Genomic DNA, 87,161 nt, shown 5'->3' with positions numbered 1-87,161 from the left:
ATGCTGGCGGTGGTCGAGGCGGACGGGATCTGGTCGGTCGAGTCCCGGTCGCTGGTCCGGTGGGCCGCACGCCGGCTGGACGTCAGCGTCCGCACCGCCCAGGCGCAGGTGCGCCTGGGCCGGACCTTGCGTGACGACCTCCCGCTGACCTCCGCGGCGGCCGCGGCCGGGGAGATCGGGGTGGAGCACGCGCACGTGCTCGCCGCCCTGGCACCCACCACCGAACGTCGCCGCGAGGCGCTGAGCAGCCCCGATGTCGAGTGCAACGAGGCGTGGCTGGTCCGGCAGGCCAAGCTCAACACCGTCGACGACCTGCGCACCGTTGTCCGGCACTGGGCCGCGGCGGCGGACACCGAGGCGGACGACCGCGGGTACGTGCAGGCGTGCGAGCGTCAGCACCTGCAGGTCTCCCCAACGCTGGGCGGGTACCACGTGCAGGGGTTCCTGACCGTGGATGTGGGGCAGGCGCTAGTGACGGCACTCGAGGCCGTCACTCCCGTCCCCGCCGCGGGCGACACCACCACCGCGGATCAGCGGCGCGCACGAGCGGTCGGGGTGCTGGCGAACCTGGTACTGGACAAGGGACTGGCCGGTGAGGGACGCGCGTCGCGGCTCCGGCTCAACGTGCTGGTGTCCTACGAGACGCTGCAGGCCGTCACCGAGCGAGCGATCGCCCGGCAGGACGGGCTCCCACTCCCGGGGCTGGCGCCAGCAACGACGGCGCAATCGGCGCCGGAACTGACCGCGAAGACCGTGCTGCATGGCCCGCAGTTCGAGGACGGCACTCCGGTCCCTCGCATTCTGCTGGACCGGCTGGCGTGCGACGGAGAGCTGAACCGGGTGATATTCGGGCCGCAATCCGAGATCCTCGACGTGGGCCGGGCGGAACGGACGTTCACCCGGGCCAGGCGGAATGCGATCATCGCCCGCGACCGGCATTGCCGGTTCCCCGGGTGCAGCGCACCACCGACGTTGTCCGAATGTCACCACGTCGAACACTGGGCGCGTGACCACGGCAGCACCAGCGTGGACAACGGGATCCTGCTGTGCTGGCACCACCACGGGCATGTCCATGCGCGCGGGATCGAGATCCACCGCCAGGGTGCCCGGTGGGTGTTCACCGACGCGGCCGGGCGCGAGCTGCCGAGCCCTCACCTCGGTGACGGGGACGACTGCGCCTGAGCCGGCCCGCAGCCCCCGTCAGCTCCGGTCGGCCCCGCAGGCTCCAGCGCCACGCATCGGGCCCGGGCCGCGCGGCCGACGACGGTCCACGCATCCCGTGCGCCCGGTCCCGCCACGCGCTGCGCGGAGTCTGGGGCGCCGGGTCCTCGGTGACCTGCCCGGCCGCCGCGGGCGCCGCCCGCCACGGGCGCCACAGGCGCCGCCCCGGCCGCGGCGCTGCCCGAGACGAGCCGCGCGCCCGGTCCCGTATCGGGACCGGGCGTGCCGGGTCGTGCGTCGTGCCGGGTCGTGCGGGGACTGCTGCCGTCAGACCGCTCCGGCGTGCCGTCCGGCCAGGATGGCGACGGAGCGAGCCGGCATGCGCACGGTGTCCCCGTCGACCTCCACCGGCTCCCACTCGGCGAGCACGCCGAGGTCCGCGGCACCCGGGACGGGGACAGCGACGGGCTGCTCGGCGAGGTTCACCACGACCTGCACGTCGCCCCGGGTCACCACGACCCAGGACCGGAACCCGGTCCGGGCGTCGGGGTCCGCGCCGGTGTCCCAGGTCACCGAGGTGGCGGCCAGGTCGCCGGAGCCGAGGTCGGCGACCCCCGACCGGAGCGCGATGAGGCGCCGGTACCAGGCCAGCATCCGCGCGTGGTGCGGCTCGCTGAGGTCGTCCCACACGAGCGTGCTCGTCCGGACCGTGGCCGGGTCCTGCGGGTCGGGGACGTCGAGCTCTCCGTCGACGGCCTCGTCGGGGTGCATCTCGGCCCAGCCGTGCCCGGAGAACTCCTCGGTGCGGCCCTTGCGAACCGCCTCGGCGAGGTCGGGGTCCTGGTGGTCCGTGAAGTACTGGAACGGCGTCGTCGTGCCCCACTCCTGGCCCATGAAGAGCATCGGCGTGTACGGCGAGGTGAGCACCAGCGCGGCGGAGACCGCCAGCGTCCCGGCGTCCAGCCGGGTCGAGGGCCGGTCGCCCAGCGCGCGGTTGCCGACCTGGTCGTGGTCCTGGTCGAAGACGACGAACCGGCGTGCGTCGGTCCCCGCCGGCACCGGCGCCCCCCACGTCCGGCCACGGAACGCGGAGTACTCGCCGTCGTGCAGGAAGACCCGGGTGAGGACCTTCGCGAGCACCTCGGGGGAGCCGAAGTCGGCGTAGTAGCCCTGCCGCTCCCCGGTGAGGAACGTGTGCACGGCGTGGTGGACGTCGTCCGCCCACTGCGCGGTCATGCCCTGGCCGCCGTCGGCGGTCGGGGTCACCATCGCGGCGTCGTTGAGGTCCGACTCCGCGATGAGGCTCAGCGGCCGCCCCACCTCGGCGGACAGCGCCGTGACCTCGTCGGCGAGCTCGGCCAGGATGTGCCGGGGCGAGTCGTCCACCAGGGCGTGCACCGCGTCCAGGCGCAGCGCGTCGAGGTGGAACTCCCGCAGCCACCGCACCGCGTTGTCGCAGATGAAGCGGCGCATGCCCTCCGCGCCGGGCCCGTCGAGGTTGACCGCGCGACCCCACGGGGTCTCGTGGGCCTCCGTGAAGTACGGGCCGAACGTGTCCAGGTAGTTCCCGGCCGGGCCGAGGTGGTTGTAGACGACGTCCAGGCACACCGCCAGGCCCCGGGAGTGCGCCTCGTCGACGAACCGCTGCAGCGCAGCCGGGCCGCCGTAGGCCTCGTGGACGGCGTAGAGGTCGACGCCGTCGTACCCCCAGCCGTGCTGACCGTCGAACGCCGCGACCGGCATCAGCTCGACCATGCCGACACCGAGGTCCACGAGGTGGTCGAGCCGGGCGACGGCCGAGTCCAGCGTCCCCCCGGGCGTGAACGTGCCCAGGTGCAGCTCGTAGACGACGCAGTCGCGGACGTCGCGGCCCTGAAAGCCCGCGTCGGACCAGGTGTGCTGCGCGGTGTCGAACGCGCGGCTCGGCCCGTGCACGCCGTGGGGCTGCCAGGCGCTGCGCGGGTCAGGGCGCGGGTCGCTGCCGTCGACGGAGTACGCGTAGTCCTCGCCGTGGGCGAGCTCGGCCTCCCCGGCGGGCGGCGCCCACCACCCGTCGGCGCCCTTGACCAGCGGCACCCGGCGATCGGACGCAGGCAGGACGAGGTCGACGGCCCCGGCGTCCGGGGCCCACACGGTCGCGCGCATCTCAGGCCTCCTCGTGACGGACGAACAGGGCCACCGGGAGCTTCTCCAGCAGCGGGGCGATGGGCTGCACGCCGCCGTCGACCACGCGGCCCGACAGGACGTCGCGCCACCGGCCCTCGGGCAGCGCCACGGTGTGGCCGGCCCAGCCGCCGAGGCGGTCCAGGCCGATCGCCAGGCGCGTGGCCAGGGTGACGACCTGCGGGGCGCCGTCGTCGGTGCGGGTGAACGCGAACAGGTGACCGGTGGACGCCGCCAGCGGCACGTAGCCCGCGTGCGCGCCGACGAACGTCCCGGGCAGGTCCCGGCGCACCCGCAGGGCGCGTGAGGTGACCAGCAGCTTCTCGTCCGCCAGGTCGCTCGGGTTCGCCCCCTGGTCGAGCCGCTCGAGGCGGTCGGCCAGGACCGTGTGGTCGATGTACCGACGGTTGTCGGGGTCGACGAGGGTCAGCTGAGGCACCTCGGTGCCCTGGTAGACGTCGGCGACGCCCGGCAGCGTGAGCTGGACGAGCTTGGTGCCCAGGGTCGCGGCGCGCACGCCCGCCGACGCCCGCTGCACCCACTCCTCGAACAGCGCCACGACCGCGGGGTCGGCGATCGCGCGGGTCGCCAGGTCGATCACGGCGGACTCGTAGGCCTCGTCCGGGGCGGTCCACTGCGTGCGGCTCTTGGCCTCGCGCATCGCCTTGAGCAGGTACTGCTCGAGCCGCTCGGCCTCGATCGGCCCGTGCTCGGACCACGTGCCGGCCAGCGTCTGCCAGACGATGTTCTCGGTGCGCCCGTCCACCAGGGTGGTGCGGTAGGCACCGGTGGCGGCGCGCAGGTCGTCGACCAGCCTCGACCACTCGACCGGCAGCTCGGACAGCACGCCCAGGCGGGCCCGGGTGTCCTCGCCGCGCTTGGTGTCGTGCGTGGACAGGGTCGTCATGCCGACCGGGGTCTGCCACTGCGCGCGCGCCGCGAAGTGGTGGAACTCCTCGGGGCTGAACGCGAACTGCGCCGGCTCGCCGCCGACCTCGCAGAGCCCGATGTCGTGCGTCCAGCGGTAGAACGCGGTGTCCTCCACGCCCTTGGCCATGACGGCTCCGCAGGTCTGCTGGAACCGCACCACGAGCTCGTCCCGGCGACGCCCGCGGGTCAGACCCGCACTGCCGGCCTCGCGACCCAGCAGCAGGTCGACGAGCACCTCGAGGGTCTCCTGCCGGTCCGCCGAGAGGCGCCCGCGGGCGATCCGGGCGGCTGCCAGCATCGCCTCGACGCTGTCGCGGTGCACCTCCTCGCCGGGGACGACGTAGGCGCGGTACCGGTCGAACGCGACCAGCAGCTCGATCAGGCAGTGCTCCAGGGCGCGCCAGGTGTGGTCGCGCAGGCGCAGGTCGTCGCGGCAGATGCCCGCGGCGAGCTCGGTGAGGCGGTGCACCTCGGCGTACAGGGCGCCGTCGACGATCTCGCGCTTGGCGGCGTCGACCAGGTGCGGCAGCTCGTCGGGGGTGTCCCCGGCGATCCGGTGCATCACCGCGGCCAGCGGGGAGGCGCCGCCCGGGTCGACGAACGTGGACTGCAGGCGCCACAGCGCCTCGTAGCCCGTGGTGCCGACGGTGTCCCAGTCGGCCGGCAGCTCCTCCTCGCCGGCCAGGATCTTCTCGACCGCCACCCACGCACCGCCGGACTTCTCGTTCAGCCGGGCCAGGTAGCCGGTGGGGTCCGCCAGGCCGTCCGGGTGGTCGATGCGCAGGCCGTCGAACGTGCCGTCCTCGACGAGCTCGAGGATGAGCGCGTGGCTGGCGTCGAACACCTCCGGGTCCTCGACCCGGATCGCGGCGAGCGTGCCGACGTCGAAGAACCGGCGGTAGTTGAGCTCCTCGTCCGCGACCCGCCAGAACGCCAGCCGGTAGTGCTGGCGGTTGACGAGCTCGGACAGCGGCAGCGCCACCGTGTCGGCGCGCACGGGGAAGACGTGGTCGAAGTACCGCAGCACGTCGACCTCGCCGGCGTCCTCGTGGCCGGGGACGACCATGCGCTCCAGCGTGAGGTCGCCGCTGGCGATGACGGCGCCGATCCGGTCCCCGAGCACCGGCATCAGCAGCGCGCCGTCGCCGGCGGACCAGTCCACGTCGAACCAGTTGGCGTACGGCGACTCGGCGCCCTCCGCCAGCACGGACCACAGCTCGCGGTTGTGCCACGCGGGGGTGGGCACGGCCATGTGGTTCGGGACGATGTCGACGATCATCCCGAGCCCGCGCTCGTCGGCGGCCGCCCGCAGGCGGGCCAGCGCCTCGCGCCCGCCGAGCACCGGCGAGATCTCGCTGTGGTCGACGACGTCGTAGCCGTGCGTGGAGCCCGGTGCCGCGGTCAGCACGGGCGACAGGTACAGGTGCGTGACACCCAGGTCCGCTAGGTACGGGACCCGCTCCACGACGTCGTCGAGGGTGAGGTCCGCGCCCAGCTGCAGGCGGTAGGTGGAGACCGGGACAGGGCGCCCGGGGGCCGGCCGGCGGCGGGACGAACCCGCGTGGCCGGCCTCGGTGGTGAGGGTCATCGGGTGTGCGTCTCTCCGGTCTTGGTGCGGGCCCGGGTGCGCGCCGCAGCCTTGCCGGCGGCGACGGGGGTGGCGGGCTCGTCGGTCGCGGCCTGCGCGACGCCACCAGCCGGACGGGTCAGCACGACGGTGCTGCGCCCGGTCACGGAGATGGTCTCGCCGGCCTTGGCCTCCTGCAGCGGGTCCAGGTTGTGGTCGGTGTCCAGCACGCACGTCCACAGCTGGCCGAACTCGGCCCCGGGCATCGTGAATTCGACGTCCTCGTGGCTGGCGTTGTAGAGCAGCAGGAAGCTGTCGTCGACGATCGTCTCGCCGCGGCTGCCGGGCTCGCCGATGGCCTCGCCGTTGAGGAAGACCATGACGGCCCGGGCGAAGTCCTGGTGCCACGCCTCGGGGAGCATGTGCTCGCCGGCCGGGTTGAACCAGGCGATGTCGCGCAGGTCGGACTCGCCGCCGTGGTCGGCCGCGCCGGCGAAGAACCGGCGGCGGCGCAGCACGGGGTGGTCGCGGCGCAGGTGGATGACCCGGCGGGTGAACTCCAGCAGCTCCGAGCGGCGCTGGTCGAGGTCCCAGTCGACCCAGGCCAGCTCGTTGTCCTGGCAGTAGACGTTGTTGTTGCCCTGCTGCGTGCGGGCGATCTCGTCGCCGTGCAGCAGCATCGGCACGCCCTGCGACAGCAGCAGGGTCACCAGGAAGTTGCGCTGCTGGCGCGTGCGCAGCTCGAGGATCTCCTCGTCGTCCGTCTCGCCCTCGACGCCGCAGTTCCAGGACCGGTTGTGGCTCTCGCCGTCCATGTTGTCCTCGCCGTTGGCCTCGTTGCGCTTCTCGTTGTACGAGGTGAGGTCGGCGAGGGTGAACCCGTCGTGGGCGGTGACGAAGTTGACCGAGGCGATCGGCTTGCGGCCGGTGTGCTCGTAGAGGTCGGACGAGCCGGCGACGCGGCTGGCGAACTCGGCCAGGGTGGCCGGCTCACCGCGCCAGAAGTCGCGGACGGTGTCGCGGTACTTGCCGTTCCACTCGCTCCACAGGGGCGGGAACCCGCCGACCTGGTAGCCGCCGTCGCCGACGTCCCACGGCTCGGCGATGAGCTTGACCTGGGAGATGACCGGGTCCTGCTGGACGATGTCGAAGAACGCCGACAGGCGGTCGACCTCGTGGAACTGGCGGGCCAGGGTGGCGGCGAGGTCGAACCGGAAGCCGTCGACGTGCATCTCGGTGACCCAGTAGCGCAGCGAGTCCATGATGAGCTGCAGCACGTGCGGGCTGCGCATGAGCAGCGAGTTGCCGGTGCCGGTGGTGTCGAAGTAGTGCGCCTGGTCGGTGTCCACCAGGCGGTAGTAGGCGGCGTTGTCGATGCCGCGGAACGAGAGCGTCGGGCCCATGTGGTTGCCCTCAGCGGTGTGGTTGTAGACCACGTCGAGGATGACCTCGATGTCCGCCTCGTGCAGCGCCTTGACCATCGACTTGAACTCCTGCACCTGCTGACCCGGGCCGCCGTAGGCGGCGTAGGCGTTGTGCGGCGCGAAGAACCCGATGGTGTTGTAGCCCCAGTAGTTCGACAGGCCCTTCTCGACCAGGTGAGGGTCGTTGACGAACTGGTGCACCGGCATGAGCTCGACGGCGGTGATCCCGAGGGACTTGAGGTGGTCGACGATCGCCGGGTGCGCCATGCCGGAGTAGGTGCCGCGCAGCTCCGCGGGCAGGTCCGGGTGCAGCTCGGTCAGACCCTTGACGTGCGCCTCGTAGATGACCGACTCGTGGTACTGGTGCTGCGGCGGGCGGTCGTGGCCCCAGTCGAAGTAGGGGTTGACGACGACCGACGTCATCGTGTGCGCGGCGGAGTCGTCGTCGTTGCGCTTGTCCGGCTTGCCGAACTCGTAGGAGAACAGCGACTGGTGCCCGTCGATCTGCCCGTCGATGGCCTTGGCGTACGGGTCGAGCAGCAGCTTGTTCGGGTTGCAGCGGTGGCCTCGGGCCGGGTCGTACGGGCCGTGCACGCGGTACCCGTACCGCTGGCCCGGCTGGGCGGCGGGCAGGTACCCGTGCCACACGAAGGCGTCGACCTCGGGGAGGTCGACGCGGGTCTCCATGCCCAGCTCGTCGATGAGGCACAGCTCGATGCGTTCCGCGACCTCCGAGAAGATCGCGAAGTTGGTCCCGGTCCCGTCGTAGGTAGCGCCGAGCGGGTAGGGACGTCCAGGCCAGATCTGCATGAGCACAGGGTGCCAGGGGAGCCCGGGTGTCCGCGCGGCGAAGTGGCCGAACGCGACCAACGGCACAGGCCGGCCCCGGCGGCCGTCCGACAGGTGGACGCAGCAGGTCAGGTGGACGCGGCGTCAGCGCACGGGCAGCCGGTGCAGGACGACGTCGCCGAGCCGGCCCCCGGATGCGGTGGCGGTCACGTACGTGCAGGTCGGCTGGCGGCGGCGGTCGGTGGGGGAGCCGGGGTTGAGCAGCCGCATCCCGGCCGGCGTGGTGCTGTCCCACGGGATGTGGCTGTGCCCGAACACCAGCAGGTCCAGCCCCGGGTGCGCGGCGTCGCACCGCGCCTCGCGGCCGGCGGCCTGGCCGGTCTCGTGCACGACGCCGACCCGCAGGCCGCCGAGCTCCGCGTGCGCCACCAGCGGCAGGCGGGAGCGCAGCGCGGGCCCGTCGTTGTTGCCGTAGCAGGCCACCAGGCGGGTCGAGCGCGCCTCGAGCGCGTCCAGGAGCGCGATGTCGACCCAGTCCCCGGCGTGCACGACGACGTCGGCCGCGTCGACGGCGGACCAGACGGCGTCGGGGAGGTCCCGGGCCCGCCGCGGCACGTGGGTGTCGGCGAGCAGCAGCAGGCGCAGCGCCTCGGGCGTCACCGGGCGAGCCGTTCCACGACCGCGCCGAACAGCGCGGGCACGTGCGTGGCCAGCGGGACGATGCCCCCGCGTGCCGGCGACGTGGCGGCCGCGATCAGCCCGGTCGTCAGGTGCCGGTAGTCGCGGGTGGAGGCCGCCCACGCGTGCTCGTACCGGGCCGCCGGGGCGTCCAGGGTCGCGACGGCGGCCGCGGCCTGCGCCAGCCCGACGCGCAGGCCCTCGCCGGTGAGCGCGTCGACGTACCCCGAGGCGTCCCCGACCAGCCGGACCCGGCCCCGTGTCCGGGCGGACGTCCGCTGCCGCAGCGGGCCGGCGCCGCGCACCGGGGCGTCCGGCTCGGCGCCGTCCAGGTGCGCGGCCAGGTCGGGGAAGGTCGCCAGGGTGGCGGTGAAGTCCGTGCGGGGCGGGCCGAGCAGCGCGACGCCCACCAGGCCGTCGTCGACCGGCGTCACGTACGCCTCCGTCGCCCGCCCCCAGTGCACCTCCACGACGTCGGTCCACGGGGCGACGCGGAAGTGGCGCCGTACGCCGTACCGGCGCGGCCCGTGCGCGGCCGTCTCCAGGCCGGCCAGCCGCCGGACGGTGGAGTGCAGGCCGTCGCACCCGAACAGCCACCGGGCGCGCAGACCGGCAGCGGTGACCGACTCCCGGTCCTGCACGAGGCCCGTGACCCGGTCGCTGACGCGCTCCACCCCGAGCTCGTCCGCGCGGGCCGCGAGCGCCGCGTGCAGGGTCGTGCGGCGCACGCCCAGACCGGTGCTGGCGCGGAAGCGGTGCGTGACGCGCCGCCGGGCGTCCTGGTAGCGGATCCCGGCCAGCGGGTGCCCGTGCGGGTGGACGCCCAGCCGGGCGAGCGCGGTCACCGCGCCGGGCATCAGGCCCTCGCCGCACGCCTTGTCGACCGGCCCGTCGCGGGGCTCGACGACGACCGCACGCAGGCCGGCCAGCGTCGCCTCGATCGCGGCGGCCAGGCCGACCGGCCCGCCGCCGACGACCAGCACGTCGGCGTCGAACCGGGCGCTCACGGGGTCCTCACGGGCGCGGCCCGGCCGCCAGGGTGTCCAGGGCGCGCTCCTCGGTGGGGATCCGGAACCGCAGCAGCAGGACGGCGTTGAGCACCGTGAACGCCAGCGCGGTGACCCACGCGGTGTGGACGAGCGGCAGGGCGATGCCCTCCACGACCACGGCGACGTAGTTCGGGTGGCTCAGCCACCGGTACGGGCCGCGGCTGACCAGCGGCGCACCGGGGACGACGATGACCCGGGTGTTCCACTGCTTGCCCAGGGTCGCGATGCACCACCAGCGCAGCGCCTGGCTGCCGACGGCGAGCGCCAGCGCGGTCCAGCCCAGGGCCGGCAGGAACGGGCGGTCGGCCAGGTGCGCCTCGGCCAGGCACGCGACCAGCAGCGCGGTGTGCAGCGCGACCATCGGGGGGTAGTGACCGCGGCCGAGCTCGACGCCGCCGCGCTCGAACGCCCACCGGGCGTGCCGGGTCGCCACCACCAGCTCGGCGAGCCGCTCCAGCGCCACCGCGGCGATGACGAGGTCGAAGAGGAGCAGCACGCCTCAGTCCTCCGGCCAGCTCAGCAGGACGAGCTCGGCGCAGATGCCCGGGCCCATCGCGAACAGCACCCCGGTCCCGCCGGGCGGTGCGGTGCCCGCCGCCAGGGTGTCCGCGAGCACGTGCAGGACCGCCGACGACGACAGGTTGCCCACCCGGTCCAGCGACTGACGGCTCAGCTGCAGGTCGTGCGCCTCGAGGCCGAGGGTCCGCTGCACCGCCTCCAGCACGCGGGGGCCACCGGTGTGCGCGACCCAGGTGTCGACGTCGGCCGGCGCCAGGCCGTGCGCCTCCAGCAGGCGCTCGACGTCCTCGCCCAGGTGGCGCTCGACGACGTCGGCCAGGCTCGCGGACAGCACGATCCGGAACCCCGTCCCGCCGACGTCCCAGCCGAGCAGGCCCTCGGTGTCGGGGTACAGGCGGCTGGCCGTGCCGACGACGTCGGGCCCGGTCAGGCCGCCGGCCGCGGCCCGCCGGTCGCCGACCATGACGACCGCGGCCGCGCCGTCGCCGAACAGCCCGCTGGAGACGAGGTTGGCCATCGAGTCGTCGTCGCGCTGCAGGGTCAGCGAGCACAGCTCGACGGACACCAGCACCGCGACGTCGTCCGGGTGGCCGAGGAGGTAGTCGTGCACGCGGGCGATGCCGGCCGCCCCGGCCACGCAGCCCAGGCCGAACACCGGGACCCGCCGGACGTCGGAGCGCATGCCCAGGCGCGGCACGAGCAGGGCGTCCAGCGACGGCGCCGAGATCCCGGTGACGGAGGTGAAGAAGATGTGGTCGATGTCCTCCGGGACCAGGCCGGACACCTTGAGCGCGTCCCGGACCGCCTGCTCGGCGAGGTCCAGCCCGACCGAGATGAACAGGTCGTTGGCCTGCCCGAACGTGGTCAGGTCGCGGTACCGCTCGAGCGGCATCGCCAGGTGCCGGGTGCTGACCCCGGCCGCGGCGTGCAGCCGCTCCAGCACCGCCCGCCGCGGGGACGCCGCGTCCGGCGTGATGAGCGGCGCGAGCTCCGCCGTGATCTCGTCCTGGGTGTACGCGTACGGAGGCAGGGCGGGGGCGACCGCAGCGATGCGCGACATCCCGGCATCGTGCCACGGCGTCCTGGGAGGGGCCGGTACGTTCGGCCGCGGGTGGCACGGCGACGAGGGGGCGGGTGTGGCGGTCGGACGGACGGCGCGCGCGCTGGCGATGGCGTGCCACCCCGGCCCGGCGGTCGCGGTGACGCTGTTCGCCGCCGCCCTCGCGGCCGGCGTCGGCGGGTCCCCGTGGACGACCGCCGGGGTGGCGGCCGCCGTGCTGGCCGGGCAGCTGTCGGTGGGCTGGTCCAACGACTGGATCGACGCCGGGCGCGACGTCGCCGTCGGCCGCACCGACAAGCCGGTGGCCACCGGTGCGGTGCCCGCCGCCACCGTGGGCGGGGCCGCCGCGGTCGCGGCGCTCGCGTGCGCGGGCCTGTCCTTCGCGCTGGGGTGGCGCGCCGGGCTCACGCACGTGGCCGCGGTCGCGGTGGCGTGGGCGTACAACGCGCGGCTCAAGGGCTCGGTGTGGTCGTGGCTGCCCTACGCGGTGTCGTTCTCGCTGCTGGCGTGCGTGGTGACGCTCGCGCTGCCGGGCCGGTCGGTGCCGCCGGGGTGGGCGGTCGCGGCGGCCGGGCTGCTGGGTGTCGGGGCGCACCTGGCGAACGTCCTGCCGGACCTGGAGGACGACGCCGCCACCGGGGTGCGCGGCCTGCCGCACCGGCTCGGACGCACCCGCACCAGCCTGCTCGCCCCGGTGGTGCTGCTCGTCGCGACCGCCTCGGTGGTCGCCGGGCCGCCCGGCCCGCCGGCGGCCGGGGCGTGGGCCGGCGGCGCGCTGGCCGCGGTGCTCGCGCTCGCGGCCGTCGTCGTCGCGCTGCGCCGCACCCGCAGCCGTGTCCCGTTCACGGCCGCCATCGCGGTGGCGGCCGTCGACGTCGTGCTGCTCGTGGCGGCGTCCGGCTCCCTGGTGTGAGCCCTGGGCCGTCCCGGGCGGGAGGCCCTGGCGTCCCGGGCAGGAGGCCCCGACCGTCCCAGGCAGGAGGCCGGGCGTCCGGTCAGGACCGCGCGCGGCGGGTCTGCCGGTCGTTCTCCTTGCCGATGGCCACCACGAGCTCCTCCTTGGACATCGTCGAGCGTCCGGCGACGCCCAGCCGCTTGGCGAGCTCGTAGAGGTGCTTCTTGGAGGCGTTGGCGTCCACCCCGCCCGCGGTCGGGCGGTCGGTGCCGGCGCCGCCCTCCGCCTGCGCGTCCGAGGGACCCTTGTGGTCCTTCGGCTCCCAGTGGTCGCCCACCTTCTCGTGCGTGTGCTTGAGCGCCGAGAAGGCCACCCGGTACGCCCGCTCCTCGTCGCCGTACTCCTCGGCGGCGGAGTCGTGCGCCTTGGCGAAGGTCCGCTGCGCCTTGTCGTCCGAGCGCTGCAGGGTGCTGGGCAGCTCGCTCTGGCGCACGGTGCCCTTCTTCGTGGTCTTCGGCATGGCGTCCTCCGTGTCGCGGTCGGTCGGGGTGTTCCGGGTCGTCCCGGGTCCTGCCGGGTCGATGCTGCCGGGCCGGCGTTGCCGGCCGGTGCTGCCGGCCCGGTGCTACTGGCCCACGGGCCAGGTCTCCAGCTCGCCGCCGGGCGTCCCGGCGTCGCCGAGCGGCGTCAGCGCGCGGGTGTCGCCGAACCAGCAGAACGCGTCGTAGCGCCGCCCCAGGACGGTCGGCACGTAGTTGCCCCACTGCTCCGACGCGGGGTCGTAGACGACGCCGATGGCGCGGTGCGCGCGCCGCTCGGTCATCCAGGCCGGCGGGTCCGGCGGGACGACGAACAGCGCGGAGCCCGCGTCCACGGCCTCGTGGATGGCCGCCTCGACCGACCCGGGACGCGCCGGCGGGACCGTCATCACCCGCGCCGGATCGCCCCACGCGCCCGCCGCGACCACGGTGCCGCGGTGCGCGCCGAAGCCCACGATGACGACGTCGTCCTCGCCGTGGCGCTCGCGGGCCAGCTGGCCGACGTTGACCATCCCGCCGCGCGCCATGTCGGTGTACCGGGCGTCCCCGACGTGGGTGTTGTGCTCCCAGACGACGGCCCGGATGTCGGCGGCGTCGACCTCGTCGCGGGCCGCGTGGTGGCCCACGAGCCGGTCGAGGGTGTCGGCCATGTGCCCGTCGCGCACGTTCCACGACGACGGCCCCCCGGTGATCATCGCCCGGTAGTACGCCTCGGCCCCGGCGGCCACCACCGCGTTCTGCTCGACGTCGAGCTGCTCGTCGCGGGTGGACGGCACCGCGTCGCCGTCGGTGAGGCCGCGCAGCGCGTGCAGCATCACCAGCACCGGGTCCTCGCAGCTGGTCGGCACGAGGTGGGTCGCCAGCGCGTACGCCTGAGGGTCCTCGGCGTACGGCTCGAAGCACCGGAACGCGGCCGTGGCCGCCGCGACGTGCTCGGGCTCGTGCTCGACCAGGTAGTCCAGGATCGCCCGCAGGGAGTCCCACAGGCTGTACACGTCCAGCCCGAAGAACCCGACCCGGCGGTCCTCGGGCAGTCCGGCGTTGTGCCGGCGCAGCCACCGGGTGAAGCGCACGACGTCCTGGTTGGCCCACATCCACGTCGGCCAGCGGTCGAAGCCGGCCAGCACCGTGGCCGGGTCCGTGGGGGCGTCCGGCGCGAGCGTCACCGACCGGTGCACCGCCCAGCAGTCCGGCCAGTCGCCCTCGACGGCGACGAACGAGAAGCCCTTCTCCGCCACCAGGCGCCGGGTGAGCGCGGCGCGCCACGCGTAGAACTCGTGTGTCCCGTGCGACGCCTCGCCCAGGAGGACGAACCGCGCGTCACCGATCCGCCGCAGCAGCGGGTCCAGGTCGGACGTCGCGTCGAGGGGGAGGGCCAGCCGGCGGATGTCGTCGTCGTCCATCGCGCTCTCCGGTGCTCGCCGGGGTGGTGCGGCCGGGCCGGTGCCGGTCCGGTCCGCGGGTGGTGGCTGCGGTGTCAGTCCGGCCGGCCGGCCAGGCCCATCGGCAGGAACCAGGCACCGCACGCCGCCAGCAGGCCGGCGGTGAACAGCAGCGGCGACCCGGTGTCGAAGGAGATGGCCATGAGGTAGAAGCCGCCGAGGAAGAGCGCCAGGCAGAAGAGGTACAGGACCGCGCTGCCCGCGCGCCCCGGCGGGACGTCCTTGAGGTCGTCGTGCTGGTGAGAGGCCATGAGGGCGGTCCTTCGCTGGTCGGGTGCTCGAGGCGGTCCGCCGGCGCCGCGTGCGTGGCGGCGACGTCCGGCCGCGGACGGCACCACGCTGGCAGCGCGCCGGTCCGGACGCAAATCGCAGCCCGCCCGGGTCACGAGGCGGCGCGGAGCGGGCGGCCGCCGGACCCGGTGCCCGTGCCCACGCCGCGGACCTGCACGGCGGCGACCGCGGGCGCTGACTACTCTGGGCGCCTGTGAGTGCCGCCGCGGCGCCGCACCTCGGTCGCAAGGCCCCGGTTCGGGCAGCGGCGTCGACGACGGCGCGCCGGGCACCGTCCTGCCACTCATCCCTATCGGAACGGAGCTGTCGGTGGACGTACCCCTCGGCGTCTGGATCGCCACGGTCGCGCTGATCGCGGGCCTGCTCGCCTTCGACTTCTTCTTCCACGTGCGCAAGGCGCACGTGCCCACGGTGAAGGAGGCGGCCCGCTGGTCGGCGCTGTACATCAGCATCGCCCTGCTGTTCGGGGTCGGCGTGCTGATCTTCGGCGGCCCGACGATGGCCACGGAGTACTACGCCGGGTACATCACCGAGGAGGCGCTCTCGGTCGACAACCTGTTCGTCTTCCTCATCATCATGACGAGCTTCCGGGTGCCGAAGGCCGACCAGCAGAAGGTGCTGCTGTTCGGGATCGTGGTGTCGCTGATCGCCCGCACCGGGTTCATCTTCCTCGGCGCCGCGCTGATCAACTCCTTCGCCTGGGTCTTCTACCTCTTCGGCCTGATCCTCCTCATCACCGCCGGCAACCTGCTCAAGCCGGAGAGCGAGGAGAGCCACACCGCGGAGAACGTCGTCATCCGCATCGCCCGGAAGCTCTTCAACACCAGCGACAAGTACGACGGCGACAAGCTGTTCACCGAGATCGACGGCAAGCGGGTCATGACCCCGATGCTGCTCGTCATGGTCGCCATCGGCGGCACGGACCTGCTCTTCGCGCTGGACTCCATCCCGGCGATCTTCGGGCTGACGCAGAACGTGTACATCGTGTTCACCGCGACGGTCTTCTCGCTCATGGGCCTGCGGCAGCTGTACTTCCTCATCAACGGGCTGCTCGACCGGCTCATCTACCTGTCGTTCGGGCTCGCCGCGATCCTGGCGTTCATCGGCGTGAAGCTGATCCTGCACGCGCTGCACGAGAACACGATCCCGCTGATCAACGACGGCGAGCACGTCCCGGTCTACGAGGTCACGACGGGGCAGTCGCTGGCGGTCATCGTCGGCTCGCTGGTGATCACCATCGTGGCCTCGCTCGTCAGCCCGAAGGGCAAGGCGCAGCACACCGCGTCCAAGATCAAGCACCACGCCCAGGAGTACCTCGAGGGCAATGGCGACCTGGGTCCGGCCGAGCGCGACGCGATCTACGCCTCCATGGTGCAGGAGGAGGCCGCGCTGCAGGCGATGCCGACCCGGTTCCGTGAGGAGTACGAGGACCGCGAGCTCAAGGAGCTCCTGGGCCGCGTGCACGAGGCGCACACCGTCCGCTGACGGCGCCGCGTCGACGGGCATCGCGTCAGCGGGGCCGGCCGCCTCTGCCCCGGCGGCCGGCCCCGCCGCCACGGGCCGCACCGCCGCCGCGGCCGCCCGCACCGCGGGCGCCGCCCGTGCGTCCGGTCCCGCCCCGACCAGCGGCCGAGGCCCCGCCCTGCGGCGCCCGGCCGGACCGGGCGCCGCCGGAGCGGCCCGCAGCCGCTCCGGACGCACCGCCCGACGCACCGCCCGAGGCACCGCCAGGTCCGCCCCGGCGATCGGCGGGTCCGGCCGGTCCGGACGCGGCGCCCGCCGCCAAGGGCCCGCGGGAGCTGTCGACCGTGCGCCCGCGCACGATGCCGATCAGCTCCTCGACGAGCTCCGGTGCGTGGTCGGTGACCCAGGCGAGCGCGACGGTCGACGTCGGCGCGTCACCCAGCGGGCGGTACGTCAGGTCGCGGCGGTGGTGCAGCCGCGCCAGCGACTGCGGGACCACGAGCACCCCGACACCCGCGGCGACGAGCTCGACGGCCTGCGCGGTCGTCGCGGGCGCCGGCAGGGCACTGGCCTCGCCCGGCCGGTCCGGCCACGGCACGACGTCGTCGTCCGGCACGAGGAGGACCTCCTCGGCGAGGTCCGCCGGGGACAGCTCGTCGGCGGCGGTCAGGACGTGGTCGCCCGGGACCACGACCACGGTCGTCTCGGTGTAGAGCGGGATCGCGCTGAGGTCCGTGCGGTCGACCGGCAGCCGGACCAGCCCGGCGTCCGCGTCACCGGCCCGCAGGCGCCGCTCGGCCTCGTCGGGTCCGGCGTGGACGAGGGTCACCGGCAGGTGCGGCAGTCGCTCCTCCCACACCCGCAGCCACTTCGCCGGGCTGACGCCGGGGACGACCAGCAGCCGGAGCCCCGGACCAGGCGTGTCCGCCGGTGCCGCCGCCTCGGCCGGCGACCCGGCGGCCGCTGGTGCCGGGGTGGCGTCGTCGCCGGACGGCGGCGCCGCCGGCAGGTCCGCCGGGTCGTCGTCGGGTGCGAGCGGTCCCGGGTCGTCGTGCGGCATGTCGCCCCCTGTCGTCCGCCTGCCCGCCGACCTGCCCGCCGCCTGGCCCGCGCGGCGTCTGCCGGGGCAGGCCGGGACGAGCCGGTGGCAGGTGGATCGACGGGTCGACGGCACGTCGTCGGCAGGTCGTCGGCGGGTCGCCGGCACTGCCTGCGCGCCAGGGTACCGGGCGGGGCGGTGCGTATCCTGGCGCCCGTGACGTCACCGGAGAACGCCCCCCGCCCGACCGCCCGCAAGCCGCAGACGATGAAGCCGGCGACCGCGGCGGCCAAGCTCGGCGTCTACCTGCCGGCCACGCCCGAGGAGTTCCAGGAGGGCCTCGTCACCCGCGAGCAGCTCAACGAGCTGCAGCGCACGCCGCCGCCGTGGCTCGAGGACCTGCGCCGCAACGGCCCGCACCCGCGGTCCGTCGTCGCCGCGCGCCTGCGCGTGTCCACCAGCGGGCTGGCTCGGCACGGGCTGACGGACCCGCTGACCACCGCGCAGATCGAGGCGATCATCGCCGACCCGCCCCCGTGGCTGTCGCTGGAGAGGGCGAGCCTGGCCGAGGTCAAGCGCGAGGAGCGACGGGTCAAGGAGCGCGACGCCCAGCGGCGCGCCGGCTCCGCGCCGCCCGCCTGAGCCCGGCGCGCCCGTCGGGTCAGGTCGCCGGCGGCCGCTCGGTCTCCTGCGCGTGCTGGCGGACGAGCTGGGCCGTGGCCGGGGCGCCGTCGGGCTCCTGGTCCAGGCCCCGCCGCATCCCGTCGACCGTGTCGGACGTCCGCCGCGGTGGCAGCAGCGGCGTGCGGCGGTCCACCACGGCCTCGACGACGCACGGCCGGTCCGCGGTCAGCGCGGCGTCCCAGGCCGCGGCGACGTCGGCCGGGTCGTCGACGCGGATCCCGCGCAGGCCCAGCAGCTCGGCGTAGCCCGCGTAGGGGAACGACGGGACGGTCTGGGAGGCGGGGAACCGCGGGTCGCCCTCCATCTCCCGCTGCTCCCAGGACACCTCGGCGAGGTCGCCGTTGTGCAGGACCAGCACGACGAAGCGCGGGTCCGCCCAGTCCCGCCACCGGTGCGCGACCGTGATGAGCTCCGACAGCCCGTTCATCTGCATCGCGCCGTCCCCGGCCAGCGCCACCACCGGCCGGTCCGGGTGCAGCAGCTTGGCGGCGATCCCGTACGGCATGGCCGACCCCATGGACGCCAGGGTGCTCGACAGGTGCGCCGGCACCCCGGTCGGCAGGCGCAGGAACCGCGCGTACCAGTACACGACCGAGCCGACGTCGACGGACACCTGCGCGTCGGCCGGCAGCCGGGCGGACAGCTCGTGCACCACGAGCTGGGGGTTGAGCGGGTCGGCGGGCTGGTGGGCACGCTCGTCGGCGATGGCGCGCCACGTGCGCACGCCCTGCTCGACGGTGTCGCGCCAGCCGGACCGGCGTCCGGGGCCGTCGTCCGGGAGGAGCGTCAGCAGCGCGCGCAGGGTCTCGGCGGAGTCGCCGGCGAGCCCGACCTCGACGGGGTACTTGGCGCCGAGGTTGCGGGCCGCCAGGTCGACCTGCACGGTCCGGGCCTGCCCCGGCTCGGGGTAGAACTCCGTCCACGGGTCGCTGCTGCCCACGATGAGCAGCGTGTCGCAGCCGGCCAGCAGGTCCGCCGACGCCGTCGTGCCCAGGTGCCCCATCACGCCGCAGTGGTGGGGCAGGGACTCGTCCAGCAGCGGCTTGCCCAGCAGGGACGTCGTGATGCCGGCGCCGAGCCGGTCGGCCACCGCCAGCACCTCGTCGACCGCGGACGCGGCGCCCTGACCGACGAGCAGGGCCACCCGCTCCCCGGACGACAGCACCTCGGCGGCGCGCGCCAGGTCGTCGTCCTGGGGCAGGACCCGGGGGCGGCCGACCACGGCGGCCGTCTGCACCACGCCGTGCGACTGCGGCAGGCTCTCCGGCAGCTCGGCGCGCTGGACGTCGTGGGTGATGATGACGCACGTCGGGCTCGAGGTCGCCAGCGCCGTGCGGATCGCGTTGTCGATCACCAGCGGCAGCTGCTCGGGGGTGGTGACGGTCTGGACGTACTGCCCGCAGACGTCCTTGAACAGGGTCGGCAGGTCGACCTCCTGCAGGTAGCCGCTGCCGAGCGCCGTCGCCACGACCTGCCCGACGATGGCGACGACCGGCCTGCGGTCGAGCTTGGCGTCGTAGAGGCCGGTCAGCAGGTGCACCGCGCCGGGACCCTGGGTCGCCAGGCAGACGCCGAGCCCACCGGAGTACTTGGCGTGCCCGGTCGCCATGAACGCGGCCATCTCCTCGTGCCGCGCGGTGACCAGCTCGATGTCGTCCTGCGCGCGGTGCAGCGCGGCGAGGATCGGGTCGATGCCGTCGCCTGCGTACCCGAACACGCGGTGCACGCCCCAGTCCCGCAGTCGGGCGACGAGCCCGTCCGCGACCGTCGTCGTCATCGTCCGGCCACCGCGGGCGTCGCCTGCGTCATGTCGCTGCCTCCTGGCGTCGTCGGGCACCGGCGGGACGACGGCGCCCGCGCGGGGTACGAACCCGCCCATCGTGGGCGGCGGAGGCGGGCGGCGCATCCGCGGCCGACGACGCGGTCCTCCACGCGCCCGGGCGGGTCGGCCGACGGCCGACGGCCGGCGGCCAGCGGCCCGCGGCCGGCGGCCCGCGGTCCCGCGCTCGGTGCGGTCAGGGACGGGGGGCGGCGCGCGGGGGACCGGCCGCGATCCGGTCGACCATCGCGGTACCCGGCCACGGGCCGCCGTCGGTGTACCCGAAGCGCCACGGGTGCACCGCCTCCACCCACCAGGTCGCGCCGGCCTCGGCGTGGGCGCCGGTGACCTCACCGCCCGCGCCGGCGTCGCTCTCCCCGGGCACGGCGACGTCGAAGCCGTCCAGGAACCCGCGGTGCCGGCGCACGAGCGCCGCGACCCCGGCCGTGTCGGACGGCTCCCACCGACCGTCCAGGCGCATGGGGACGACGCCGTCCCACCGGGCGGCGCGGCGCAGCGGGCGCGCACCGGTCGGCCAGGTTCCCCCCACCCAGACGGGGACCCTCGGGCGCTGCACCGGCGGCGGGTGGTGCAGGGCGCCCCACCCGTCCGGACCGGCCAGCCGGTAGTGCGTCCCCTCGTGCCGCACGGGCTCGGCGGTCCACAGGGCGGTGAGCACCTCCAGCGCCTCGTCGAGCATCGCGCCGCGCACGACGGGGTCCGGCTCCTCCCCGCCGTACTCCCACTCGAACGGCATGGACCCCAGGCCCACCCCGAGCGTGACCCGACCGCCGGACAGGTGGTCGAGCGTCACCACCTGCCGCGCCAGGTCGACCGGACGGCGCCGGGGGAGCGGGGTGACCAGCGTCCCCAGCCGCAGGCGACGGGTGCGCGTCGCCGCCACCGTGAGGGCGATCCACGGGTCGACGAGGTCGACCGGACCGGGCGGGAAGGCCAGCGTGTGGTCCCACAGGAAGAACCCGTCCCACCCGGCGGCCTCGGCCGTGGCGGCGGCGTCGCCGACCGCCGCGGCGTCCAGCCCGACGCCGAAGTTCGGCATGCTGACCGCGTAGCGCACCGTCCGCACCTCCTGCCTTCCCCTCGGCCGCGTCTGCGTGCATCCACGCGCCGGCGACGTCCGCGCACGTGGCCGCGCGGGACCCGGACCCACCGTGGCACAGCTGCGTCGACGCCACGGGCTGTCCGTGCCCGGGTGGTGCGCCGACTCGACGCTCGCCGGGCGCCGGACGCCCGGCTACGGTGCGGTCGGACGAGGGGAGGCCGCCGTGGTCGACGTGGAGATCGCCGTGCAGGACCTCGCAGGCGTGCGGATCGCCCGCGACGCGGGCGCCGACCGGGTGGAGCTGTGCATCGGCCTGGTCACCGGTGGCCTGACGCCGCCGATCGGGCTGGTGGAGGCCGCGGTCGAGACGGGCCTGCCGGTGCACCCGCTCATCCGCACACGCCCGGGTGGCTTCGTCGTGGACGACGTCGAGCTGGACGTCCAGGTCCGCGACGTCCGCGCCGTCGCCCGGGCGGGTGCCGCCGGCGTCGTGGTGGGCGCTCTGACGGCGGCCGGTGAGGTGGACGACGACGCCGTGCGACGTCTGGTGGACGCGGCCGGCGGGCTGCCGGTCACCTACCACCGTGCCCTGGACGTCGTCACCGACCGCCGCCGGGCGCTGGACCGGCTCGCGGCGCTGGGCGTGACCCGGGTGCTCACCTCCGGCGGCGCCGCGCGCGCGGGCGACGGCACCGGCGAGATCGCCGCCCTGGTCCGGCACGCCGCCGGGCTCGGCGGCGGGGTGCAGCTGATGGCGGGCGGCGGTGTGCGGGTCGCCGACATCCCGGCGCTGGTCGCCGCGGGCGTGCACGCCGTCCACCTGTCGGCGCGCCGTCCGGCGCACGACCCGGGCGCGACGGGTCCCGGCGGCGGCGCCGCGGGGTACGACGTCACGGACGAGGCGACGGTGCGGGCCGCGGTGGCCGCCGCCCGGTAGCACCGACGCCCCGCCGCGCCGGGTCGCGCTGCGCGGGCCACCATGGGGACGACCCCGCGGGGGACCGCCCGACGTCGCCCGAGCGGCCGCCGCAGCCCTGCGCGAGGCGAGGGTGCGCCCCGAGAGAGGACTCGTGATGCTCGCTGCCGAGACGCTGGCCGACGCCTTCGGGCGCGTGCGGGACGTGGTGCGATCCGCCGTCGACGGGCTGGCCCCCGACGACCTGACCCGGGCACCTGCCGACGGCACGAACCCGATCGGGTGGCTCGTGTGGCACCTGACCCGGATCCAGGACGACCACCTGGCCGACGCCTTCGACGGCGACCAGGTGTGGACGTCGCAGGGCTGGGCGGACCGCTTCGGGCTGCCGCTGGACCCGTCCGACACGGGCTACGGCCACAGCGCCGACGAGGTGGCGTCCGTCCGGGTGCCCTCGGCCGAGCTCCTGCTGGCGTACCACGAGGCGGTCCACGCGCAGACCGCGGAGTACCTGTCGTCGCTGCTCGACGAGGACCTCGACCGGGTGGTCGACACGTCCTGGGACCCGCCGGTGACGCTCGGCGTCCGGCTCGTCAGCGTGATCAGCGACGACCTCCAGCATGCGGGGCAGGCGGCCTACGCGCGCGGGATGCTGCGGCGCGCCGCGGGCTGACCGGGCCTCGGTGCCTCCGTCGCCCCGTGGGCCGCGCGTGCGGCGCGGAGGCGTCCGGCGCTCGGGCGGGCGGCGTCACAGCGTTGCCCGCCGGTCGGCGGAGACCCCGACCGGGACGGTCGACGTCGCCCACCCACCCACGTCGGTGCAGCCCTGCGCGCAGTACGTGCCGCACGCCGGGCACACCCAGACCAGGTGCCGGCGCTCGATCGTGCACGTGCACGTCACCGACCGCTGGGTGGGCCGGCCGGGTCCGTCGGTCGTCCACCGGTGGCCCTTGGGGCACCGGCTCGGCGGGATGAGCTCGTAGCCGCGCGGCGTCCGCCGCCACCGCGACCAGTCGACCTCCATTCGAACAAGTGTACGAACAGGTGCGCGGTGCGCGAACCGGCGAGGAATCCGGCGGCGGGTGGTTGTGGGGCGCGTGGCAGCGCTGCCAGGATCGGACGGACGGCGGCGGGTGGACCGCAGCCCGTCCCCCCCAGAGCCCCGCGGTCGAGGAGAGTCACGTGACGAGCACCGCCACCACGGAGGTCCGGTCCCGGCCGGCGGTCCCAGCCGACGTGCAGCAGCAGATCGAGCACCACCGGCGCGAGCTGACCGGCTTCTGCTACCGCATGCTCGGGTCGGCGTCCGACGCCGAGGACGCGGTCCAGGAGGTCATGGTCCGCGCATGGCGCGGCGTGGACCGCTTCGACGGCCGCTCGTCGCTGCGCTCCTGGCTGTACCGCATCGCCACCAACGTCTGCTTCGACGCCCTCAGCGGGCGCCGGCGTCGGGCGATGCCGATGGACCTGTCGCCGGGCGCGTCGGCGCCGGTGATCGACTCGCTCGGGTCGCCGCTGTCCGAGCGGACCTGGGTCGGTCCCGTGCCGGACGGCAGGATCATGCCGGAGACCGCCGACCCGGCGGAGCTGGCCGTGGCGCGGGAGTCCGTCCGGCTCGCGTTCGTCGCCGCCCTGCAGCACCTGCCCCCGCGCCAGCGGGCCGTGCTGATCCTGCGCGAGGTGCTGCGCTGGTCGGCGGAGGAGACCAGCGAGCTGCTGGGCTCGACCGTTGCCTCGGTGAACAGCGCCCTGCAGCGCGCCCGGGCGACGCTGGCCGCGACCCGGCTCGGGGAGGCCGGCGACGCGCCGGACCCGCTCGACGACGCGCACGCCGCCCTGCTGGCGCGCTACGTCGAGGCGTTCGAGGCCTACGACATCGACGCGCTGGTGGCCCTGCTGCACGAGGACGCCACGCAGTCCATGCCGCCGTGGCCGCTGTGGCTGCGCGGCCCCCAGGACATCGGGGAGTGGCACCTGGGCCCGGGGTACGCCTGCCGCGACTCGGTGATGGTGCCCGTGCTGGCGAACGGGTCACCCGCCTTCGCGCAGTACAAGCCCACCGGGGTCGGTGGCCGGCGGGAGCCGTGGGCCATCCACCTGCTCGAGGTCCGCGACGGCCGGATCACGAGCATCACCAACTTCGTCGGCGCGGCGCTGTTCGCGCAGTTCGGGCTGCCGGACCACCTCGACTGACCCCTCGGCACCGCCCGCTCCTGATCCCGACGCCCGGGCCGGGGTGGGGCTCGCCCGGGGCAGCACGGCGCCCAGCCCGGTCAGGTCCAGGAGGGCGCACAGGTCCGGCGAGGCGTGCTCCAGCACGAGGCGCGCACCGGCTCGTCGCACCGCGAGCTGCACGCGGGCCAGGCCGTCCAGCGTCGCGCAGTCCGCGGTGACCTCACCGACGTCGGCCAGCACGACCAGTGCGCACGTGGCCCTGATCCGCTCGGAGACGCGGGCGATCAGCGCCGTGCGGTCGGCGTGCAGCACGGCGTCGTCCAGGCGCAGCTCGATCGGGTGTGGAGGCCTCACGCCGGGGTGGACCTGCCGGCGGTCCGCGACTCATCGCCGGGGCGCCGCCACCACCCGCATCAGGTGCGACGCGGCCTCAGTGCCCGCCGCGCTCGCGTGCCAGCTCGACCGCCGTCGCGACGCCGGCCGTCCACGGCTCGCCGTGGCCCGGCAGGACGGTGCCCGCCCCGGTGGCCGCGAGCCGGTCCAGGGACGCGAGCGCCTGGGCGCTGTCCGCGGTCGCCGCGCCGGCCACGATCTGCGGCCCGGTGCGCCCGGTGTACGGGTCGAGCGTCACCAGGGCGTCCCCGCTGATGACCGCGTCGCGGCCGGGCAGGTGCAGGGCGACGTGCCCGTAGGTGTGGCCGGGGGTGGGGACGACCCGGGGCCGTCCCGGCAGGAGCGCCTGCTCCTCGCCGGCGTAGGCCTGGAGCCCCTCCACCCCCGGCACCCGCCAGGCACCCGCGCGGGTCATCGCGGCCAGGATCCGGGCGCCGCCGGGGTAGCGGACCGGGTAGAGGGCCCGCGGGTTCTCGTGGGCGTAGCGGTACGGGTGCGCGGCGATGAAGAAGTCCTCGGGGTGCGCCAGGATCGGCACGCCCAGGCGCTCCTGCAGCCGCGCGGCCGTGCCGGTGTGGTCGAAGTGCGCGTGCGTGAGCGCGACGGCGACGACGTCGTCGGCCCGGCGCCCGAGCTCGCGCAGGGCCTGGGCGATCAGTCCCCACGTCCGGGGCAGCCCGGTGTCCACGAGCAGGACCCGGCCCTCCTCCTCGACGAGGTAGAGGTTGACGTGCGCGTGGTCGATCCGGTGCACCCGGTCGGCGACCTCGGTGGTGATCATGGCGCTCCTGCGTGCTGGGCGTGCGGGCGTCGGCGCCCGCCACGCTAGCCCGGCGCGGGGGCGGCTGCGCGGCGGTGCGCTACGCGGCCGGGCCGGCCAGACGCACCGCCAGGGTGGCCGTCATGGTGTGGCTCCCGCCGGGCTCCAGGGTGACCGCGTCGTCCCCGGTGTTGGCCGTCTCCACGCAGACCATGCGCGTCCACTCGTCGTCGCCGAGGTCCGCCAGGGCCGCCGCCTTCTCGGCCCACGGGTTCCACAGCACGGTCGTGGCCGAGCCGTCCTTGCCGACCACGACGCTGCGCCCGCCGGCCGGGTCCTCGACCACGGCCGTCTCGCGCGTGCCGAGGTAGACCCGGTCCGTCTCGCCGGTCACGCGCACGGGCTCCGACGCCCCCTGGACCACCTCGCCTCCGGCCACCTTGTCCCGGTAGGCGGTCCTCTCGAGCCCGCCGACCACGGCCGTGCGGATGTCCCCGATCGCCAGGTAGGTGTGCAGCGCCTCCTCGAAGGTGACGGGCCCGGTCCCGGTGCCGGTGACCTCCAGCTCCAGGCGCAGGGTCGCACCGACCGTGACGCGGTACGTCGCACGGAACGGGTGCGGCCAGGCGCCGGCGCGGGTCTGCGGCGAGTCCTCCAGGCCCAGCTCGACCACGACGTCGTCCCCGGCCTCCCGGGCGCCCAGCAGGCGCCACGGCAGCACGCGGGCGAACCCGTGCGACGGTGCGGTGGCGTCGGTCGGGTGAGGGCCGAACCAGGGGAAGCAGATGGGGACGCCGCCGCGGATGGCCGTCCCGTCGGCGAACCGGCTGCGCGCGCTGAGGAACAGCACGTCCTCGGCGTCGGTGGGGTGCCAGCGCGTCACGTGGGCGCCCTGCAGGTAGATCTCCGCACGTCCGGTCGGTGCGGTCACCGTGAGGCGGTCCAGACCGCCCTCGCCGGGACCGAGGACCACCGACGCCGGCAGGTCCGGTGGGCCGGACGGCACGCGACCGTCCCCGTCGCCGGAGCCGGCCGGGGAGCCGGTCCCGGAGCCGGTGCCCGCGGGCGTGCCGGCGTCGGCGGAGGTCACTCGGCGTCCACCCCGGACTCGGGGTCCGTCACGGCCTCGGGGTCCTCCTCGGGCTCGAACGTGGAGGGCTCACCGGCGCCGATGCCCGCACCCGTCTCGGGGTTCGGGACCTCGCCGCTGGGGTTCCGGTCGTCGCCGGTGGACTCGCTCTGGGTGGACGTCATGGTCGGCCCTCCTGTGGTCTCTCGCGTGGCACGGGCGGCGTCGCCCGTGTGCGCCAGCGTGCCGCCCAGCCCTCGCACCGGCAAGGCGGACGGCGGCGGCCGGACGGCGGCGGTCCCGCGACCCTCGCCGACGCGGCGACCCCTCCTGCGGTGCTCAGTCCTCGAGGACCGCGCCGCGGCGCTCGGGGAGCAGGGCGGACCCGGCGGCCGCGACCACGAACACGGTCGCGAAGACGGCGAACAGGAGCCCCGTGCCGCCCTGGTCGCGCAGCAGCGGCACGCTGAGCGGGGCCAGGATCGAGGCCAGCCGCCCGAACGCGGCCGCGGAGCCGGCTCCGGTGCCGCGCAGCCGGGTGGGGTAGAGCTCGGGGGTGACGGCGTACAGCGCGCCCCACGCGCCGAGGTTGAAGAACGACAGCAGCATCCCGGCGAGGAGCACCTGCGTGCTGCCGTCCGCCTGGGAGAACAGCCCGGCGGAGGCCGCCGAGCCGAGCAGGAACGTCACCAGGGTCGGACGCCGCCCCCACGTCTCGACGAGCACCGCGGACACCGCGTACCCGGGCAGCTGGGCGAGGGTGATGACCAGCGTGTACTCGAACGACCGGACCAGCGAGAAGCCGGAGTCGAACAGCAGCGTGGGCAGCCAGATGAAGGCGCCGTAGTAGGCGAAGTTCACCGCGAACCAGACGACCCACAGGGTCGCGGTGCGGCCCCGCAGCCGGGCGGAGAAGAGCTCCGCCGGTCGGGGCGCCGCCACGGCAGGGGTCTCGGTCAGCGTGGCGACCGGCCCCGGGTCGGGCGCGGTGCGGGCGTCGGCCCCGGCCGGCGCGCCGGCGGGGACGGTCCCGTGCGCGCCGGGTGCGACCGCCGTGGCGGAGCCGCTGCCGGTGCCGGGCGTGCGCCCACGCGCCCGCGACGACGCCGCGGCCGACGCCTCGAACTGCTGGACGACGGCCTCGGCCTCGGCGTGCCGGCCGCGGGCCTCGAGGAAGCGGACGGACTCCGGCAGCCCGCGCCGGACGTACACCGCGTACAGCGCGGGCAGGGCGCCGATCGCGAGCGCCCAGCGCCAGCCGCCATCGGCCGGGACCACGAGGTAGCCGACGACCGCCGACAGGGTCCAGCCGACGGCCCAGAACGCCTCCAGGGCGACGACGACCCGGCCGCGGATCCGCGGCGGCGCGAACTCGCTGACCAGGGTGGAGGCGACCGGCAGCTCCGCGCCGAGGCCCAGCCCGACGACGAAGCGCAGGGCGATCAGGACGCCCACGGACCACGACAGCGCGGACGCGCCGGTCGCCAGCCCGTAGACGAGCAGCGTCAGCGCGAACACCTGCCGGCGGCCCAGGCGGTCCGCCAGCAGCCCGCCCAGGCTCGCGCCGACCGCCATGCCGAGGAATCCCGCGGAGGCGACCCACGACAGCTGTCCGGGGCTCGCGTCCCACTGGACGGCGAGCGCCGCGATGACGAACGAGATCAGGCCGACGTCCATGGCGTCGAACGCCCAGCCCAGGCCGGAGCCGACCAGGAGACGACGGTGCCGGCCGGTGAACGGCAGGCCGTCGAGACGTTCGGTGCGCGTGGGCGGCACGGGGTTCCCTCTCCTCGGGCGACCGTGGCCCGCCGACGGCGGCACGGGGCACGGCAGCGCGACGGCGCACGCTGCTGCGTGGCCGCCGCACCCTACCCGGGCGGCCGCGTCAGGACTGCGACGCGTCCCCCGGAGCGGAGTACCCCGCCTCGGCGCCGTCGTTGTCCGACCCGGGCGTGGGCTCGCCGCCGCCCTCCGGCAGCTCACCCCTGGACGCGGCGTCCGCCGGCAGGTCCGCGTGCTGCTCGTCGGCGGTGCCCTCCCCGCCCTGGACGCTCACGGGCGCTCCGCCTCGAGCTCGAAGCCGGCGCCGTCGATCGAGTCCTGGCGGTCGGTCAGACCCAGGTCGTCGTTCTCCGGCTCCGCCCAGGCGGCCTCCGGGTCCTCGGCGGGGGAGTCGGGGATGGGGGTGGAGGTGTCCTCGCTCATCGTCGTCCTGTCGGTCGAGGGGTTCTCGGGCGCCTGCGACGCTACGCCGGCGGGACGACGGCGCCACTCGAGCCGGCCACCCACGGCGAGCCACCGGCCGGCCCGGCTCCCTCCGCGAGCTGGGCGGTCAGCTCACCGGGGTCGGTGGTGGGCCGGCGGCAGACGAACCCGCGGCACACGTAGGCGGCCGGGCGGCCGTCCACCAGCGGCCGGTCGTGCAGCAGCGCCGGGACGTCCCCGTCCGGTCCCGCGCCGGCGGTGCCGTGGGCGATCACCAGGCCCGGCGCGGGGCTGGCCCACGCCGCCGCGAGGAGGGCGCGGGTGGCGTCGTCGTCCGGGGGGCCGACGACGGCCACCTCCCGCGGCCCGTCGACCACGGCCTCCGCGACCGCCAGCGCCCAGCCGGCAGCACGGGGGTACCGGGTCGCCAGCTGCAGCGGCACGCGCAGCGCGCCCTCGGCCGCCTCGCGGTGCTCCAGGGAGCCGGTCAGCGCACCGAGGGTCAGCAGCGCCCCGGCCGCCGCTGCCTGACCCGACGGGGTCGGCCCGTCGGCGGGGTCCTGCGGGCGGCGGATGCGGGCCAGGACCGAGTCCGTCTCGTCGTCCGAGGTGTCGAAGAACCCGCCGGCCCCGTCGCCGAAGTGGTCGAGCACCGTGCGCAGCAGGGCGGCGGCGTGCGTGGACCACTGCGGGTCCCCGGTGACCGACCACAGCGCGAGCAGGCCCTCCGCGACGTCCGCGTAGTCCTCGAGCACCCCCGCCGACGTGCCCGCCACGCCGCCGCGCGACGTCCGCACGAGCCGCGAGCCGGGGTCGGCGTCGCTGCCCGGGCGCAGGTGCAGGCTCGTCAGCAGGTGGGCCGCGTCGGTGGCCGCCGTCACCCAGTCCGGGCGGTCGAGCAGCGCGCCCGCCTCCGCGAGCGCCGCGATCGCCAGGCCGTTCCACGCCGAGACCACCTTGTCGTCCAGACCGGGACGGGGCCGGTCCTCGCGGGCGGCCGCCAGGCGCTCGCGGACCACGGAGCAGCGCTCGGGGTCCGGCGGGTCGGCGAGGAGCTGCAGCACGGAGCTGCCGTGCTCAAAGGTCCCCTCGGCCGTCACACCCCAGACCGAGGCCGCCCAGGCGCCGTCGTCCGCCCCGAGGACCTGGGCGAGCTGGGCCGGGGTCCAGACGTAGAACGCGCCCTCGCGCCCCTCGCTGTCGGCGTCCAGCGCCGAGGCGAAGCCGCCCTGCGGGGTGCGCAGCTCACGCAGCATCCACCCGGCGGTCTCGGTGACCACCCGGTGGGCCAGCGCCGAGCCGTCCGCGCGCCACCAGTGCGCGTACACGCGCAGCAGCAGGGCGTTGTCGTAGAGCATCTTCTCGAAGTGCGGGACGGTCCACGACGCGTCGACCGAGTACCGCGCGAAGCCTCCGCCGAGCTGGTCGTACATCCCGCCGCGGGCCATCGCCTCCAGGGTCCTGCGAGCCATCGCCAGGGCGTCGTCGTCCCCGGTGCGCGCGTGGTGGCGCAGCAGCCACTCCAGCACCATCGACGGCGGGAACTTGGGCGCGCCGCCGAACCCGCCGCGCCGCGCGTCGTACCCCTGGGCGAGGGCCTCCACCGTCGCGGCGAGCACCGAGGGCTCCACGCCGCCGGCCTCCGGTCCCGCCACGGCTCCCGCAGGCGCGACGGGGCGCCGCTCGGCGAGCGCCTGCCTGATGTGCTCGGCGCTGGCGTCGACCTCGGCCCGCCGCGTCGTCCAGGCCCCGGCCATCGCCGCCAGGACCTGGGGGAACGAGGGCATGCCCTGGACGGGCCGGGGCGGGAAGTACGTGCCGCAGTAGAACGGGTCGCCGTCGGGGGTGGCGAAGACGGTCATCGGCCAGCCCCCGGCGCCGGTCATCGCCTGGGTGGCGTCCATGTAGATCGCGTCGACGTCCGGCCGCTCCTCGCGGTCGACCTTGACGTTGACGAAGTGCTCGTTCATGAAGGCCGCCGTCGCCTCGTCCTCGAAGGACTCGTGCGCCATGACGTGGCACCAGTGGCACGCGGCGTAGCCGGTCGACACGAGCAGCGGCACGTCGCGGCGGCGGGCCTCCGCGAACGCCTCCTCGCCCCACTCGAACCAGTCGACGGGGTTCTCGGCGTGCTGGTGCAGGTAGGGGCTGGTGCTCCCCGCCAGTCGATTGCTCACCCACCCACTGTGGCGCGACGCCGCGACGACGGCGATCCGGCCGGGCTCGGCACGGTCAGGGGCGGCCACCCGGGTGGACCCGGGCCGCTCGGCCCGGCCGAGCGGCGGTCGGCGCACCCGCTGCCCGGCCCACCCTCGTCGTCTCGTAGGGTCTCGTCGCATGCGCGCAGAAGGAGGGTCGGACCCGCGAGGCGAGGTCGGGACAGGTCTCCCCGCCGAGACGCCCCCGGTGCCGGTCGACGCCGCCGACGGCTCCCGCGACCTCCCCGGCCTGACAGCGTGCTCGCTGTGCTCGGGGGAGACGCTGGGCACCGCCGACCCGTTGCCCGGCGGGCAGCCCGAGCGGCTGAACCGGCTCTCCGGAGCGGGTGTGGCCCGGGTGACGTTCGTGGAGTGCCTGGACGAGTGCGAGCGCGGTGACGTCGTCGTCGCCCGTCCGAGCGGGCACCGCCGCCGCGCCGGGGTCGGGCCGGTCTGGTTCGAACGGCTGGCCGGCGACGGCGCGACCGGGGAGCTCGAGACCTGGCTCCGCGCCGGCGGGCCCGGCACCGCGCCGTCGGCGGCGCTCCGCGCGATGGTCATGGAGCGGTCGGTCGCCGCCGCCGAGCCGCACCCTGGCACGCAGAGCGCCTGAGTCGGGCCCGCGCGCCGACCGCGTGCGCGAAGCGGGGGCCGATCGCACACTGGCCCGGACATCGAGCACCATCACTTCCCCCGGGGGGACCCTGTGGCCGGCGACGACACCGACACCACCAGCAGCGACCAGCTGACGTCCCAGGACCCGGTCAGCCGGTACCCCAGCATCAGCCCGCCCGAGCAGGAGCAGGACGCGCCCGGCCTGCAGGCGACCGTGACCCCCAAGCCGGACATCGGCGAGCTCTCCTACCGCGGCACCGGGCGGCTGCAGGGCCGCAGGGCGCTGGTGTCCGGTGGGGACTCCGGGATCGGCGCCGCGGTCGCCGTCGCGTTCGCCCGCGAGGGCGCCGACGTCGCGATCACCTACCTGCCCGCCGAGGAGGAGGACGCCGCCACGGTGGCGCGCATCGTCACCGAGGCCGGCCGCCGGGCGGTGCAGATCCCCGGCGACCTCACCGACCCCCAGTTCTGCACCGAGGTGGTCGAGCGCGCCGTGGCCGAGCTCGGCGGCCTGGACGTCCTGGTCAACAACGCTGCGAAGCAGGTGGCCACCCAGAGCCTGGAGGAGATCACCGACGAGCAGCTGGAGCAGACGTTCCAGACCAACATCCTGGCGATGTTCCGCGTCACCCGGGCAGCCCTGAAGCACCTCGCGCCCGGGTCCGCGGTGATCAACACGACGTCGGTCCAGGCGTACGAGCCCTCGCCGACGCTGCTGGACTACGCGACGACGAAGGCCGCGATCAACGCCTTCACCAAGGGCCTCGCCCAGCAGCTGGCGAGCCGGGGGATCCGGGTCAACGCCGTCGCGCCGGGGCCGATCTGGACGCCGCTGCAGCCGTCGGGGGGCACGCCGACGGAAGATCTTCCGGAGTTCGGCCAGAGCGTCCCGCTGGGCCGCGCCGGGCAGCCGACGGAGGTGGCGCCGGCCTACGTGTTCCTCGCGTCGTCGGAGTCCAGCTACGTGCTGGGGGAGACCCTCAACGTCAACGGCGGCTCGCCGACCCCCTGACGACCGACCAGGCCGGACCCGGCCGGAGAAGGAGGTGTGCGGTGGCCCAGGACGTCTCGCCCTTCGACCCGCGCCCGCCGCGCCGGCGACGGCGGCAGCGGGCGGTCGGTGGGGCGGCGGCCCTGCTCGCCGTGCTCGGGCTGGCCGTCGCGACCTGGGCGCTGGGCAACAGCGACGGCGTGATCCAGCCGACCAACCCCACGCCGTCGGACATCGCCCCGGCGCCCGACACGGACGGCGGCTGACGCCCGCCGCGAACCGGGTCGTCGGGTGTGTGCGGCCGGTGCCTCGGTGCCTACGCGAGCCACGACGGCGGCGGAGGCGGCGCCGTCCGGCCGGGCGGAGGCGGCGCCGCGGGGTCCGCCGGAGGTGGTGGCGGCGGGTACGCCGGTGCCGCGCCACCCGGCGGCGGGGGCGGCGGCGTGTGCGCCGACGGGCCGCCGCCCTGCGCCGCGGGGCCACCGCCCTGCGCCGCGGGGCCACCGCTCTGCGCCGCGGGGCCACCGCCCGGTGGTGGCGGCGGAGCGGTGTGCAGGGTGAGGCCGTGGATCGCACCGCGGGCCTCGAGGTCGCGCAGCGCCCCGAGCACGCGGGCGCGCTCCACCTCGGGGGTTGGACGCCCCTGGGCGTCGAGGAAGGCCAGGACGCCCAGGTCCCGCAGGTACCGCTCGGCGTCCGCCCCCGCGGAGCCGCCGGGCGTGCCGAGACCGGAGCCGGCCAGCGCGGTGTCGACCTTCGCGGTCAGGTCGTTGGCGGCAGCCTTCGCCTTGTCGAGAAACCCCATGACTCCTCCTCACGGCGGTCATGCACGCACGAGCCGGCCCTCGAGCGAGACCCTACGCGTCACCGTCCCGCGCGGGCAGGGGACCCGGGGGACGCCGGCCCGAGGGCCCGTCCGACGAACCACCCGTCGGGGGACGCGCCGCTCGTTAGGGTGCCGAGAGCCGGACCACATCGCCGCGCCGCCGATCCACGAGGAGACGACTCGTCATGCCCATCCACGGTTCGCTGTTCCACGACTTCCGCGAGAACGCCTCGCCGGACCCGTTCTCGCTGCAGGGCAAGAAGCTGCTCAAGGTCCAGATGGGCTTCGGGCCGGTGTGGGCCAAGAGCGGCTCGATGGTCGCCTACCAGGGCGACGTGCGGTTCGAGAACAAGGGCGCCGGGGGACTGGGGCGGATGTTCAAGGCCGCGGTCACCGGTGAGGGCGTCGACATGATGCAGGCCACCGGGCACGGCGAGCTCTTCCTCGCCGACGAGGCCGCCGAGGTGCAGATCCTGTACCTGGAGAACGACCAGCTGTCCGTGAACGGCAGCAACGTGCTCGCGTTCTCCTCCTCGATCGAGTGGGACATCCACCGCATCCAGGCCCGCGGCGCGGCGATGACCGGCGGCCTGTACAACGTGTCGCTGCGCGGCACCGGCTACGTCGCCATCACCACCAAGGGCGAGCCGGTCGCCCTGGACGTCGCCACGGCGCCGACCTTCGGCGACGCGCAGGCGGTGGTCCTGTGGACCGCCGGGGTGACGATGGACATCCGCGTGGACACCGGCGGCCTGAAGTCGATGATCCGCGGCGGGACGGGCGAGACGTTCCAGATGGCGTTCGGCGGCCAGGGGTACGTCGTGGTGCAGCCCAGCGAGTCCGTCGTCGCGGGCGGGCACAACGCCGGGGACGGCAACCGCGGCGGCGGGGGACTGGGCGGCCTGCTCGGCGGCTGACGCCCGCCCCACCGAGACGGCTCGTCGCCCGCCGTCGCCGCGTCCGCCGGAGGGACATCGCCGCGGACGGCGTCTAGCGTGCCGCCATGACCCCACCACCCGGCCGTCGACCGCGGCTGCTGCTCGGCGGCGCGCTGGCCGCGGGGCTCGGACTGCCCGTGGCGCTGCTCGCGCTCGCGGTGCGCGCCGGCACGCCGGCCCTGGTGCAGGCCGACGACGCCGCCGTCCGCGCCGGCACCGACCTCACGCGCTCCGAGCCGGCGCTGCGGGCCGCGCTGGTGGGCTGGCAGGAGGCGCTGCAGCCCCTGTGGGTCAACATGGCCGTGCTGGCGACCTGCGTCTGGGTGGGGCGGCGGCACGGGCTGGCCGGCCGGGCGCGGTGGACCGCGGTCACGGTGCTGGTCGGGTGGGGTGCCGAGGCGCTGCTCAAGCTGGTGGTGCAGCGGGCGCGGCCGGTGGTCGACGACGCCGTCGCGCACGCCTCCGGCTTCAGCTTCCCGTCCGGGCACGCCGCGAACACCACCAGCGCCGGGATCGCGCTCACCGTGCTGATCTGGCCGCTGCTGGGACCACGTGCGCGGGTGGCCGTCCCGGTCGCGGTCGGCGCGGTCGTCGCGCTCACCGCGGCGGACCGGGTTCTCCTGGGCGTGCACCACCCGTCCGACGTCGTGGCCGGCGTCCTGGTCGGGGGCGCAGTCGCGGGCGCGTCGTGGGTGGCGTTCGGCGACCGGGCCGCGCGGTCACCGGCGGGCCGGGCGGTGCAGGCGCAGTGAGCGGCAGGAGCGGCACGAGCGGCAGGAGCGGCACCAGCGGAACGAGCGGCACGAGCGGCACGAGCGGCACCGCGGTGCGCGCCGCACGACCCGGCCGCCGGACGCTCGGCGACCTGCTCGTGCTGCTGTGGGTGGTGGTGTGGCTCGGCGTCGGGCGGGCCGTGCACGCGCAGGTGATGCGGCTCGCCGAGCCCGGCCGGACCGTGGAGGAGGCCGGCCGGTCCCTGGGGGACGGGCTGGCCCAGGCCGGCGAGACGGTCGCCCGGGCCCCGTTCCTCGGCCGGGAGCTGCAGGCGCCGTTCGACGCCGCCGGCGAGGCTGCCGCCCGCCTCGCGGGAGCCGGGGTCGCGGTGCAGGACGGCGTCTCGCGCACCGCGCTGGTGACGGCCCTGGCCGTCGCCGGCTGGCCGATCGTCGTGGTGGTCGGGGCGTGGGCGCTGCACCGGTGGCGCGGCGCGCGGCGTGCGGCCGTGGCGCGCCGGCTGCTCGCGCGGCCGGACGGGGTGGACCTCCTCGCCCTGCGGGCACTGGCGGCCGCCCCGCTGGACCAGCTCGCAGCCCTCGGCCCGGACGTCGCCGGTGCGTGGCGCCGGGGCGACCCGGACGTCACCCGGGGGCTGGCGACCGTCGCCCTGGCGGAGCTGGGGGTCGCGCCGGTCAGCCCACCGCGGACCTGACCCACCCGGCCAGCGCAGGGCCCAGCACGGTCGCGCCGACCCCCGCCGCGACGACCGCCGCGACCAGCACGGCCCCCGCCGCGATGTCCTTCACCTGACCGGCCACCGGGTCGAACCCGGGTGAGACCAGGTCGACCAGCCGCTCGACCGCCGTGTTGACGAGCTCGGCGACCCAGACCAGGCCGACCGCCAGCCCGAGCGCCGCACGCTCGGCGGGCGTGAGCGGGACGAGCGCCGCGAGGACCGCGACCACCACGGTCGCCGCGGCGTGGAACCGCAGGTGCGGCTCGCGCACCAGGGCCGCCCGCACCCCGCGCGCGGCCCACCGGAAGCTGTCCACCTCGCGACGACGCCGGCCGTGCCTCGGGGTGGTCATCGCGTCTCCTCCGCTGCGCCCGCGGGACCCCGGCGACCGTGCCGGGTGATCCCCGCGTCCGGCGACACTACGCTCGCCGCCGTGAGGCCCTTCCTCCTGCTGTCCACGCGCGCGGACGACCACGCCGCCGAGAGCGAGTACGAGTCGTTCCGCCGGTTCGGTGGGCTGACCGCGGACGAGCTGCACCAGGTCCGCCTCGAGCGCGTCCCGCTCCCCGCCCTGGACCTGGACGACTGGTCGGGCATCGTGGTCGGCGGCAGCCCGTTCTGCACCAGCGACCCCGAGGACGAGAAGTCCGAGGTCCAGCTGCGCGTCGAGCGCGAGCTGGCCGGGCTGCTCGACGAGGTCGTCGCCCGGGACATGCCCTTCCTAGGCGCGTGCTACGGCGTCGGGACCCTCGGGGTGCACCAGGGCGGGGTCGTCGACCGCACGTTCGGGGAGCCGGTCGGCGCGGTCGAGGTGACGCTCTCCGACGCGGGCCGCGGCGACCCGGTGTTCCGCGCCGTGCCGGACGCCTTCGACGCGTTCGTGGGGCACAAGGAGGCGCTGCGCGAGCCGCCGCCGCACGCCGTGGTGCTCGCCTCGTCGCCGGGCTGCCCCGTGCAGGCGTTCCGGGTGGGGGACAACCTCTACGCGACGCAGTTCCACCCCGAGCTCGACGTCCCCGGCATCGTCGAGCGGGTGCGGATCTACCGCGACGCGGGGTACTTCCCGCCCGACGACGTCGACCGGGTGGTGGAGGCGCTGCGCACGTCCCACGTCGTGCACCCGCCCGCGCTCCTGCGGGCGTTCGTCGCCCGGTACGCCCGCTGACGCCCGCTGACGCCCGGACAGGCCGGCTGAGGCGGACCGGACGGCCGCCGGCCCGTCCGGGCGCACGACCCTGGGGCGCTGGTTAGGGTCGGACGATGGGGTCCCCCCGGTACGAGATGCGCGACGTCGAGCTCGTCGAGCCCGACGACCGCGATGCGGCGCCGTCGCCGGGGCGGTCCACCGCGCCGGACGCCACCGGTCCGGGCCGGTCCGCGACCACCGGGACCGGCGCCGCCGACGACGCGGTGGAGCCCGACGGCCGGCGATGGCGCCGGGGTCGGTCCAGCGCCCCCAGCCGTCCCGCGCGCCGTGCCTGGGCCGCCGCCCTGGCGGCCGCCCTGGCCGTCGCCGCGGGCGCCGCGACGCTGGTCGGCGACCACCGTGAGCAGGAATGGCTCGCCGCCCTGGCCGACGTCCCCGGCGTGCTGGCGCCGCTCGAAGGCCCGGTCAGCGAGGCGTGGCGCACCGACATGCCGCTGTGGATCGAGCTCCACGACGTCGCCGGGATGCTCGTCGGCGTGACGGACACCCGCGACGGCACCCGGGACGTCGACGTCGTCGCGGTGGACGCGGACACGGGCGAGACCGTGTGGACGGTGCCCGCGGTCCGCAGCCGGCTCGCGCCCCTGCGCGGGGTGCGGTGCGTCGTGCCGGACGCCGCCGAGGGAGCCGAGGACGGCGAGCGGGTCGTGGCGTGCCTCGTCGTCGACGAGCTCGGGCCCTCGCCCCAGGACCTGTCCCGCTACGAGCCGACGGCGTCCCGGCTGCTCGTGCTGGCGGTGGCCACCGGCGAGGTGCTGAGCGAGACGAGCGTGGACGCGACGACGTCGCTCGCGGCGATCGGGACGGACCTCGTCGTCATGCAGCGCGGCACCGACGGAGGCGTCCAGGTCGTCCGCACCGACCCGCTCCGCACCCGGGAGGCCTGGCGGTTCGAGGGTCCGCCCAGAGAGGGGCTCGAGGAGTACACGTCCGTGCGGGTGGACGACGGGCTGGTCGTGGTCCCGGGTCAGTCCGGCTGGGTGCTGGACGGGCAGGGCGACGTCGTGACCTCGTGGTCGCGGGAGCGGCCCGCGAGCTCGTCCTGGGCGGAGGTCGTCGGCGGGCGCACCCTGGTGCGACCCCTGCGCGACGCCGTCGGCGCCACCTCGGTGACGGACCTGGGGAGCGGGGACAGCTTCACCGTCGACGGGTATCCGCTGACCCGTGCGACCGACGACGGGACCGCCGCGGACGTCGTCCTGGTCCAGTCCTCGGCCGGCGAGGGGCTCGAGGCGTACGAGCGCTCCGGCGACCGCCGCTGGCGCGCGGAGGGGCCGGACGCCGGTGGGCTGGTGATCCTGGAGGGCCGCGTCATCCGGGTCGAGTCCGAGCGGATGGAGGCGGTCGACGTGGCCACCGGCGAGACGGCCTGGGAGACCGCCGTGCCGTCCGCCAGCCAGTACGGCCTGCTCACCGACGGTCGACTGGTGCTGCGCGCGGAGCGCGACGGGGGCGACGTCGTGGTGACCGCCCGAGGGGTGGAGGACGGCCGGACCCGCTGGCAGGCCGACGTGCCCGACGACGTCCAGCACCTGTTCGTCGTCTCCGGGCGGATGTACGGCTACACGTCCGAGGGCCTGGTGGCGCTGCGGGAGGGCGACGCCTGAGCCGGGCCGCCGCAGGCGACGCCCGACCTGACGTCCTCGGTCGGGCGTCCCCGGTCAGCGACCGGTCCCCGGGCGACCCAGCAGCTGGGCGGCGCGGTACGCCGGGTCGCGCACCAGCCGGGCCCAGCGGTACGACGGCAGCCCGGGCGGCGTGGCGGTCACCGGGCCGAAGCGGGTGCGTCGGTCGACGTCCGGACCGGCGTCCTCGCCGACGGTGAGCACCCCGACCTCCCGCCACGGCCCGGACGTCCCCGACCACAGCAGGTGCCACCGGGTGCCGCGCAGGTCAGGGTCCGTCAGGTCGGTGCCGCGCCGGTCCCCGCGACCGGACCCGTCCGGCGCCGGCTGCACGGCGAGCAGCAGCGGCCCGTGCGGCCCGCGGAACGGCATCAGGCTGCCCGCGGCGCCGCGCAGGGGCGACCGCCGCGGCACGAGCACGAACCGGGACAGCCCGCGCAGCCCGGACGAGCTCAGCAGCAGGTCGGTGTGCCCGCCGGGCTCGTCCAGCCGGATCGCCACCCCCTGCACGTCCGGCAGGCGCGCGGGCAGCCCGGCGCCGCGGGAGAACCGCACCAGACCGCCCTGCGCGCGCGGCTGGTCGATCCACGCGACCCCCGAGCGGTCGGACGTGGTCCCGGTCCGCTCCAGCCGGGCGTGGTAGGTCCGGCCGACGGCGTGCATGGGCCGGTCGTGGCGCAGCGCCGCGACCGTGCCGGTCGCCACGCCCAGCCCCACGCCGCCGAGGGCCGTCGCCGCCAGCGCCGCCAGGCGCAGGGCGCGGCCGCGCGCGCTCACGGGCGGCGCCAGTCGTCGGACGCCAGGTGCGAGCCGGCCATCGGACCCATCTGCAGCATGCCGCCGTCGACCGGCCACGACGCCCCGGTGACGTACCGCGCGGCGGGCGAGCACAGGAACGCGACGACGGCGGCGATCTCGCGGGCGTCGCCGGGGCGTGCGACCGGGATGCCGGGGCGGCGCCGGCCGTCCAGCACGGACTCGTCGGTCTGCCCGGTCATCGGCGTGGCGATCTCGCCGGGCGCGACCGCGTTGACCGTGATGCCGTGCTCCGCCAGCTCGAGCGCCGCCGTCCTCACGAGCAGGCCGAGGCCGCCCTTCGCGGCGCAGTAGGGCGCCGCACCGACCCGCGGGGCGTGCTCGTGGACGCTGGTGATCGCCACGACGCTCCCGCCACCACCGGCGACCATGTGCCGGGCGCCGGCCTGGAGGCAGCAGAACGCGCCGTCCAGGTCGACGGAGACGACCTCGCGCCAGGTCTCGTACGACATGTCCAGCAGCAGCGTCGAGGAGCCGGTCCCCGACGACAGGACGAGCGTGTCCAGCCCGCCCATGGTCGCGGCCAGGTCGTCCACGACGACGGCGCCCTGCGGCGGGTCGGTCAGGTCCAGGCGGCGCACGTGCGCGGTCGCCCCGCGGGCGCGCACCTCCCGCGCGGTGGCCTGGGCGCCGTCCTCGTCGGCGTGCCAGGTGATCCCGACCTCGCGGCCCGGTGCGGCCAGGGCGACGGCGACCGCACGACCGATGCCGGAGTCCGCACCCGTCACCACGATCCGGCGCGGCTCGTCGGCGACCACCGCCGGTGCGGTGGGGTCCGGCGGTGACGGTGCGGCCATGGGGTCCTCCTCGGTGGGTCGGCGGCACGCCGGCGGGCGCGGACCCGGCCCGCCGGCGTGACGTCCCTCACCGTGGGTCCGGGCGTCCGGCTCCGCAACCGCACGTCGACCTCGTCACCCGGGGGCGGACCCGCCGGGGTGCCCTCCCGCACCCGCCGGGCGGCCGGCTCCTGCGGTTGCAGCCCCCACGGCTGCGGGAGAGCGTGACGCCGTGAGCACCGCCACCGCACGCCCCCTGGGCCTCGACGACGCCGTCCGCACCGTCCTGGGTGAGGGGGCGAGGCTGCGGGAGGCGCAGACCGACGCGCTGGCGGGCCTGGCGGAGGCCGACACGCTGCTCGTCGCGCGGTCGGGCGCCGGGAAGACGGCGGTCTACGCGGTGGCGACGCTCATGTCCGACCGGCTCACCGTCGTCGTCTCCCCGCTGCTCGCCCTCCAGCGCGACCAGCTCGACTCGCTGCGCGGGTCCGGGCTGCGCGCGGCCGCGGTGAGCTCGGCGGTCACGCCCAAGCGGCAGCGCGAGGCGCTGGCGGACGCCGTCGAGGGACGGCTCGACGTCCTGCTGCTCGCGCCCGAGCAGCTGGTCCGGCCGGCCGTGGCCGACGAGCTCGCCCGCGCCCGGGTGGGCCTGGTCGTCGTCGACGAGGCGCACTGCGTCAGCGAGTGGGGGCACGACTTCCGCCCGGACTACCTGCACGTGGGCTCCGCGGTCGAGCGGCTCGGCGGACCGCGCGTCCTCGCCGTGACGGCCACGGCGTCCGCGCAGGTGCGCGAGGAGGTCGTCGACCGGCTGCGGCTGCGCTCACCGCGCGTGCTCGTGCACGACGCCGACCGGCCCAACATCTGGCTGGGTGCCCGCGCGTCCGCCTCCGACGCCGAGCGCGACGCCGCCGTGGTGGAGGCGGCCGTCGCGACCGACGGCGCCGGCATCGTCTACGCACGCACGCACCGCCACGTCGAGGAGCTCGCCGCGGCGCTGGCCGAGGCGGGCCGGCCTGCGCTCGTCTACCACGCCGGGCTGGCCGGCAAGGCCCGGGCCGAGGCGCAGGACCAGTTCCTGCGGGGCGACGCCGACCTCGTCGTGGCGACGAGCGCGTTCGGCATGGGGGTCGACCGGCCGGACGTCCGCTTCGTCCTGCACTCGGGGCCGCCGACCTCGCTGGACGCCTACTACCAGGAGGTCGGGCGGGCCGGGCGCGACGAGGAGCCGGCGCTTGCCGTGCTCTTCTACCGGCCGGACGACTTCGGGCTCAACCACTACCTGCGGTCCGGCGGCGGGTCGCGACCCGAGACGCTGCGCGCGGTGCTGTCCGCGGTGCGCGACCGTCCCGGCACCCGCGAGGAGCTCGCCGAGCGCACCGGCGTGGCGCCCCGGTCGCTGTCCCGCGCGCTCGGGGCGCTGGTCCGGGCGGGCGCGGTCGAGGAGCACGACGGCGTGCTGCACCCGGAGGAGCGCGAGGGTCGCCAGCGTGCGGTGAACCGGGTGCTCGCCGACATCGCCGCCGAGCGCGAGCACGCGCAGGCGATGGACCGGTCCCGGGTCGAGCTCGTCCGGACCTACGCCGACACCGGCGACTGCCGTCGCCGGCTGCTGCTCGAGCTGCTGGGGGAGGTCCACCCCGAGCGCTGCGGGGCGTGCGACTCGTGCGACGCCGGGACGAGCGTCGACGTCGACGACGCCCCGCTCCACGCCGGTGAGCAGGTCGAGCACACCCGGTGGGGCCCCGGGACGGTGTCGGTCGTGGAGGCCGACAAGGTCACGGTGCTCTTCGAGGAGCGCGGGTACGTCACCCTGGACACCGCGATCGCGCTGGACGGCGGCCTGCTCACGCCGGTCGGGGAGGCCTGACCGGCGTCACCGGTGCGGCGTGCCCCGGCCTGCCGGGGAGCGTGGACGGCGCTCAGGCGACGGGCGACCGGGTGGGCTCGGTCAGCAGCGCGAAGCCGGCCCGGTCCACCGCGAGCGAGGTGGCCGACAGGACGACGACGCCCGTGCCGGCGACCCGGTCGAGCCCGATCCAGGACCTGAACCCACCCGTGCCGCCGTTGTGCCACGTGATCGGCCGGCGGGCGACGTCGACCGTGACCCACCCCGCGCCCACCACGGCGCCACGTCCGAACGGCGCCACGCCGTCGAGCGCGGTGAGGCCCGGCGCTGAGCCGTCGAGCAGGGCGACGGTGAGGCGGGCCATGTCCTGGACGGACGCCCGGATCCCGCCCGCGGGCCCGATCGCCTCGCCGGTCCAGGGCTCCCTGGCCGAGCCCCGCCGGCTCCTGCCGACGAGAGCCCCCGGACCGAGCTCGGCGGGCGTGGCAGGCACGTGGACGCTGTCGAGCCCCAGCGGGTCGGCGAGGCGCGCCCGGACCAGCTCGGCGTAGGTCATGGCGGCAGCGCGGGCGACGGCGTGGCCGAGCAGCTCGAAGCCCAGGTTGGAGTATCGCGGGCGCGCAGCACCCAGCCGGACACCCTGCACCTGGGCGAGCAGCTGCTCGAGGTCCTCCCCGTAGGGGTTCGTCCCGTGCCGCCACAGGCTCATCGTCCGGCGCACGGGCTGCGCTGCCTTCGGCAGACGCGGCAGGCCCGACCGGTGCGTGGCCAGGTCGCCGAGCCGCACCCGGGCGGCCGGCGCCGAGCCCAGCGGCAGGAGGTCGCCGAGGGTCGAGTCGAGCCCGATCTCGCCCCGCGCGAGCGCGTCGTGGTAGAGCAGCCCGGTGATCGACTTGGAGATCGAGCCGATCTCGAAGGTGTCACCCGGGGCGGCGCCGCGGACGCTGACCGCGACCCGACCGGCCGACACCCGTGCTGCCGCGCAGACGGGATGGCGGCGGTCGAGCAGCTCGCCGACCCGGGTGTCGAACCGGCCGCTGCCGTCCGCCTCGGAGGTCACGGCTGGGTCCGGGCGGCGCGACGACGGCCGTGGTCCGTCTCCGTCGTCGGGTCTGCCGGGGCGGCAGCGGCGGCGGCGAGGGCCGTGACGGCTGTGACGGCCGCGAGAAGGTCGACGTCCATGCGCCCGACCTTCGCCGACGCGTCTGCGAGTGTCAACTCACGTTGACATCTGCACCGGGGTACCAGCGGGCCGGCGCGACCGTGCTGCGGGCGGACTGACTTCCGCACCGCGTGCCTGCTCCACAGGGTCCGAGCCGTGCTGAGCCGTTCGCCTGTCTCACCGTGGAGGAAGCAGCAGCGGCGCTTCGCGTGGACATCTCGGACGTGATTGAAGCGATCCGAGGCGGTGCGCTGCCGGGAAATGAGCTGCGCGGTCACTGGCGCATCAACAGCGCTGACCTCGAGACGTGGCTCAAGGGCGCGTGGAGGCAGTAGGCCGAGGTGAACGCGGCGGCGATGTCGAGCCGCCCGAGGTCGCGCCCGCGCCGGGTCGCGCTCGCCTCGCCCGACCCGGCGCGGGAGGATCGCCGTCATGTCCGCCGCGACGCGCGAGCTGCCGATGTTCCCGCTGGGATCCGTGCTCTTCCCGGGCATGCCCCTGCCGCTGCGCGTCTTCGAGCCACGCTACGTCGCGATGCTCTCCTCGGTGCTCGGCGAGGTGGAGCGCGAGTTCGGCGTGGTGCTGATCGAGCGCGGCTCCGAGGTCGGCGGAGGGGACGTCCGGTTCGGGGTGGGGACGGTCGCGCGCATCGCCTCGGTGGAGATCGCCGACGGGTCGATCGGGCTCATCGCGACCGGTGCCGCGCGGTTCGAGGTGGTGCGCTGGCTGGAGGACGACCCCTTCCCGCGGGCGGAGGTGCGCGAGCTCCCGAACTTGGCGCTCGACGCACCGACAGTCGCGGAGCTCGCCACGGCCGAGGCCCTCGTGCGCGCGACCCTGACGAGGGCGAGCGAGTTCGTCCAGCTGCCCTGGGCACCGGACGTCGAGCTCTCCGGCGACCCGGCGAAGCGCCTCTGGCAGGTCGCCGGCATCGCACCGCTCGGCGCGCTGGACCAGCTCGCGCTGCTGCGCTCGGGGACCGCCCCCGAGCTGCTCGCCCGGCTGGTCGAGGAGACCCGGGCGGCGGACGACCGGTTCACCGCCGGGTGGGCGGACGACGCGGACGACGGTGACCTCGCGCCGTGAGCCGTCCGCGCGACCGGGGGCCGCTGCAGCCCTGACGCGGCCGGCGGAGGCTCAGCCCTGTGGTGCCGGACCGCGCCGACCGCGTCGGGCGGCCGCCGCCAGACCGAGCCCGACCACGGCGAGCGCGGACGGCTTCGGGGACCACCGCAGCGCGGAGACCGCCAGGCGAGGAGGCACGTCGCGCTGCGGATCGGATGCCTCGATCCCAGGCGCCGGCTCCGCCTGCGGCGAGGTCCGGGCGAAGGCGTCGAGCATCGCCGGGACGAACGCGGCCAGGTCCTGCGGTCCCCGGCTGGTGGTGAGGTTGCCGTCCCGGACGACCGGCTGGTCCAGCCAGGTGGCGCCGGCGTTCACCACGTCGTCCCGGATGCCCGGCCAGGACGTGAGCGTGCGTCCGTCGAGGACGCCCGCGGACGCGAGCACCCATGGTCCGTGGCACAGCGTGACGACGGGTCGCCCGCTCGCGGCGAAGGCGCGGACGAAGTCCCGTGCCTCGGCCGACTGACGCAGCAGGTCCGGGCTGATGAACCCGCCGGGGACGAGCAGCCCGTCGTACTCGGCCGGACCGGTCTCGCTGATCGTCCTGTCCACACCGACCCGGGTGGCGGGCAGGTGCAGGTTCATCCCCCGGATGCGTCCGTGCCGCAGGGAGACGACGTGGACCTCCGCACCGGCGCGCCTCAGCGCCCGCAGCGGGACGACGAGCTCGACCTTCTCGAAGCCGTCCGCCGCCAGAGCGGCGATCCGCCGTCCCCGCAGCGAGCGCCGTGCGGCCATGTCGTCCTCCATCGCTCAGGGGCCGCGCCCCGGGCCGGCCGGCGTCCGAGGGCTGTCCCGCGCACGGCCGATCACGTCGTGCTCAGCGTAGGGGGAGGCGCCGGGGCCGGCACGGCTCGGCTCGGCTCGGGGGAGCGTCCTTCGTGCCGGCGCTGCGTCGGGCGACGGGTGAACGCTCCGTGTCAGGTGCGCTCCCGTCCGCGGCCGAGAGCATCCGCAGAGCCGTCCCCCGCAGGTCCTCGATCGGCACGTCGCGCGCGACGAGCTGGACGGAGGCATCGACGGCACCCTCGGCGTCGATGTCGACGAACGCGAAGTCGTCGCCTCCCTCCGCCGAGCGGACGGCGTACCCGTCGGCGAACCCGGTTTCCACCGTCCAGGTCACGCCGGCCTGGCGATCGGTGGTGTAGTCGCGGCCGATGTCGGTGTGGAGCCAGATTGTGGGGCCCGTCGGCCCGTCCGGCCCGCCGTACATGGTGCTGACCGCGTCGGTGCCGTCGTCGACCTCGACCGAGTCCTCGTCGTGGAAGCCCGGCGGCAGGACGGACGAGTCCAGCGGTTCCGCGGCAGCCGCGAGGAGCACGGCCGCGGGGTCGGCCGCGGCGACGTCGTCGGCGACGTCGTGCGCGGGAGTGACCGCCGGCGTCGCGGAGGACGACGGGGTCGGCTCGGCGTCCGGCTCGGGTGCGGCGCTCGTGCACGCCACCAGCGCCGAGACGGCGACGACGGTCGCGGCAGCACGGGCCGGTCGTGGAAGGGTCACGGCCGGATCGTGCCCGTCGTCGACGCCCGGCGCACCCTCGGCCGTCGAGGCGTCCGGCGGACGCGTGCCCACCTCGCCCCGGCCGCGCCCCTGCGCCCCGTTGACCGCGCGGTACCGGCGGAGCACGCTCGTGAGAGCAGGACGACAGGGAGGCCGCCATGCGTTCGCTGCGGTGTCGGACGGGCTCGCACCACTGGCAGACCACGGTCGTGCGCGAGGAGGGCGACCAGAAGTCGCTCCTCCAACGCTGCGTCCGGTGCGGCAGGGAGCGCTCACGCGCCCTCTCCCTCGCGGAGAGCGCCATGCCGGACACCGGCGACCGGACCACGCCTCGGCCGCACAGCATGGACGGGTGGGACGCCGGCGGCTGACGCCTCGTCCTTCGGGGCGCCGCTCAGGCGCGCCGGCAGCTCAGCGGTCGTCCTGGCCCTCGAAGCCGACGAGCCAGTGCAGGCCATGACGGTCGACCACCTGGCCGTCGGTCGCCCCCCAGGGCCGGGTCTGCAGGTCGTCGACGACCCGGCCGCCCTCGGCGAGCCGGCGGAACCACGAGCGCAGGACCGACGGCGCCGAGGTCCCGAGCAGGGCGAACATCAGCCCCTCGCATCGGAACGGAGGATCGTCGCCGGTCACGTCGGCGGCGAAGAGCTCGACCGGCCCCTCCACGAGGTACCCGTGCGCGATCGCGTCGGGCGGGCCGTCCGTCCTGCCGAACTCCTCGAAGGTGTGCAGCTGGACGGCGCAGCCGAAGACCTCCCCGTAGAACGTCAGCGCGTCACGAGCGGTCCCGGGAAGGTGCAGGTAGGGCGTCGGTGCCGTCATCGGGCTCACGCTAGCGACCCCGTCCCCGGCAGAGCGCGACATCGCGAGACCCGAGACCCGAGACCCGGGACTCGCGACCCAGGACCCGGCACCCGCTCAGGTCGTCACCCGACGGGGCCGACGACCCGGACGTCACCCGAACCAGCGTCGCCAGCGGGACGGCTCGGGTTCGGGTGCCGGCTCCTCGCCGAGCGCGCGGGCGGCCTCGGCGACGTCGTCCGCGGTGAGCGTCGTGACGTCGGCCCAGTCGAGCGCCTCCACGCTGCGGTCCGCGTCGCGGGTCAGCCGGAGCGCCTGGCGGTTGAGCGCCTGCTCGAAGAGCGTGCGCGCGAAGCGTGCGTTGCCGGACTCCTCACCATGGCGCAGGCCGCCGAGGATGCGGCGGAGGGTCTCCTCGGCGCCGGGCTCGAGCGCGTACTCGTGCTGGGCGAGGATGATGGCGAAGATCTCCTCGAGCTCGTCCGTCGAGTAGTCCGGGAAGCTGATCTCCCGCGCGAAGCGGGAGCGCAGGCCGGGGTTCGACAGCAGGAACGACTCCATCAGCCGGGGGTAGCCCGCCACGATGACCACCAGCCGGTGCCGGTGGTCCTCCATGCGCTTGAGCAGGACCTCGACCGCCTCGGGCCCGAAGTCCAGGCGCCCGTCGACCTCCGGCGCCAGCGAGTAGGCCTCGTCGATGAAGAGGACACCGTCGAGCGCGCGCCGGATCACCCGGTCGGTCTTGATCGCCGTCTCACCCACGTACTGCCCGACCAGAGCCGCCCGGTCCACCTCCACCAGGTGGCCCTTCTGCAGCAGCCCGACGGCCCGGTACATCTCGGCCAGGAGCCGCGCCACCGTGGTCTTGCCCGTGCCCGGGTTGCCGAGGAACACCAGGTGCTGGGACGTCGCCACCTCGGGCAGGCCGTGCGCCTTGCGGCGTGCCTGCACCTGGAGGAAGGCGACGAGCGCCTGCACCTGCTCCTTCACCGACTCCAGGCCGATGAGCCCGTCGAGCTCGGCCTGCACGGCCGCGAGCGGTCGAGCCGGACCCGGGCGGGTCGCGAGGGAGTCGTCGACGCCCCGCAGACCCGGCCGCGGGAGCTGGTCGCTCAGGCGACCGACGGTCTCGCGCAGGTCGTCGAGTGGCTTGCGGTGGGAAGCCATGCGCCGAGCCTAGGCCCCGGTGCGCAGGCGGGCCGGGCGAGCGGACGCCGCCCGCGCGTGCTCACCGTCCGCGAGCTCCTCGTGCTCGCGCCATGATCGCGAGGATGACGTCGGTCTTCGCGTCGGCGTAGTCGTTCGTGTCGTCCCACCGCTTGCCGATCAGAGCCCTCTTGGTGCCCTCGTAGAGCGCACGGTCGTCCGCGTCGGACCGCAGACGGTCGCGGAGGAGCAGGTAGTCGTCCACGGCAGGGTCGTCCCGTCCGACGACGTGCACCTGGACGTCACGGGCGGGTGTGCGCACGAGCCGATGCCCCGGCTCGCGGACCCGCAGCTCGTAGCCGGCGGCCAGGAGCGCGTCGAGGTAGTCCTCCTCGGCGGTGATGTCGTCGACCGTGACCACGATGTCGACGATCGGCTTCGCCGCCAGTCCGGGGACGGACGTGGACCCGATGTGCTCGATCCGCACGTCCGCCGGGGCGAGCGCGTCGCGGATCCGGTCCCGGTGGTCACCGAACACCTCGGCCCATCGGTCGTCGTGGCTGTGCAGGTCGACCGTGAGCGCCTCGGCGCCGCCCACGAGCTCGACCTCCGTGACGTCCGGTCGGCGGGGCTCGCGGCTCGTGCTCACGCGGACATCCTCCCTCAGGGGCGTGACCGGCACCGGCACGGGTGCATCCGTGCCGGCTGCCCGGCCGGCGACGGCGCCGGGCGAGGTCCGGGTACCCGTCGACCGGTCACGGCACCGGGGACGGCGTGGCTGCGTCGCCCGTCGGTGGTCGACGGGCGTCGATGCACTGCCGGAAGAGCCCGACCAGCGGTTCGACGTGGGCGTCGAAGGTGAAGTCGGCCCGCTGGGCCCACACGCTGCGGCGCAGGCGGCTCATCCTGCCGCCGTCCCGCAGGGCGGCGACGAGGTCGTCCGGCTGGTCCCACAGGACCCCCAGGTCGCGGCTGCGGATGAGGTTCTGCGACGCGACGACGCTCCCGGGCGCCGCGCGGGCGATCATCGGGACACCCGCCGCCGCGTAGGTCCCGATCCGCGCCGGGTAGTTCAGGTCGTCCCAGGTCGCGGCGTGCAGGTCGCCGCCGTTGTCGCTGCGGAAGTCGTGCAGCCAGCCGGCGTCGTACCGGGAGAGCTCCGCGACCCAGTCCTCCTGCTGCACCTGGGGGTGCAGGTGCAGGTGGTCCGGCGCGACCCGGCGCACGCGCTCCACCCAGTCCCGCATCTGCACGTGGACCTTGTTGCCGTACACGTGCACGTGGATCCCGGACCGCGCGAGCACCTCGAACACCTCGGGTGACGGTCCCATCGGGCGCCCCGCGATGACGGTGTGCACGTCGCCGTCCGTCGCTGACAGCAGGGGTGCCTGCTCGCCGACGTGCCACTCGGCCTTGGGCAGGTCCCCGTCGATCACCAGCGTGGGCCGGTCGCGGGCCGCAGGCACCGTGGCCTCGAACCACTCCTGCAGCTCGGGGCTGGAGTACACCACGGCGTCCGACCCGGTGTGCAGGTCGACGAGCTCCGGCCAGCAGCCGCGGAACCGTGCGTCGGTCGGCCCTTCCTTCAGGTGCCAGACGAAGGGCACCCCCAGGTCCGCGCGCAGCACCTCACGGGCGAAGGGCACCGCCTGCCAGTTCAGCAGCGCGTACACGACGTCCGGCTGCAGGCGGCGCACGGCGTCGCGCCAGTTCGTTCGGTCGACGTCGTGCACGTGCCCGAACGGGAGCGGACCGACCGTGTTGTACCAGACCGGCGTGTCCGTCCACAGGCCGTGCAGCTCGTGGCCCCGCTCGGCCAGCGTCAGGATCCGCTCGGGGTTGAAGGCCAGCTCACCGACCAGCAGGATCCGCAGTCCGTCGGCGCCGCGCGGCACCGCCGGGCGCTCCCGGAACCGGCGGTAGTGCTCCACCTCGTCGTGCAGGCTCCCCACGCTGCTCTGCAGCCGCAGCGGGTCGGCGACCGCGTACCGGGTGCGGTAGACGTTGAGCCCCCCGGGCGGCTCGCGCAGGACCTTGTGCCGTTGCCCCGGGTGCGCGGTCCAGGTGCACGTGACCTGGCCGGTCTCCACGGCGGCGCCGTCCTCCAGCAGGCGGTCCCAGAGCATCCATCCCAGGTGGTCGGTCGTCAGCTCCGATCGCTCGAGCCAGCGGTGCCCGGTCCGCCGGTGCAGCACCTGCACGAGCTGCAGCGGCTCGCCGTCGATGCGTCCAGGGGAGCGCTGGTCGGTGTGGTGCCGGACCCCCGCCACGGCCAGCGGCGCCTCGGGATGCGTGTCGAGCGCCGCGACGAGGGTCGAGAGGTGGCCGGCGTGCATGACGTCGTCGGCCGGCAGGTAGGTCACGTAGGGCGCGGTGCTCGCCGCCACGCCGGTGTTGAGGGCGGCTCCGAGCCCCCGGTTGGAGCCGTGCCGCACGAGACGGACCCGCGGGTCGTCCGTGGTGCCCTCGACCGCCGCCCGGACGTCCCCCGGCGAGCCGTCGTCGACGACGACGCACTCCCAGTCGGTGAACGTCTGGGCGAGCAGGCTGGACAGCGCGCCGGGCAGCCATGCCTCCTGGTCGTGCACGGGCATCACGACTGCGACCTTCGGACCCACGCTGTGCCCCTCCTGCGACGACCCGGAGCTGGTGCTCCGGTGCCGGATCCTGCCACCCGCGCGCCAGCCGGACGCCGCCCGGGAGCGGGCTCGCACGGCGCAGTGTGCGGGCAGTGTGCGAGCGCTGACGGTGGAGCGGTGTCCGCTGCGGCGGGAGCGTGGGGGTGGTACCAGCACCAGCCGCACGAGGGGAGCGCCTCACCATGCACGAGCACACCGACGTCCTCGTCGTCGGGGCAGGGCCGGTGGGGCTGGCCCTCGCCGCCTTCCTGGGCCGCCGTGGTGTCACCTCGGTCGTCGTCGAGCGCAGGTCCACGCCGACTCCTCGTGACGAGTCCCGGGCCATCACGTGGATGCCCGAGGGACTGCTCGCCGCCGACGCCCTGGGCGTCACCGGCGACCTCCGCGACCGCGCCGTCGTCCGCCGCCACCACGACTTCCTGGCACGGCCCGGCGGCGCGACCCTCCTCCGGCTCGACATGACCGCGCTCGACCACCCGCACCGCTGCACGCTCAACCTCCCGCAGCACGACACCGAGGAGGTGCTGGAGGCCGCAGCCTCGGCCACCGGTCGGACGGTCGTGCGGCGGGACGTGCGCGTGGTCGCGGTGGAGTCCCGGCCCGACGGCGTGGCAGCGGTCCTGCGCGGATCCGACGGCACGGACACGTCCGTGACGGCCGCCTTCGGCGTCGCCTGCGACGGAGCCGGGAGCACCCGGGGCGGGGTCGCCGGCATGCTCGGCGTCGGGAGCCGGTTCCGGGACTACGGCATGGACAGCGTCGTGGCGGACCTCGAGCTCGACGACGACCCCTGGGGCCCGGACCGCTCCTGGATCGCCCTGGACGCGTCCCGGCCGCTGGGCGCGTTCTGCTTCGCCCCCCACCGGTGGCGCCTGGTGTACCGGGTCGACGCCGACGAGACCCGGGCGGTCGCCACCTCACCGGAGCTCGTCGCCGAGCAGCTGGACCGGGCGCGCGCGGGGACCGTCGCCCGCCGGCTCCTGTGGGCGAGCGCCTTCCGCCTCGGGCAGGGCCAGGCCGACGCGTACACCGCCGGCCGGTGGGCCCTGGCCGGCGACGCCGCGCACGCGATGGGCCCGTCGGCCGGCGCCGGCATGCAGGTCGGCGTGCTGGGCGCGTGGCGGCTCTCCGACCACCTCGCCGGCGCCGTCCGGAGTCCGGCGAGCTGGCCTGCCGCGGCCCAGGCGTACGAGTCCGCGCAGCGGCGGGTGTCCCGGACCGTCCAGCGGTCCAACGCCCGCACCTTCCGGGCCATGGCCGTCACGTCGCCGCGCGCCGGTGCCGCCCGCGCCGTCGCGCTGCGCGGCGTGGGGCGCGTCGGCCCCCTCGTCCGTCGGATGACGGCGGACGCGGCGCTCGTCGGGCTCGCCCCGACGACGCCGTCGCGCACCCGGCGCCCCGCGCCCGCACCGACGACGCCGTCCCGCACCCGGCACCCCGCACCCGCGTCCGCGGAGAGGCACGACCGATGAGCGCCACGCCGCCCCGGCACCGGTCGACACCCCCGGCCCCCGCGCGGCCCCCCGTCCGCCCGCCGGGGAGGACGGGAGGCTGCGACCCCTGCTCACGTTCGTCGCCGTGGCACTGCCGACGGCACGGGGCCCGTACGTTCGGTCCCGGGTGTCGAGCCAGGGCACCGGGACGAAGCGTCGACTGCTGGAGGTGGCATGCGCTCACTGGTCTACTTCGTGGCCGTCACGCTGGACGGGCGCATCGCTTCCCCGTCGGGCGCGACCGACTTCTTCGCGCACGACGACGACTACGGGCGCCACATGGTCGCGGACTGGGCCGATGCGGTACCCAGCCACCTGCACGGCGCCACCGGGGCGAGACCGACCCGGTCCCGGTGGGACACGGTCGTCATGGGACGGGCCACGTACGACGTGGCTCTCGCGGAAGGCGTCACGTCGCCGTATGCCCACCTGCGGCAGATCGTGTTCTCGCGGACCCTCGACCCGGCCGCCCACCCCGACGTCACGGTGGTGGCCACCGACCCGGTGCCGTTCGTGCGGACGCTGAAGGGCGAACCGGGAGGGGACATCTGGCTGTGTGGCGGCGGCACGCTCGCCGGTGTCCTGGCCGACGAGATCGACCGCCTCGTGCTCAAGCTCAACCCCGTCACGGCGGGAGCCGGCACCGCGGTGCTCGACGGCCACTTCACGCCGCGCTCGTGGGCGCTGCAGGACGTCCGCCCCTTCGACCTCGGGGTCGTCCTGCTGACGTACCAGCGCATCCGGAGCGGCCCGGCACCTCGCCCGTGACGCCGTCCGTCACGGCCCGGCATACGGACATACGGACATACGGACATTCGGGCATACGGGGATGGTGGCCGCAGTCGATCGGCGGGATCGTGAGTCATGGACCCGCCGAGGACGTCCCCGTCCGCTCGGGCGCCGGTCACCATGGCGCTCGCGGGTTCCGTCTGGGCTGCCTTCCTGCTACCGCCGCAGGTCGTGACCTGGGACGGAGACGCGGCCCCGGGCTGGGCTCGGCGTCTGGAGGGCGCTGAGTCGTTCGACCTGATCCGGGCCGCCGGAGCCGCAGCGGGGATCCGCGACCACTACGTCCTGTTCGGTCTCCTGATCGCCCCCTCGTTCATCCTCATCGGTGTGCCTCTGCTCCGCGCCTCGCAGGCAGTCGGGCGATCCACCGCGGTGCTGGCATGGTCGACGCTGCTCGGTGCGCCGGCGTCGCTGATGAGCTACGGCGGGGTTGGCCTCGGTGACCCATGGGACCTCTTCTGGGGCGCCGAGATCCCGCTCCTGCTGGCCGTCTGCGTGTGCGGCGCAGTGGCGGGAGTGCTCGCCTACCGCCGGCATCGGGTCCCGGTGTGGTGGGCGGCGCTGCTCGCGGCGACCCCCGTCGTGATCGTGGCCGGCACCGCTGTCTTCTCCTACTTCCCGCACGGCAGCCTCGTCGGGTACGGCGTGGAGGTGGCCGCACTTGCGGTCGGCGTCCGCTCAGCGACGGTGAGCACAGGCGAGCCCGCGTCGTCCCACGGCGTCGCCGGGAGTCGATGAGACTCGGCACGAACCCGCGGTCCGTTTTCGCCAGTCCGACGTGCACGGCATGTCCTGGACCGCCGCGGCATAGGAGTCCGGAAAGGCCGGCGTGATACTGCCCCTGGGCTGGCGTGCCGTGCCAGCATCGAGCCAGCCGACGGACGTGTATTCCTCGTCCGGACGCTTGGCGGGCCGCTGGAGCGCTTCCGCCGCCGTGGCCGCGTGCCGCTCCCAGTCGATTCCCACAGCGGCAGGGATATCGGTCTGGATCGGCGTCGACAGCGAGGGACCCGAGCGCCCCCCGGCTCACACGGACGGGGCATATGCGTGCACTGGCGACGGGGCCGACGTTAGGGTCCGAAGCACGGTCCCGAGAGTCGATCAGCTCGTGGTCGGCTGCGCTGATCCGTCGTGTCGCGTCCGTATGGTCGCGCGACCAGAGGGGTGTCGATGAAGCTGCGGTTCATCTACCAGCCCGTGCCGGACCTCGCCGAGGCGGTCGCTTTCCACCGCGAGGACCTCCAGTTCGAGGAAGCCTGGCGAGACGGCGATGACACGGTGGCGTTCTGGCTTCCCGATCGGTCGGCTCAGGTCATGCTGTCCACGACCAAGCAGCCGGCAGGCCCGATGTACCTGGTGGACGACCTGGACGCGTGGATCTCGGAGCACCCGGGCATCGCCATCCTGGTCGCCACGTACGAGATTCCCGGCGGATCGGTTGCCGGGTTCTGTGCGCCGGGCGACAACGTCTTCTACGTCTTCGATCAACCGCACGCGTGAGACCGCGCGGGTCGTGCCCGCCGTCAGCGAACCGGGGTCCCTGAGGGGAGCGGCTTCGCACCGTCCCGACTCGTAGGTCGACGCAGGCGTCGAGCATGGTGGTGACGCCCGGTGTGGGTGCGGTAGCAGCCGGCTACGACCGACCTCCTGCGGGCACCGACGACGCCGTGTCACCGCGGGTGTCGTGCATCGACCGTATGTCGACCACGATGCGTGGCCGCCTGGCGGCCATCGGTTCGGAGCCGCGTTCCTGGCACCCAGGCACGCAGATCGGACTGGGCATGGCGACGGGTCCTGCCGCGATATCGCGCGAGATATCCGCGAAGGGCAGGTGCAACGGGGTCGGGATCCACGGCTCCACGTCGAGGATGTAGGGCGTGGACGTGATGACCGAGGACCGCTCAGAGCTGCGAAGTCGCGACCTAGTGATCAGGCTCCTCGCCGACATCCGGTAGTCGGCGCGCGTATCCCGCGATATGTTGGACGCCGATCGAAGTGGACGAGAGAGAGCGGGAGCAGGTCATGGCGCAGAAGACAACTGTCCAACTTATCGATGACATCACGGGGGAGGCGATCGAGGACGGCAAGGGCCGCACGGTGACGTTCGCCGTGGATGGTGTCGAGTACGAGATCGATCTGGCCGAGAAGCAGGCGGACAAGTTCGCCCAGGCGCTCGACACGTACGTGACGCATGCCCGCAAGGTCGGCGGACGCCGTGCTGCTGCCGCGACACCTTCGCGCGGCGGCAAGGCGAGCCGCGACTACGACCCGAAGGCTGTGCGCGCATGGGCCCAGTCCAACAACGTCGAGCTTCCTGCGCGTGGCCGGATCCCGGCCGACGTGATCCAGAGGTTCCGCGACTCCGGCAAGTAACACCTCCGGATGCTCCTCACCGGAACGGGTGAGGAGCATCCGTGCGGCAGGCGCGACGCGTATTCGGCGACCCCTCCGAGGCGTCGGATGGGAAAGGGCTCCTACGCGAGCGAGGGGACCCCTGCCGACTGCCCGGACGACCATGGGCCGCTTTCCGGGCACGTCCGGGTCTGATGCGTGCGTCGTTCGACGGGGCGCACGACACGACCCGGACCGCTCCGCAGCCACGTCGACTCGACCGACCTGCTAGAAAGGCGACGCCCGGGCCAGCGGGCTACGGCAGCAGGGGGCGTGGTGACCGGGTACGAGGTGGACATCGGCGCGCTGCGCGACGCCGCCACGCGCGCGCAGCAGTCAGCCGTGCAGGCCGAGGGGGCTGACCCGGCCGGCAGGCTGGGCGCGGTGGGCACCGCCATGCCGGGGTCGGCGGCGGCGCAGCGGGCTCAGAGCCTTGCCGCAGCGTGGCGGGGGGAGCAGGGCGCCTGGGTGCAGGCGGCGCAGGGTCATGCGTCGGGTCTTCGCTCCTCTGCCGACGGGTACGCCGGCCACGAAGCCGGCGCGGCGCGCAGGTTCGGGGACGGCCGGTGAGCGGCCGCCACAGGTGGCTGCCCGCTGTGGGAGCGGCGCTGGTCCTGGCGCTGTCGGGATGTGGGTCGAGTGAGGAGTCGCCGGTGGGAGGAGAGACCGGGCAGCAGCGCCCCTCCATCGAGGTGGTCGAGGTCGAGTACACGGCGATGATGGAGCGGGTCCAGGACGCGCTGACCACCGAGTACGGGGTGGGGCCCTGGTCGCAGCACGGCCGGGAGCCCGTGACCGGGTTCCTCTGCGACGAGGTCGAGGGTGGGTCAGGGATCGCGCTCAACCTGGGCTCGGCAGGGCCGATCAGCGACCAGGACTGGCCGGCCGCGTTGAAGGCCGTGCAGGACATCGTCGGCGAGCACGGGTTCACCGAGCTCGACACCGTGATCGACGAGCCGGGGGACCACCTGGTGCGCCTGGCCAAGTCCGACGGCGGCTACGTGGACTTCGGGACCCAGCTGGCGACGGCGCTCTCGCTCCTGACCGGCTGCCACCCCACCGAGTCGTCCTCCGCCCCCGCCAGCTGATGGTCACCTTCGGGGACGTCCGCAGATGGAGCGCGACGTCGCTGGAAGAGGCGCAGGGGGCGCTCGGGGCCGATGTCGACCGGCTCGTGGAGGCCGGTGAGCTGCTGAAGACGCCGCCCGAGGGCTGGCACGGTGACGCGGCGGACGCGGCGGCCTACGAGCGCGGCACGCTGGTCACTGCGGTCAGCGAGCTCGCGGCCGAGTCCGCCGCCGTCCGCCGCGCCCTCGCCGAGGCCGCCGACGGCGTCGCCGCGCTGGAGCAACGGGTCCGCGCCGTTGCGGACAGGGCTGCCCGCCAGCGCTTCTCGGTCACCGACGACGGTGTCGTCGTCGACGTCTCCTCGCCCGTGCAGCTCCCCGAGGACGAGGTCGCGGCCTACGAGGCGGACCGGCGCCACCTCCGTGACGGCATCGTCGACGACGTCGAGGCGGTCCTGCGGCTCGCCGTGGCCGTCGACGCCGACCTCACCGCCGTTCTGGACCGAGCCGAGCGGGACGCCGTCCTCCACACGTCCGACCCGGGACTCTCCGCGCTGCTGGGGTCGTTCCTGTACGCGGGCAGCGCTCCGCAGCCTCCCCGGAGCGGAAGCCCGCAGCAGAACGCCGACTGGTGGGCCTCACTCAGTGCGACGGAGCAGCAGCGTCTCCTCGACCACCACCCGGAGCGGGTGGCGGGACTCGACGGCATCCCGGGTGCGGTGCGGCACCAGGCCAACCGTGCCCGCCTGCCCGGGATGCTCGAGGGGCTCAGGAGAGACGTGGACAGGCTCCGCGCCGAGCTCGACGACATCCCGATGTGGCCGCCCGGCGCCTCGACCGTGTACGGGTTGACGGCGCAGGAGCTGGCAGAGGCAGAGGCGAAGGTCGCCTCGGTGGAGCGGGTGCAGCAGGCGATCGGGCTCCAGGACCACCACCTGCTGCTGCTGGACACCAGTGGCGAGCGCGTGACCGCGGCCGTCGCCGTCGGTGACATCGACACCGCCGACCACGTCGCGGTCTTCACCCCGGGCATGACCACCACGGTGGACGGGAGCCTGGCCGGTTACGACGAGGACATGGTGGCGCTGCGGGAGAGGTCGCTGTTCGCCCTGCGGCGTGCCGGGAGGCCGGAGGACACCGTGGCCGCAGTCAGCTGGCTGGGCTACCAGGCGCCCCAGTGGGGGGAGACCCTGGGTCCCAACTCGGTCGCCGGGCAGGGCGCCGCCGAGCGGGGCGCGGCCGATCTCGCGCCGTTCCTCCAGGGGGTGACAGCCGGCCGCGAGGGCGACGTCCACCTCACCGCGCTGGCTCACTCCTATGGCTCGACGACCACCGGTCTGGCGCTGCGCGAGGGGACCGGAGTCGACGACTTCGTCGCGTTCGGCTCGCCGGGTCTGGGCACGTCCGACGTCGGGGACCTCCAGGTGGGTGGGGCGGTCTACCACGTGGAGGCGAAGAACGACCCGGTCGACGACCTGGCCCGCTTCGGCGTCGACCCGTCCCACCTCGACGGGGTGAACCAGCTGTCCTCCAGCGTCACGAGGGACCCGGGCGGCGCGCCGCTGGCCGAGGTCGAGGGGCATTCGGACTACCTCGTCAGGGACTCGACGAGTCAGCACAACATCGCGGTCGTCGTGGCGGGCCTGCCGGATCAGGCGATCCACGGTCGAGAGAGGGGATTCGGGGACGTCCTGAGCTTTCCTGTCGTCCCGTGGGGCGGGTGACGCGGCCGGCGTGAGGGCCGACGCGCCGGCAGAGCGAGCTGGAACCCCGACCCCGGGTGATCGTCACGACGGAAACCCGCCCGGCCGGACCGGACGACACGGGTGCCGTTCGCTGCGTGGCGTCAAGGGCGTCGGACGTCCCGTAGCAGAGGCGCCCGCGCTGGGTGAGGACGCGGTCCGCGGACGCATGCAGCACGCCCATGGGAGCGGATGGATGTGGTGAGCTCCGCCGCGCGGCTCCAGTGGAGCGCTGCGGTCTCTCACCATGTCGGCCTCAGCTGACCATCGACCCGGCGGCACGTCGATCGCTCCAACGCTGACCCGACGCGGCGGTGACGGCGAAGTACGCCATCAGACCGATGCTGATGGACGCAGGACGGGCGTACCCGCCGACCGGAGCGGGTAGAGCGCCGAAGCTCAGCAACGTCGCCATCACCGACGGAAGGGGTGTCACGACCGACTGCCACGCGGAGGCGGAGTCGGGGCGACGCAGCGCCGCCACCGTGAGGCCGGCACTGTAGGCGGCGAGCGCGCCGAGCGTCGCGGCCGTGCTGATCGCCAGCAGGGGAGTGGCGGAGCGGGGCGAACGACGGGCCTCGTCGTCGGACCCGAGGGCTTCTTCCCTCGCCTTCCTGTACGCCAGGATCACCGTGCCGCAGCACTGGTGGGTGAGAACGCCGGCGACCGCGAACGCGGTTGCCGACGCCTCGGCGATCTGGCGCTCGCGCCCGGCAGGGAGGGTTCGACCGATGCCCCGCATGGCCCGCCACTGCAGCAGGGCGATACCGACGTCGCCGGTGAGCGTTCCGGCACGGATGCGACGCACGGGGAGGGCGGCGCCGTTCCACAACGACCGCCATGTGGCGTCGGCATCGATGTGCGGCGGGACCATTCCGGCAGCGTGGTCGAAGTCCCGGCCGGAACAGGGCCGGCCGAGGATGAGCACGTCGCCGATCCCGGACAGGAGGGCTCCGGTCAAGCCGACCAAGGCGAGGCCTCGGCGGCCGGCGGGTCGCTGAACGGCAGTCGATCTGACCACGACGGCATGCTAGCCGCGATGCCTTTGCGGTCGAGGCAGCGCGGTCAGCGGCCAAGAAGCTGCCACTCAAACCCCCTCCCGGGCGAGGAAGGTCCTGGTGAAGCCCACGAGCCGATCGGCTGGGGAACGGCCGGTGGAGCTTCCCAACGGTGTCACGGGCTTGTGGGCGACGCACACGCTCGCGCAGGCCGAGTGACGCTCATCCCTCTGGTAACGACGCCCTCGGTCAGGCCTCCAAACCCACTTCCCGACGCTCGGGCGGTGCCATGACCACGACCTGGCGTACATGTCGGTATCGCCGTCACATGCTTGCCGGGCGACGCCGTCGCGTGGAGCATTGCATGCTCTGAGAATCCGTCGAGGCTGCCTCGTCTGTCGCCTCGCTCGCGACAACTGACCCCCGCCACGGCGGCCATTGCCGCGATCTGTGATGTCGACGGTCAGCGAGGGCGTGGTGCTGGGCGGCCGAGGAGGTACCCCTGAGCGCGGTCGCACCCGGCGTCGATGAGTGCCTGGAGCTGGTCGGGTCGCTCGACGCCTTCGGCGACGACGCGGAGGCCAAGGCTGTGGGCTAGGGCGATGATGCCGCTGACGAAGGCGGCGGAGTCGGGGAGCTCGGTGGTGAACGACTGGTCGATCTTCAGTTCGGTGGCGGGCAGGCGGCGCAGCTGGGCCAGGGACGAGTACCCGGTGCCGAAGTCGTCGACGGAGATGCCCACACCGAGGTCGCGCAGGGCGCGCAGGTGAGTGCCGCTGGCGGCGTCGGCCACGACCTGGGTCTCGGTGACCTCGAGGACCAGCCGGTGTGCCGCGAGGCCGGTTTCCTGAAGAACGGTGCGCACCAGGTCGGCGAAGCTGTCGGAGTGCAGCTGGCTGGCCGAGACGTTGACCGCCACCTCCAGCGGTAGCCCGTCGACGTACCAGTCGGTGACAGTGCGGCAGGCCTGGCGCAGGACATGAGCGCCGATCTGGTCGATGGCGCCGCTGTCCTCGGCAATCGGGATGAACACCGACGGGGGCACCATGCCGAGTTCAGGGTGCTGCCAGCGGACGAGGGCCTCGACGGCCAGGACCTGTCCGCTGCGGGCGTCGGTCTGGGGTTGATAGTGGACAACCAGTTCGCCCCGTGCGGCGGCGTCGTGCAGGTCGGTCTCCAGGCGCAGGCGGTCGGCGCCGCCGTCCATGGGCGTGGGCAGGCCCCGGGTGCGTGCCTTGAGGACGTACATCTCGCGGTCGGCTCGGGCGATGAGGTCAGCCGCCGGCTTGGGTCGCTTCGGGGTGCTTCCCGGGGTCCATCCGTCGCTGATCGCAAGCCCGATGGCCATGTTGACGTAGATGTCGTTGCCCGCGACGGCGATCGGCTCGGCGAGCTGGGCGCGGATGTTCGCAGTCACCTCGCGCAGGGTTCCGTCGTCGTGCACGTGAGGGAGCAGTACGACGAACTCGTCACCGGACAGGCGCGCGACGGTGTCTCCATCTCGGACCGAGGTCCGCAGTGTGTGAGCCAGCCTGCGCAGCAGCTCGTCGCCAGCGGCGTGACCAAGGGTGTCGTTGACTCGCTTGAACCGGTTGACGTCGCAGAACAGCAGGCCGACCCGGGTCGCCGTGCGCCGGGCGGCGGCCAGTGCTTGGTCGAGCCTGTCCTCGAGCAGCACGCGGTTGGGCAGGTCCGTGAGCGGATCGTGCAGTGCCTGGCGACGCGCCTGCTCCAGGAGCCGGGTGTTGTCCAGTGCGACAGCGGCCAAGCCCGCCAACCCGGAAAGGCGCGTGGTCAGGATCTCGTCCAACTGGTCCGGGGCGCCGGTCACCCAATGAGCAAGCAGGAGGCCGAGCAACTGCCCGTGGTGGGCCACCGGAACGGCCGCCATGGCCTCGACCTCGAAGGAAGCGAGCATCTCCCGGGCCCACGGCGAGCTACGCGAGTCGAGCAGCACGGGCTCGGGACCACGCAGCAACTGGTCGCACAGCTCCGGGCTCTCGTCGGGGTTGGTGACGTACCGCTCCACCTTTGCGACGAGCTCGTCAGGCCAGCCGGACTTTCCGGCGATGGTCACCGCACGGGTATCGGGGTCGACGAGCGCGAACGCAGATCGTTGGGCACTCGTGAGCGGCGGAACCGCGTCGGCGACCGCGTCGGCGACCGCGGGGACGGAGCGGTGCTGGGGCAACGTCCGGGCGACGTCGAGCAGCAGCGTGGCGGTCTGGGCTTCCTGCTCCGCGTGCGTCAGACCGGCCGAAACCTGCAGGGCCGCCGCTGCGTGGCGGGCATAGGCAGCCAGGGTGTCGGCGTCGTGGGGGAAGAAGTCTTGGCCGGGTCTCCCCACCACAGCGAGGACCCCGTAGTGATTCGTGGCCGAGGCGACAGACGCGGTGACTACCGGGTGGCCGGCGACCACGTGCACACCCGGAACGGCCTCCTGCAGCCGCGCGATCGCGGGCTCCAGCGCGGCGCCGACACCTGCGCGGTGCACGTGCGTGTCTGCAGACGGGAGCGTGACCGCCAGGAGGTGGCCGGGGGCGTGCAGCGCAGAGTTCGCACGTGAGGCGATGCGGTGCAGGACGTCGGTGAGCGGCCCACCGTTGACGACATCCATCCCGGCGGCCTCAAGGCCCGCGATGCGCACCTCGTACTGGCCGGCGTCGAATGCCTCGCCCGTGGCGGTGGCGCGGGCATGCCACCATGACCGCGCTCGCTGCACAGGTCCACCGGCCGTCCACGCGACGTGGTATCGGCACTCCGGCGCGCCGTCGAGCTGGCATGCCTCGTGGCGCACCGTGGCAGGCGGCAGCCCGAACAGGACGGGCACCTGCTGCAGCATTCCCATGTTGTAGTCGCAGTCGACCCGGTGCGCCCGGTTGGGTGCCAACACCTCCCACGCCACCCTCGCCGACGTGGTCCCGGCAAACTCACAGCGGAAGACCGCGGCGGTGTCGAACCGGGTGGAGACCCGGGAGATGTAGCGGAGCACCTGCCGGGGTGAGCCGGCCACGGCGACGAGCGAGCGCACCAGTGCGAACGCCGGGTCGTGCAGCATCAGCGCCGCCAGATGGAACCCGAACCGCGGATCGTCCAGAACCTGCGTGGCGGCGGCGAAGACGGCGACCTTCGTCTCGTACCCGACCCGGCCCGTCCGGCTCTCCAGCAGCTCGCGCTGTCCCTCGAGGCCGGCGGTCCTCAACACCGTCTCGACACCGTGCTCGCCCAGCCTGTCGGCGACCAAGCGCAGGACCACCCGGGTCGTCAGGGTCGAGGTCCCGCCCGTCCGGGCCACTGGTGTGACTACGGATGGCTGGTGCACGAGGAGCCCCTTTCGTCGGTCGGATCGGCGGGCAAGGTCCACATCGGCCGCGCGGAGACCACCGAGACTGGTCGGGCCTGCGTTCCTCCTCCCGGTGCAGCCACGCTGTGGTCGATGGCGATCCGATCGAACGGAGGAAAGCTCCTCCAATGCGCGCACCGCACTCGAGGCGGCACCCGGCCAACGCCGTCAGTCCTGGGTGCCGGGCCGCAGCGTGCAGCCACGCCTGCTCCCAGGGGGGATCAAGGATCCTCGTGATGGACGGCATGGCCGCCGGTGCGCGAGCGTGCCGACGAGAAGCCATCTGTCGGGGTCGGGAGGCAAGGTCGACAGCCAGAGCACACCAGGTGCAGTTGCCCGTGCCACGGAATCGAACGACGAAGCGGCACATCAGTGCTTGTGCAACCTGGCGAGCGCTGGCCTCGTCACCCAGGCGACCGGCTCATTCGGTGGGAGCACTGGCGACGAGACAACGGCACTCGGAGAGGCCGTGAGCCGAGCCGTAGAGCACGTCTACGGTGCGGACGCGTAGCGCGTCCGACTCCGAGAGGTCGCAATGATCAGCGAGACAGTCGCAACTGGGGTGCTCATGTCGCGTCGGCACGAGCACGGGGGCACGCGAGGACAGCGGCATGCCCGTGCGCCCATCGACGTCCAGCGCTGACCGTGCAGCGGTTCGGCCCCGGCTGTCGAGGTGGCGTGAGCCGCGCTCACCCGACCCGTCAGCCTGCGCCGTACTTCAGAAGCCACTCGGTATCGGCGTCCCGGCCCATGGTCGGATCGGGTGCGTCGTTGGTTGCCTGCGTCGAGACCGTGTCTTCGAGGCGTACCGGGTCTGGCAGCTCGCGGAAGTCTTGGGCTTCGCGCTGCTCCTCGAACGGCGTCTTGCCCATGTCGACTCCTCGCTACGTGCGCTTGGCCATCTTCCTTCCGGATAGTAGACGCTGGCGCGTCCCGAGCGCGCTCAGCGACTACCGGACATCGCAGGACCGCTTGCGGCGGCTCGAAACGTTCGCGACGCGCACCAACGGCGTGTCCGGATGCCCCGGCACAAGGCGCTGTGCCTCCTCGCGGCATCACTTCGCTATGTCTGGGCAGTCAGCGGGGCGGGCCTCGACGGTCGGCTCCGCGACATGGTTGCGATACTTGGCGTCATGTCGGCGACCCGAACCGGATCCAGCGCCACGGCACATCCGTTCGGAGCGACGGCCTCCGAGCGGCGGTGGCGCCGCCTCGCTGGCGCCGCCGCCGCTTACGTCGTGCTCGTTCCGTTGCTCCTCATGATGCCACTTCTATACATCGCGCCTCCCACCTACATCTTGGGGATTCCGCTGTCATGGTTGGTCGAGAAGTATGGACCTGGCCGATTGAGCCGCTCTGTGATCAGGCGGCACGCCTGGGCCGGCGCCGCGGGCGGTTTTATAGTCGGCGCCGGCATCGCACAAACCTTCGCCACCTGGGGCGGCTGGGTAGGCGGTTCTGGCACAGTGTTCCTCGGCGGCTGGCTGCTGAACGCGATGTTTTGGCTTGTCATGGCGGTGCCGTTGGGCTGTGGGGCTGCAGCGTTCGGGGCGTGGGCTGCAATCCGGCTCCCGGGGAAACTGGTCCGGCCCACTGCTCTCATCGGCGCCTCAGGCGCGGCGGTGATGGCAGCGATCTATTGGCTTCCACTGTTGCTGTCTGCCATATGACAGGGTGCGCAGCGTGCAGGCGGGTCGCGTATTGCTCCACCGAATGCCACCCTTCGCCAGGCTTCACGGGCATCGAGTTCAGGCCTGTGATGGCGTCCGGGCCCCCCATGTGACCGCCCACGTGCGCTCGCTCATCCGCTACGAGCGCGGGTCCGAGCGATCTAGCGCTCATCGGCAGATCCGGACGGCGCACGGCTGCCGCAGGCGTATTCCTGGGTCGGTCCGGGTGGCTCGCAGTCCGCCATCGCTCGTCGGTAACACGTTCTGTCACGAGCTGTGAATCATCGTCGTCTTGCGGACGGATTGGGAGATGCGCTCAGGGCACTGTCGTCGGCGCTCAGCCGTCGGCCTCCGGCTTGAGCAGCGCCGGCGGAGGTGCGGCGCCGTTGACGGTGGCTCGGACTGCGGCTGCGAACAGTTCCGGGGACTGCCCGTTCCAGGCATGACCCACGCCGGGGGCGATCCGGGCCTCGCCCTGCGGGAAGGCGGTGGCGACCACTGGCAGGGATCGACGGATCAGCACCTGCTCCTGCGACCCGGCCATCGCCAGGACCCGCGTCGTCGAGGTGGCGGCTACGGCGGGCACGGTGTAGGTCAACAGGTCCTCACCCACGGCGAGGAACGTGCCGGGAGCCATGGAGCGGGCTGCGGCGGCGTAGCCGGCGTAGTCGGACGCGTGCACCGCGAGTGCGCGGGCGTTGGCCCGAAGCAGCGGACCCGCCGTCATGAAGGGCGACATCAGCCTCCCGGCCAGCCGCATCAATCGCGGCCGTGGGAAGGGGAGCACGTTGACGCCGCTCACCGTGGCGCTGAGTGCCAGCTCGGGACGCCTTGCGGCCAGCTCGAGCGCCACGTAGCCGCCCAGCGACAGACCGACCAGGTGGGCCCGGCCGTCGCGGGCGCTGGAGTGGATGACCCCAGCCACGGCGTCCACGGTGTCCGCGAGCGAACGCCACGGCCGGGCGGCGCTGGCCCCGTGCCCGGGCAGGTCCACGACAAGGACGTGAAGGTCGCTCGACAGGTCGGCCACCAGACGTCGCCACATCCACCCCGTGGTCCCCACACCATGAAGGAGCAGGAGGGTCTGTGCCCCGTCCGGGCCGCTTGACGAGACGGCAATCGGCTCCCCGGCCGGGCCTGCCTCAACCATGTCGGCGCATGGGCGAGGCGCCCCGTGGACGCCCCACGGCGGCCGCTATCAGAAGGAGCCCACCTGCGAGTGCCAGCAGGACGACCGTCGTCGCCTCGTCGCGGGAGGTGTCCGCGGGGAAGCCGTGCACGGTGGCGTAGGAGCGCGCTTCCTCCACCACTTCGCGGAGCCCCCAGGCGAACGCGCTCAGCAGCCCGGCGGCCACTGTCAACGCACGGACAACGGCTGCTCCCGCCCAGGGCCGGCCGCCTCCAGTCACAGATTGCATATCCTGACGGTAGAGGCAGCCCAGTCCGGACGCGTCGCTACGGCGAGACCGGCCGGCAGGCGCCTGGGTCGTGGCAACGAGCACCACGCCCCAGCTCCCGGCCCCTACCGCTTCCCTGCCGGTGACGCGGCGTGTCACCTAGCCGTGAGTCGTCCTCGGTCTCCGGCGTCGAGCCCACGCTCGGGCTCGGACGCGCGCCATCCGCGGCATGACCGGATGCCGAGGTGCGCTGGACGGCGGCGTAGGCGGAAGTGTCGGATGCCGGCTGCACCGCCGCCCCTCGGCTAGGTCGTTTTGCGGAGCGCGGTACCGAGAAGGTCGGCTGCTTCGGGGAACCGGCTGGGGTCCTCGCTGGAGTAGTTGAGGCGGATGTAGGGGCCGGACGGTTCGGTCGGGAACCATTCGGTGCCGGGTGCGACCAGCAGTCCTCTGGTCTCGCATGCGCGCACCAGCGCGTCGACGTCGCTGCCGTCGGGGAGCCTGGCCCACACGTTGAGCCCGCCCACGGGGACCGGGTCGATGCCGATCTGCGGGGCGTGTGCTCGAACGCTGTCGATGAGCAGGTCCCTGCGCACACGCAGTTGTTGCCGCATGCTGCGCAGGTGAGCGGGCCACCCCGGCTGGGTGACGACGTCCAGGGCTGCGGCCTGGAGAACGCCGCTGACGTAAAGCGTCTCGGCTGCACGGTCTGCGAGGATCCGGTCGCGCGCCGGCCCGCGGGCGATGACGGCGGCGACGCGCAGGGCGGGTGACACGGTCTTGGTCAACGAGCGCAGGTAGACGACGTGACCGTCGTGGTCCTGGCTGACGAGGGGGTGCGGCTGGGCGTCGATGCCCAGGTCGTGCGCCCAGTCGTCCTCGACGAGGAACACACCTCGGGTCCGGACGATGTCGAGAACTGCGCGACCGGTAGCGGACGACCACTGGGTGCCGGTGGGGTTGGCGAAGTTCGGCTGGACGTAGAAGGCGCGTGCCCCGGTCGCGGCGAGTGCGCGGTCCACCTCGTCGGGGTCTGGGCCGTCCGCGCCGCCCGGTACGGGCACCAGGGTCACGCCGACTTGCTCGGCGGCCTTGATGGCTCCCCAGTAGGTCGGCGACTCGACCAGTAGCGGTCTTCCCGGGCCGACGAGGGCACGGAAGACCGAGCTCAACCCGCCCTGGCTGCCGGCGAGGACGAGGACGTCTCGGGCGCCGGGGGGCGTCACGTCGGTGGGCGTGGTCGCTACCTGGGACGCGAACCATGCCTGCAGCTCGGGCAGCCCCCCGACGGGCGACTGCGTGAGCGCCGCCTCGCTTCTGCTCGCCCTGGCCAGCGCCGCACGGATCATGCGTTCGGGCAGCAGGTCTCTGGACGGGTAGCCCGAGTGCAGCCGGATCGCGTCCGGCATCGACGCCCGCTGAGTGGCGGACAGACCAGTCACCCGCGACGGTCGGGCGCCCAGTGCGGACGTCTGCCAGGCGTAGTCGACGGCCCGGGCGGGCCGCTGTGTGCGCACGAAGGTGCCGACTCCTGGCCGGCTCTCCACCAGGCCGAGAGCGGTCAGCTGGCGGATCGCCTTCTGGACGGTGACCGGGCTGGCGCCGTACTGGGCCATCAGGGCCCGGTTGGAGGGTAGCTGCGCACCGCCGGCCGCCGTCGCGATCCAGGCACGCAGGGCTGCCACGATCCGGCTTGCGCTATCGTCGGCCATGACGGCAAAGAGTAGCGCTACCCAATCGAGAGCAACGACGCTATCGCGCAGGTCCGGGCTCGGCTGGGGTCTGCTCGGCGTGGTGGCCTTCTCCTTGACGGTCCCGCTCACCCGGCTCGCCGCGCTCGACGGTCTGTCGCCGCTGTTCATCGGCTCCGGACGGGCGGTGGTCGCGGCGGCGGTGGCGGCGACGGTCCTGGCGCTGACACGTCAGCGGGTGCCCAGCCGCAACCAGTGGGCGCGCCTGGCGGTGGTGGCCAGCGGGGTCGTCGTCGGATTCCCGCTGCTCACGTCCTACGCCCTGACGCAGGCCCCAGCCAGCCATGGCGCCGTCGTCATCGGACTGCTACCGGCGGCAACGGCCGTCATGGCGGTGCTGCGTGGAAACGAGCGTGTCGCGGTCCGGTTCTGGATGTGGGCGGCACTGGGAGCCGTCGCGGTCGTGGTGTTCGCCGCACTCCAGAACGGCGGCTTCGAGTCGCCGCACTGGGCGGACCTCTTCCTGTTCGCCGCGGTTGCCTGCGCCGCAGCCGGGTACGCCGAGGGTGGCCTGCTGGCCCGGGAACTCGGCGCTTGGCAGACCGTGTCGTGGGCGCTACTGCTGGCCGCTCCACTCATGCTCGCGCTCACCGGCATCTCCGTGACCGAGGGACCGCCAGCCGGCACGGGCGTGCAGTGGCTCGCATTCGCGTACCTCTCGCTCTTCAGCATGTACCTAGGGTTCTTCGCCTGGTACCGGGGGCTGGCCATCGGCCCGATGACTCAGGTCAGCCAGGTCCAGCTCGTGCAGCCCGTCCTCAGCATCGTCTGGGCAGCGGTGATCCTCCACGAGCACGTCACCTGGGCCACCGTCCTCGCCGGGCTGACAGTGATCGCCTGCGCACGCAGCGCCGTGCGCACCCGCCTGGACGCAACGAGGACCTCAGGCGCCACAACCCGCGGTGCCTCATGACCCACCCGGCCGAGGTCGAGCGAGGTGTCCAGGACCACCTTGGCCGACCTCGGCAGCGGCCCGAGCGTGCGCCCGTCGGGGCTGCTCACCTTCGCAACATCCCCCGTCGTTGCCGGTAACGCGGTGTGCCGCAGAGCGGTGAGTCGTCGTCTCCCGCCCTCAGCGCCGCGCGCACCTTCGGGCCCGGACGCGCACCATCCGCGGCATGTTCGTGCGCTGCCAGCTGTGCCGCGTGCGGGTCAATGATCGCGGTCCCTGCCCCGGCCAGTTCGGTCGCGGTGCGCGGCCGCGTGCTCACCAACGGTCGTCTCCGAACACCGTGCCAGGTCTATGTCCGCTGGAGGACTGTTCGCTCGAGGGCTGTTCAGGTCAACGCGGGACTCGTCTTCTTGGGGGTGGGGCGGGCTCGGACGTGCGCGCGTTGGCCCTGCGGGCCGATGAGCATGAGCGCCTCGGTCGCGGTGTGCGTGGTGTTGGCGAACGCGTGCGGGGTGTGGGTGTCGAACTAGGCGACGTCCCCTGCCGCCAAGACGAGTTCGTGGTCGCCGAGGCGCAGGTGCAGGTGCCCGGTGAGGACGTATAGCCACTCGTAGCCCTCGTGGCTGCGCTGCTCGGGCTGGGACCCGCCGAACCCGGCGGGCAGGATCAGCTTGTAGGCCTGGATGCCACCGGGACGCCCGTTCAGCGGCAGCCACGTCATGCCGAACCGCTGGGATGGGCGGGGGTGCATGCGGGGGTCCGCGGTGGCCGGTGCGCCGACCAGGTCGTCGAGGGTGACCTGGTGCACGCGGGCCAGATGCAGCAGCACGTCGATGGTGGGGCGGCGACGTCCGGTCTCCAGGCGGGACAGCAGGCTCTCGGAGACACCTGTCGCTGCGGCCAGGTCGGCCAGCGTCATCGCCCGGTCCCGCCGCCGCCTGCGCAGCCGTTCACCCAGCGCGTCGAGCACCTCGCTCGCGGCGTCACCGCTCTTGTCCATGTCGCCACCATCACCTTCGCCGTCGTATGCGCACCCTTGGACTTGCAGGAACTGCAAGAGATCTTGGTGGCACGCAGAGGGTGCGCGCACCGTGAGCGGCATGAACAACACGTACGACATGGTCGTGGTCGGTGGCGGCGCCGCCGGGATGAGCGGGGCCAAGATCGCCGCCCGGATGCGCCGCCGGGTGCTGGTGATCGATGCTGGCGCCCCCCGCAATGCCCCCGCGCAGGGGGTTCACAACTACCTCTACGCCGAGGGCGGCGCGCCGGCCGACCTCCGCGCGACGGCCCGCGCGGAAGCGGAGACCTACGGAGTCGAGGTCGTCGAGGGGTCCGCGGCCGGCGCTGTCATCCTGCGCGACCCAGAGCCCAACGCCGCCCGCTTCACCGTCGACGTCCGCACCGGCGACGGGTCGATCACCACCGTGGGCGCGCGTCGGCTGCTCCTGGCCACGGGCCTGCTCGACGTGCTTCCCCAGATCGGCGGGCTGGCCGAGCGGTGGGGCCGCGACGTCCTGCACTGCCCGTTCTGCCACGGCTGGGAAGTGCGGGCCCAGGCGATCGGCGTCCTGGGGACCTCGCCGATGGCGGTGCACCAGGTGCTGCTGTTCCGGCGGCTCTCCGAAGACGTCGTGTACTTCCAGCACACCGCCCCCGACCCCAGCGACGAGCAGGTCGAGCAGCTGGCCGCACTCGGCGTCCCGTGGGTCGTCGGGCCGGTCACCGCGGTCACGACCACGAACGGAGCCCTGTCCGGGGTGCAGATGGCCGACGGGCGCGTGATCGCCCGCCAGGCAGTCGCCATCGGGACCGGCCTCGCCGGGCGCGAGGACCTGGTCGCCGACCTCGGCCTGTCGATGAGCGACCTGGAAATGGGCGGCGCCGTGCTGGGTCGCTACCTACCGACCGACGCCACCGGCGCTACCACGATGCCCGGGGTGTGGGCCGCGGGCAACGTCGCCGCTCCGATGGCCCAGGTCATCAACTCCGCTGCTGCCGGCGCTACCGCGGGCTCCTCGATCCACATGGACCTGATGGGCGAAGACGTCGCGGCCGCGGTCTCTACTCACCGGGCCCGCCTCACCAGCGCACCGCGAGCAGGCGCGTGATGGACACGGGCAACCGGCCAGGCACCTCCTACTGGGACCACCGCCAGGCCCGGATGGTGACCTACCCGAAGGCCCTGGCGGCCAGCGGCGCGAACAGCGCTCAGGCCCGCGCCGCGGCCCAGCGCGCCGCGGTCGCTCAGGACGCGGAGGCGTTCTGGGAGCCCCACTACGCCTCCAGCCAGGTCGGCAACGGCGCCCCGAACGCGGTGCTCGTCGACATCGTCGCCGGGCTGGCACCCGGCAGCGCGCTAGACCTGGGATGCGGGCAGGGCGGCGACTCGATGTGGCTCGCCCGCCGCGGCTGGGACGTCACCGGTGTCGACGTGTCGGCCACCGCCCTGCACCGGGTGGCCGACCTCGCGGCCGACCAGGGCCTGTCCGAGCGCGTGCGGGTGCAGCAGCACGACTTGTCGGCCACGTTCCCGCAGGGCACCTTCGACCTGGTCACCGCCTCCTACTTCCAGTCACCGGTGGCCATGGACCGGCCGACCGTCCTCGCTCGGGCCGCGACCGCGGTGGCGCCGGGCGGGATGCTGCTCGTTGTCGATCACGCCTCGGTGCCCCCGTGGTCCTGGGCCGACCCGGACTCGGTGTTCCCCACTCCCCAGCAGACCCTCGACGGATTCCGGCTCGACCCGGGTGAATGGGACGTCGCCATCGCCGAAGACCGCGACCGGCTGGCCGCCGGCCCCGGTGGCCAGCACGCCACGGTCACTGACACCGTCATTGCCGTGGTCCGGCGCGCACCCACCCCTACCGCAGCGGAGACCCGGTCAGCGCCGCCCAGACGACCCGGCGACCGCGCGCTCAAGGTGTCGCTCGATCGCCACGCACGTCACTGAGTTGGCGGCAGCAACGGTCGTTTCCGGTCGGTGGCGCGTGCTCAGGAGACGACGTTGCGGACGAACGCGGTGATGCCGTCGTGTGCGTTGACGTAGGAGTACCGCTGGGCACTGGAGTAGATGGCGTGCTCCCCGGCGGTCAGCTCGCTGACCTCGTGCTCGCGTTCGATGCGGAGGTGTCCCGCGGTCACGATGACGATCTCGTGCCAGCCCAGCGGGTCGGGTTCGGCGTCGTACCGGTCGCCCGGGCCGAGGGTCCAGGACCAGAGCTGAGCCTCGGCCCGAACGGGCACCGTCCCGAGGAGCGAGGCCTTGCTCTCGGGCCGCGAGCCTCGCCACGCGAGGACGTCCAACGACGTCCGGGTCGCGGTCGGTGGCGTCACGAGGTCGGCGAAGGTCGCGCCGAGCGCCTCGGCGAGGCGATCGAGCCCGGAGAGGCTGATGTTGGCTTCGCCGGCCTCCACGTTGATGATCGTGCGGCGGCTGATCCCGGATGCCTCTGCGAGCCCGCTCTGGCTGAGGCCGGCTGCCTGCCGCAAGCGGCGCAGGTTGCTGGCCACATAGACGAGCACGTCGTGACGGGCGGCTTGCATGTGCAGTATCTTACACGTACGGTGCGCAGGATGCTGCACACCCGTGACCGGACCGCGCCCTTGGCCGGGAGAGCGCCCCTGCTGTCCCGGCCCGAGCTCGCGCTGGTCGGCATCACCGCCCTATGGGGCACGACGTTCCTCATCGTCCACACGGCGATGGACCACAGCGGCCCGCTGTTCTTCGTCGGCGTCCGCTTCGTGTTCGCCGGGCTCATCAGCGTGGTCATCTTCCGGCGGGTCCTGCGCGGGCTGACTCGCCGCGAACTCGTTGCGGGGTCCTTGATCGGTGTCACGATCTTCCTCGGTTACGCCCTGCAGACGGTGGGCCTGCAGACCATCAGCAGCAGCACCTCGGCCTTCCTCACGGCGCTCTACGTCCCGCTGGTGCCGCTGCTGCAGTGGGCCGCGTTCCGCCGGCCTCCCTCGCTGCCAGCACTGGTCGGCGTAGGCCTCGCGTTCGCGGGGCTGCTCCTGCTGGCCGGGCCGGACGCCACCGGGCTCTCGTTGAGCACCGGTGAAGCCCTGACCTTGGTCAGCACTGTCGCCATCGCAGCGGAGATCGTCCTCATCGGGAAGTACGCAGGGACCGTCGACCTCGGACGGGTCACCGTGGTGCAGCTCCTCGTCGGGGGTGGGTTGTCACTGCTCGCCATGCCGGTGTTCGGCGAAGGCGTCCCGTCGTTCTCCTGGGTCTGGGTCGCCGCCGGACTGGGGCTCGGCGCTGCGAGCTGCCTGATCCAGCTCGCGATGAACTGGGCCCAGCAATCGGTCTCACCGACCCGCGCGACCGTCATCTACGCCGGCGAGCCCGTCTGGGCCGGTGTCGTCGGCCGCCTGGCCGGCGACAGGCTCCCCGGCCTCGCGCTGGCCGGCGCAGCACTCATCGTCGCCGGAGTGCTCGTCAGCGAGCTGAAACCGCGCGGACGGAACAACCGCCTCACGACCGCCGACCCGCCGGCTGCACACCCACCGCCGGCGCCCGGAACCGTGACGGTCCCCTAGCCCGCAACTCCTACCGTGCACGAACGGAACACCGCCATGCCACTGCCCACATCGGACACCGTCGTCACCTACCCCGACGGTGCAACGACCTCCATCGGATCGGTGCTTCACGTCGAGCTCCTCGACGACGGCCGGAATGCGGTACTTCTCGACACGACGGCATGCCACCCGGTCGACACCGCATGGCCGGACCAGCCGGCCGACCGCGGAACCCTCACCACCGATCAGGGCGAGCAGCCCATCGTTGACGCCGTCACCGCCGGCGGTCGGCGAACACATCCGGGTCGACGTCGATCAGGACCACCGGGCGGGGCTGTCCGCCGCTCACACCGCCTGCCACCTCGCCGCCCTCGCGGCCGCCTGGACCAAGCCCGTACCGACCGATGCACTCGGCAACCCGGCGTTCGACGCGCTGGCGATCCAGAGCTCCCGCATCCAGCCTTACCGGTCCGTCGACACCTACCGCATCGGCAAGTCACTGCGCCGCAAGGGGTTCACCACCACCACCCTGGACGACCCTTCCGCAGTCGCGGAGCGAGTCAACGCCCAGCTCGCCCACTGGATCGGCGCCGGCGGCGCGGTCCGGATCGAGTGAGCCGACGACGCGCTCTCCGCGCGGCGCACGTGGGTGTGCGAGCTTCCCGCCGGTCGCACCGACATCGCCTGCGGGGGTACTCACGTCCACGACCTGACAGCGCTGGGCGGCGTGACCACATCGCTGCGCACGGGGCAGGTCGAAGGTGGGCTCGAGCTCACCATGGAGACGGACGTGACCGCGCCGTAGATCCCACCGCCCATCCCGTCGGAGCCAAGATGATCCAGGTCGATCTGCTAGACGGGCCCACCAGCCCGCTCGTACGCGGCCTCGCAGCTGCCTGTCCTCAGTGACCGAGGTGCCGCTCACCCACCTGCCCGCCTTCGCGGACCTGCCAGCCACGCACGCGCTCGCCTCATGGAAGAGCTGGCTCGCCGGCCGTGGCTTCGGCGTCGTTCCCATCGCCGACCCCCGCTCGTTCCAGTGGGCCGGGTGGTGGATCGGCGTCGTCGACCGTAGCGACGGCCCGCTCGCCGACGGTCCGCAGCACAAGGTCGCCGTCCTCGCTTTCGGGACACCTCTCGGTGTCGTCCTCAGCCCGCAGGACCCTGCGCTGCTCGACCGCGCCACCGCCCAGCTCCACATCAGCAACGCCTACGCCGTCGCGTCCCTGAATCCCGTGCTCTCACAGCCGCGGGAGCTGCTGCACGGGCGTCAGTCGGGGAGTCTGTTGAGCGGGCCTTCGTGTGTCCGCAGGACCTCGCCAGGCCGTGTTCGTGTCCATCGACGACCTACCGGTCATCGGCAGGACCGCGAAGCCAGCGGTCGGCGAGCTGTCGGCAGCCGGACGTACCGGACGGCGGCATGAGCGGATGCCGGCCGCGAACTCGGCGCGGCATGAGCCTGACGACGCCCGGCAGTACGGGACGATGGGGCAGTGACCCGTGAGAGCAGTCCCGGTCCGCTGCCGCTGGACGACATCACCTCTGACTTGCGTGCACTCGTTGGCCGGCTCGGGGAGCAGCTTGAGGGCGTCGCGACCGTAGGAACCGAGCAGGCTGCAGACACTGGCGTCGTCGAGGGAGGTGACGTCGTCCCACTGCGCGAGGGAGCCGTTCGCGTGTGGTGGATGCACTCGGCGGAGGAGATCTACGTAGGGATCGGTGACGCGCCGGGTTGGGAGGTTCCGCGGTCGGCCGCGAGCGTCGACCTGCTGCACGCCGTCATCGAAGAGGCTGTGGCAGGCCGGGTCGAGGTAGGCAAGGGCCGCGGCACCACGACCTACCGCGTGCGAACACCGGATGGTCATGTCCGTGAGGACACCCATGAAGCGCTCAGAGGGCTGCTGCTCCCCATGCCTTGGAAACCCCGCCTACGGTGGGAGAGCTCAAAGCCGTACTTCGCCGGCCCCAGCACTCAGTAGCCAGGTCGCGCGTTGACGCCCCGGCACCGAGCGGACGGCGGCATGACAGGACGCTCGAGCTGTAAGGCGGCGCCGATAGTTCGAGCGCTGACGGCGACCTCAGGGAGTGTCTGCGGTCATCGGGGTCGTTGACCCGCAGGAGCAGCAGCGGTCAGGCCGCGATCCGATGGGTGGTGCGGTCGTAGACGACCAGCGGGGCCTGCGCTGCGTCCCGCTCCAGGCCCAGCACGCGCAGCAAGGTCAGCACGTGGTCGCCGGCGTCGATCTCGGCATGCCGGGTGACCGTGAGGGTGACCGTGGAACCGGGCAGGACCAGGCCCCCTTGGTGAGTCGGCATCGGACTGATGCCCTCGAACCGGGTGCCGGCGGGCCGGGACAGCAGCGCAACGTCGCCGGCCTGGTTGTCACCGAGCACGCTGATCCCCCACCGTTCTGCTTGCTGCAGCACCGGCCACGTGGTCGAGGTGCGCGCGAAGTTCAACGACACCAACGGCGGGTCCAAAGACACAGACGTGAACGAGCTGGCGAGCATCCCCACGACCCGGCTCTCGACCTCGGCCGTGACGAGGACGAGCCCGGTGGGGAAGCCGGCTAGGGCTTCGCGCATCTGCAGCGGGGTGGGTCCGGTCGGAGCGCGCGGAACCAAACTCTGGTCGCCGTCACGGCTGGCCTGCATGGTGGTCCTTTCCTGGCGGGGTTGGGTCACAAGCCCTGTGCGGGCACGTCGACTCGGCGGCGCGTGCAACGCGTGGCGCGGCTCGGCTCGGCTCGGCCGAAGATGGAGGCACGGACGGGGTCCGCAAGATCGACCTGCCGAGAGGTCGATGTCGGGTGGGGGTCGGTGCACGCGATTCGTGACGCTGCTTCAACTCGCACCGGCAGGCCGGTCTTCGACGTGCCGCTCACCATCAGGTTCGACGAGCCGGATCAGCGTTCCGCTTCCGCTGTCAGTCGCGGGTCTAGACCCAGCTGCTGAGGCAGGCCGAGGTGGTCGCGCAGCGTCGTGCCCTCGTAGTCGTCGGGGCGTAGGCCTCGCTGCCGCAGAACGGGTACGACCTGGTTGACGAAGTTGTCCATCCCGTCGTGCAGGTCATCGATGATGACGGAGAAGCCGTCGGCTGCGCCGGCCTGCACCCATTCCTGCAGCATGTCGGCGATCTGCTCGGCGGTCCCGACCAGGGAAGGTGCTTGGTCGAGCACCCCATGACCGAGGATCTCGTGCGGTGTGCGCCCCTGGCGGGCAAGTTGCAGGGCGTGGCCTGCTTGAGCAGCGCCAGGGTGGGGGCGCAGGGCCGCAACTTGAGCGCTGGTGAGCGGCTTGTCACGATCGGCGGAGTCGAGGCGCATCCCGAGGACGGCCGACAGGTGAGCCAGGCGCTCCTCGATCCCGGCGGCCTCCTCCAGCACCATGCGTCGCTCGACAGCTTCCTGCAGGGTGGTGCCGACGGTGAGGGCGAAGAAGGAGAGGAACTTGACCTCGTCCGCTTCCCGGCCGGCGTCCACGGTCATCGAGCGCATCATGGCGCGCTGCGCCTTGGCCTCCTCCATGGAGGAGGGGTGGGCGATGATGCCGTTGGCGTACAAGCTCGCGGCCTGCACACCCAGACCGCTGGCGAAGGGCATGAAGATCACTGGTTGCCCCTGCTCGGACGGGGGGATCTGCAGTGGCCCACGGGAGCCGACGTGACGACCGGTCAGGTTGACGGGGCGGATGTGTGAGGTGTCGGCGAACCGGCCGGTGGCCTTGTCGGGGCTTCCTGCGGCTCTGGACCAGCTTCCCCACAGCGCCTGGGTGATCTGGATGGCCTCGTTGAAGCGTTCGTACTTCTCCTCCCGCGGCGGGACGGGGAGGCCGTAGTTGGCGAAGGCCTCCGGTTCGTAGCTGGGGATGGCCTGCCAGCCGGCGCGGCCATGACTCATCACATCCAGCGCTCTGACCTGCCGGGCGATGGTGTACGGCTCGACGAAAGAGGTCGACAAGGTGGTGACCAGGCCGATCCGTCGCGTGGCGGGAGCTATCGCAGCCAACGTCAGGGTCGGCTCCATCGTCACGATGGGTGGCCGCGACTCCAGGTCTCCCCAGATGAACACCCGGTCGGGGAAGAACAGGTAGTCCAACCCCCCGCGCTCAGCGGTCTGCGCCGCCCGGACGAAGGTCGTCACGTCGGTGTAGGCGTTCGGATCTGCCGACGCCATCCGCCATGCTCCCGGGTGGTTGCCGTGCATCTCGCCCAGCACCGCTCCGAGCAGGAACGAGCTCTTGCTCATGACCGTCATGTCCTCACGTCGTCGGCACTCGTCCGCAAACGAGCTGCGGAGCGATCACGCGGAGGCTGCCTCCGCTGTCGATCGCAGACTACGGAGGTAGCCTCCGTTTCGTCAAGGAGGTACCCTCCGCTTCAACCGACGAAGGGCATCGAGCCGTGAGTACCGCAGAAGTCAGGCCGACCCGGCAGCGGGCGGACAAGGCGCGCAACCGCAGCCACATCCTCGACGTCGCCGAGGAGTTCTTCAGCCAGCACGGCGTGGGCGGGTCCTTGGAGACCATCGCCAAGCGAGCCGGCGTCGGACCCGGCACCCTCTACCGGCACTTCCCCACACGCGAGGCGCTGATCGCGGCCTTGCTGCAGGCACGCTACGAGCAGCTCTTCGACCGCTTCGGCATCATCAAGGCCGAGTCGAGTGACTCGAACCACGCCCTAGAGCAGTGGCTGGACGCCCTGGGTGAGTACGTGACCGCATTCGACGGCCTGCCCGCCCCTCTGCGAGTCGCCCTGTCGGAGGAGTCCTCCCCGCTGGCCATCACGTGTCAGGCCTTCATCACTGCTACCGACGAGCTGCTCACCGCAGCTCAACGCGACGGCTATGCCCGGCCCTGGATCAGATCGCGTGAGCTCTTCCTCAGCGTGCTGGCCACCGCATGGCTGCGTGGTGCTGCTCTGGCCGACGAGAGCTCCAGCCGGGCACTGCGAGCGATCTTGCGCTCGGGCTGGGCCGAGCCTGCACCAACCGCCGAGTAGGAACCTGACGGCCGCGACCCGACCAGATCCGGACGTGAAGACGGTGGCGCCCCAACGTCCGCTCATCGGCATGAGCGGTAACCGTGGGGCGGACGTCAGAGGGCGATGTCGCCCCAGGAGGTCGGCTCGGTCCGGAGCGTGGTTTGTGGGGCTGCGGCTGATTGCTTGGTGAGTCTGTCTGCCTGGTCGAGGGTGCTCAGCTCGAGGTTCGTGATGTTTGCGATTGGTACCTGAAAAGGTCCGGTAGGAGCCGAGGTCGGACGCCTGTGTCGTGGCGGGGGCGGGTGTGCTGTTGTCGCGGGCCAGCACGGCGGCCAGGAGGTCGGTTTTGTCGAGCAGGTAGCCGGTTGCGGCCAGCTCGTCGGCGCGCACCCACACGGCGATCTTCCAGAACTGGCTGATTGAAGACCGCGACCTGCGGGGCGGTTGCCGCGAGCCGCCGGTCGGGTCGAAGCAGCACCGTGACGTGTGTGTAGTCCGACGCCACAACCTCGGCCGACGTCGTGGTCGTCGCCGCTGGGAGCGGCACTGGCACGAGCAGGAACGAGTCGTCGTAGCCGAGGAGCGCCATGGCGCCAGGCAACCACGCGCCCCCACGCGACCGCTGCGGGCCGTCCGGCGCTGCGGCGAGGAGGGCTCGCTGGTTGTCGACTCCCGACAACGCAGGAGAGGGTGCCCGGTTTCGATCGTCTTGGGCAGCAGGTACCAGGGGACGACGCTCGGTGACGTGAACCGGCTGAGTTTCGGGCAGGCGGAGGTTTTGGACGAAGTTTCGGCCTATGGGCAGATCAGAGGTACGCGGCGGTAGGTCGTCCGGCCCGCCCCCACGACCGTCGGCGCGTCATCTCTGAGCCTTCACTGAAGGCGGCGCGAGACACGGTGTCCCGGTAGCGTCCCTGAACGCTGGGGGGCATCGATACGAGAGCGGAGGTGGCCCTGCAGAGCGTTGAACACGAGCTGGCCGCGATGCTCGCCTCGTGCGTGATCCCGTCGGACACCTCGATCACCGTCGCCGGCGTCACCGATCCTGACTTGCCGCTGGTCTACGTCGACGGTGCGTTCGAGGCCATGACCGGGCACCGGGCGGAGGATGTGCTGGGTCGCAACTGCCGCTTCCTGCAGGGGCCGGATACCGATCCGGCGGCGGTGCGGCGTCTGGGGGAGGCGTTGCGGGCCGGGTGGTTCGTCGACGAGCGCGTGCTGAGTCACTGCGCCGACGGCACCCCGTTCTGGAACGAGGTCCGCGTCTCGGCAGTCCGCGACGCCACCGGGGCCATCGTGCGGTGCATGCGCGTGCAGCACGATGTCACCCCACAGGTCACGGCGGCCCCAGGAGATCCTGCACGCCGCGACGCAGGACCCGTTGACCGGGCTGCTGAACCGGGCGGCCCTCGAGGCTCAGGCCGGTCGGGAGGTGATCCGGGCGACCCGCCACCACCGCTCGGTGGCGATGCTGTTCCTGGACATCGACCGCTTCGAACGGGTCGATGACAGCCACGGGCACACCGTTGGTGACGAGTGCCTCATGCATGCGCCGGGACTCTGCGAGGGCGCCTGCGCGCGGTTGACGTCTCGGCCCGGCGCGGCGGTGATGAGTCACCGTGCTGCTGACTGACCTGCCCCTGGACGACGCGGCCGCGGCCGCGCACGTGGTGGTCGACCGCCACGATGCACCGACCCAGCCCTTCACCGTCGACGGCGCCGAGCACCGCACTGACGTCACCATCGGCACGGCGCTGTTCCCCCGCGACGGGCGCACGACCCGCGACCTGATCGCCCACGCCGACGCCGCCGACGCCGACATGTACCGCGGCAAGCCGTCGCGACCGGCCCTGCGCCCGTCACCGGAGGACCGCACAAGTCGATGACACGGGGTCAGATCGCGCGATCAGGGCCTCGACGCTGTCAGCCATGGGCCGAGGTCGCTGGGCGGCATGGGGCGTGCGTAGTGGAACCCTTGAGCTCGGCGGACCCCGGCGTCGAGGAGCTTGCGCTCGATCTCGGCGGTCTCGACGCCTTCGGCGATGACCTCCATACCCAGGGCGGTCGCCAGGTCCACCACGGAGCGGATGATCGCCAGGTCGACGCCCGCGCCGTGGGCCAGGTCGGTGATGAAGGTGCGGTCGATCTTGATCGCCGAGACGGGCAGCGACCGCAGGTAGGCCAGGGCCGAGTAGCCGGTCCCGAAGTCGTCGATCGCGCAGGACACGTTCGCCGCGGCGAGGTCGGCCAGGACCTGGCGGCCGCGGTCGTTCATCAGCGCTGACTCGGTCACCTCGACGGTGAGTTCGCCAGCTGCCGCGACCAGCAGGCGCACCACCTCGTGGGCGACGGCGGGGTCGATGAGGCTGTCGACGCTGATGTTGACGGCGACCGGCATGCGGATCCCGCCCTGCCACCACAGGCGGGCCTGCTCACCGGCTCGACGCACGACCCACAGAGTCAGGGCACCGATGAGTCCGGTCTGCTCAGCCAGGGGGATGAACCCGCCGGGCGGCATCAGCCCGCGGGTCGGGTGGCGCCACCGGACCAGTGCCTCCATGGAGATCGCGCGGCCGGTGACCATGTCGACGACCGGCTGGTAGTGCAGCTCGAGCTGGCCGGAGTCGATGGCCGAACGCAGCTCGGTGATCATCGCCAGGCGCTCACCACGCGCGGCGTCGGTGACCGGGTCGTAGAAGACGAAGGAGCCGCCTGCGGCACGCTTGGCCCGGTACATCGCGACGTCGGCGTGACGCAGCACGGTCGAGGAGTCGGTCCCGTAGGTCGGCGCCAGGACCGCTCCGATGGACCCGGACACCCGCACGTCCATCTCGTCGAGGGTCACCGGCTCCTCGACGGCGTGCAGGATGCGCTGGGCCAGGTCGGTGACGTCCGCTTCGCCGACCGGACCGGGCACGCAGACGGCGAACTCGTCGCCGCCCAGGCGGGCGACGGTGCCGTGGCCGGCGATGGTGCGGGTCAGCCGGGTCGCGAGGTGCTCGAGCAGCGTGTCCCCGGCGGCGTGGCCCAGGTGGTCGTTGACGTCCTTGAACCCGTCCAGGTCTAGCAGCAGCAGCGCCATGTCGTGCCCGGCGAGTAGCGCCCGCTCGACCTCGTCGTCGACCCGGGACCGCAGCAAGGACCGGTTGGGAAGCCGGGTCAGGACGTCGTGGTCGGCCTGGTGGCGCAAGCGGGTCTCGGCGTGCTGCCGGTCGAGAGCGGCGCTCAGGACGTTCGCGACCTGCTGCAGGAAGGCGACATCCGGGGTGTCCACGCCGCCCTGACCGTCAGCCCCAACAGTCAGGGCACCCCACACCCGCCCGCCGGCCACGATCGGCACGGCAGCGTCGATGTGCAGGGCGACCATCTCCGCCGGCCGCTGTGGTTGACCGTCATGCGCGCCGGCGTCGTCGGCCATGGTGGAACTACCGGTGCCCAGCGCGTCGAGCAGGGCCGTCCCGTCGGCAGGCTTCACCCGGTGGCGTGCCCCGATGCTCGGGGCCTGGTCGGTCCTGGCTCTGACCTGGAGCGTCTGACCGTCGTCGACCAGCTCGTCGACCGTGACCATGGGGATCTGCAGCGACCGCTGCACCTCAGCGACCGCCTCCCGGAACAGGTCGTCCACCGCGATCCCCGTCAACGCGCGCTGCCCGAGCATCGCGACGGCCTGCTGCTGGTGGGCACGCTGCTCAAGCGCCCGACTCACCTGGTGGCGGCCGGTCACGTCGATGAAGAACACGGCCAACCCCTGCGCGGAGGGGTGTGCCCGCACGTCGAACCATCCGTGCAAGGGCGGGTAGTGCTCGGTGAATGCGACCGGGTGGGCTTCCTCGACCGCTTGCCGGTACGCGCTCTCGAAGCGGGTACCACGAGTCTCGGGGAACTCCTCCCACAAGGACTTGCCGAGCAGGTCGGCGCTGCTGCGCACCAGCGCGCGTTCGGCTGCGGCGTTGAGGTAGGTGAAGCACCAGTTGCGGTCAAGGGCATAGAACGCATCGCTGATGCTGTTCAGGAGCTCGAAGTTGCGCGCCAGGGCCACCTCGGCGACCTGCTCGGCGCGAAACCGCCCCAGGGTCAGTGCGATCACGTCCGCGAAGTCGGTCAGCAGTGCGGTCAGCCGCTCACGCTCCGCGGTGCTGACGCCATCGGCTAGCCACCACTCGATGGTCCCCAGGTCCTCGGTGCCCTCCTTCTCCCTCACCAGCACGACGGCGGGATCGTCCGCCGGGCGATCCAAGTCGACTGGATAGCAGTAGGAGGCCGGACTTCCCGCGGCCGCCGTGAGCGTCGTCACGACACCGATCGCACCGGTCAGCTGCCGGGCCTGCTCGCTGATGATCGAACCGAGATCGTCCAAGGAGCGCTCAGAGGCAAGAGCCAGCCACACCTGGTGTGCAGCTCGGCGTTCACGCTGGCGCCGGTAGGTCAGCGTGACGTCACGCGCGACCGCGTAGATGAGCTGCTCTTCTCGGTCCAGCCACGCCGACCACGCCAGATGCCGATAGGTCCCGTCGCGATGGACGCAGCGCATCTCGAAGTCGACGACCCGCGCGCCGGCCGACAACCGGTCCAAGCTCCGTCGCGTGTCAGCGACGTCGTCGTCATGGACGAACGACATCAGGGGCCGGCTGTCGAGGTCCTCGGTGGACCACCCCAGCTCCCTGGACCACCCGGCGTTGAGGTAGACGACCCGCAGCTCCGGATCGAGCAGCAAGACGCACAGCAGATCCGAGGACAAAGACAGGAAGCGCTCGAAGTCCACGCGGCCCACGTCGAACGCCATACCTACCCGCTCCCCGCCGGTGTCTGAACGCGTGGCGGTGCCCATTGCACCGCGCACGCCCGTCGACGGCAGCCCAGTTGCCGCCCGAGCGGTCGCTGCTGCACCGGGCCAGGACATCGAGCTCGCGACGCGGGCATCATCGCAGGTCAGCGCGGGCACCGTTAACCCAAGCGGGTGAGCGGCCACGTGCGCCCAGGTTGCCGCCCATCCACATGGCACGGCACGGCATCAGACGCCACACCCCACCCGTCGCCTCTGGTCCCAGTGGGCCCCACTGCTCTACCCGGGGGCTCGGGCAAGGTGAGGCGTCACAAGCGGTCTAGGCCTCAGGGCCGGGTCGCGGGCTGAATCGGTCGGCACCCCCTCGTCGGAACGCTACAACGGCCGACGCCAAGCCCGATCTCGGTCGTCTGTGGGCAGGGTTGCCGCCATGCCGCGGCTCGGGATGAGGAGCGCGGGCTTCGGTGGCTGCGCGGGTTGGATGAGCTTGGCCGGGGGGCGGTCTTGTTCAGATCTGCCACGGTAGGGCTCGGGTGCCGCGTCAGGTCGTCGACACCGAGAGGTGGTGCGTGGCTGCGCTGGTGTTCTCCCGGCCCGTCAGCGCCAACCGGGCCGGGGTGCTGAGCACGGCGACGGTGTTGATTGCCGCGGTGTGTGCGGTGACCGCGCTCGTGCCGTTCAGCAACACGGCACCGCGGGGGGTTGCTGGCGTCCTGTCGGTCGCCGGCTTCGCTGTGGCGGCCGTCCTGCGCCGGCAGGCCCGGGGCGGCTGGCGTCCATGTCTCGTGCCTGCATAGCTATGCGGCGGTCCGTTCAGCGCCCGGTTTCGGTCGTTCGCCGGCACCCGTGTCATGAGGTCGAGCGGGGTAGCCCGGCTCGCCTGGCTCGCCAGCGCCGATCGGAGGTCACCGTGCCAGGTCGTGCTTCCTCAGGCGCCTCGAAGAACGGAGCAGAGCACGTCGTCGCCGCCCCGCAACCCGGCGCTGTGCGTGAGGACCTCACTGCCGTCGGGTGCGATGACTGTGACCGAGCGTCCGGCAAAAGGCCCCACGGTGCCGATCCCGGGCACATTGCGCATCGTGACGCCGACGACCACAAGGGTCAGTGAGCCGTCGGGGTTCTCCGTCAGGAACTCCGGTCCATGTGCGCGGCTCTCGACCGTCACGTCGCCGGCAGTGAGGGTCGAGTTGAAGTTGAAGTGACTGATCTCCCGGCCACCGGCCTCGTGCCGCGTGAAGGTGCCGACGAGGTGCTGAGTCACCTCCACGCCGCACAGCTCGGTCAGGAAGCCGTTCGTGAAGGTCGCGTCCACCTGCTCCACCAGCGGGCGTCCCGCTGCGCTGGCTGCCGGAGCGCTCAACGTCGTGGCCAGCACTGCCGCTGCTGACGCCGAGAAGAAGCATGAAGTAGACCGCTTGTTCATCGCCGCAACTCCTTACACGTGGGTACCCAGCAGGTGTGACTGTCGAGCGTTGCCATGCAGACGCCAACTTGCAGCTGTGCGACGCAGGACCCGTCACCATCAAGGTCGCACACGAGGCGGCATGGCCGCCATAACCGCCGAGGGCGCAAGCAGCGCGGAGCGGATGGTGGTGCTTCGGCGTGGCCCGGCGGGCGCCCGGGTCGTCGACTCCCCGCAACACGGGCCGACCCGCCCGGTCTCGGTCGTCTTCGGGCAGGTTCGCGACGAGATCTCGCTTCGGCCCGCATCGTCACTCACCGATGGGCAGCATTGGGCGTGCTGGCGGGTCGTCGGGTGGGTTCAATGACCGCGCGCCGCATCGCGGCATGACCGTGCGTCGGAGCGCACGTCGCTACTGGCCGGCAGCGCGCTCGGTGGGTGCGGTCGTCGCGTTGGTGGCGACGGCGAGCGCGTTTGCGGCGATGACGATGGCGATGCCAAGCCACTCGTGAACAGCGAGTGGCTGACTGAGCAGGAGAAGACCGACCAGCGCGGCCATGGCCGGCTGCGCGCTGGACAGGAGGCCGAACTGGCGTGGCGTCACGGTGCGCAGCGTGACGAGGTCGACGGCATAGGGGACGACGGACGACAACAGGCCGGCGGCTACGGCGCGCGTCACGGCCGAGGCGTCCCAGGACGCGGCGACGGTGATCGTCACGAGGACCGGCAGGTACCCGAGGGCGCACAGGCCGCTTGCCAGGGTGGGTGCCTGGAGTCCGGTCAGGCGGACGCCGACGACCCGGTTGAGGACGATGTAGGCCGCCCAGCACACGCCGGCGGTCAGGCCGAGCGCCAGTCCCAGGACGTCGTCGGCGGGCCCCGGGAGGACCAGGACGTACACCCCGGCGGCGGCCAAGATGGCGGTCACCACGTCGGGCCGGGTGCGGGAGGCGGCCAGGGTGAGGGTGAGGGGACCGAGGAACTCCAGAGTGATAGCCAGGCCGAGGCCGATCCGGTCGATTGCCAGGTAGAGCGTCAGGTTCATGGTGCCGAACACCAGCGCCAGCAGCAGCGTCGGCCACCACTGCGTCCACGTCATCCGACATAGCGGTGGGCGGGCGACCGGCAGCAGCACGGCCGCGGCGACGGCCTGGCGCACGGCCACGACGCCGACGGGGCCGACGATGTCGAAGGCCTGCGCGCCCAGACCCGCGCCCGTCTGGTTGCTCGCGGCACTGACGAGCACCTGGGTCACACCCCGCCACCCGGACCGCGTGCCGGTCCCCGCGCTGGCTCGGCCAGGCGCGCCGACGTCTGCGAGGGCGGGCTTTGCCGTGGACGTGTCCATGCCGCAGAGCCTGGCCACGTCGGCGTGGTCGGCGAAATGCATCGCAGCGTGCCCCCATACGCTGGACGCATGGCGGTCGAGCTCCGGCATCTGAGGTCGCTCCTCGCGGTCGTCGAAGAAGGCACCTTCACCGACGCCGCCATCGCGCTGCGCACGTCCCAGGCCTCGGTGTCGCGGGCGGTAGCTGATCTGGAAGGCGAACTGGGCGCACGGCTGTTCCAGCGCACCAGCCGCGGTGCGGTGCCCACCGTGGCGGGTGTCCGGGTCGCCGCACACGCCCGCCGCGTGGTCGACGAGGTCGACGCGATGGCGCGCGTCGCCGACGTCACGCAGGCCGAGGTCCGCGTGGGCTACGCGTGGTCGGCGCTGGGACGCCACACCACCGCGTTGCAGAGGCGCTGGTCGGGCGAGCACCCCGGTTCGGCGCTGGTCTTCGTCCAGGCCGGCACGAGCACGGCGGGCCTGCTCGAAGGCGCCGCCGACATCGTCGTCACCCGCCGCCCGTTGGACCAGCGGCGCTTCCGTTGCGTTCCCGTCGGCGTCGAGACCCGCTACGCGGCAGTGGCCGCTGACGACCCGTTGGCGCGCCGGCGCAGCCTGCGCATGAGCGACTTCGCCGGTTCCACCGTCGCCATAGACGCCCGCACCGGGACCACCACCGAGGAGCTTTGGCCACCGGACGCGGCCCCCGCCACGACACGCGACACCCACAACGTCGACGAGTGGCTGACCCTCATCGCCGCCCGGCAGGCGATGGGCCTGACGTCAGCGGCCACCACGTTCCAGCACCCGCGCCCCGGCATCGCCTACCGACTCGTGCGCGACGCCGAGCCAGTTCCGGTCTGGCTCGGGTGGTGGCGCGACGACGAACCGTCATGCGCTTCTCAACTCGTGCAGATGGCCACCGAGCTCTACGCCGAATCCGACTAGTTCCTCACGCCTCGGCGCCCGGCCCCACGACTACCGGGCGACGGACGAGGTGGCGCGTCGCGGCACGTCGGCATCCGGACATCGGCATGCGCGGTAGCTCGTCAGATGTCGCGACGACTGGACGCACCGCCCGGGACGCCGGGGTGAGTGCTGCGCATACCCACAGCGCCGTCGTGCGGCGCACGGGAAGCGATCCTTCGCGGACGGCACTGCAGGAGTCCGCGAGGGCTACGGGTGGAGGCGGGTCAGCTGACCAGGTGTCGTCGGCCGCGCCCGTGCAGGGCGAGGCCGGCGACCACGCGGGGCGTCAGGAGCCCGCGACCGAGCCCGAGCTCGACGAGGTCGTCGAAGACGCGGTGGTCGCTGTCGGCGGCGCGCAGGCCGGCGGTCAGGACGCCGGGCACACCGATCGCTCGGGCCACCGTGGCCGTGGAGAGCAGGTGCGTGCGGAGGAGGCGTCGGACCGCGAGCCGGTACGCCGCGCCGGCGTGCGCGCTGTTGCCCGTCACCGCTGCACGGCCGGCCGCCGCCCCGCTGGCGACCGCGTAGTAGAGGCCCTCGCCGGACAGCGGGTTGATCAGCGCCGCTGCGTCACCGGCGAGCAGGATGCGGCCGTCCGGGTGCTGCCAGCGGGCGGTCGACAGGGGCAGGTGGTGCCCGACCCAGCCACGGGCACCGGTGGTCGCGCCGGGTAGCAGCGCCTCCAGCTCCTCGACCAGGCGTCGCCGGGTCAAGTGCTGACGTCGGCGCCGCAGGACCTCGCCGTAGCCGATGTTGGACCAGCCGTCGCCCCGGTCGAACGACCAGGCGTACCCGGCGGATCCGCCGTCGCCGAACCGGATCACCTGCCGGCCCGACCGGGACGTCGGCGTGGGGGCGTAGCCCCGCAACGCCAGGGCCTGGGATCGCGGTGGAGCCAGACCTGCCGCCCGCCTCACCACCGACGTGGCGCCGTCGGCGCCCACGACCGCCCGGGCCTGCACGTGCCCGTCGACGATCACGCGATCGGCCGCCACGACCACGTCGCGGACCCGGTGCCGGCGCAGCTCCGCACCGGCCGAGACGGCGGCCTCGACCAGCCTGGCGTCGAGCACCCGGCGTGGGACCACCCACGCGGGGCGCCGCATGGTGCCGCTCGCCGTCCACGGCCCGCGCGACAGCTCCAGCCGGCTCACCGGGATTCGGTCGTCCAGCAGCCCGGTCACGCCGACGGTGGCGAGGACGTCCAGCACGTGCGGTGCCACTCCGTCCCCGCACGCCTTGTCCCGCGGGAAGCTCGCGCGGTCGAGCATGAGCACGCGCGCGCCCGGCCTTGCGGACAGGGCCGCGAGTGCGGCCGTCGCACCGGCCGGCCCGGCTCCCACCACCACGAGGTCCCACACGCCGCCGAGTCTGCGGGCCGACCGTCACGATGTCCACGCGCCCGGGTCGGCCCACCAGCCGCGAGCGCTGCGCGGCACGGGAGCTCGTCCGCTCGTGATCGGGCTTTCCTCTGGGGAGGTCCGCACCTCGCCAGGACGGTGAGGCCTGCTCCGGGAGCACCGCTGCCGTTGACCGGACGATCCGGACCGTCAGCGGCGCGGCAGCACCGCATGGTCGGTGCCGCCCGCGACCGTGCCCGCAGGTCGGCGTGCGGCATCCGGCGACCGTGCCGCCATGAGGTCGCCCGCCGGGGTGCTCGCCGGCTCGGGGGGTTCGGGCAGGCCGGCAGGCTTGGCCGGCGTGAACAGCCACGTCCGGAAGAAGGCGTCCAGGTCGCGCCCGCTCACCCTCGTCGCGAGGTCGACGAGCTCCGCCGTGCTGACGGTGTCGCCCCGCTGCGACCGGGGCCAGCGGCGGAGCAGCTCGAAGAACGCCTCGTCGCCGATCTCGCGGCGCAGCGCGTGCAGCGTCAT

87 protein-coding genes (1 of these 87 only partly in view) are annotated in these 87,161 nt (G+C 73.7%); 40 read left to right on the top strand and 47 right to left on the bottom strand.

Annotated features, from left to right (window positions below):
* The coding region (locus CAE01nite_RS06670; protein WP_146901787.1) for an HNH endonuclease signature motif containing protein at nt 1–1,182 on the top strand (1,182 nt) is incomplete at its 5' end.
* A gap of 306 nt (nt 1,183–1,488) precedes the next feature.
* On the opposite strand, the gene treZ is transcribed toward CAE01nite_RS06670, so the two are convergent.
* The 7 genes from treZ to CAE01nite_RS06635 all read right to left on the bottom strand — a co-directional run bounded on the left by treZ (nt 1,489) and on the right by CAE01nite_RS06635 (nt 11,340).
* Nucleotides 1,489–3,306, bottom strand: coding sequence for a malto-oligosyltrehalose trehalohydrolase (treZ, locus tag CAE01nite_RS06665; protein WP_146901784.1), 1,818 nt, complete (start codon nt 3,304–3,306; stop codon nt 1,489–1,491).
* A 1-nt stretch (nt 3,307) separates the two neighbouring features.
* Nucleotides 3,308–5,842, bottom strand: coding sequence for a malto-oligosyltrehalose synthase (gene treY / locus CAE01nite_RS06660; protein ID WP_146901780.1), 2,535 nt, complete (start codon nt 5,840–5,842; stop codon nt 3,308–3,310).
* The gene (glgX, locus tag CAE01nite_RS06655) at nt 5,839–8,055 is read right to left on the bottom strand and encodes a glycogen debranching protein GlgX (RefSeq protein WP_146901777.1); all 2,217 of its coding nucleotides are present in this window, start codon (nt 8,053–8,055) and stop codon (nt 5,839–5,841) included. The genes treY and glgX overlap by 4 nt, the downstream gene beginning before the upstream one ends.
* 123 nt (nt 8,056–8,178) lie before the next feature.
* Nucleotides 8,179–8,694, bottom strand: coding sequence for a metallophosphoesterase family protein (locus CAE01nite_RS06650; RefSeq protein WP_246131047.1), 516 nt, complete (start codon nt 8,692–8,694; stop codon nt 8,179–8,181).
* Complete coding sequence (locus CAE01nite_RS06645) at nt 8,691–9,719, bottom strand: NAD(P)/FAD-dependent oxidoreductase (RefSeq protein ID WP_146901774.1); 1,029 nt, start codon at nt 9,717–9,719, stop codon at nt 8,691–8,693. Before CAE01nite_RS06645 ends, CAE01nite_RS06650 begins: the two co-directional genes overlap by 4 nt.
* Before the next feature lie 7 nt (nt 9,720–9,726).
* Complete coding sequence (locus tag CAE01nite_RS06640; RefSeq protein WP_371862887.1) at nt 9,727–10,257, bottom strand: isoprenylcysteine carboxyl methyltransferase family protein; 531 nt, start codon at nt 10,255–10,257, stop codon at nt 9,727–9,729.
* 3 nt (nt 10,258–10,260) lie between these two features.
* Nucleotides 10,261–11,340: a type III polyketide synthase gene (locus tag CAE01nite_RS06635; RefSeq protein ID WP_146901771.1), complete on the bottom strand. Its 1,080-nt coding sequence runs from the start codon at nt 11,338–11,340 to the stop codon at nt 10,261–10,263.
* A gap of 76 nt (nt 11,341–11,416) precedes the next feature.
* Between CAE01nite_RS06635 and CAE01nite_RS06630 the strand changes: the two genes are divergently transcribed.
* Nucleotides 11,417–12,253, top strand: coding sequence for a UbiA family prenyltransferase (locus CAE01nite_RS06630; protein WP_246131046.1), 837 nt, complete (start codon nt 11,417–11,419; stop codon nt 12,251–12,253).
* Between the two features lie 82 nt (nt 12,254–12,335).
* Here CAE01nite_RS06630 and CAE01nite_RS06625 read toward each other — a convergent pair whose 3' ends face one another.
* From CAE01nite_RS06625 to CAE01nite_RS06615, 3 genes are all read right to left on the bottom strand, one after another.
* Entirely contained in the window at nt 12,336–12,755 is a 420-nt protein-coding gene (locus CAE01nite_RS06625) for a ChaB family protein (RefSeq protein ID WP_146901765.1), read from the bottom strand.
* Nucleotides 12,756–12,860: 105 nt separating this feature from the next.
* The gene (locus CAE01nite_RS06620) at nt 12,861–14,177 is read right to left on the bottom strand and encodes an erythromycin esterase family protein (protein ID WP_146901762.1); all 1,317 of its coding nucleotides are present in this window, start codon (nt 14,175–14,177) and stop codon (nt 12,861–12,863) included.
* 74 nt (nt 14,178–14,251) lie between these two features.
* Complete coding sequence (locus CAE01nite_RS06615; protein ID WP_146901759.1) at nt 14,252–14,467, bottom strand: hypothetical protein; 216 nt, start codon at nt 14,465–14,467, stop codon at nt 14,252–14,254.
* 349 nt (nt 14,468–14,816) lie between these two features.
* On the opposite strand from CAE01nite_RS06615, the gene CAE01nite_RS06610 reads away from it, so the two are divergent.
* Nucleotides 14,817–15,992 carry a TerC family protein gene (locus CAE01nite_RS06610; protein WP_246131045.1) on the top strand — a complete coding sequence of 392 codons (1,176 nt, stop codon included), beginning with the start codon at nt 14,817–14,819 and terminating at the stop codon, nt 15,990–15,992.
* Nucleotides 15,993–16,017: 25 nt separating this feature from the next.
* On the opposite strand, the gene CAE01nite_RS18745 is transcribed toward CAE01nite_RS06610, so the two are convergent.
* Entirely contained in the window at nt 16,018–17,031 is a 1,014-nt protein-coding gene (locus tag CAE01nite_RS18745; protein ID WP_146901754.1) for a LysR substrate-binding domain-containing protein, read from the bottom strand.
* A 246-nt stretch (nt 17,032–17,277) separates the two neighbouring features.
* Here CAE01nite_RS18745 and CAE01nite_RS06600 point away from each other — a divergent pair, with 246 nt between their 5' ends.
* A complete protein-coding gene (locus CAE01nite_RS06600) occupies nt 17,278–17,652 on the top strand; it encodes a DUF5997 family protein (RefSeq protein WP_146901830.1) in 375 nt (124 codons plus the stop codon).
* A gap of 19 nt (nt 17,653–17,671) precedes the next feature.
* Here CAE01nite_RS06600 and CAE01nite_RS06595 read toward each other — a convergent pair whose 3' ends face one another.
* Both CAE01nite_RS06595 and CAE01nite_RS06590 read right to left on the bottom strand, forming a co-directional pair.
* Nucleotides 17,672–19,471 carry a thiamine pyrophosphate-requiring protein gene (locus CAE01nite_RS06595; protein WP_146901751.1) on the bottom strand — a complete coding sequence of 600 codons (1,800 nt, stop codon included), beginning with the start codon at nt 19,469–19,471 and terminating at the stop codon, nt 17,672–17,674.
* Nucleotides 19,472–19,709: 238 nt separating this feature from the next.
* The gene (locus CAE01nite_RS06590; protein ID WP_146901748.1) at nt 19,710–20,591 is read right to left on the bottom strand and encodes an LLM class flavin-dependent oxidoreductase; all 882 of its coding nucleotides are present in this window, start codon (nt 20,589–20,591) and stop codon (nt 19,710–19,712) included.
* A 208-nt stretch (nt 20,592–20,799) separates the two neighbouring features.
* On the opposite strand from CAE01nite_RS06590, the gene CAE01nite_RS06585 reads away from it, so the two are divergent.
* Together CAE01nite_RS06585 and CAE01nite_RS06580 are read left to right on the top strand one after the other, a co-directional pair.
* Nucleotides 20,800–21,513, top strand: coding sequence for a copper homeostasis protein CutC (locus tag CAE01nite_RS06585; RefSeq protein WP_146901827.1), 714 nt, complete (start codon nt 20,800–20,802; stop codon nt 21,511–21,513).
* Between the two features lie 136 nt (nt 21,514–21,649).
* On the top strand, nt 21,650–22,165 hold the full coding sequence (locus CAE01nite_RS06580) for a mycothiol transferase (protein ID WP_146901745.1): 516 nt from the start codon (nt 21,650–21,652) through the stop codon (nt 22,163–22,165).
* A 75-nt stretch (nt 22,166–22,240) separates the two neighbouring features.
* Here CAE01nite_RS06580 and CAE01nite_RS06575 read toward each other — a convergent pair whose 3' ends face one another.
* The gene (locus CAE01nite_RS06575) at nt 22,241–22,516 is read right to left on the bottom strand and encodes a hypothetical protein (protein WP_146901742.1); all 276 of its coding nucleotides are present in this window, start codon (nt 22,514–22,516) and stop codon (nt 22,241–22,243) included.
* Between the two features lie 158 nt (nt 22,517–22,674).
* Here CAE01nite_RS06575 and CAE01nite_RS06570 point away from each other — a divergent pair, with 158 nt between their 5' ends.
* The gene (locus CAE01nite_RS06570) at nt 22,675–23,685 is read left to right on the top strand and encodes a sigma-70 family RNA polymerase sigma factor (protein ID WP_146901739.1); all 1,011 of its coding nucleotides are present in this window, start codon (nt 22,675–22,677) and stop codon (nt 23,683–23,685) included.
* 412 nt (nt 23,686–24,097) lie between these two features.
* Here the strand turns inward: CAE01nite_RS06570 and CAE01nite_RS06565 are convergent, their stop codons facing one another.
* From CAE01nite_RS06565 to CAE01nite_RS06550, 7 genes are all read right to left on the bottom strand, one after another.
* Complete coding sequence (locus tag CAE01nite_RS06565; RefSeq protein WP_146901736.1) at nt 24,098–24,841, bottom strand: MBL fold metallo-hydrolase; 744 nt, start codon at nt 24,839–24,841, stop codon at nt 24,098–24,100.
* Nucleotides 24,842–24,920: 79 nt separating this feature from the next.
* Entirely contained in the window at nt 24,921–25,910 is a 990-nt protein-coding gene (locus CAE01nite_RS06560; protein WP_146901733.1) for a D-hexose-6-phosphate mutarotase, read from the bottom strand.
* On the bottom strand, nt 25,907–26,074 hold the full coding sequence (locus tag CAE01nite_RS18065; RefSeq protein ID WP_186816448.1) for a hypothetical protein: 168 nt from the start codon (nt 26,072–26,074) through the stop codon (nt 25,907–25,909). The genes CAE01nite_RS06560 and CAE01nite_RS18065 overlap by 4 nt, the downstream gene beginning before the upstream one ends.
* A gap of 154 nt (nt 26,075–26,228) precedes the next feature.
* Entirely contained in the window at nt 26,229–27,665 is a 1,437-nt protein-coding gene (locus CAE01nite_RS06555; protein WP_222595842.1) for an MFS transporter, read from the bottom strand.
* 109 nt (nt 27,666–27,774) lie between these two features.
* Nucleotides 27,775–27,945, bottom strand: coding sequence for a hypothetical protein (locus CAE01nite_RS18060; RefSeq protein WP_186816447.1), 171 nt, complete (start codon nt 27,943–27,945; stop codon nt 27,775–27,777).
* The gene (locus tag CAE01nite_RS18055; RefSeq protein WP_186816446.1) at nt 27,942–28,094 is read right to left on the bottom strand and encodes a hypothetical protein; all 153 of its coding nucleotides are present in this window, start codon (nt 28,092–28,094) and stop codon (nt 27,942–27,944) included. Before CAE01nite_RS18055 ends, CAE01nite_RS18060 begins: the two co-directional genes overlap by 4 nt.
* A gap of 41 nt (nt 28,095–28,135) precedes the next feature.
* Nucleotides 28,136–30,271, bottom strand: coding sequence for a thioredoxin domain-containing protein (locus CAE01nite_RS06550; RefSeq protein WP_146901730.1), 2,136 nt, complete (start codon nt 30,269–30,271; stop codon nt 28,136–28,138).
* Nucleotides 30,272–30,431: 160 nt separating this feature from the next.
* Between CAE01nite_RS06550 and CAE01nite_RS06545 the strand changes: the two genes are divergently transcribed.
* The 3 genes from CAE01nite_RS06545 to CAE01nite_RS06535 all read left to right on the top strand — a co-directional run bounded on the left by CAE01nite_RS06545 (nt 30,432) and on the right by CAE01nite_RS06535 (nt 32,164).
* Nucleotides 30,432–30,905, top strand: a complete 474-nt coding sequence (locus tag CAE01nite_RS06545; protein WP_246131044.1) for a hypothetical protein — start codon at nt 30,432–30,434, stop codon at nt 30,903–30,905.
* Between the two features lie 93 nt (nt 30,906–30,998).
* Entirely contained in the window at nt 30,999–31,919 is a 921-nt protein-coding gene (locus CAE01nite_RS06540; protein WP_146901727.1) for an SDR family oxidoreductase, read from the top strand.
* Nucleotides 31,920–31,960: 41 nt separating this feature from the next.
* A complete protein-coding gene (locus CAE01nite_RS06535; RefSeq protein ID WP_146901725.1) occupies nt 31,961–32,164 on the top strand; it encodes a hypothetical protein in 204 nt (67 codons plus the stop codon).
* A gap of 50 nt (nt 32,165–32,214) precedes the next feature.
* Here CAE01nite_RS06535 and CAE01nite_RS06530 read toward each other — a convergent pair whose 3' ends face one another.
* Nucleotides 32,215–32,703, bottom strand: coding sequence for a hypothetical protein (locus tag CAE01nite_RS06530; RefSeq protein ID WP_146901722.1), 489 nt, complete (start codon nt 32,701–32,703; stop codon nt 32,215–32,217).
* Between the two features lie 206 nt (nt 32,704–32,909).
* On the opposite strand from CAE01nite_RS06530, the gene CAE01nite_RS06525 reads away from it, so the two are divergent.
* The 3 genes from CAE01nite_RS06525 (at nt 32,910) to CAE01nite_RS06515 (ending at nt 35,091) form a co-directional block, all read left to right on the top strand.
* On the top strand, nt 32,910–33,641 hold the full coding sequence (locus CAE01nite_RS06525) for an AIM24 family protein (protein WP_146901719.1): 732 nt from the start codon (nt 32,910–32,912) through the stop codon (nt 33,639–33,641).
* Nucleotides 33,642–33,727: 86 nt separating this feature from the next.
* Nucleotides 33,728–34,414: a phosphatase PAP2 family protein gene (locus CAE01nite_RS06520; RefSeq protein ID WP_146901716.1), complete on the top strand. Its 687-nt coding sequence runs from the start codon at nt 33,728–33,730 to the stop codon at nt 34,412–34,414.
* A gap of 74 nt (nt 34,415–34,488) precedes the next feature.
* Nucleotides 34,489–35,091, top strand: coding sequence for a hypothetical protein (locus tag CAE01nite_RS06515; protein ID WP_146901713.1), 603 nt, complete (start codon nt 34,489–34,491; stop codon nt 35,089–35,091).
* On the opposite strand, the gene CAE01nite_RS06510 is transcribed toward CAE01nite_RS06515, so the two are convergent.
* Nucleotides 35,072–35,467 (bottom strand): diacylglycerol kinase family protein, encoded by a 396-nt coding sequence (locus tag CAE01nite_RS06510; RefSeq protein WP_146901710.1) that lies wholly within the window; start codon nt 35,465–35,467, stop codon nt 35,072–35,074. The two genes, CAE01nite_RS06515 and CAE01nite_RS06510, sit on opposite strands and share 20 nt — an antisense overlap.
* Before the next feature lie 81 nt (nt 35,468–35,548).
* Between CAE01nite_RS06510 and CAE01nite_RS06505 the strand changes: the two genes are divergently transcribed.
* Together CAE01nite_RS06505 and CAE01nite_RS06500 are read left to right on the top strand one after the other, a co-directional pair.
* Nucleotides 35,549–36,280 carry a glutamine amidotransferase gene (locus CAE01nite_RS06505; RefSeq protein ID WP_146901707.1) on the top strand — a complete coding sequence of 244 codons (732 nt, stop codon included), beginning with the start codon at nt 35,549–35,551 and terminating at the stop codon, nt 36,278–36,280.
* Between the two features lie 95 nt (nt 36,281–36,375).
* On the top strand, nt 36,376–37,929 hold the full coding sequence (locus tag CAE01nite_RS06500; protein WP_146901704.1) for a PQQ-binding-like beta-propeller repeat protein: 1,554 nt from the start codon (nt 36,376–36,378) through the stop codon (nt 37,927–37,929).
* Nucleotides 37,930–37,983: 54 nt separating this feature from the next.
* Here the strand turns inward: CAE01nite_RS06500 and CAE01nite_RS06495 are convergent, their stop codons facing one another.
* Together CAE01nite_RS06495 and CAE01nite_RS06490 are read right to left on the bottom strand one after the other, a co-directional pair.
* Nucleotides 37,984–38,724, bottom strand: a complete 741-nt coding sequence (locus CAE01nite_RS06495; protein WP_146901701.1) for a hypothetical protein — start codon at nt 38,722–38,724, stop codon at nt 37,984–37,986.
* Nucleotides 38,721–39,560: an SDR family oxidoreductase gene (locus CAE01nite_RS06490; RefSeq protein ID WP_146901698.1), complete on the bottom strand. Its 840-nt coding sequence runs from the start codon at nt 39,558–39,560 to the stop codon at nt 38,721–38,723. Before CAE01nite_RS06490 ends, CAE01nite_RS06495 begins: the two co-directional genes overlap by 4 nt.
* 211 nt (nt 39,561–39,771) lie before the next feature.
* Here CAE01nite_RS06490 and CAE01nite_RS06485 point away from each other — a divergent pair, with 211 nt between their 5' ends.
* Nucleotides 39,772–41,409, top strand: a complete 1,638-nt coding sequence (locus CAE01nite_RS06485) for a RecQ family ATP-dependent DNA helicase (RefSeq protein WP_146901696.1) — start codon at nt 39,772–39,774, stop codon at nt 41,407–41,409.
* Between the two features lie 52 nt (nt 41,410–41,461).
* On the opposite strand, the gene CAE01nite_RS06480 is transcribed toward CAE01nite_RS06485, so the two are convergent.
* Both CAE01nite_RS06480 and CAE01nite_RS18740 read right to left on the bottom strand, forming a co-directional pair.
* The gene (locus CAE01nite_RS06480) at nt 41,462–42,448 is read right to left on the bottom strand and encodes a serine hydrolase domain-containing protein (protein ID WP_146901693.1); all 987 of its coding nucleotides are present in this window, start codon (nt 42,446–42,448) and stop codon (nt 41,462–41,464) included.
* Nucleotides 42,445–42,570 carry a hypothetical protein gene (locus CAE01nite_RS18740; RefSeq protein WP_281285567.1) on the bottom strand — a complete coding sequence of 42 codons (126 nt, stop codon included), beginning with the start codon at nt 42,568–42,570 and terminating at the stop codon, nt 42,445–42,447. Before CAE01nite_RS18740 ends, CAE01nite_RS06480 begins: the two co-directional genes overlap by 4 nt.
* 111 nt (nt 42,571–42,681) lie before the next feature.
* On the opposite strand from CAE01nite_RS18740, the gene CAE01nite_RS18050 reads away from it, so the two are divergent.
* The gene (locus tag CAE01nite_RS18050) at nt 42,682–42,885 is read left to right on the top strand and encodes a helix-turn-helix domain-containing protein (protein ID WP_146901691.1); all 204 of its coding nucleotides are present in this window, start codon (nt 42,682–42,684) and stop codon (nt 42,883–42,885) included.
* A gap of 97 nt (nt 42,886–42,982) precedes the next feature.
* Nucleotides 42,983–43,636, top strand: a complete 654-nt coding sequence (locus tag CAE01nite_RS06470) for an LON peptidase substrate-binding domain-containing protein (protein ID WP_146901688.1) — start codon at nt 42,983–42,985, stop codon at nt 43,634–43,636.
* 51 nt (nt 43,637–43,687) lie between these two features.
* Here the strand turns inward: CAE01nite_RS06470 and CAE01nite_RS06465 are convergent, their stop codons facing one another.
* From CAE01nite_RS06465 to CAE01nite_RS06440, 6 genes are all read right to left on the bottom strand, one after another.
* Nucleotides 43,688–44,413, bottom strand: coding sequence for a type 1 glutamine amidotransferase domain-containing protein (locus CAE01nite_RS06465; protein WP_146901685.1), 726 nt, complete (start codon nt 44,411–44,413; stop codon nt 43,688–43,690).
* An 82-nt stretch (nt 44,414–44,495) separates the two neighbouring features.
* The gene (locus CAE01nite_RS06460; RefSeq protein WP_146901682.1) at nt 44,496–45,176 is read right to left on the bottom strand and encodes a hypothetical protein; all 681 of its coding nucleotides are present in this window, start codon (nt 45,174–45,176) and stop codon (nt 44,496–44,498) included.
* Between the two features lie 411 nt (nt 45,177–45,587).
* Entirely contained in the window at nt 45,588–45,998 is a 411-nt protein-coding gene (locus CAE01nite_RS06455; RefSeq protein ID WP_146901679.1) for a VOC family protein, read from the bottom strand.
* A 132-nt stretch (nt 45,999–46,130) separates the two neighbouring features.
* Entirely contained in the window at nt 46,131–47,144 is a 1,014-nt protein-coding gene (locus tag CAE01nite_RS06450) for an AAA family ATPase (protein WP_146901676.1), read from the bottom strand.
* Nucleotides 47,145–47,205: 61 nt separating this feature from the next.
* Nucleotides 47,206–47,772, bottom strand: coding sequence for a GrpB family protein (locus CAE01nite_RS06445; RefSeq protein WP_146901673.1), 567 nt, complete (start codon nt 47,770–47,772; stop codon nt 47,206–47,208).
* A gap of 106 nt (nt 47,773–47,878) precedes the next feature.
* Nucleotides 47,879–49,717, bottom strand: coding sequence for a glycosyltransferase (locus tag CAE01nite_RS06440; protein ID WP_146901822.1), 1,839 nt, complete (start codon nt 49,715–49,717; stop codon nt 47,879–47,881).
* A gap of 227 nt (nt 49,718–49,944) precedes the next feature.
* Here CAE01nite_RS06440 and CAE01nite_RS06435 point away from each other — a divergent pair, with 227 nt between their 5' ends.
* The 8 genes from CAE01nite_RS06435 (at nt 49,945) to CAE01nite_RS06400 (ending at nt 57,226) form a co-directional block, all read left to right on the top strand.
* Entirely contained in the window at nt 49,945–51,234 is a 1,290-nt protein-coding gene (locus CAE01nite_RS06435; RefSeq protein ID WP_146901669.1) for an FAD-dependent oxidoreductase, read from the top strand.
* A 195-nt stretch (nt 51,235–51,429) separates the two neighbouring features.
* Nucleotides 51,430–52,023: a dihydrofolate reductase family protein gene (locus CAE01nite_RS06430; protein WP_146901666.1), complete on the top strand. Its 594-nt coding sequence runs from the start codon at nt 51,430–51,432 to the stop codon at nt 52,021–52,023.
* A 192-nt stretch (nt 52,024–52,215) separates the two neighbouring features.
* A complete protein-coding gene (locus CAE01nite_RS06425) occupies nt 52,216–52,782 on the top strand; it encodes a hypothetical protein (protein WP_146901663.1) in 567 nt (188 codons plus the stop codon).
* Nucleotides 52,783–53,214: 432 nt separating this feature from the next.
* Complete coding sequence (locus tag CAE01nite_RS06420; protein WP_146901660.1) at nt 53,215–53,544, top strand: VOC family protein; 330 nt, start codon at nt 53,215–53,217, stop codon at nt 53,542–53,544.
* 522 nt (nt 53,545–54,066) lie between these two features.
* The gene (locus CAE01nite_RS06415; RefSeq protein WP_146901657.1) at nt 54,067–54,417 is read left to right on the top strand and encodes a histone-like nucleoid-structuring protein Lsr2; all 351 of its coding nucleotides are present in this window, start codon (nt 54,067–54,069) and stop codon (nt 54,415–54,417) included.
* A gap of 291 nt (nt 54,418–54,708) precedes the next feature.
* Nucleotides 54,709–55,005, top strand: coding sequence for a hypothetical protein (locus tag CAE01nite_RS06410; RefSeq protein ID WP_146901654.1), 297 nt, complete (start codon nt 54,709–54,711; stop codon nt 55,003–55,005).
* An 83-nt stretch (nt 55,006–55,088) separates the two neighbouring features.
* A complete protein-coding gene (locus CAE01nite_RS06405; protein WP_146901651.1) occupies nt 55,089–55,523 on the top strand; it encodes an LppA family lipoprotein in 435 nt (144 codons plus the stop codon).
* Nucleotides 55,523–57,226, top strand: a complete 1,704-nt coding sequence (locus tag CAE01nite_RS06400) for an alpha/beta hydrolase (RefSeq protein WP_146901649.1) — start codon at nt 55,523–55,525, stop codon at nt 57,224–57,226. Before CAE01nite_RS06405 ends, CAE01nite_RS06400 begins: the two co-directional genes overlap by 1 nt.
* 274 nt (nt 57,227–57,500) lie before the next feature.
* Here the strand turns inward: CAE01nite_RS06400 and CAE01nite_RS06395 are convergent, their stop codons facing one another.
* The 3 genes from CAE01nite_RS06395 to CAE01nite_RS06385 form a co-directional block, all read right to left on the bottom strand.
* Nucleotides 57,501–58,265, bottom strand: a complete 765-nt coding sequence (locus CAE01nite_RS06395) for a DUF6796 family protein (protein ID WP_146901646.1) — start codon at nt 58,263–58,265, stop codon at nt 57,501–57,503.
* Between the two features lie 440 nt (nt 58,266–58,705).
* A complete protein-coding gene (locus CAE01nite_RS06390) occupies nt 58,706–61,498 on the bottom strand; it encodes a putative bifunctional diguanylate cyclase/phosphodiesterase (protein ID WP_146901643.1) in 2,793 nt (930 codons plus the stop codon).
* A gap of 788 nt (nt 61,499–62,286) precedes the next feature.
* The gene (locus tag CAE01nite_RS06385) at nt 62,287–62,457 is read right to left on the bottom strand and encodes a heme biosynthesis protein HemY (RefSeq protein ID WP_146901641.1); all 171 of its coding nucleotides are present in this window, start codon (nt 62,455–62,457) and stop codon (nt 62,287–62,289) included.
* A gap of 147 nt (nt 62,458–62,604) precedes the next feature.
* Here CAE01nite_RS06385 and CAE01nite_RS06380 point away from each other — a divergent pair, with 147 nt between their 5' ends.
* The gene (locus CAE01nite_RS06380; protein ID WP_146901638.1) at nt 62,605–63,255 is read left to right on the top strand and encodes a hypothetical protein; all 651 of its coding nucleotides are present in this window, start codon (nt 62,605–62,607) and stop codon (nt 63,253–63,255) included.
* A gap of 337 nt (nt 63,256–63,592) precedes the next feature.
* Here the strand turns inward: CAE01nite_RS06380 and CAE01nite_RS06375 are convergent, their stop codons facing one another.
* Nucleotides 63,593–64,405: an alpha/beta fold hydrolase gene (locus CAE01nite_RS06375; RefSeq protein WP_146901635.1), complete on the bottom strand. Its 813-nt coding sequence runs from the start codon at nt 64,403–64,405 to the stop codon at nt 63,593–63,595.
* A gap of 552 nt (nt 64,406–64,957) precedes the next feature.
* Nucleotides 64,958–66,364 carry an aminotransferase-like domain-containing protein gene (locus tag CAE01nite_RS06370; protein WP_146901632.1) on the bottom strand — a complete coding sequence of 469 codons (1,407 nt, stop codon included), beginning with the start codon at nt 66,362–66,364 and terminating at the stop codon, nt 64,958–64,960.
* Here CAE01nite_RS06370 and CAE01nite_RS06365 point away from each other — a divergent pair.
* The gene (locus tag CAE01nite_RS06365; protein WP_146901630.1) at nt 66,363–67,316 is read left to right on the top strand and encodes a DMT family transporter; all 954 of its coding nucleotides are present in this window, start codon (nt 66,363–66,365) and stop codon (nt 67,314–67,316) included. The genes CAE01nite_RS06370 and CAE01nite_RS06365 overlap by 2 nt on opposite strands.
* A gap of 505 nt (nt 67,317–67,821) precedes the next feature.
* On the opposite strand, the gene CAE01nite_RS06360 is transcribed toward CAE01nite_RS06365, so the two are convergent.
* On the bottom strand, nt 67,822–68,295 hold the full coding sequence (locus CAE01nite_RS06360; RefSeq protein WP_307724979.1) for a helix-turn-helix domain-containing protein: 474 nt from the start codon (nt 68,293–68,295) through the stop codon (nt 67,822–67,824).
* A gap of 100 nt (nt 68,296–68,395) precedes the next feature.
* Between CAE01nite_RS06360 and CAE01nite_RS06355 the strand changes: the two genes are divergently transcribed.
* Both CAE01nite_RS06355 and CAE01nite_RS06350 read left to right on the top strand, forming a co-directional pair.
* A complete protein-coding gene (locus CAE01nite_RS06355) occupies nt 68,396–69,406 on the top strand; it encodes an NAD(P)/FAD-dependent oxidoreductase (RefSeq protein ID WP_146901628.1) in 1,011 nt (336 codons plus the stop codon).
* Entirely contained in the window at nt 69,406–70,248 is an 843-nt protein-coding gene (locus CAE01nite_RS06350) for an SAM-dependent methyltransferase (RefSeq protein ID WP_246131043.1), read from the top strand. The genes CAE01nite_RS06355 and CAE01nite_RS06350 overlap by 1 nt, the downstream gene beginning before the upstream one ends.
* A gap of 41 nt (nt 70,249–70,289) precedes the next feature.
* Here CAE01nite_RS06350 and CAE01nite_RS06345 read toward each other — a convergent pair whose 3' ends face one another.
* Nucleotides 70,290–70,841: an XRE family transcriptional regulator gene (locus tag CAE01nite_RS06345; RefSeq protein WP_146901625.1), complete on the bottom strand. Its 552-nt coding sequence runs from the start codon at nt 70,839–70,841 to the stop codon at nt 70,290–70,292.
* A gap of 30 nt (nt 70,842–70,871) precedes the next feature.
* Here CAE01nite_RS06345 and CAE01nite_RS06340 point away from each other — a divergent pair, with 30 nt between their 5' ends.
* From CAE01nite_RS06340 to CAE01nite_RS06325, 4 genes are all read left to right on the top strand, one after another.
* Nucleotides 70,872–71,843, top strand: coding sequence for a DMT family transporter (locus CAE01nite_RS06340; protein ID WP_146901622.1), 972 nt, complete (start codon nt 70,872–70,874; stop codon nt 71,841–71,843).
* A gap of 244 nt (nt 71,844–72,087) precedes the next feature.
* The gene (locus CAE01nite_RS18495) at nt 72,088–72,438 is read left to right on the top strand and encodes a hypothetical protein (RefSeq protein ID WP_246131042.1); all 351 of its coding nucleotides are present in this window, start codon (nt 72,088–72,090) and stop codon (nt 72,436–72,438) included.
* 289 nt (nt 72,439–72,727) lie between these two features.
* Complete coding sequence (locus CAE01nite_RS06330) at nt 72,728–73,246, top strand: hypothetical protein (RefSeq protein WP_146901620.1); 519 nt, start codon at nt 72,728–72,730, stop codon at nt 73,244–73,246.
* 69 nt (nt 73,247–73,315) lie between these two features.
* A complete protein-coding gene (locus CAE01nite_RS06325) occupies nt 73,316–73,801 on the top strand; it encodes a hypothetical protein (protein WP_146901617.1) in 486 nt (161 codons plus the stop codon).
* A gap of 151 nt (nt 73,802–73,952) precedes the next feature.
* On the opposite strand, the gene CAE01nite_RS06320 is transcribed toward CAE01nite_RS06325, so the two are convergent.
* Together CAE01nite_RS06320 and CAE01nite_RS06315 are read right to left on the bottom strand one after the other, a co-directional pair.
* Nucleotides 73,953–74,477 carry a flavin reductase family protein gene (locus CAE01nite_RS06320; protein WP_146901614.1) on the bottom strand — a complete coding sequence of 175 codons (525 nt, stop codon included), beginning with the start codon at nt 74,475–74,477 and terminating at the stop codon, nt 73,953–73,955.
* Between the two features lie 251 nt (nt 74,478–74,728).
* Nucleotides 74,729–76,078, bottom strand: coding sequence for an NtaA/DmoA family FMN-dependent monooxygenase (locus CAE01nite_RS06315; protein WP_222595841.1), 1,350 nt, complete (start codon nt 76,076–76,078; stop codon nt 74,729–74,731).
* Between the two features lie 146 nt (nt 76,079–76,224).
* On the opposite strand from CAE01nite_RS06315, the gene CAE01nite_RS06310 reads away from it, so the two are divergent.
* The 4 genes from CAE01nite_RS06310 to CAE01nite_RS18735 all read left to right on the top strand — a co-directional run bounded on the left by CAE01nite_RS06310 (nt 76,225) and on the right by CAE01nite_RS18735 (nt 78,689).
* Complete coding sequence (locus CAE01nite_RS06310) at nt 76,225–76,821, top strand: TetR/AcrR family transcriptional regulator (RefSeq protein WP_146901612.1); 597 nt, start codon at nt 76,225–76,227, stop codon at nt 76,819–76,821.
* A gap of 930 nt (nt 76,822–77,751) precedes the next feature.
* A complete protein-coding gene (locus CAE01nite_RS06305) occupies nt 77,752–78,312 on the top strand; it encodes a PAS domain-containing protein (RefSeq protein WP_146901610.1) in 561 nt (186 codons plus the stop codon).
* Nucleotides 78,194–78,436 carry a diguanylate cyclase domain-containing protein gene (locus CAE01nite_RS18910; RefSeq protein WP_371862888.1) on the top strand — a complete coding sequence of 81 codons (243 nt, stop codon included), beginning with the start codon at nt 78,194–78,196 and terminating at the stop codon, nt 78,434–78,436. The genes CAE01nite_RS06305 and CAE01nite_RS18910 overlap by 119 nt, the downstream gene beginning before the upstream one ends.
* Nucleotides 78,423–78,689: a diguanylate cyclase domain-containing protein gene (locus CAE01nite_RS18735; RefSeq protein WP_146901607.1), complete on the top strand. Its 267-nt coding sequence runs from the start codon at nt 78,423–78,425 to the stop codon at nt 78,687–78,689. Before CAE01nite_RS18910 ends, CAE01nite_RS18735 begins: the two co-directional genes overlap by 14 nt.
* Nucleotides 78,690–78,709: 20 nt before the next feature.
* On the opposite strand, the gene CAE01nite_RS06295 is transcribed toward CAE01nite_RS18735, so the two are convergent.
* Nucleotides 78,710–81,772 (bottom strand): sensor domain-containing protein, encoded by a 3,063-nt coding sequence (locus CAE01nite_RS06295; RefSeq protein WP_222595840.1) that lies wholly within the window; start codon nt 81,770–81,772, stop codon nt 78,710–78,712.
* A 383-nt stretch (nt 81,773–82,155) separates the two neighbouring features.
* On the opposite strand from CAE01nite_RS06295, the gene CAE01nite_RS06290 reads away from it, so the two are divergent.
* Nucleotides 82,156–82,383, top strand: a complete 228-nt coding sequence (locus CAE01nite_RS06290) for a hypothetical protein (RefSeq protein WP_146901602.1) — start codon at nt 82,156–82,158, stop codon at nt 82,381–82,383.
* A 131-nt stretch (nt 82,384–82,514) separates the two neighbouring features.
* On the opposite strand, the gene CAE01nite_RS06285 is transcribed toward CAE01nite_RS06290, so the two are convergent.
* Complete coding sequence (locus CAE01nite_RS06285) at nt 82,515–83,009, bottom strand: hypothetical protein (RefSeq protein ID WP_146901599.1); 495 nt, start codon at nt 83,007–83,009, stop codon at nt 82,515–82,517.
* A 391-nt stretch (nt 83,010–83,400) separates the two neighbouring features.
* Nucleotides 83,401–84,426, bottom strand: a complete 1,026-nt coding sequence (locus tag CAE01nite_RS06280; protein WP_246131041.1) for an EamA family transporter — start codon at nt 84,424–84,426, stop codon at nt 83,401–83,403.
* Between CAE01nite_RS06280 and CAE01nite_RS06275 the strand changes: the two genes are divergently transcribed.
* Complete coding sequence (locus CAE01nite_RS06275) at nt 84,406–85,266, top strand: LysR family transcriptional regulator (protein ID WP_146901596.1); 861 nt, start codon at nt 84,406–84,408, stop codon at nt 85,264–85,266. The two genes, CAE01nite_RS06280 and CAE01nite_RS06275, sit on opposite strands and share 21 nt — an antisense overlap.
* Nucleotides 85,267–85,511: 245 nt before the next feature.
* Here the strand turns inward: CAE01nite_RS06275 and CAE01nite_RS06270 are convergent, their stop codons facing one another.
* Both CAE01nite_RS06270 and CAE01nite_RS06265 read right to left on the bottom strand, forming a co-directional pair.
* Nucleotides 85,512–86,648: an NAD(P)/FAD-dependent oxidoreductase gene (locus CAE01nite_RS06270; protein WP_222595839.1), complete on the bottom strand. Its 1,137-nt coding sequence runs from the start codon at nt 86,646–86,648 to the stop codon at nt 85,512–85,514.
* A gap of 189 nt (nt 86,649–86,837) precedes the next feature.
* Nucleotides 86,838–87,161 carry the 3' portion of a M1 family metallopeptidase gene (locus tag CAE01nite_RS06265; protein ID WP_146901592.1) on the bottom strand. Its footprint extends 1,848 nt past the window's final position, so 324 of the gene's 2,172 nt are visible here — the last part of the coding sequence; the start codon falls outside the window, past its right edge — the gene reads right to left on this strand; it ends in the stop codon at nt 86,838–86,840.

The sequence above is a fragment of the Cellulomonas aerilata genome, assembly GCF_007991755.1.
Taxonomy (GTDB): domain Bacteria; phylum Actinomycetota; class Actinomycetes; order Actinomycetales; family Cellulomonadaceae; genus Pengzhenrongella; species Pengzhenrongella aerilata.
This window is presented reverse-complemented; position numbering and strand designations above follow the sequence as displayed.

Bases quoted from the DNA above. Each gene is read 5' to 3' on its own strand.
- CAE01nite_RS06430 (WP_146901666.1), top strand. From the start codon at position 51,430: ATGCGCTCACTGGTCTACTTCGTGGCCGTCACGCTGGACGGGCGCATC.
- CAE01nite_RS18740 (WP_281285567.1), bottom strand. From the start codon at position 42,570: ATGGACGTCGACCTTCTCGCGGCCGTCACAGCCGTCACGGCCCTCGCC.
- CAE01nite_RS18065 (WP_186816448.1), bottom strand. From the start codon at position 26,074: ATGACGTCCACCCAGAGCGAGTCCACCGGCGACGACCGGAACCCCAGC.
- CAE01nite_RS06565 (WP_146901736.1), bottom strand. From the start codon at position 24,841: ATGATCACCACCGAGGTCGCCGACCGGGTGCACCGGATCGACCACGCG.
- treZ (WP_146901784.1), bottom strand. From the start codon at position 3,306: ATGCGCGCGACCGTGTGGGCCCCGGACGCCGGGGCCGTCGACCTCGTC.
- CAE01nite_RS06455 (WP_146901679.1), bottom strand. From the start codon at position 45,998: ATGACGGCACCGACGCCCTACCTGCACCTTCCCGGGACCGCTCGTGAC.
- CAE01nite_RS06595 (WP_146901751.1), bottom strand. From the start codon at position 19,471: ATGACGACGACGGTCGCGGACGGGCTCGTCGCCCGACTGCGGGACTGG.
- CAE01nite_RS06380 (WP_146901638.1), top strand. From the start codon at position 62,605: ATGCCCCGGCACAAGGCGCTGTGCCTCCTCGCGGCATCACTTCGCTAT.
- CAE01nite_RS06350 (WP_246131043.1), top strand. From the start codon at position 69,406: ATGGACACGGGCAACCGGCCAGGCACCTCCTACTGGGACCACCGCCAG.
- CAE01nite_RS18745 (WP_146901754.1), bottom strand. From the start codon at position 17,031: ATGCCGCACGACGACCCGGGACCGCTCGCACCCGACGACGACCCGGCG.
- CAE01nite_RS06520 (WP_146901716.1), top strand. From the start codon at position 33,728: ATGACCCCACCACCCGGCCGTCGACCGCGGCTGCTGCTCGGCGGCGCG.
- CAE01nite_RS06385 (WP_146901641.1), bottom strand. From the start codon at position 62,457: ATGGGCAAGACGCCGTTCGAGGAGCAGCGCGAAGCCCAAGACTTCCGC.
- CAE01nite_RS06615 (WP_146901759.1), bottom strand. From the start codon at position 14,467: ATGGCCTCTCACCAGCACGACGACCTCAAGGACGTCCCGCCGGGGCGC.
- CAE01nite_RS06315 (WP_222595841.1), bottom strand. From the start codon at position 76,078: ATGACGGTCATGAGCAAGAGCTCGTTCCTGCTCGGAGCGGTGCTGGGC.
- CAE01nite_RS06525 (WP_146901719.1), top strand. From the start codon at position 32,910: ATGCCCATCCACGGTTCGCTGTTCCACGACTTCCGCGAGAACGCCTCG.
- CAE01nite_RS06435 (WP_146901669.1), top strand. From the start codon at position 49,945: ATGCACGAGCACACCGACGTCCTCGTCGTCGGGGCAGGGCCGGTGGGG.
- CAE01nite_RS06450 (WP_146901676.1), bottom strand. From the start codon at position 47,144: ATGGCTTCCCACCGCAAGCCACTCGACGACCTGCGCGAGACCGTCGGT.
- glgX (WP_146901777.1), bottom strand. From the start codon at position 8,055: ATGCAGATCTGGCCTGGACGTCCCTACCCGCTCGGCGCTACCTACGAC.
- CAE01nite_RS18055 (WP_186816446.1), bottom strand. From the start codon at position 28,094: ATGAGCGAGGACACCTCCACCCCCATCCCCGACTCCCCCGCCGAGGAC.
- CAE01nite_RS06530 (WP_146901722.1), bottom strand. From the start codon at position 32,703: ATGGGGTTTCTCGACAAGGCGAAGGCTGCCGCCAACGACCTGACCGCG.
- CAE01nite_RS06635 (WP_146901771.1), bottom strand. From the start codon at position 11,340: ATGTCGCGCATCGCTGCGGTCGCCCCCGCCCTGCCTCCGTACGCGTAC.
- CAE01nite_RS06280 (WP_246131041.1), bottom strand. From the start codon at position 84,426: ATGCCGGAGCTCGACCGCCATGCGTCCAGCGTATGGGGGCACGCTGCG.
- CAE01nite_RS06345 (WP_146901625.1), bottom strand. From the start codon at position 70,841: ATGCAAGCCGCCCGTCACGACGTGCTCGTCTATGTGGCCAGCAACCTG.
- CAE01nite_RS06375 (WP_146901635.1), bottom strand. From the start codon at position 64,405: ATGGTTGAGGCAGGCCCGGCCGGGGAGCCGATTGCCGTCTCGTCAAGC.
- CAE01nite_RS06365 (WP_146901630.1), top strand. From the start codon at position 66,363: ATGACGGCAAAGAGTAGCGCTACCCAATCGAGAGCAACGACGCTATCG.
- CAE01nite_RS06440 (WP_146901822.1), bottom strand. From the start codon at position 49,717: ATGCCCGTGCACGACCAGGAGGCATGGCTGCCCGGCGCGCTGTCCAGC.
- CAE01nite_RS06465 (WP_146901685.1), bottom strand. From the start codon at position 44,413: ATGGCCGCACGGCGCTCGCTGCGGGGACGGCGGATCGCCGCTCTGGCG.
- CAE01nite_RS06285 (WP_146901599.1), bottom strand. From the start codon at position 83,009: ATGAACAAGCGGTCTACTTCATGCTTCTTCTCGGCGTCAGCAGCGGCA.
- CAE01nite_RS06275 (WP_146901596.1), top strand. From the start codon at position 84,406: ATGGCGGTCGAGCTCCGGCATCTGAGGTCGCTCCTCGCGGTCGTCGAA.
- CAE01nite_RS06500 (WP_146901704.1), top strand. From the start codon at position 36,376: ATGGGGTCCCCCCGGTACGAGATGCGCGACGTCGAGCTCGTCGAGCCC.
- CAE01nite_RS06580 (WP_146901745.1), top strand. From the start codon at position 21,650: ATGCTCGCTGCCGAGACGCTGGCCGACGCCTTCGGGCGCGTGCGGGAC.
- CAE01nite_RS06400 (WP_146901649.1), top strand. From the start codon at position 55,523: ATGGTCACCTTCGGGGACGTCCGCAGATGGAGCGCGACGTCGCTGGAA.
- CAE01nite_RS06320 (WP_146901614.1), bottom strand. From the start codon at position 74,477: ATGCAGGCCAGCCGTGACGGCGACCAGAGTTTGGTTCCGCGCGCTCCG.
- CAE01nite_RS06620 (WP_146901762.1), bottom strand. From the start codon at position 14,177: ATGGACGACGACGACATCCGCCGGCTGGCCCTCCCCCTCGACGCGACG.
- CAE01nite_RS06575 (WP_146901742.1), bottom strand. From the start codon at position 22,516: ATGGAGGTCGACTGGTCGCGGTGGCGGCGGACGCCGCGCGGCTACGAG.
- CAE01nite_RS06340 (WP_146901622.1), top strand. From the start codon at position 70,872: ATGCTGCACACCCGTGACCGGACCGCGCCCTTGGCCGGGAGAGCGCCC.
- CAE01nite_RS06545 (WP_246131044.1), top strand. From the start codon at position 30,432: ATGCGCGCAGAAGGAGGGTCGGACCCGCGAGGCGAGGTCGGGACAGGT.
- CAE01nite_RS06510 (WP_146901710.1), bottom strand. From the start codon at position 35,467: ATGACCACCCCGAGGCACGGCCGGCGTCGTCGCGAGGTGGACAGCTTC.
- CAE01nite_RS06355 (WP_146901628.1), top strand. From the start codon at position 68,396: ATGAACAACACGTACGACATGGTCGTGGTCGGTGGCGGCGCCGCCGGG.
- CAE01nite_RS06625 (WP_146901765.1), bottom strand. From the start codon at position 12,755: ATGCCGAAGACCACGAAGAAGGGCACCGTGCGCCAGAGCGAGCTGCCC.
- treY (WP_146901780.1), bottom strand. From the start codon at position 5,842: ATGACCCTCACCACCGAGGCCGGCCACGCGGGTTCGTCCCGCCGCCGG.
- CAE01nite_RS06600 (WP_146901830.1), top strand. From the start codon at position 17,278: ATGAAGCCGGCGACCGCGGCGGCCAAGCTCGGCGTCTACCTGCCGGCC.
- CAE01nite_RS06370 (WP_146901632.1), bottom strand. From the start codon at position 66,364: ATGGCCGACGATAGCGCAAGCCGGATCGTGGCAGCCCTGCGTGCCTGG.
- CAE01nite_RS06415 (WP_146901657.1), top strand. From the start codon at position 54,067: ATGGCGCAGAAGACAACTGTCCAACTTATCGATGACATCACGGGGGAG.
- CAE01nite_RS06360 (WP_307724979.1), bottom strand. From the start codon at position 68,295: ATGGACAAGAGCGGTGACGCCGCGAGCGAGGTGCTCGACGCGCTGGGT.
- CAE01nite_RS06490 (WP_146901698.1), bottom strand. From the start codon at position 39,560: ATGGCCGCACCGTCACCGCCGGACCCCACCGCACCGGCGGTGGTCGCC.
- CAE01nite_RS06420 (WP_146901660.1), top strand. From the start codon at position 53,215: ATGAAGCTGCGGTTCATCTACCAGCCCGTGCCGGACCTCGCCGAGGCG.
- CAE01nite_RS06470 (WP_146901688.1), top strand. From the start codon at position 42,983: ATGTCCGCCGCGACGCGCGAGCTGCCGATGTTCCCGCTGGGATCCGTG.